The organism is Shewanella goraebulensis (assembly GCF_030252245.1).
Classification (GTDB): Bacteria; Pseudomonadota; Gammaproteobacteria; order Enterobacterales; family Shewanellaceae; genus Shewanella; species Shewanella goraebulensis.
Genome location: NZ_CP126972.1, coordinates 2422205 through 2537547 on the forward strand (window position 1 = coordinate 2422205; position 115343 = coordinate 2537547).

Sequence of the window (115343 nt, forward strand, 5' to 3'; positions counted from 1 at the left end):
CATACGCTTTTAAGATATCCCGTGTTTCATGGGTTTCTAAAATAAAGCGTTGTTCATTTTGGGCTTTCTGTAATAAAGCACGTGCACTTATTGTGTCTGTAGGGATATTATCTGGTATGGATTGTGGTACTTCTTGAAGTAGTCTCTGATTACGGCGGTATTCCACCATATGCATAAAGGCTTTTACTGCGCCTTCTGGCGTCCGATATGTTGGGATGACGGCTTTGTTAAATAACTTTCTTGCTGCGTAAGCTGAATTCTCGCCGCTCCAGTTGGTTAAGATATTTAACCGATTTCGATTAGGGTGTGCTTTAATTGCTTGTACTAAGCTTTGGGCTATTTCATCACTTTCTTCCAATGCCGAAGGTGAATGGAGTACTAAAATGGCATCCATTTCTTGGCTGTCCATCAAGATATTCAAAGCTTTGGTATAGCGCTCACTATTGGCATCACCGACAATATCGATTGGGTTTTGACCTGACCAAGTGCTTGGTAAAATTTGATTGAGTTTATTTATAGTTTCTTCTGATAATTGAGCTAACTTACCGCCTTTTATAATTAACTCATCTGCGGCAAGCACTGCGGGGCCGCCGCCATTACTGATAATTGCGACCCGTTCGCCTTTTAAAGGCGTCGAGTGAGCTAAACTTTCAACCGCTGCAAATAGCTCAATTAAATCATTAACTCGCAGCATACCTGCACGTTTAAACGCAGCTTCGTAAACAGCATCATTACCACCAATCCCACCTGTATGGAGCATGGCAGCTTTTATACCTTCTTGACTACGGCCTGATTTAATTACAAATATGGGTTTATTGCGGGCTGCAGCTCTTGCAGCTGAAAGAAAGTGCCGCTTTTCATTAATGGAGTCGATGTAAAGCATGATGGCACTTGTGCTGCTATCGCGGCCAAGATAATCAAGCAGTTCATCAAAATCAATATCAGATGCATCACCAAGTGAAATAAACGATGAAAATCCAATATCTTTATTGTTAGCCCAATCTAATACCGTCGTGCAAATAGCAGCCGATTGCGAAACAAATGCAATTTTACCTTTTTTAGCACCACTATGGGCCAAACTGGCATTCAGCCCAATAGGAGGGATGATCATCCCCAAGCTGTTGGAGCCTAAAATGCGCATGCCAAAGCGTTTAGCATGCTGCTGAGTCAGACTTAATAAACTAACCCCGTTCTCATCAAATTCATTAGCCATACCTGATGCCATGATGATGACCACTTTACAACCAAACTGGGCTAAGGTTTCTACAATACTTGGTACTCGACTTGCTCGAGTACAGATAATGGCTAAATCAGGTTTGATGGGCAATGATTCAATATTGGGGTAGGCAAGTACACCCATGACTGAGTCATATTTAGGTGTAACTGGCATAATTGGGCCAGAAAATCCGCTACCCAATAAGTTCTTCATCAATACGCGACCAGCGCGTTTTTCGGTATTTGATGCGCCAATAACAGCAATAGACTTAGGCTTAAATAAAGCGTGAATACTTCTCTGACTCATAATGCCTCACTTGCGAGTGTGCTAGGTTTTAGCTATCGATTGTAATGTGACTCTTTGACAAAGTTCAGATAACCATGAAACTTTAGCTTCATGGCGGCGTGCTGCGCTACATATGATGGCGAGATCGACAGCGATATCTTTATGACTGTCATCTGATTCTAGTTTGAAACAATAGGAATAGTTATCAGCAAATAATTGTTGCTGCACCGTATAATTATCAACAAGAATGGTTGGGGTTAACTTTTCATCTACTGCACGGAATAATTCCACATACTCATTGAGATCATCAACGATAAGTTTTACAAACTCACCTTTTTTATTGCCTGTTAATGAGCCATAACCAGATGCAACTTTTTTCTGATAAAGCTGTTGTGGTCTGTCTCTTAATGTTTGAATTCCAATATCAATTGAGCCATCAATCAAGCCTTCGTTACTGGTTTTACGCCATTGTCTTAATTCTATTACAGCATCTGTTTCTGCTCTAATTGCGTTGATCAGATCTTTTCCCATCATGACCATTAATGGTTCACCTAAATGGACCGTAATGTACTGTAAATTTTTAGGATCAAAATATTCAGGTTCCAGTGCAAGGTTTATTTGTTCGATTGAGCTTTGTATTTTAGGCGCAATTTTATCTGCGTAGCTTGTTGGGTGCAGACCGTTTGCAGTGCGGATGAACAATGGATCGCTCAACTCTTCACGTAGTTGAGCCAATATTTTTGACACAAATGATTGAGAACGACCCAGTTGTTTCGCTGCTCTTTGGGTTGAGCCAGCTCTATAAAGAGTGATAAACACATTAAGTGCATTCAGATCCATAATATACCGATAATTTAGAACACTTTAACTTCATATTACACCATATATTCCGCAAACACATTAACCGGCAAAGTAAATAGCTCGTTTGGAATATACCTTATTCCAATTTTACATTTAGTTATTGTTAATATTCTATTTGTTGAAAAAAACTTAACGAGGAATACATGACTGAACAGCTTGAAACTGCAACTACAGCAACAACGGAACCAAACATTAGGGTTAGGTTTCTTAAAAAAAGTCTCACTGTTATCGCTGCTTTTTCAGCTTTAGGCCTTTTGAGCTATTTATTTTCATTATTAACCCAAATCCACGGTAAATCATTACCTGAAAGCTACTTTGTTAATGGTTATCCAAGCATATTAGCTTTACTCGATTCAGAGCTATTCATGGGCTTTGTGTTTGTAGTCACAATCGCCATTATTTGCTACACACTCTTGTTGTTTTGGCGCTTACATGAAGTGGCTGTTCATAAAGCTGAAGCGATGTCGAGTGCGCATACTCAAATTGTATTTGCATTGTCTTTATGTGGTTTATTCATCGACAAAGCATGGTGGGTATTGGCGATAATTATTGCATTTGGTCGTTGGGACGTACTAGCTAATAGGCTTTCAAGCATCATCAGTAATGGCATAAAAGGAGATAAGTAAATGAAAGAAATAATGCTCCCATATGTATTAATTGTTTGGTTACTCGTTAAGTTAGGTGTTATTCAGTGGAACCTTGCAAACGCTGTTCGAACGGTTGGTTTAGGTATCTTTATTGCTTTCATGTTATTTACTGGTCACCGCTTTTGGTCGCCAGCAGATTTAACAGATAGCTCAACCATTAAGGCACCTCATGCGGTATTGAGTCCATTATTCGGTCAAGAAATTGAAGAAATTTATGTAACCCATAATCAAACAGTAAAAAAGGGTGATTTGATTTATAAACTGGTGTCGATAGACAGTGAGCAAGAAATAGACTCTCTTATCGCTCAAAAAGCCGCTGAGCTTGCTAAAAAAGAAGCGTTAAAACTGCGTATGCAAGCTCTAGAAGTCACGCTAAACAATGATAAACGTAATTTTGTACGTGTTACTGATTTACGCGATTACGCCAGTGAAATGACGCGTGATGATTTACAGGCCAAAATACATTCAACAGAAGCTGAAATTGCTTCCGTTGTTGCTGAGTTAGAAACACATCGTTCGCAACTTCGCTCGTTTGATGCACAAATTAGTTCTGCAAAATGGAACGATCAGCGCCGTGAGATCAGAGCGCAATTTGACGGTCAGCTTTCTATCACCAATGTGGCAGTAGGGAGTCGAATTGGTAACATGCATCTTTACGATACTTCTAAGAAGTTCTTGGAAATGCGCATTGCGGATCAATCTTATCGTTACATTAAGCCTGGGCAATTTGCTGAGTTTTATGTTGATGCTTTTCCTGGTGAAATTTTTCGTGGACGAGTTCATAGTGTCACTTCAGGAACTGGGGAGTCACTCATTAGTCCTATGGCAGGAACACAGCATGTAAGGCAGCATGTAGGTAATAATGCAGGTAGTCATGGACGTACGGTAATCATTGAGTTTGAAGAGCCTGAAGGTTACTCAATTCCTATTGGAGCAACGGGTTCAGGTTGGATTTCAGCTGACAAACCAGCTAACTTCTTAGGCTTTATGGACATTATTGGCGGCGCGACCATCCGACTTAAAGCTTTAAAGGCCTACCTAAATGCATTATAGATTTTAATTCTGTACTGCTAGGTTGAGTGATTTATTCACTACGCTTAGTTTACAGTGATATCTAAAAGGGAGCTTTGGCTCCCTTTTTTATTTCCTGCAGTTAAGCTTGTCTGCGGACTAATACAAATGCTTCAAATTTATTAACGAATAAGATTAACTACAATGGAGAGGAAATACGATTGAACGCGCTCAAAATGTTAGCTAGCCAGAGTGAATGACTACTTCTGCCTTTATTTTTAGTGATAAGGATTGCCATGGGGGAGTTATTGATGCAGTTCCAGTAAATTTCACTAGCTAATTATGTTAAAAAAAGATTGATTTAGCGTATGGCTAATATTAAATGAGCCGTCATCGCTTGATATAGGCCTTCAGATGGTCAATTTTGAATACCGATGGAATTAATTCTATGGAAGGATTAAGAATAAAAACCAAAGGTTGATCAATCATGTTTAAATCGCTTTCAGTAAAAATATTTGTGGGGATGTTTGCTGGCTTGTTTATTGGAACCTTATTTCAATACGGCTTCGCAAATGATGGTTTTGTTAATGGAACCTTGGTAGATATTGCTGCAGGCATCGGCAGCATGTTTGTTCAGATGATTATGATGTTGGTTGTGCCACTGGTTTTCTTCAGTATCGTAACGGGCATTATCGAATTAAATGATCTTAAATCTTTTGGTCGTTTAGGCAGTAAAACCTTCCTGTTGTATTTATTAAATACCGTGATAGCGATTATTGTAGCTATCGCCTTGTCAGTTTGGTTTGCACCTGGGGCGGGCTTATTACTTACCGGCGATAAAAGTGCAGAGTTGGTCACCACAGAGTTACCAGGATTTTTAGGTATGATTGTTGATATCATTCCACGTAACCCTATTCAAGCCTTTGCCGAAGGCAACATGCTACAAATTATCTTCATGGCACTAATGACAGGCGGTGTAATTAAAGCCCTAGGCGATACTGTTAAGCCAACTGTTACTTTTTTTCAGCAAGGTAATAAAATCATGTTAAAGATGATCACTGTGGTTATGGGGTTAGCTCCTTACGGTGTATTCGCTTTAATGATTCAATTAGGTGCGACTTTTGTTCCAGAAGCCTTTATGAGCGTATTAAGTTACATGGTATTAGTGATTGGCTTGCTCGCATTTTGGGCGCTTGTGGTTTACCCAACCATTATTGGTTTAACGACTGCAACCTCAGCCTCTGATTTCCGTCGCCATACTCGTGAGCAGTTCTTGTTTGCGCTCTCTACAGCAAGCTCAAATGCGACAATTCCTGTTACGATGCGTACCTTGATTGAAAAGATTGGTGTTAAGAAAAGTATTGCTGGTTTTGGCGTACCAATGGGTGCCACCATGAACATGAGTGGTGCAGCGATTTACATCACAGTGGGGATATTCTTCGTTGGTAACGCTTTTGGAAACCCAATTGAAATGAATCAACTGCCGGTGTTGGCTTTCACTGTATTTTTACTATCGATTGGCGCTGGTGGCGTGCCTGGTGGCGGAATTGTAATGATCGGTGTACTTATACATCAACTTGGCCTTCCGATTGAAGCGATAGCAATCGTGGCAGCACTTGATCGCATCATTGATATGTTCTGTACCAGTACCAATGTGGTGGGTGATGCTGCTGTTGTGACTATGGTTGATCATAGCGAACAAGTATTAGAACAAGAGCAAGGACTCAAGCAAGAATCGGGTAACTCTGCGCTGGCTTAAACTTATTAACCTGAACTTTGGTTAAGAGATTTATTACCCTGCATTCACTTTAAATATATGCACGATTTATAAAAAAGCGGCTTAGGCCGCTTTTTTATTTTGTTGAAAGGTAGTTTTAAATATCTGCATTTAGTGAGTGTTATTTAACCAGCTCAGCATGCGCATGGTTTGTTTCAATTGTCGCTTTACTCTGTAGATAATGCTGAATAAGCCCTTGGGACAAAATCATAATAGTCATGACTTGATACAGCATTCCTGACCATGACATCAAATATATTGATAGCATTAAATTCAAGCCATTACTGGCAAGCATTGCGAGCCTTAACTGGCTTCCTGCAAAATAGAATAAACTAAAGCTCATAACGACAGCAGCAGCCACGGCACACCATTCACTCCAATGCTCCGCCCACAGTAAACCTTGTACAATAGCTACCGTACTAAACGCTATAGTCATGATTGAGCGAGAGAGTAATCGCGAAAACAATGTTGAAAGTAATGCTGAGGAAAATGACATTTGTGTCGAATCTTGTTTATTCATGCTTTGGCAACAACGAAAGCGAATAACATTAACGAGTTGGTTCGCCATGCCTAAAAAACTACCTAATAAGCCTAAATGAATTGCCGTCAATATAGCAGCTATCATATTGCCGTGAATAAATTTGCAGTCTTGTTTTTGAGTGTTTGCCCACCAGCCAATCGCCATTGAGACAAATCCAAGTAGTTGAACAAAGAACAGTTGATTTAAAGCAAACTCAGGCACGCACAATAATCCGAAAAAATTTGAAGGTGCGTATTGTCTATATTTTCACCGTTAAAACAATGATCCCATCGAGGTTTATGCATATTGAAGACGTTAAACGCTAAAAACAGCATTAATTGATCAGGTTAGGTGGTTGCTGTGTTGCGAAGGTGTTCATTTGCGGGGTGTTTAATGTTGCTAGTAGTCTTGGTATCAAACTAGTTTGTTATCCAGTTTTCTTTATTGCTTGAGATTAACGACAACTCACTTGAGGAATGTCTTGCCAGCAAGTGGTGTATTGGGGGGTAAGCAAATCTCGGCGCATATGCCATTTACCGCTAATACCCTGTGCAGCAACAAACATGGAGTCAGTTCCATAACGTTGATTGAGGTTGTCGCAAACTTGCATCAAAGCGGGATCTTTAGGTGGAGTAAATAAATCGCCTTGTAAATGCTGAACTGGTGATAGGTCGAGCAATCCTATACCGATTTTGTAATAGCGAGTATTGGGGTTAAATAACTGACTGCCGATACGTGTTGCATGTCCTATTAACTCACAACTGTCATTTGTTGGGGAAGCGCAGCGATAGTGGTACTTAAAGCCATTAGGCTGTTCATCATAGGGCGAGTTCTTGGCAAAAATCAGTAAGCTACTGGCGGCTGAACCTTGTTTTCTTGCTTTTGCTGCAGCAATAGCGGCATGTTTACTCAAGGCTTGAAGTAAAGATTCTTTATCTGTGATACGTTCGCCGACACTACGGGTTGAAAAGATTTGTTGTTTATCTGCGCGAGCGCTATCCCAGCCTTTACACTGCTCACCGTTAAGTTCGCGTACTGTGCGCTCTATTTCAATGCTAAAGCTTTTTCGCACAAGTCCGGGTTGGAGCTTAGACAGTGCTAGTGCATTATGGATCCCCATTTGTCGCAGCTTTTTACCAATGCGAGAGCCAATTCCCCATACATCAGTGACTTGCATGCTGGCTAGAATATTGTGTCGCTGTTGGGCTGAATTTATATAGCACACGCCGTTATAGCCATTAAGTTTTTTTGCTGCATGGTTTGCTACTTTGGCTAAGGTTAAGGTTTCACCTATGCCCACGCAAACGGGTAAGCGAGTCTCTTTCCATACAGCACGGCGAATATGCGCAGCATGGGTAAGCAGACAGGGAATGGCAGGATAGCTTTGTTTGAAGGATAAAAAGGATTCATCGATGGAATATATGTGTTGCTCGGGGGCAAAACGGCCAATCACCTCCATCATACTGTTAGAAAGTGAACCATATAATTCATAGTTAGACGAGAGTGCAATGACCCCAAGCTTCTGACAGAGATCTTTTACTTCAAAGAAAGGGCCAAACTTACCAATGCCTAGTGCTTTTGCTTGGCGATTAGCTGCGACAATACAGCCATCATTGTTAGATAACACAACAATAGGGCGACCGCGCCACTCTGGCCTAAAGACCTGTTCTGCACTGCAGTAAAAAGAGTTGGCATCGACTAAAGCGTACATTATCTAATCACCTGCAAGTATCGGGCTTTGGCGATGGCAACGGATAGAACGGATCACCACACCTTCAACGCTAAAATTATCGTGTTCTTGGATTAAAACACTATTGTGACTGTCGTTGGCTGATAGCAATAATCGACGTTTAGTATCAATTAACTTACAGACAAAGCTGCCGTTATAGTTCGCCACGATGACATCATGGTTTTCAACACTGACATGGCGGTCCACAATCAAAATGTCTTTATCAAATATCCCTATTTTCTCCATCGAGTCTCCACTAGCTTGACCTATAAAGGTGGCACTTGGGTGCTCAATTAGTAGCTCATCTAAACTTAATGGTAGTTGGCGATACTCGGCGGCTGGGGATTCAAATCCAGTGATCCCTGCGCTAGCCAAAATAGGAATGACATTCATAAATTTCACATTCTAAAGTAACTGTATATTTATACAGTATTATAGTGTTCCCCGTGAAATTGGCAATATTTTCCGTTTATTCGTGCAAATGTTAGACATTTTGTAGGTTATTTACTCGCAATTGAAATGAGGAAAATTTAAAACATCTGTAGTGAGTTTAGAAAGTTAACGACTTGTTCAGCTTAGGTTTAGCAAAAGTAGGTAAAATAGTCATCAAATTAGCTGATTCGCAAAACGTGATTGTATTGAGAAGCTGTATGAGGCAATTGTATAGCGTAATTGAATAGCGAGATAACAAGCATCAATGAGTGTCACTCAGATAAACGTTAGCTAAAAAATACAATTACAATTACTGGCATATAAAGGTAACTATTAAACTTTGGAACCAGATAAAGTGGTAACAGTAAACGACTGTACTTGCATACAAGAATTGATTTAAAAGGAAAACAATATGAAAAGATTAATGATGGTTGCCATGTTTGCTTTTTTCTCTGTGGCAGCGAATGCCAGCTACTCAACTCAGCAATCAGTTGTTATTCAAATCGATCAAGCTAGAGCCAATATTGAAACTGCAGTAAGTTGCTCAATTGTCTACTCGCATACACCAATGGCAACAGAAGCTGACTTCTACAAAGGGGTCGTCTATGAAAACTACTCTAATCTTGTTGAGCAATTAGTATTAACGGGTCAATCAGAAACTCAAGCCAGACAAATGGCTATGGAGCAGGTGGTTTCACAAGCACAGCACATGGAAAAACTACTCGATAATGAAAGAGCTGGTGGTAAGGCACAGTTTACCCAACTGTTAAAGCAGACTGCAGTACAAAATCAGTGTGTTCATTATGCCAACCTTTGATGCTAGTTAAGGCTGTTCTCAATTCGATGTATTGATTAAAGTGATATTTGATTGATTTAACATCTTAATGTGCAATTAATGAACACATAACGGTGACCGGGTATGGTAATTGCTGAATGCTACTCAGCTCGGTTAGTTTAATGTTAAGAGGTTAATTGCTGCCATTACTGACTCAATCTATTGGACATTTATTGTAAAAAACGCTGATTGTTATCAATAACGCACTGGCTGACAGTTTGTGGGTTATTGTCTCGATTAACGAGCCAACACTCATCATAAATGGAGCAATAGCATAGCTCTATCGAAATTAAATTATCAGCAGCTAGAATGTTATCAACCTTATCGCCACGATAAATGACAGGATTTATTGTTTTCTGTGCAGGTAAAACAGTCTTCCCGACATGAGATTGCACTATTGTTTTAAAAATATCGAGTTCACGCCACTTTGAAAGGTATTGTTTGCCATGCTTTATTTTTGCGTACTTAATGATGGCTGGACCAGTACCATTGTTAGAAATAATATATTTGAACAAGTCATTATCATGACTCCGGGCAATTTCAACACTAGGCCATACTGAAGCGCGAGCATAGGCTCGATCGATAGAGGCGGAATAGATTGAAGTAAATGTCGTCACTATGCCAATGACTAACGCTGAGAAAGCAACAATCATTTCTGGATTTTGATACCAATGTTTTTTATTGGCGGGCTGTTGCTGAATAAGTTGCTCAATTTTAAGTTGTATATCAGTTAAACTTTGCTGTTCACTTTGGTCTTTATTTGTAGCGCTACCACTTTCCATGTAGTTAAGTCCCCTTTAAACTTGAATATTCTTTTTTAAAGAATCCTACCTATGTTAATGACTTGTGACAAGTGCAGTGTCAATGAATCCTAAAAAAATAAACAATCAAATGCTAATGAAAACTCCAATAAAATCAGATGTGTGACGAGCATCAAATCCGCCTGCGACACATTGTCGCACTGTTCAAAATTCTCGTTGAGCAAAGTAAGGAAGTTTGAGAAAAAGTGCCTATATTAATAAAAAACGGGCGCAACGATGAAACATAACACCACAATATTAGCTGCAGTGATTGCTGCAGTATTAACCCCCCAAGTCGCTTTTGCCGATCACCCATCCAAAAATCAACAAGAAGGCTGTGATGGTGATAAATGTGATGATTATATTGTTGTTACTGGTGAGCTGATGAGTGAACCAACAAAAGTCACAACTGATCCTAAAAAACCGCGTTTACCTTTACCTGCGTATGATGGTGCAGGGTTCTTAAAAACAATTCCAGGATTTAGTATTAGCCGTAAAGGCGGTGCCGGTGGCGACCCATCATTGAGAGGCATGGGCGGTTCAAGAGTCAGCATTGTTGATGATGGTCAACATGTTTACGGAACATGTGGCGGACGTATGGATCCACCGACGGCTTATATATATCCAGAAGCTTATGATGCAATTACTGTGATTAAAGGACCGCAAACAGTTAAATACGGGCCAGTTGGTTCGGCGGGTACTGTGCTATTCGAAAAAGATCGCCATAGTTTTTCAGAAAAAGATATAGAAGGAAGAGTCAGCATGACTGGCGGCTCTTTTGGAAGAGAAGACTATTTAGTTGAAATTAAAGCAGGAACAGAAACGCATTATATTGACTTTGATGCGAATAAGTCTCAAAGCGATCATTACGAAGATGGTGATGGTAATAAGGTGCAGTCGAGTTATGACCGTAATAATTATAATGTGGCGCTTGGCTGGACTCCGGATGAAGATACAGTTGTTGAATTATCATATGGAAGCTCAAGCGGTGAGGCCGAATATGCTGATAGAGCCAATAAAGCTCGTCAAATAGATAATGAGAACTACACCTTGCTAGGGCAGCGCGACTTTGACTTATCTTGGCTTAATACTATTGAGTTTCAACTTTATACTAATGAAAATGATCACATCATGGATCAGTTTGATCAGGGTGTTAATTCAGGCGTGAATGTTCGTCGTGAAACTTCAGGTGGTCACTTGTGGTTTGATTTAGCCTTAAGTGATAATTGGGACACTGTCATTGGTATTGATTACATGGACAGTAATCATGAAGGCAGAAGCATAGATAAAGATATTGATAATGGTCTTGATGATTTACTGTCAAAGCCATTTGATGAAAACATGAGTTATCAAAATATCGGTTTGTTTTTTGAAGCAAGTTACAATATGAGTTATCAATCAAGTCAGGGAAAAATCTTAACGGGTTTACGAGTTGATCAGTGGGATACAGAACTGCACGTAGGCCAAAAGGGTCAACGCGAAGATGATCTCGTGAGTGGTTTTATCCGATATGAACATACTTCAGGCAATAGTCAGTACTATATTGGTGGCGGAAGAGCTGAGCGGATCCCTGATTATTGGGAATTCATGAAGGCTGATGATGGCAATATGTCTAATAAGGCATTTGATTTAGAACCAGAAAAAACCACACAAATCGACCTTGGCTGGATTTACCAAAATATCGTTGAAGTGTCGTCGGCCTTTTATTATGGCAAAGTTGATGACTATATCTTGATTGACTCCAACACCACCAAAACATCAGCTTACAATGTCGATGCGACTATATGGGGTGGTGAACTTGGGGTTATGTATCCTTTTAATGACCAATGGTCGGCGCAAGCCACAGTTAGTTATAGCCATGGCGATAACGATACTGACAACACACCACTTGGGCAGATTTCACCACTTGAAGGGCGAATTTCTGTTAATTACGAATCTAATAATTGGACCGCAGGATTGTTCTGGCGAATGGTCGCGGCTCAAGATCGAGTGGCCATTGGCCAAGGTAATATTTCAGGTCAAGATTTGGGTGAGAGTAGCGGTTTTGGTACCTTGTCAGTAAACGGTTCGTGGAAGCATGATGACTTGCTAGTCAGCTTTGGAGTAGAGAACTTATTTGATATTACCTACGCTGAACATGTTAGTCGCTCTGGTGCAGGTAACGATATTCCAGGTAGCGAACCTATGTTTCAAGTTAATGAGCCAGGTAGAACGGCTTGGGTGAAACTAGATTATACCTTTTAGTACAGTGACATCTCTATAAAATGAGAAAAGGGTTTCAGACATACTGAAACCCTTTTTAAATAAGATTTTAATGGCTTAAGTCATTAATCATTAACTTCTTGAACATTAACGACTAATTGCTCCCAATTACGTTGATTATCTATTTCAAACTGAGCGCCTTGCTCGTCAGCCCATGTAAAACGGGTAATCGCAGATGTTTTGCTGGTGGCTTGATATAACCAGTACGCTTCTGCTTTTAACGCTTCTTCAATAGGTTTATCGATTGATTCATAAACGGTTTGTTTACAAGCGTTAATAGATTCAGCTGGGAATAATGCAATGCGGCGTGCAAGGTTTTCAACATACTCACCAATTTCATCAGGCTCCAATGCTTTATTGATAGTGCCGTATACTTCTGCTTCGTCAGCTGTAAAATCTCGAGCACTTAGAATAATTTCAAGCGCACGGCCTAAGCCAGCTTGGCGAGCCATACGAGATGCACCACCGCCACAGGGTAATATACCCATTCCGACTTCCATCTGCATAAATTTATATTTTCCTCGTGCAGCAAAACGCATATCACAAGCCAAAGCAAACTCATGTCCACCGCCACGCGCAAAGCCTTCAAGTTTTGCAATGGTGGCTTGAGGTAAACGACTAATTCGCTCTAGGACTGATTGTAGATCGAGTAATTTTGCTTCTTCGCGAGATACAGCTTCTTTTGACATGTCTCTTAACAGGTTAGTGTCGTAATGACATACCCAAATTTCTGGGTGAGCAGATTGAAAAACAACAACCTTTATTTCTCGATCGCGCTCTAAACGCAATGCTAAACTGTTGAGATCAGCAAGCATTTCTTGTCCTTGGACATTTACAGGTGGGAAATCAATCGTAACCCAAGCAATCCCGTTATCTGTTTTAACATTGAACGTTGTAAAGTTCTTATATTCCATGGTTGTTGTCCTTGTTATTTCCTAGTATGAATTTGATGCAAATATTTAATGTGTTACTTACATAACTAAAAACTAGGCCATTAAGAAAAATTAGTGAACAATGGTTTTTGATAAAGAGAATCAAGCATTTCTATTAACTAATTTAGTATCACTTGGTCTTCTAATTGCTTGTTTGAGATTAGACTTGTTTAAAGCGGCATATATCAGCGCAATAATAAAACATTGATTAATTGGATAATTTTATATGGATACAGAAAGTTTACGTTTGTTTGTCAAAGTCGCTGAATCATTAAGCATTAGCGCTGCGGGGCGTAAATTAGGGCTTTCACCTGCAATCGCATCGGCAAGGTTATCTAAGCTTGAAAATCAATTAGGTACTGATTTATTACACCGTTCAACGAGAAAGGTGTCGTTATCTACCGAAGGTGAGGGATTTTTGCCTTATGCTAGAGAAATTTTAGTGCAACAAGATGCCGCTATTGCTGCCATTGGCACTGAAATTAATGAAGTAAAAGGCGTATTAAGGTTCACGGCATCAAATACCTTTGCGCAATTGTATATTTTGCCAGTATTACCAGAGTTTTTGGTGATGTATCCAGAGTTAGATTTAGAACTCAAGTTAAGCGATACACAGGTCAATGTTATCGAACATGGTATTGATCTCGCGCTTCGAAATACTGAAGTAAAAGATAGCGGTTTAAGAGCGAGAAAACTGGCGGATGATCATAGAATTTTATGTGCATCACCAGCCTATATTTCAAAGTACGGTTCGCCGCAAACGCCTGAATCATTGGCAGAACACCAATTGATTGTGTTTAAAGATGCTAAAGGTCGAAAATTGACAAGAACAGAGAATAATGAGGAAAATGGCTCTGTATTTCCACCATCAAATGCCAGGGTAAGATTGAGTTGTGATGATGGTACCAGCATGAAAATTGCGACTTTAGCAGGAACCGGTATATCAATGAATTCTTATTGGAGTGTCGCACATGAAATAAGACAAGGCGATTTAGTTCATATACTGCCGGAATATCATATTGACGATCAAACTGCTATTTGGTTGGTTTACCCCAAGGCTAATGCCTTAAGTGCTAAGGTAAGAGTCTTTATCGATTTCTTAGTAGAGAAGATAGGCGAGCCTGCGATTTGGAATCGATAACACCTTGTAAATTGATTGCGTTTTACTTGGGCGTGTTAATTTTGTGGTGTTATTGTATTTATAATTTGACCTACGATTAAATCATGTAGATGCAATCGTATGTAATTGAATAATGTTTATGCAGTCGATAGGTTAGCTAGTTAAGGTAATGCTAATAAGAAAGCAATATGTCATCTAAACATCTATCGACACGTTCTTCAAAACTAGAATTGAAACAAGATTTAAAACAACAAACGAACAACTCATCAAAACCTGATCCCCATTGTGCTCCTTCAATAAATGATGAACTAAATAGTGTTGCTGACTCCAACATTGTTAATGCTATTGAAGCTGTGAAAAATATACAGTCAAATCATAATTTACAATTCAATCAGCCATTACATCTGTTTAGAGGTTTAGCCATCATTGCCATTGTTGGTGCGCATGCATGGTCATTTATGATTTTCTGGACGGGCTCTTTAGACTCTGTTGGTTTAGAAGTGCTGTTTTCAGTCACAGAAATGCTTTTTCATGGCTCTACACTCTACTTTGCCATTATATCTGGTCTGCTATTCAGTTTGATACTCATGAAACGTTCATGGAAACAGTTCTATTTAAGCAAGCTTCTCAATGTGTTATTGCCCTATATTGCAGTGTCTTTGTTCTACTTTTCAGTTTATGGAGGCTGGCAAACAAACGGGGCAATTAAACAATTTTTACTTAGTGTGTGGATGGGAAAAGCATCTATTCATATGTGGTATATTCCTGTGTTAATGGTGTTGTATTTATTGACACCATTACTGTGGCATATCGTGAAAAAACCAAGGTTATCATTAGTCACAATTGCCATCATATTACTACCGCTTATCATTTCGCGGAGTCCATTCCCTGACTTTATTAAATTGCAGACCTTTATCTACTTTATAGGTGCTTACACACTAGGTATGTTTGCCGGTGCCTATTATGAAAAAATACTGCATTGGATTAGTCAAAATATTAAAACGCTATTGACTGTATTAGTCATCTTAAGTGTTTTGATTATCTGCAGCTATTTCTATGACTTTATTGACGTAGGCTGGTTTTCATTAAGGCAATCGTTAATATACGTACAAAAACTGATAATTGCAGCCACAGTTTTATACGGATTACATTGGCTTGTTGACCAAGAAGACACTGATATAAATCCTTTACTAGTTAGTACCAATAGAGTGGTAACAGTTTTAGGTCATATGGCATTTTCGATTTACTTTTTACATGTCTTTTTTATGGGATGGGTCATTTACGCGGTACAAGATTGGTTTTTGATTGATAGAAGTGCCACAGAGATATTACTATACGGTTTACTGAGTTTAATCAGTTCCATAGTCGCGAGTGTAATGTTTACTAAGCTGGCACAGCTATTATTATACAAACATTCACGTAAACTCATCGGCGCCTAAATTGTTTGAAGCATTCATGTTTTAACTGGATCAGATTCAATAAGAGATAGCTATGAGCCCAGAATTACGTCAACGTATTATGACCATTTGCGATAAGAAAATTGAACAAAAAGGAGATAATGTAGGACTCTCTTTTTACGCTTTTTTCGCAAATAAAAATGATAACCCTGTCGAATTGATGCAAGTTGCAAAATGGTGGATTGAAACACATCAGTTAGATCACTTTGAAAAGGCTTTTAAGATAAAAGCAATGATTCTAGCTGACTCATAGTAGGAAATAACGAAACCATATGCGACTTGATAAATTCGTTTTACGTAGTACACAATTGAGTAAACCATCTGTCATTTCTTGTATTGAATCAGGTGAAGTAAGAGTTAATCAAGATGTGATTACAGATGCACGCTATCAAGTGCATGAAAATAATTATATTGAATATCAAGGTAAGCAATTAGTCCCAAGGCCTTTTAGGTATTTAATGTTTAATAAGCCAGTAGATACAATATGTTCGAATGTAGATGGAGATTATCCTTCAATTTTAAATTATCTTGAAATTGAAAATAAGGATGAACTTCATATCGCTGGGCGATTGGATGCTGACACGACGGGTTTAGTGCTTATCACTGACGATGGCCGCTGGTCTTTTAATATCATGAAACCAGAAACGCATTGTGAGAAAACATACCGAGTCACATTAGCAAAACCATTAATAGAAGGTGTAGCACAAAGGTTTTCTGAAGGCTTGTTATTACAGGGGGAATCTAAGCCAACGTTACCCGCTAAGCTTGAGCACATAGAAGTAGATTCAACCCATGATTCAATTGCGGAACTTCAAGTTTTACTGACTATTTCAGAAGGACGCTACCACCAAGTCAAAAGAATGTTCTTTACTGTAGGAAATAAAGTTAGACAGTTACACCGTGAAAATATTGGTAACTTGACGATAGATATTCCTGCTGGAACATGGCGGTATTTAACAATAGATGAGGTTAAGTCACTAACTTATTAATGTATCCGTTAATTAATTCAGCAAATATCACGCTAATAGGTCTTTAAGTTATGTATAAACACTGGGCTAAGGTATCATCTGCCAAAGATAATACACTTAGCTTATTTGTTTAAAATACAGCTAAACGCTATAGCAATGGCTGATATGAAAATAGAAATCACTGAAATTTTAAGTATAGATAGCACAGATATTGACCCCAATATTACCTGTACTGGTTGTAAAGCATGTTGTTGTAAATTAGAAGTGATTTTAATCTCCGAGACGGGCGTACCTGAAGAGTATATTGGTGAAGACCAATGGGGCGGAGAAGTGATGAAACGCCTAGATGATGGATGGTGTATTGCAGTTGATAGAGAGACCTTAATGTGTACTATTTATGAAAATCGACCATGGGTATGTCGTGAATTTGAAATGGGTTCATACGAGTGTGTAGAAGAAAGGCAGCAAATGTAAGTACTTAATTTAGATACTGTGAATAAAGGATTTGTCAGTTAATGAATGGAATGCAATTTTTTATAGAGTTATTAGATAAACTAGCTTGGCCGTTAGTTTTTATTTTTAGTGTTGTTACACTTCAAAAACCTTTGGCGGCGCTTATTCCGCTTGCTAAAAAGTTCAAATTTAAAGATTTTGAAATTGAGTTTGGCCAAGAATTAAAAGCGGTTTCCAAAAAAGCTGAAGGTGCATTTCCTGAACTGGAAATCGATAAAAAATCCGTACTTATAGCCTCAGTCGAAAACCTCCCCAATTCATCAATTTTACAAGCATGGAGTGAAGTTGATAAAGCCGCTGAAAATCTTATCCGAATTAAATTACCCAATGTCATATTGGATTCCAATACTCGATACAAAGACATTGAAGAAACACTAGTCTCTGAACATATCATCGATACCAAAAAAGCAAAATTATTCAGCGAATTACGTGTGCTGAGAAACAAAGTTGCCCACGCTAAAGGTTATGAAGTTGGTAAGGTTGAAGCCATACAATATATTGAATTATGTTTTGTGATGGTTGATCACTTAAATCATATTAGGCAGTTATAATGATTTGACTATGATAAAACAGCAAACATTAACGCACGTTAGTCAGGCTAAGAACCATGAGCTCAAGACATGGCTCACTGACAAAGAAAGTCTTTATCGATGGGGAATACAATTAATGATTACCATAAGACCATAAAAGATTTGCAGTCTGCTTTTTTGTCGATATATTATATTCACATTGTACGTATTCCATACAAATTTCATTCATTTTTTTGATATAAATATTGGCAAAACAGGAGTATTTATATGTCTGATGATACCCACGGCTTTTCTATCGGCGTCGATAGAGTCAACAATGATGTTTTCTTGTCATTAAAAGCAAAAGGCACACTAACTCATCAAGATTATCTCACTATTTCTCCGATCATAGACTCAGCTTTAGCGGAGGTTAAACATCCCAAAGTTAATGTGTTTATAGATGGTACTGAATTGAATGGATGGGAAATAAGAGCTGCCTGGGATGATCTTAAACTGGGACTCAAACACGGTAACGAATTTCAAAAAATAGCTATTTATGGTAATAAAGGTTGGCAAGAGGTGGCTGGCAAAGTTGCGAAATGGTTTATTAATGGTGACTCTAAATTCTTTGAAGACAAAGAACAAGCAATGAAGTGGCTGTTGAGTTAGACTAAGGTGTTGATAGGTAAACTAATTTTATTAATCGTTTTAGCGCCAACTTGTTAGTGATTAACGCTTACTGATGATGTTAATCAGAAAGTGTTTTTAGCTAATATCAAATCCAAATGAATTAAGTCAAAATTGTATGAAATAGTACTATAGCCGCATAATGTCAGCTTTTAGAACACTCATAAGCTGATTGTTAAATTGACTCGCTGTGAAATTGAATCTTAATTACAACTATTCTCAATTAAACATGAACAGATAAATTATACCTACAGTTTACTAGCAACAATTTGTTTTTTACTTGTTTTAATTCATATTTGTCTATACTTATTTTATGAAAAGGAAATTCAGAAAGTGTAGGCATAGTGACTAGAGAAATACATTCCATACTTGTAGTTGATGACCAGGAAATAATCAGGCAAATTTTTATTAAAAGTCTGCAGTTACTCGGTACCTATCAAATCACTGAAGCTTCTGATGGACTTGAAGCATTTACATTAATTAAATCGCAACCATTTGACCTTGTGTTTTGTGATTTAAATATGCCCGTAAAAGATGGGTTATATCTTCTGCAACGCCTTATTGAGATTCAATACACGAGTCCAATTGTACTTTTTAGTGGGGAAGATGAGACGCTCTTAAACTCAGCAAAAGTATTAGCAACACACTACCACCTCAATATTTTAGATATTGTGCCTAAACCAATAACTTCAGTAATGCTTAAGGATTTTATTGAACAAGCCAGCTCGATAAAAATTTTTCCTAAACAAAAAAAATTGGTCACTTTTACCTATAAACAACTGCAATATCATTTAGTACAAGGCCATGTAAAAGCTTTCCTTCAACCTCAATACGACCTCAAAACCAATCAAGTCTGTGGTTTTGAAGCACTTGCTAGAATTGTTTATGGTGAAAACGTTATATCTCCAGCACAATTTATCAATGCAGCTGAAGATACTGATTTAATTATTCCCTTGACCAAAGCGGTTATCTTGGACGCTTTTAAATACTTTTCTAGATTAAAAAAACCTTACCTAAGCCTAAATCTGTCTATAAATTTGTCCGGTAAAATTCTTGGTGATGAAACATTGCCGCAATGGATTGAAGAGCAAGCCTGCGCACTTGGAATTGCCAATAGTTCTATTACCTGTGAGTTAACCGAAACCGCCATTCCATCAGATCCATCGGTGATGATCGTAGCGCTACTGAGGTTACGGATGATGAAGTTTAAATTATCTATTGACGATTTTGGGACAGGTTTTGCATCACTAGAACAACTTCATATGTTGCCTTTTCATGAGTTAAAAATAGATCGATGTTTTGTGTCAAATATCATCAATAATCCAAAATCACGAGCGTTATTTAGTAGGAGCATTTCATTAGCCAAAGACCTCGATTTACTCGCTGTTGCAGAAGGTGTTGAAGATGTTGAAACCAAATGTTTAATTCAAAAACTTGGCTGCTCTATTGCACAAGGTTTTTATTTTTCTAAACCATTACCTGCAGAAGAGATGATAAAAAACATTAATGATGTTGGATTAAGTTTCGGTAACCATCAAGAGGAGGCACAAGTTGAATAAAAAATTTTCTGCAGCTTTTATTCTCGCGTCGATGTTGTTGATAATCGGAATTGTTATTTTTGCTTTGAGTAGCAATAGTTTATTAAAACAGCGGACAATTTCCTTCTATGAAAAAGAAGCAAAACAGTTAACTAGGCTTGTTGAAAAAAGTCTCCATGAGCGTTACCACGATAGTGAATTGCTGACATTATTTTTAGGAAAGGTAACTCAAAACGATTTTACTGAATCAGTTTCTTCAGAACAATTAGCAACGAAACTTAATGGTTTAATAGAGAATCGGTATTCATTCAAAAAAATAGCAATATTGGATTTACAAGGAAAAGTGTTAGCAGAAACAAATCGTAATTCAGATTCCAAGTTTGTAGCCTCGACTAGCTTAGATCAATTAACAATTGCGAATGCGGATTGGTTTAAAGCAATACGAAACTACCAAGTTAACCGAAACAATCATGTATTTATGTTTGGTCCACAAAGGCAATTTATAGATAAACAGCCAGGAAGTTATGATATTTTGTTCGGAAGCCCAATATTTGATGACCAGGATAAGATGGTGGGGATCTGGGTAAATATTGTAGATTTCAATATCGTTGAGGACATTTTTAAAGAAACGTACCAGAAATTAGTTGAGAAAAATCTATATCATGTTGAACTTTCCTTAATTGATAATAAAGGGTATTTACTTGTTGATTATGACCCTATAGCAAAAAAACAAGATGCATACATACGCGATTTTAATATCTTAAACAAAACAAACCTTGTTGACTTAAAGATTACAGGAGCAGATCGCGCCATCGCAGGCTTTTCTGGAACAGAACTTTCACACCACGAAATAAATGAAAAGAAACAAATAACGATTTATAACCATTTTTCTGGTTATAAGGAATTACAAGGTATTGGCTGGTCTACATTAATTAGAATAGATGAAAGTGACATCTTCTCAGCGGCTGAATTGTTAAACAAAAATATGTATTTATTGCTTATCTTTATTTTTGTTCTACTCAGTTTTCTTGGTTATTTTCTTTACAAAAACTTAGTTTATCCTCTTAATAAAATCTCAAGCACAATCATTGGTTTGTCAAAAGGTAAACTTACGACTAACAGTTTTAAGCACCTTGATTCACATACCAGAATACTACTTGAAGACTTGCAGCATAAGTTTGTAGAAAGTGAAAAACTATTGAGCAAAAGCCTTTACCAACAACAAACACTAGAGTTGCAAAGGAGTGCTATTAACTCAATAAAAACAGGGATTGTAGTTGTAGATATACAACTCCCAGGCCAACCGATTATATTTATCAATAAAGCTTTTAGCACTATTACTGGCTTCAGTGCTGAAGAAGTATTAGGGAAAAATTGTCGATTTTTACAGGGACCGAATACTGAAAAAGATTTAATTAAGCACCTTTCTCATGCAATCCATAAAGGAAAAGCCTGTGACGTAGTCATTACTAATTATACTAAAACAGGAAATGAGTTTATAAACAATCTGTCTATAGGGCCTGTTTACAATAGTAATAAAGAGCTAACCCATTACATCGGTGTTCAGACCGATATTACTGAGGAGAAAAGAAAAGAAGAAGCATCAACGGCGGAAATGACTTCGATACTTGAAAAAAGAACAAAAGAGTCAAAGGATTCAGCTGACAGACTAAGAGCGGTGTTTGATACGGCGCTAGATGGAATGATTGTATTAAATTCAAGAGGTACTATAAAAGATGTTAACCGTTCGCTGGAGTTGATCTTTGGAAGAACTCAAAGTGAATTAATAGACAAAAACATCAGCATATTATTATTGAACCTTCAATATAACAATCAACAACCGGTAGGAACTTCTGCATTTAGCGACTGGCTACAAGATTATATTGGTAACCCTCAAAAGATATATGGTTTACATAAAGCCGGACACCAAATACCTATAGAGCTTTCCGTTGGGGAAACCAAGCTTGAATCGGAAATGATGTTTGTAGCTATAATGCGCGACATTACTTTCCAAGAGTTGACCAAACAGCGTGAACTTAAATTACAGACTCAACTCCATGAACAAGAATTAATTTACCGAACAGCGTTCAACCAGGCTGCTGTAGGCATTGCACGTATAGGTATTGACTCAAGATTTGTAGAAGTAAACACCAAGATGTGTGAAATCTTGGGCTATGAAGAACAAGTTCTATTAACTAAAAAAATTAAAGACGTGACATACAAAAAAGATGTCGCTCAATCCTTTGAATACATAAAGGACTTGCTTGAAGATAAAAAGTCATTCTTTAATACTGATAAACGGTATATCAGAGGAGATGGCACAGTTTTTTGGGCAAACCTTTCTGTTTCTCTTGTTAGAGATGCTGAGAGTTTTGAACCTAAATTTTTCATTGCTGTTGTCGAGGACATCACAGAGCAAAAAGAATTTGCCGAAGATTTGTTTAATGCTAAAAATGAGCGTGACAAATTATTAAATGGCATCAATTTAGCTTCCGAAGCTGGAGGTATTTGTAACTGGTCATTCGACATAACAACAGGCGCTCTTAAATGGGATCCGAGGATGTACGATTTATATGAGATCGATACAAGTAAGCCCTTATCTTATGACGATTGGAAAAATGCTTTGCATCCTGATGATGTTGATAAAGCAGAGCAAGAAGTTGCAGATGCAATTAAAAATGTTTGTTCCATAAAAACAGAGTTTAGAATAGTCGTTGGCAAAAAGAACACGGTAAAATGGATACAGTGTTCAGCTGACTTATCGTTAGATGAAGATAATAACCCTGTCACCATGTATGGGATTAATATTGATTTAACCGATGAAAAAAATATTCAGCAGAAACTTGAAAAAGAAACTCAAGCAGCCAATCAGGCTAGTCAATCTAAATCCCGCTTTTTAGCCACCATGAGCCATGAAATTAGAACCCCTATGAATGGCGTGATTGGCATGGTTGATTTACTAAGAAATACATCACTTAATGCTGATCAAAAAAGAATGCTTACTACAGTTCGTGATTCATCATTTGCGTTACTGGATATTATTAATGACATTCTTGATTTTTCTAAGATTGAATCTGGACAATTAGAACTTGATACCGTGCCTTGTAATGTTTTGTCGTTAATCGAGAAAACAATGGACAGTCTATGGATAAGTGCCTCAAATAAAAATGTCGATTTATATATTGAACCAGACTTATTAACACCGATAGAGCTGATGCTTGATTCAGTTCGAGTCAGGCAAATACTGCTAAATATCGTCGGTAATGCGATTAAGTTTTCGGGAGGAGAAAATAAACAGGGAAGGGTTATTGTTAAAACAGACTATACAAATGATAGTATTTCACTAGAGGTTATTGATAATGGTGTTGGTATCTCGGAAGAACAACAACGAAAACTGTTTGTGCCTTTTTCGCAAGCCGATTCATCTACAACAAGAAAGTTTGGTGGTACAGGGCTTGGTTTAAGTATCACCAAATCTTTTACAGAGCTCATGAAAGGAAACATAGCAATTCAAAGTGAACTAGGAAAAGGTAGTTCATTCAAAGTAACATTACCTAACAATACTAAAACATCTTCAGTCACCCAATTTGAGCAACTAGACTTTTCACCATTCTCTATTTTTATCACAACTTCAGATACCTTTTTGTCAGCAAATTGCTTAGCTATTTTGTCTCAACTGAATCATGACAAAATTCAAGTCATAGATGACTCCTACGAGTTAATAACACAATCTATAAAGCCTGCCATTATTATTTCAGATAGCGAGAGATTTAAGTATTCAGAAGAATTTCAGCAAGTTAAAACGTTATTCTTAAATGATGATCCGATTAAAACAAAAGGCCATATCGATCCATACTCTTTTGTTGTCGGTAATCATCCATTAAAACCTACAGAACTTATCTTTGGACTGGCTATATTGTGTGGATTGAAAAGCCCGACACTCGATTGGTCAACTGTAAATACTGAAATACCAACAAAAATAATTCCACAAACGAAAGCAGAAGCTGAAGTGAGTAACACTCTCATATTAGTCGCAGAAGACCAGCCAACAAATAGATTGGTACTGGGTAAGCAACTCGAAAGCTTAGGATATGCTTTCGAAATGGCAGAAGATGGGGTAATTGCTCTTGAACTTTGGAAAAGTGGGAGGTTTGGTTTATTACTGACAGATTACCATATGCCTAATATGGATGGGTTGGAGTTAACACGAACCATTCGTAACATTGAGCTTGAAAGGAACATGGAACCGTTAACTATTATTGCAGTAACAGCTAATGCAATGGTAGGAGAGTCAGAAAAATGCTTTGAAGCAGGGATGAATGACTATATTGCCAAACCGATAGAAATTAAAGTTTTACGAGATACCTTAACTAAGTATATTTCGCTCATACATTCAACAAAAAAGAAACTGCCGAGTAAAAAAGATAACACGACATTAAATGATTCAGCTATAGATTTCAAAAAACTTGAGGCTGTAATAGGAACAGATGACCGAGAAATTACTAATGAAATTTTGACTATGTTTTGGTCAAGTGTGATCGAAGACTTTCAGGCGATCAAAGAGGCGCTAGATAGCAAGCAGCCAGAAATTATTAGAAGTAAAAGCCATGCAGCGAAAGGCGCTTCTGTTTCAAGTGGAGCGATTAATCTGGGTGAATTGTTTCAATGGATTGAAAAAAATAATAATAACTTTGAAGGGATTGAAAGCCAGATTAAATTAATAGATGGACAGCTACTTTCAATAAAACAAGTATTAGAAGCCCGAGAAATCCTCTAACAAACATAAAAGGGTAGTGTATGGATAATATGATTAGTGTTGTGGTGTTCTATCAATCAATAGAAATCAAAAAAGTGGTACAGGAAATTCTCAGAAATAAATATCAGAGGATTTTGTACTGTGATATCAAAACTAATCAAGACCAATTCATTGCATTTATGGAAGATAAATCTAAACCAACACTTTTTATATATGCTTTTGAAGAACCAAAGGAAGCAGTCGAATTTAATGAAATTATAGTTTCATTAAATAATTCAAAAAAAATACTAAGTGATAAATATTTATCGTTATTAATTTGTTGTAGAGAACACCGTGAAGCTGCCTATTTTGAATGTTCAAAAGGGCGCTTTTACAGTTATGAAACCTATAAACCGGTTTACGATATGAACCGCATTAGACTATCTATAACTCAAATGTGTGATTTACTGACAAGCCAAGATAAAGTCCATTTTTACGAAGAAGACAAAAAAGCCATTATTAATAAACTTCAGTACGTATCAGTACAATTACATGAGGTTGAAACCTCAATAGTGGATGAACAAGGGGTTCAACATAGTTTACTCAATGAGCTCATTAATGAGATAGATAAATTATGTAATGGTGATATGAGTAAAGAAAGTGAAAAGGTTCAAAATCATGTAGCAAAAATAAAACCCAAAGTTGAAAATTTTAAAGCGCATAACCAAAATTATTTTAATGAAATAGGTACCAAGGTTAGGGCAGCTGCGCCAAGCTATAAGAAAAAGATGCCCCTAGTACTAGTCGTAGACGACCAAAATGTGATGTTAAAGATCATTACAACAATATTGAAACCGAAAGGTTTTGATGTAGAAGTGGCAATTAATGGCGCAGCGGCAATCAATAAACTTAAAAGTTGTAAACCAGAATTGATATTATTAGATATTGATATGCCAGTGATGAATGGAATTCAGACTCTTAAAAATATGAAAAGTATGGAACAGTTGGAGAATGTACCAATAATTATGCTAACCAGCATAACGGATAAAGAAAGCTTTATAGAATGTCGTCAACTTGGAGCTATTGACTATATCGTTAAACCAACGAATGCAGAGACATTACTCAAGAAAATATTTGCGGTTATATAAATAGTATCAGTTTTAATGCCGATAAATAACGTTATCGGCATTAACGAATTGTGCTACTATTTATCAATAATTTCAGATAGATAATATTATGTACTTCGAGAAACCACCTGTTTATCCTTTGTTTGATTCTGCTGACTTTATTCTTTCCGGTAACAGCTTTATCAACCAGCATATCACTGCGGTGTCATTAAAAGATGTCCCTGATGCAGGCCTTATTATTGAGCATTGCTCAGACTGGTTATATGAACAAAAACAATCAGAAAATAACTATAAAGCCTATCGAAGTGAGCTTACAACTTACTTGCATTGGTGCTTTGATGTTGCTGTTTTATCTCCGATTCAAGTAACAAGAAAGGATATTGCACGGTATATAAATTATTGTGAAAATCCACCCACAGAACTGGTTGGATACTTTAATGTAGCCCAATTTAAGACAGAAAAAACGACTGGAATACGCTACCCAAACTCAGCCTGGAGACCATTTGTTGGTAAAAAGCAACTCGGAAAACAGTTGCCATATAGCCTAAGTGAAAATGCATTAAAAACTAAGATTGCAATTTTATCGTCATTTTATGGTTACCTAATTAGTGAAGAATACACCGAACGGAATCCAGCCCAACTCTGGTTTAAGCACAGTCGTTTTGCAATCAATCGCAAATATATTAAAAATGAAGATGATAATAATCATGCGTTTACCAAACTACAGTGGTCCTATGTAGTAAGTACAGTTTCAGAGCTGGCAGAAAAAGAACCCAGTAAGCACCAACGTAGCTTGTTTTTAATTAACATCCTGTATAGCTGTTATTTACGTATTTCAGAAATTAGTGGACGCGCTGGTTACTCTCCAATGATGAGCCAATTTAGAAAAGATGTTCATAACGGTATTTGGTACTTTTATGTTCCTTATTCTAAAAGCGGCAAAGCGAGAAGTATTGCTATTTCAACGACATTACTAGATGGTTTAAAGCAATACCGGAGATACCTTGGCTTATCAGATTTGCCTTCTATCAATGAACAACATCCAATCTTTATCAGACATAAAGCTGCTGCGCACGGCCGAGATTCAGGTGTATTAAATGCCAACCTTGGCATAAGACAAATACGCGAAGAAATTGATTCGTTGATAAACCTAGCTGCAGATAAGGCACTAGAAGATGGATTTGAGCAAGATAGTGATTTAATGCGAAAGTTAACAGCGCACAATATTCGTCATACTGGCATCACTCATGACATCAACATTAATCAAAGACCTTTATCACATGTGCAAGCTGATGCGGGTCATGAAAGTATCGACACGACATCTCAGTATTTACATACCACTCAAACTGAACGACATCAGAGTGCTGCTAACAAACCCTTAGATCATTTAGTGTAAAACTTAGGCGCTTGTACGTGAAATCTGAGATACAACTAAGGCAATAGGCGTCAGATTTTACGTACGAACACCCAGTTAATTAACTAATTTAGAGCGCTTATGGATGATAATGCTTAATTATCCTTGAAAGCAGCCTAAACCTATCCATAACGATTAGCACACATAACTACGCACAATGTATATTATGTTAAATAGAGTTTGACTGGTTATAAGATTAATCTAAAAATTCCAATCCTCACCTCAAATTTCTCTAAGATGGTTAATGCAATTTAACTTCACTCTATTTGTGAACGACTCACAATGAACTCTTAAAAATCTTTCGACAAGATTATATTTCGCGAGTTGAAATAATTTAGTTTGTTATACCAGGTTTACACCGATTGAAATTAGTTAACTCTTTATCCAGTTTGATAGTAATTGTTTATAACTTAACTAAATTACTATTTATAAAATTAGGAACACTGATGCGTCATTTGGATCAAATAGCATTTACTCTAATTGATTTTTTAGTCGTTACTCTATCAATGAATTGGTTCATTACTAAAGTCCATGGTTAGTTGTTACATAATTTATTGATAGACTTGATTGCTGTTAGCGATTAAATATTTTGACTTTGTTGCCTTATAAAAATGCCATCAACTATGAACTTCTACATAACTAATTGTATATTAATAACTTTATTAATCATTGCTAGTGCACTTTGTTTGATTAATTAGCTTGAAACATTGATATCAATTGTTCATCTATCAAATCCGAAGATTGAATGTTTACCGCTACTGGTTTATTACAATGCACTCTCTGGTTACAAGACATTAAGCATAATTGCCACAATTGCTTTTTGGTTTCAATATCCAAACTTTTAACGTCTGCTACGCAAAGGTGGCCACTTTGGATTAATAAGGCCATTTTTTCTAGTGGAATGGAAATGTTTAATTTAGTCATGATAATTACCCCAATATTCAGTTGAAGTAATTATAACTTAATGAGAATGATTATCAACACGATTTGTGGTAATTTCGATTGCGATGTTCGCTTTTAGTGATTGTCAGCTAAAAAATCAAACCACGTAGATTTTACTTCACCGTTTAATTCAAAGTTTACGATTGTTCGCCAAACCATATAATCACTGCTACATGAGCCGTATATAGCTTGGCCTGAAAAGGATTTTGAGTCAGCTGATGTTAATTTAACGGGAATAATTCCCATAAACATATCACGACCTTCAATTCTTACATCGACATTAGTCACTGGTTCTGAAAAATTAAGCTTAACCTGCAAAGGTTTTTCACTGGGAGCAAAAATAGGATTGATAAGCAATGAAATGGACAGATTGTGTACACTTTGTTTACACTCTCCTTCGCTAAATTGGCATAAGGTCGCATCGGCAGTTCTTCTTGCGGTATTGGATTCGTTAACTTGTGAATCGCATCCTACTAAATTAGCAATAAAAAATAACAAGAAAACAGACTTTGTTAAAAAGTGCACAAATAATAACCTCATGATTCAAATTGATAACATTATCTTTAGGAAATTGATCTAGATCAAGTTTACTCGGGCTCCCTGAGTATCTTTTTTGACACAGCTCAAGTATCATTGCATTGCCTCATGATAGATATAAAAAACATGAGGTAACACCTTGACAACGCGTTAAAAAGCAACTTCATTTTAGTTTGTTTTTTCAACTATTGTCGCCTAAACAGGTAAAGTTCCGCTTTACTATAATTAAAAGTAAAAGTAATAAGCCGTGGAAGCATTATGATGAATCATTCCCAGCCTACAGGCGCTGATTACAACTACACTATTGTTCGCCAATTCGCGTTAACCACAGTTTTGTGGGGAATCGTTGGTATGGCAGTAGGTGTATTGATTGCGGCCCAGTTAATCTGGCCACAACTAAACTTCGAAACATCATGGTTAACGTATAGTCGTCTTAGACCACTACATACAAATGCCGTGATTTTCGCGTTTGGTACTTCAGCCCTTTTCGCAACATCCTACTATATCGTACAACGCACCTGTCAAACCCGTTTATTTGCACCTAAATTAGCTGCATTTACATTCTGGGGTTGGCAAGCCATTATCCTCTCTGCTGCAATCACCTTACCTATGGGGTTCACCTCAGGTAAAGAGTACGCTGAATTAGAGTGGCCTATTGATATTGCAATCACCATTGTTTGGGTTGCTTATGCAGTAGTGTTCTTTGGCACAATCATTAAACGAACAACATCGCATATTTACGTTGCGAACTGGTTCTTTGGTGCTTTCATTATCACGGTAGCAGTGCTGCACATTGTTAACTCAATGGCCGTACCTGTCAGCTTATTCAAATCATATTCCATGTACTCTGGCGCAGTCGATGCGATGGTACAGTGGTGGTATGGACATAATGCAGTTGGATTCTTATTAACTGCGGGTTTCTTAGGGATGATGTACTACTTCGTACCTAAGCAAGCTGGTCGCCCTGTTTATTCATACCGTTTATCAATTGTTCACTTTTGGGCTTTGATTGCGCTATATATTTGGGCTGGTCCTCATCACCTTCATTATACAGCTTTACCTGATTGGACTCAGACACTCGGTATGGTGATGTCGTTAATCTTATTTGCTCCTTCTTGGGGTGGCATGATTAACGGTATTATGACCTTATCTGGCGCTTGGCATAAGCTACGTACTGATCCAGTACTTCGTTTCTTAGTTGTTTCATTGTCTTTCTACGGTATGTCTACCTTCGAAGGACCAATGATGGCAATTAAGACTGTTAACGCCTTATCGCATTATACCGATTGGACTGTTGGTCATGTTCACTCTGGTGCTTTAGGTTGGGTAGCGATGGTTTCTATCGGTTCTCTATATCACCTTATCCCTGTTTTATTCGGTCATGGCCGTATGTACAGCACTAATTTAGTGAATGTTCATTTCTGGTTAGCGACAATTGGTACAGTGTTATACATTGTAGCAATGTGGATTTCTGGTGTTATGCAAGGTCTAATGTGGCGTGCAGTTAACTCTGACGGAACATTAACTTATAGCTTTGTTGAGAGTTTAGAAGCGTCTTATCCTTTCTACTTTGTTCGCTTTATTGGTGGTGTATTCTTCTTAACTGGTATGTTTATTATGGCGTACAACGTCATCCGTACTGTTAATGCACCTAAAGATTCTTTACCACCATTAACTGAAGAAAAAGCATAAGGAGCAGAACGATGAAATTTAATCATGAATTAATCGAGAAAAACATCGGTCTGCTAGGTATCTTCACTGTAATCGCGATTAGTTTCGGCGGTTTAGTTCAGATTACCCCGCTACTTTTCTCTAAAGATACAACTGAACCAGTTGAAGGGTTAATCCCGTACAATGCTTTACAGATTGAAGGGCGTGACATCTATGTCCGTGAGGGTTGTTATAACTGTCACAGCCAAATGATCCGTCCTTTACGTGCTGAAACTGAGCGCTATGGTCATTACTCTGTAGCTGGTGAATCAGTATGGGATCACCCATTCCAATGGGGTTCTAAACGTACAGGTCCTGACTTAGCCCGTGTTGGTGGACGTTACAGTGATAAGTGGCATGAAGTTCACTTAATTAATCCACGTGATGTTGTACCACAGTCTAATATGCCTGCTTACCCTTGGTTAGCAGATAACAAGTTAGACGGAAAGCTCACTGGTAATAAGATGCAAATCTTAAGCAATTTCCATCCGGATCATAATATGTATACCGAAGAAGAAATTGCTGGTGCGCAGGCTGCTGTAGAAGGCAAGACTGAATTAGAAGCGTTAATCGCTTATCTTCAGTCACTTGGCCACGCACTGAAATAAGGAGGCAATTATGGATTACGGAACGTTACAAGGCATTCTTACCATTATTGTTATGGTCGTATTTGCCGGTATATTTTATTGGGCTTACAGCTCTAAAAGTAAACCAAAATTTGATGAAGCTGCTAACCTGATTTTTTCTGAAGAAGAAATCGCTAAGCAAACTAACCATTCAGGAGATAACAAGTAATGAGTATCTTTTGGAATGTTTGGATTATTTTTCCAACTTTGTTAGTGATTGCGGGGTGTTTCTTCCTTTTACGTGCTTGTTCAAAAAACAAGACCGGAATTGAAGAAGGCGAGTCAATGGGTCACACCTTTGACGGTATCGAAGAATTAAATAACCCGCTTCCTAAGTGGTGGGCTTATATGTTCTACATCAGTATTGTCTTTGGCTTAATTTATCTTGCGCTTTATCCCGGTCTTGGTAGTTACCAAGGTTTATTTGGTTGGACTAGTTCTAACCAAAGCGTGGGTTATGAGCAAGGTATTAAAGAGGACTCAAAAGCTGCGGTTGAATTAGCTAAAGCTGAGAATCGTTTATCACAGTATGACCGTGAAGTTGCTGCTGCTGATGAAAAATATGGCCCTATCTTTGCTGCATATTTAGCGACTCCGCTAGAAGAGCTAGTTAAAGATGAAGAAGCACTTAAAGTAGGTGGACGTTTATTCCTACAAAATTGTGCTCAGTGTCATGGTTCAGATGCCCGAGGTAGTATTGGTTTCCCTAACTTAACTGATAATAATTGGTTATATGGTGGTGAACTTGCCACGATTAAAACTTCAATTATGAACGGTCGTAACGGTATGATGCCGCCTAAAGGTGGTTTACCAATCGAAGACAGTGAAATTCAAGGTTTAGCTGAATACGTATTTAAATTATCAGGTCGTGATCATGACGCTACTCTCGCAGCGCAAGGTCAAGCTTCATTCATGAAAGGTTGTTTTGCTTGTCATGGTATGGACGGAACCGGTAACAAATTTATGGGTGCACCTAATTTAACTGACGATGCTTGGTTATATGGCAGCAGCCGTTTGCAAGTTATGCAATCTATTGCAAACGGACGTGCTGGTGTAATGCCTGCGTGGGACGATATACTGGGCGAAGAAAAAGTTCACGTTATATCGGCGTATGTTTATAGCTTATCAAACAAATAGTTACATCAAAGTAACAACAAAGGCTTCGTGAAAACGAAGCCTTTTTTTTAAGTGATTCTTAAGCCTTTTCGAGTTAAAATATCACAATAATAATTCTTAATATTTAGGACCGTTTTATGTCTGCTCCTCTTCCCTGGTATAAACATTTTTGGCCTTGGTTCATTGTCGTTTTACTTCTTGTAGTGGTCATTAAAAGTATGGTTGCAATGAGTATTGCAATTGATAACGCAGACTCGCTTGTTTCAGATGATTATTATAAAGAAGGTAAAGCCATCAATATGGATTTACGTAAAATCAAACAAGCTAAAAACTTAGGCATGCAGTTTTTAGTTGAAGTTGATGATCATGAATTGAAAATTACTCAGCATGGTGGACCTGAATATCGCGCTGCATTAAAAGTCGAATTTATTCACCCTACTTTAGAAGAAAAAGATTTCAGTATTAATGCAACTGCAGATGGGACTGGCGCTTATCGTATTGGGTTATCTGATGCCATTTCTGGAGCTTGGAATGTGCGCTTAGAAGGTTTTGATGCCAGTTGGAGAATCCAGCAACGTATTGAAATTACAGACGATGTAGAATACTGGTTAAATTAATTTTTCATGCAAAGTTGCTTTCATTGTAATGAACCCGTACTAACGGGTAATGAGTTTACAACTGTTATTAACAATCAGGAGCAGCTTATGTGCTGCCCTGGTTGTCAGGCTGTTTCTCAAGCTATTATCGATTCAGGTTTAAGTAGTTATTATCAATTCCGTAGTGAACCTGGAAGTAAACAAACTGCGTTAGTTCCTAGCGAATTAGCCCAGTATTCAGCATATGATTTACCTGAAATTCAACAAGATTTAGTTTACTCAAAAGATAATGAGAATACCCTTTCAGTATCTATTGAAGGGATAACTTGTGCAGCTTGCGCGTGGCTAATCGAGCATAAACTAAAACAAATTTCTGGCGTAAACAAAATCGCCGTTAACTCGACAACTCAACGTGCTTTAGTCAGTTGGGACGACTCAAAAATAAAACTCAGTGAAATATTATCAACTATTAGCCGTATTGGTTACCAAGCCGCACCATATCAAGTTGATGAACAAGAAAAACAAAGTAAACAAGAAAGTCGTAAGTTCTTGCTAAGGCTCGGTTTAGCCGGTTTCGCGACTATGCAAGTTATGATGTTTGCCCTTGCCCTTTACTCAGATTACTTTGTTGTACACGACACTGAAATGCGTGATTATTTTCGTTGGGTCAGCATGACATTAGCTGCACCAGTTGTATTTTATTCAGCCCAACCATTTTATTTTAGTGCAGTTCGAAGTTTACTTGGCGGCAAGATAAATATGGATTTATCTGTATCTCTGGCTATATGTGGTGCTTATATTGCGAGTTGTATTGCGACGATTAATGGTACAGGTGAAGTGTATTTCGAGTCCGTCACCATGTTTACCTTCTTTTTGTTATTAGGTAGGTTCTTCGAGCAAAAAGCTAAGCAAACTGCCTCTGTTAGTTCGAGTAACTTACACAAGTTAATTCCGCTTACTGCAAATCTAAAAAACACTACGCAAATAGACTCAAACAGCGAGATAACTGAAGAAATCACAGAAATACCTGCTAAACGCCTTAAAATTGGTGACATCATATTAATTAAGCCTGGTGAAGTTGTTGCAGCTGATGGCATCATATTAGAAGGTAAATCAGGTCTAAACGAATCTATGTTAACTGGCGAGCAAATGCCGTTAATTAAATGCCAAGAAGAAATGGTTTTTGCTGGTACTATCAATGTAGATCAGCCTTTAACTGTTGAAGTTACCGCTCTAGGTCAAGATCAACTCGTCGCAGAAATTATTCGTTTGCAAGAAGTTGCCTCTAACACTAAACCTAAAATTGCCTTAATGGTGGATAAGTCAGCAAGCTACTTTTCAACAGCAATTATTGCTATAGCAGCAATTACCTATTTTGCTTGGTTGTTTATCTCACCTGAAGACGCTTTTTGGGTAATGTTATCAGTGCTAGTTGCTACCTGCCCTTGTGCTTTAGCACTTGCTACTCCAACTGCAATTACTTGTTCCACTGCAATTTTTACAAAACTAGGCATCATAGTTCAAAAAGCAGGTGTGTTCGAAAAACTTCCTCTATTACAACATGTGGTTTTTGATAAAACGGGAACATTGACTTGCGGGACAGTATCTGTTGAAAAAACAATAATTTTCGCAAATGACTTTACTGAAAAAGAACTTCTTCAATATGCTGCTGCAATGGAGTTAGGTTCGCTTCACCCAATTGCTCATGCATTTTCAAAATTTTATAGTAAGCATGTTGTCGCATCAAACATTTCCCATCATGTAGGTTTAGGCATTTCTGCAAACATTGATGAGAAGGCAGTTAAAATTGGTAACGCACAATTTATCGGTTTAGACGCTTCACAATGTAAAGGTCAATTACTTTGGTTATCTATTGATGGTTTAGTAGCAGCATGCTTTATTCTGCAAGATTCAATAAGATCCGACAGTCAGCAAACTGTTACGGACCTGCAGGCAGCAGGTATACAAGTTAGCATGGCAAGCGGTGACACCAGTGAGCATGTTAATGAAATTGCTCAGCAATTAAATATTCAACACGCTTATTCTGGTTTAAGTCCTAATGATAAACTTGAATTAATAAATACATTACAGAAAAAGCAACATCTTGCTATGTTTGGTGATGGAATCAATGATGCTCCAGTACTTGCAGGTGCAAATTTATCTGTTGCGATGGGTAGCGGCAGTGCTATCGCAAAAAATAGTGCCGATTTAATTTTGCTAGGCGATCATTTATCAAAATTTAATCAAGCAATTAACCTTGCTAAACTGACAAACAAAATAATAAAACAAAACTTAATCTGGGCATTTGCTTACAACATCATTATTCTTCCTTTAGCTGTAACAGGCCATGTAGTGCCATATATAGCAGCGATTGGTATGTCTATTAGTTCTATTATTGTTGTTTCAAATAGTCTTCGCCTGCTAAGGGTAAAAATATGAGTATCATCTACGTTTTAATTCCCATTGCCATGCTGTTTGTGGTTGTCGCTGTTGCGGTTTTCTTTTGGGCAGTAAAATCTGAGCAATTTGACGACTTAGATAGACAAAGTGTTTCTATATTGTTTGACGAAGACTCAACATCTGTACCTTCAAATACACAAGAGAAAGACCAAGAAAATATCACAAGTAGTGAGTCCGATTTGGATAAACCCTCTGCAAATAAGCATAATTAATTTGATTGAATATAATGTTTGGGGCGCGTTCCTCGTAGGATTAATGGGTGCTGCACATTGTTTTGGAATGTGTGGAGGTCTTATCGGTGCCTTTGCGACGAACTTGCCTGCAACTTCATCTAACCGTTTAGCCAATCAGTTAAGCTTTTTACTTAGCTATAATTTAGGTCGGATCTTAAGTTATACGATTGCCGGTGCGCTAGCTGGTGCCAGTAGTGCTGCATTAGGTTATATGTTTGACCTAGACTCTTACCTTATTGGGTTAAGAATCATTGCTGGGGTTATGATGATAATTACTGGCTTATATATTGCTCAGATTTGGTTCGGTATTGTTCATATTGAAAAATTAGGAAAAGGCCTTTGGACTGTATTAAAGCCTTTAGCAAACAAGTTATTACCCATTAAAACTCAATTTCAAGCAACTATTGCAGGAATGATTTGGGGGTGGTTACCCTGTGGATTAGTCTACAGTACATTAACTTGGTCGGTAGCCGCAGGAGATGCATTAAACGGTGCTATGGTGATGTTAGCTTTTGGTTTGGGCACCCTACCAGCTTTACTAAGTGCAGGATTAACCGCAAAAAAATTGGCAGGATGGGTTCAAAAAAAGCAAGTACGACTATTAAGTGGGATCTTGATTGTAGTATTTGGCTTACAAACTATTTATATCGCCATCATGCAGCTAAACTAGCTGTAGCATTGTTATTAGTTTAACATGGTACGGTAGTAATTAATTGAGAGTATATATGCCTACAGATCAAACGAAACAGCTTCGCGCATCTACTGGTGGTTGTGCAATTCATTGTCATGATTGCAGTATGGAATCGCTTTGCATTCCTTTTACGTTGGATAATAACGAGCTCGATAGACTAGACGATATTATCGAACGAAAAAAGCCTGTTCAAAAAGGTGATCAGATATTTAAATCTGGTGATCCTCTCAAATCTCTATTCGCTATCCGTTCTGGAACCATAAAAAGTTTCACTATTACTGAGCAAGGTGATGAACAAATTACTGGTTTTCATTTAGCTGGTGATGTCATTGGTTTTGACGGTATTCATTCTCAAATTCACCAAAGCTTTGCCCAAGCTCTTGAAACAGCAATGGTTTGTGAAATTCCTTTTGATACCCTAGATACTCTTTCAGGCACTATGCCTAAATTAAGACAACAAATTATGCGCTTAATGAGTAATGAAATCATGGGCGATCAAGAAATGATTTTATTATTATCTAAGAAAAATGCCGAAGAACGTTTAGCTGCATTTATCAATAATCTTGCTAACCGTTTTGGCAGCCGAGGTTTTTCTCCGCATGAGTTTAGGCTAACAATGACCCGTGGAGACATCGGAAATTATCTTGGATTAACTGTCGAAACAATCAGTCGTTTATTGGGTCGATTTCAAAAAGCGGGTTTAATTGAAGTTAAAGGCAAATACATCACCATTGTTGATAATGTTGCACTAAGTCAACTTGCAGGCAATTCCAGAATTGCGACTTAAAGAGTTAATTTTGATTTTATGATCTAACTCAACGACATCACCGTGGATAAAAGTGATAGTAATATAAAAACAGCTTGGAGGTTTTATGAAGGATTATAATAAGATTTTAGTAGTCATTAACCCAATGACTGACCATCAACCTGCTCTTGCCAGAGCCGTTGAACTTGCTTCCAAGTCCAATGCATCTATCACTGCTTTTCTCACCATATTTGATTTCTCATATGAAATGACATCTATTCTTTCTAGCCATGAAAGAGAAGCGATGCGCCAAGGTGTTATTGATCAACGTGAAACTTGGCTAACAGAAGCCATTGCACCTTATATCAAAAATGGATTAAGTATCGATACAAAAGTCGTTTGGCATAACAGACCATTTGAAAGTGTCATTAAATATGCCATAGAGCAAGAAATCGATTTATTAGTAAAAAGCACTCACGAACACGATAAGTTAAAGTCCATTATTTTTACTCCGACCGACTGGCATTTACTCCGAAAAGCCCCAATTCCAGTATTAATGGTTAAAGATCATGATTGGCCTGTAGCGGGTAAAATTTTGTGTGCTGTGAATGTTGCATCTGAAGATGACGAGCATTCAACATTAAATACAAAGATCATTGAAAGTGCATTGAATCTTGCTGCTAAGTTTTCAGCTCAAATTCATTTAGTTAATGGATACCCTGGTACGCCTGTGAACCTTGCGATCGAATTACCTGAATTTGATGCAGCAAGTTACAATGATACGGTTCGTATGCAACATGAACAGCGCATTCAATATCTAGCAAACAGTTTCAATATTCCACTAGAAAACTATCATGTAGAAGAAGGCTTACCTGAAGATGTTATCCCAGAATTAGCACTAAAACTTGATGCTGAACTTGTTATTTTAGGCACAGTTGGGCGTACTGGGTTTTCTGCAGCTTTAATTGGTAATACTGCTGAACATGTGATTGATAGTATCAATTGTGATTTGCTTGCAGTTAAACCTGAGGGTTATAAATCACCACTTGAAGACTAAAGTCTTTACCATCGGCTAGAATGCTGGAATAATACGCGCCCTGAAACGATAGTTACTGGGCGCTTTTTAATGTCTGAAATGCAACAGCAAGAAAAAATTTTGGCAGATCGCCAAGCAAAATTAGAAAAGAAATTACGTCATGATGTAGGTCGTGCGATAGGTGACTATCAAATGATTGAAGATGGTGATGTTATCATGTGTTGCCTTTCTGGAGGTAAAGACAGTTATGCAATGCTCGACATTTTGTTGAACTTGCAAAAACGCGCACCAATTAAGTTTGAGATTGTGGCTGTTAATTTAGATCAGAAACAACCTGGATTCCCAGAACATATTTTGCCAGCTTATCTTGATACTCTAGCTGTGCCTTATCATATTTTAGAAAAAGACACGTATTCAATCGTAAAAGATAAAATTCCTGAAGGTAAAACTACGTGTTCTTTATGCTCACGCCTCCGTCGTGGCACCTTATATGGTTTTGCACAACGCATTGGAGCAACAAAAATTGCTTTAGGTCATCATAGAGATGACATCATCGAAACATTATTTTTGAATATGTTTTTTGGCGGAAAAATGAAAGCCATGCCGCCAAAGTTACTATCTGATGACGGTGCTAACATGGTCATACGCCCATTAGCATACTGTAAAGAAAAAGACATTGCTGAATATGCGGAATTAAAACAATTCCCTATCATTCCATGTAACTTATGTGGCTCACAAGAAAACCTTAAACGTGGAGCAGTAAAAGATATGCTAAATCAGTGGGACGTTGAGTTTCCTGGACGCATCGAAACTATTTTCACCGCTATGCAAAATACTTCTCCATCTCAAGGGGTGGATAGAAACGTGTTTGATTTTTTATCGCTGCAACGTGATGCGGATGCACCATTATCTGGTGATGTTGCTGAGTCTGATTTACCAGCGTTTGATTTTTTAGATACCAGTAACAATGGTCATATTAATCTTGATGAAGCATCTAAGATTGATATTGTCACAACTTATAAACCATAAATGATTATAAGTTAGAAAAAAAAGCCCTCTATTGAGGGCTTTTTTATGAAGTAAATACCATTAAAAACTACATAACATAAGGACTGACGATACTTGGTTTAACATCAAAAATAATTGTCTGTAAATTATCAAGTTGTTCTGAGGTTAATTGCAACTGCTCTTGTATCACCTGCTTGTTACCATCTATGGTGACCGCGACTGGTAATTCTGAACCACTAAAACTGAATGTTAATCCAGAGATTGGCTTCCTAAAATATTTCATAGGAAACCCTTGCTGGCCATCTAATAGCGCATCCATATCATTCTTGACATCAATTAACTCTTCTTTCGAATATTTTATTTGTGTGGATTTAGCACGAACTTGCATTGCAACACCACAAAGTGACGAGTCCCCTGTTACTTCAATATTTAGCAAGCCTCTATCAGATTTTAGCTGTGCATCATAAGGAAGGTATAAGCGCTGATCTTTATCATAAGTCAGCGGGTATTCATTTTTTTCGGTGGTAATATTGCCAGATATCATTTCACAATTTTTATTTTTAGGTACGCTAAAAGCAACTTCCACTAATTGATAATTATGTTTGTTGACCTGCTTTAGCCTTTCATAAAAACCTGCGTATGGTATTGAAACTGAATCAGCTATGACAGAAGGACTGATTAGCATTGCTGCAAAAATAATTGACGACTTTTTTAAATTCATTTTATAAACCTGCTAAATACGCTTTGTTTTGGCGTAACATCTCTAGTAGTTCGTCAATATAAGCATCTTTTCGTTCAGAGTAATGAATTAAGCCAAATACTAATTCTTCAGCAGTCGGCTCCTTTTCTTGTGAACGAATGTCAGCTCTAATAGAACGTAATAATCGATAAGCTGAATTAGTATTTAAATTCAACATGTATGCTGCAATAGAATCTTCTGGCGTATCAAATGAAGCAACTTCATGATTCAAGCCTGCTTTTCTTGAAAGTGGCACTAAGCCACAACCTTTAGAAAAACACCATTGACCGAAATAGTTATTCCCTTCTTTGGCAAAGCGAGAGCTCCCCCAACCGGTTTCATTGGCTGCCTGAATCAATACCATTTTTGCAGGGACGGTATCGACTCTAATAAGTAAAGGAGCCAAGGTCGATTCATCAAACTTTTTAACTGAGTAATTATATTTGTTAGTAAGCTGTTTAAGTTTAAACAATTCTGCTTCTGTTAACTCTTGTTGATTGTTTAGGTTTGCTAAAATGACTTTTAGAAAGTTGCGTTCTTTCAAAATTAGTGCATTTTGATGATTAACAGCAGGAGCCATATAATCAAAAAAGACTTGTTTTTTGGTTGGAATATCATTGATAGCGGTGAAGTTAGGAACCGTTTTTTCTTCTATCTCATTTTGCTGAATTTCAGGCGTGGAAACTAAAATCTTTTCCAAAGTTGGAACGAGCCATACTCTAATCAAAATAATACTGATTATTACAAAGCCTAAACCAAGGGTAAACTTACCTACTCTACCAGTTCTCAAGAACAATCCTACCTTAATAATTTTTAAATGATTATACCCAGATTCATCACTAAAAGCAGTCCTGTGTTTATGCTATTATTCCTGAGCATTCAATTTTAGCATCAAGTAATAGTTAACATGCATTATTCGATGCAAGATTAGAAAGTCATCAAGAGTATGAAAGGAATCAAAAAATGATGAATCAAGATTTACATCAGTACAGTCATGTTGTTGCACTAGGCGGCGGTCATGGTTTAGGGCGCGTATTAGCAGCATTATCTTTCTTAGGCCCGAAATTAACCGGAATCGTAACCACAACTGACAATGGAGGCTCAACTGGAAGAATACGCCAGGATGAAACAACTATTGCTTGGGGCGATTTAAGAAACTGTTTATCTCAATTAGCCCACCGGCCATCCATAGGCACTATGCTATTTGATCATCGCTTCAATGGCGATAATGAATTAAACGGCCATAATCTTGGCAACATCATTATGTACGCTCTGGAACAACTTTGCGTCAGGCCAATGGAAGCGATTAAATTAATCCGCACCATATTAAAGATTGATACTCGCATTATTCCAATGTCTGAGGAGCCAGCTCATCTAACAGCATTAAACTTTGAAGGCAAAACAATCTTCGGTGAAACCAATGTTGATGGGATGAAAGAAGTACCAAGCTCTTTAGCCGTTGAACCTCAAGTGGCTGCGACATGTGAAGCTATTCAAGCAATTAACAAAGCAGAGATGATTATCATTGGCCCAGGAAGCTTTCTTACTAGCGTATTACCGCCGCTACTATTACCTGAAATTTCAAAGGCAATTCAACAATCAAGCGCTCAGATTGTTTTCATAGACAACTTAACCAATGAGTTATGCGCTGCTAATGCACTTAAATTAGAAGATAAAATAAATTGGATTAATCAATTAGTTGGCCGTGATGCCGTTAACAATGTAATTAGCCATGGTGACAGTATTGATATCGGCGAATTTGTTAGCTATTTTCCGCTAGTCAGTGATCATCATGCTGGATTACATAATAAAATACTTCTAGCAGATGCATTAGCAAGTGTGATGAAGAAGCTCTAAATAAAATGCTTTAATACAATATAAAAAAGAGCGAAGAGTAACATTACTTTTCGCTCTTATATTGATGTTAATGATCAATAGTTTACTTTCGTGTGATTACAGAACTTGCGCAATCGCTTTACAGATCACAGGGACATTTTGTTTAGTCATGCCAGCAACACTAATACGACCTGAACCAACAATATAAACAGCAAACTCTTCTTTTAAACGATTTACTTGATCTTTGTTTAAGCCAGAGAAGCTAAACATGCCATTTTGGCGTGAGATAAAGCTAAAGTCTTGCTCTACGCCTTCAGACTTTAAAGTATCGACAAACAACGTACGCATTTCTGCGATACGTTGGCGCATTTCAGTCAACTCTGCTTCCCATTCTTGACGTAAAGCATCATCAGATAAAATTGTGCTGACAATTAAACCGCCATGTGCTGGCGGGTTTGAGTATGTAGCTCGAATGGTTTTCTTAATTTGGCTGAAACTTTTCTGAGCTGCTGGCTCATCTGCTGCAACGATTGTTACAGCACCAATACGTTCATTGTATAAACCAAAGTTTTTTGAAAATGAATTGGCAATTAATAGCTCTGGCACTTTAGCCGCTACAATGCGTAAGCCCTGAGCATCTTCTTCTATACCTGCTCCGAAACCTTGATATGCAAAATCAAATAATGGCACAAGTTCTTTATCAGCACATAATTGGCCAATCACTTCCCATTGCGAAGCATCTAAATCGATACCTGTCGGGTTATGACAACAGCCATGTAATAACACAAGATCACCTGCTTTAGCGCCATGTAAATCAGTCAACATTGCGTCAAAATCCATGGCATGGGTTTCAGCTTTATAATAACCATACTCTTTTATCTCTAAACCAGCTGTCTGAAAGATATTTTGATGGTTAGCCCAAGTTGGATTACTGACCCATAATGTTTTTGACTCTGTATTTCTAACTAAGAATTCCGCTGCAACTCTTAATGAGCCTGTTCCGCCTGGAGCTTGGGCTGTATAAGCGCGTTTGTTTGTAATGATGTCACTGTCTTGGCCAAATAATAATGTTTGAACAACAGCGTTGTATTGTTCTACACCTTCGATTCCAAGATAGTTTTTTGTTTTCTCAGCTTCTAATAAAATGGCTTCAGCTTTTTTTACCGACTTTAACACTGGCGTTTGCCCTGCTTCGTCTTTGTAAATACCCACACCTAAATTGACTTTCTCTTTTCGAGTGTCTTTTTTAAAGGCATCTGTTAAACCTAAGATAGGATCGGCTGGAGCTTGAGGGACCTGAGAAAATATCATTACATCTTTCCTTCGTATGAAGTGAACCACTATTTTTAAGTATTTATACCATTGAATAGCACAATGAAATAGTGACTTTTTGTAATGTTGGAAGAATTAGTTCACAGTTTAAACATTTGGTAAATATTGACGTCAAAAAATAGATATTCTCTAAACATCTGGCCTTTGTGAAGACTACAAAATAGGTTTTATCTGATTTAGCTAACATTTTATCTAATGGATATAGAAAAATTTTAGTTAATTGATTTAGCCCTTGATTGTAATTATAAATGCCACTTAATAAATAGTTATCTTGTAATAAAAGACATCATCACTTCAAAACAACGAGGGATTCCACTCTTGACCCAATTTCTCAGATTTTAAACATAAAAAAGCCCCGACATTAGTCGAGGCTTATTTATAATGGTACCCGAGGCCAGACTTGAACTGGCACGCCCTACTTTAAAACAACGAGGGATTCCACTCAGATCCAATTTCACAGATTTTAGACATAAAAAAAGCCCCGACATTAGTCGAGGCTTATTTATAATGGTACCCGAGGCCAGACTTGAGCTGGCACGCCCTACTTTAAAACAACGAGGGATTCCACTCAGATCCAATTTCTCAGATTTTAGACATAAAAAAGCCCCGACATTAGTCGAGGCTTATTTATAATGGTACCCGAGGCCAGACTTGAACTGGCACGCCCTACTTTAAAACAACGAGGGATTCCACTCAGATCCAATTTCTCAGATTTTAGACATAAAAAAGCCCCGACATTAGTCGAGGCTTATTTATAATGGTACCCGAGGCCAGACTTGAACTGGCACGCCTATTAAGCGAGGGATTTTAAATCCCTTGTGTCTACCGATTCCACCACTCGGGCAAAAGTGTTGTTTTAACCGCTAACTAGTTCGTTAGCGACTAAACAAAATTTGTGGAGGCGCGACCCGGAGTCGAACCGAGGTCGACGGATTTGCAATCCGCAGCATAGCCATTCTGCCATCGCGCCGTTGTTTGATTGGAGCGACATATCGGGTTCGAACCGATGACCTATACCTTGGCAAGGTATCGCTCTACCAACTGAGCTAATGTCGCATATCAAACAATGCACTTGATAAAATTGATTAGTCAATTTGTCTCTGAGTGCGGAATGGAATTCTACCGTTTTAAGCAAATGTGTCAATGCGCAATTACACTATTTTACAGCTTTGCGAACTGTTTGATGCATAAATCAACGTATTGAGTAAATAATATCAATTGAATAAAAATTATAAAAAAAGCACTTCAACATGAAGTGCTTTTTAAATTTGCTGAGAAAACAGTTTATGCTTCCGGCAAAGACAATGTCGTTAGACCAAGCATCTTCTGCATAACACCAACAACCTGACAGCTATAACCGAATTCGTTGTCATACCAAACATATAAAATTGCACGTTTACCGTCAGCGATTGTTGCTTGAGAGTCAACAACACCAGCGTAACGAGAACCAACTAAGTCGCTTGATACGATTTCAGTAGAGTCTGTGTAATCAACTTGGTTTTTAAGATCTGAAGTTAATGCAATATCTTTAAGATATTCATTCAATTCTTCACGATTTGTTTCACCATTTAAGTTAACGCTAATGATTGCCATTGAAACGTTAGGTGTTGGAACACGAATCGCGTTGCCAGTTAACTTACCTTCCATTACTGGTAATGCTTTAGCTACTGCTTTTGCGGCACCTGTTTCAGTGATTACCATGTTTAATGGTGCACTGCGTCCACGACGGTCAGCACTATGGTAATTATCAATTAGGTTTTGGTCATTAGTGTATGAATGAATAGTCTCAACGTGACCATTTTCAATACCATACTTATCATTTACCGCTTTAAGGACAGGTGTAATAGCATTGGTTGTACAGCTAGCAGCTGAAACAATCATATCTTCAGGTAAGATATCGTTTTCATTTACGCCGTAAACCACGTTTTTAATCGCGCCTTTAGCCGGTGCAGTTAACAATACTTTGCTTGCACCTTTACTCTTAAGGTGAAGACCTAAGCCATCTTCATCTTTCCAAATACCAGTATTATCAACAACTAAAGCATCGTTAATACCGTATTGGGTGTAATCGACTTGATCTGGTGAATTCGCGTAAATAATTTGAATGTAGGTACCATTAGCAATAATCGCGTTATTTTCTTCGTCAACTTCTACAGAACCATTAAATGGTCCGTGAACTGAATCACGACGTAATAAGCTAGCACGCTTCTCTAAATCACCTTTTTTACCGCCACGCAGAACGATAGCACGTAAACAAAGCTTATTACTCTTACCTGTCTTTTCTATCATTAGACGTGCTAATAAACGACCGATTCGTCCAAAGCCATAAAGAACAACATCTTTCGAATCAACGTCATCACCAAAGTTCAAGCCTTGTTCCAGCTCTTTAGTCATGTAGGCTTGAATTTGTGATGCATCAGCATTATCACGCCAGTAATTAATGGCTAACTTGCCAATGTCCACTTTACAGTGCTTTACTGATAACTTGCTTAATGCTTCGACGAACGGAAAGCTTTCACGTAGGCGTAATTTTTCGCCAATGTGACGACGAACTAGTCGATGAGCTTTAATAATTTCAATTGTAGATGCGTTTAAAAGTGGTTTACCATAAACTAAGACTTCAACGCCTTGATTACGGTACAGTTTACCTAGTAAAGGCTGCATAGCCTCAGCCATTTCGAAACGTTCTTGCCAACTTTGTAGGTGTTTATCAGCGCTCATTAAAAAGATCCTTTATCTCATATTTCAGCATTCGTGTGCAGAAAGAATTGAGTAACAAAAAGAAAAGACCAATAATCGTTATTTGGTAGGGTTTACCCCTTTTGGTCGGCGACATTGTAATGAAATTTGCACTTTTTCGCCAGTAAGAAATTTTTAGTAAACGTGTAATTTTATTAGAGAAATTCCTGTTTTGGAGCCTATTTTGAACAAAAGTTTAGTAATAATTACATCATTTTCATTATTTGCTGCTTTATTCGGCTTATTTGGTTGTGATGTTGGCCGAAATAGTGGCAGCATTTGTAAAAAAAATCCTGAACTTTGTGCTGATTTACACAAAGATAGTTGGTGTTTAGTAGAAAAAGGCGACTTAATTCGGAGTCGTTACCAATTAAAAGTCACAGAAACCCCGTCGGGAAAGCAACTATATGATCAATTAATAAAACTTGAATCTTATAGCAACTGCATTGAGCTCGCTGCCGGTGTAAAACATATAATCAATACACATCGTACTGAGGACAGAGAACGTGCTTACGCTGTAAGTACTCAAAACTTAGCTCAATTACAAGAGTACACTAAAGATAACCCCGATATTTACCTTGCCTATTATCGTTGGACGAAATTTAATGACTTTCCTTCTCGCGATATCGTCATAAAAGCAGAACAAGCCGGTGAGCTGACTGAAACCTTTATGCTAGCTCAAGTTGCCTCTCATTATATTAAGGCTGATTTAGCCAGAGCTAAGTTGCTGTACTTGCATTTACTTTCTCATGTTAAGGCGAGCAATATAGATTCAGATTGGCTGCTCGCGCTCGCAACGATTTATAGAAGAGAGCAAAATACAGAAAATGAGTATTTGTTAACTAAGGCAAATACGTTAATGAGTGACAACACTGCTTCAGAAGAAAAGTTATTAGCGTTAATAGCCAATAATAATGAACTAGCGATGCAACTTAATATTGATGCTTTGGAACTAGTGAAACAACTTAATGCAGGTAAGTTTGATACAAGTGAAATTAAATTAAGATTTGAATAAACAAAGGCACGCTTGTTAGCTACACTAAAATGCAATTAATTAACAAGCGTCAGTGTATTGCACTTTCAAAAAAGACGTTTAAAAGTGCGAGATGTCGGATTTTGTAAATTAAATACAGATATTTTAGCTTTTATTGCCGTTTTTAGGCTTTTTTACTTGACGAAAATCGTTAATTTGGTAATTTTACTACCATATGATTTACGTAACAGATTTATAATCACTTGAGGGATATGCAATGACTATCCGTGTAGCAATTAACGGCTATGGCCGTATCGGTAGAAATGTTTTACGTGCGCTTTATGAAAGCGAAAAGGATTACCCAATTGAAATCGTTGCTCTAAACGATTTGGGTGATGCTTCAATCAATGCTCACCTTACCAAATATGATTCAGTACATGGTCGTTTCAACGCTAAAGTTGATCATGATGATGAAGCTATCTACGTTAATGGCGATAAAATCCTGACTTTCCAAGAAAGAGATCCTTCTAAATTACCTTGGGAAGAATTAAACGTCGATGTTGTTTATGAATGCACAGGTATCTTTACTTCTAAAGAAGCAGTACAACCACATTTAACAGCAGGCGCTAAGAAAGTTATTATTTCTGCTCCAGGTAAAAATGTTGATGCTACCGTAGTATATGGCGTAAACAATGAAGTGTTAACCAGTGACATGACAGTGATTTCAAATGCATCATGTACTACCAACTGTTTAGCGCCTTTTGCAAAACCGCTAAATGACTCAGTTGGTATTGAATCTGGTTTAATGACAACCATTCATGCTTATACCAATGATCAACGTCTATCAGACGTTTACCACACTGATTTACGTCGTGCTCGTGCAGCAGCTATGTCAATGATCCCAACACAAACCGGTGCTGCTGCAGCAGTAGGTTTAGTGGTTCCTGAACTTCAAGGTAAGTTTGACGGTTTAGCTGTTCGTGTACCAACAGTAAACGTTTCACTGGTTGATTTAACTTTCCAAGCGTCTCGTGACACAACGGTTGAAGAAATAAACCAAATTGTGGCTGATGCAGCAAAAACTTCACCGCTGAATGAAGCGCTTGCCATTAACGTTGAGCCTTTAGTTTCTATCGATTTCAACCATAATGCATTTTCTTCTAACTTTGACGCAACTCAAACACGCGTTAATGGACGACTTGTTAAAGTTATGGCTTGGTATGACAACGAATGGGGTTTCAGCAACCGCATGTTAGATAATACTGTTGCATTAATGACAGCCAAATAATTTGTTTTAATTGAAAAAGTTGAAACACTAAAAAGCCCTGCACTTGCAGGGCTTTTTGTTTTTAAATTTTGCTATAAAATTACGCGTTACCCTTCACTTTCATATTTAAAGTTTTGGCAAAATTAAGCATTCTGTTTAATGGTACTAGCGCATCATCACGCAATTCATCATCAACAAACACTTCATGGTCTGTTTTATCTGTTGCAGTAAGTGAAGCTTCAATAGCTTGTAAACCATTCATTGCCATCCAAGGACAATGGGCACAGCTTTTACAAGTTGCGCCGTTACCACCCGTTGGTGCTTCAATTAGTGTTTTACCTGGTGCGGCTTGCTGCATCTTATAAAAAATACCACGATCGGTTGCGACAATGAACTCTTGATTACTCATTGTTTGCGCAGCTTTAATTAACTGACTAGTTGATCCCACAGCATCAGCTAAAGCAACAACATTAGCTGGCGACTCCGGGTGAACTAAAATAGCAGCTTCTGGATGCTGAATTTTAAGCTCTCTTAAAGCTTTTGCTTTAAACTCATCATGAACAATACAATCGCCCTGCCACATCAACATATCCGCGCCAGTTTCTTTAGCAATGTAACTACCTAGATGACGATCTGGGCCCCAAATAATTTTTTTGCCTTCGCTATCTAGATGTTCAACAATCTCTAGCGCAATACTAGACGTCACTACCCAATCAGCACGGGCTTTCACAGCTGCAGAGGTATTGGCATAAACCACCACTGTATGATCTGGATGGGCGTCGCAGAAATCTGAAAACTTGTCGATAGGGCAGCCAATGTCTAATGAACATGTTGCTTCTAAAGTTGGCATCAATACCGTTTTTTCAGGGCTTAAAATCTTAGATGTTTCGCCCATAAACTTAACCCCAGCAACAATTAATTTCTTTGCTGGATGATCACGGCCAAATCGCGCCATTTCTAATGAGTCGGAAACACAACCACCTGTTTCTTCAGCTAGTGCTTGGATTTCAGGATCTGTGTAATAGTGTGCAACTAAAACAGCATCTTGGTCGATTAACAGCTGTTTAATTCTTGCTTTTGAAGCCGCTTTTTCAGCATCTGACAATAAAGCAGGTTTTGCAGGAAAAGGATATTCGATAGATTCGATATTCGGTGCCGAAGTGATCATTATGGTTCCGAGAAGTTACAACGTCCGGCGATTATACAAAAACGCTTAACAAAATTAAAGGACGCATTAGCGTCCTTTATATTCTTAAAACATTAGCAAGATTGATTTAGCGCATTGCTAATAACATTTCTTGTGGCTGTTCTAAATACTGTTTCCATAAATTACAAAAACGAGCAATAGTTCCGCCATCTATAACTCGGTGGTCACCAGACCAACTAACTTGCATTATTTTGCGTGCTTCCACTTCACCGTTAGCATTAAAGCGCGGTAAGGTTTGTAATTTACCTAAAGCGACAATAGCAACTTCCGGTTTGTTGATAATAGGCGTCGCGACTGTTCCACCTAAAGCACCAATATTTGAAATTGAAATTGATCCACCTTTTAAATCAGCAGGACTGACGCGACCGCTTCTTGCTGCAGTCGTGAGACGGGTAATTTCAGCGGCTACTTCTAAAATCGATTTATTTTGTACATCTTTGACGTTAGGTACTAATAAACCCACTTTTGAGTCCACAGCCATGCCAATATTATGGCTAGCTTTATAGGTGAGTTCAGTACAATCGCTATTCACCTGGCTATTTAATACAGGGAATTCATTAATGGCTAAGGACATCGCTTTCATAAAGAAAGGCATCATAGTCAATTTAACTTCATCAGATGAGTAGCGTTGTTTCATTTCAGCACGTAATGCCACTAACTCAGTTAAATCAAATTCTTCACAATAAGTAAAATGTGGGATTGTCGAAACTGACTCAACCATCATTTTAGCCATAACAGCTTTAACGCCTTTTATTGGCTCAACTCTATCAGATGCAGTCAACATATTGCTTGAAGTATTCGATGCTACAGCAGTACTTAACGTTTGTGTATTCACATTGGACTGTAATTGAGATGCTACTGGCTTAGTTGCAGTTTTACCATTGGCAAAGTTTTCAACATCTTCTTTATAGACTCGGCCGCTCTTACCTGTGCCAGGCACGTTGGCAATATTGATATCTAAACTACGTGCTAAACGGCGTACAGCGGGACTGGCTAAAGCTTTACCTTGTGCCACTGGTTCAGCCGAGACAGACGTTGTTGTTTCAGTATTTGCTTCATTAACCAATTGAGTTACTTCAGTCGCATGCGCAGTTGATTCCACTTCAATAGCGAATAACGGTTCATGTACTTTTGCAAGCTGACCTTTACGGTAATGTAGTTTAACAATTTTACCGTTTTTAATCGCAGGTATTTGAACAAGCGCCTTATCAGTCATCACATCTGCAATAGGTTGGTCTTCAACAACCATCTCGCCTTCTGCGACTAACCATTCAACTAATTCACACTCGACAATACCTTCACCAATATCAGGTAATAAAAACTCTTCGATAGCATTAGCATTAGAATTAGCGTTTGTAGTTGGTTGACTGACTACTTGAGCAGGGTCTGCAACTGATTCAGTTTCCGTTTCCGTTGTAATAGCTGATGTTGCATCTAGTTCTACCGCGTACAAAGGAGCGTGGACTTGCGCAATTTCACCTTTGGCATAATAAAGTTTAGTGATAACACCTGCGTGAGGTGCAGGAATTTGTACTAATGCTTTATCTGTCATTACGTCAGCAATTGGCTGGTCTTCAACGACAACATCGCCTTCTTTTACCATCCAATCAACAAGTTCACATTCCACTACGCCTTCGCCAATGTCAGGCAAAATAAAATCTTTAATCATATCTTGCTCCTAGAAATTGACTGAAGCTTTAATCGCTTCATAGGTTTTAAGTTCATCAGGCATATATTCTTTTTCAAGAATGAGCGGATAAGGTGTATCTAAACCACAAACACGACTAATTGGAGATTCTAAATGTAAGAAGCACTCTTCTTGTATTGTCGCTGCTATTTCACCTGCAAAACCACCCGTTAAAGGCGCTTCATGGTTAATCAATAAACGGCCTGTTTTCTTGACTGACGTAGCTACAGTATCAATATCCCAAGGAGCAAGGGTTCTTAAATCGACAATTTCACATGAAATACCATCTTTTTCAGCCATCTTAGCTGCTTTTTCAAGTATCTCCATCTGAGCGCCCCATCCAAGTAATGTTATATTATTACCTGCCTTAACTACTTCTGCTTTACCAATTTCAATTTCAAAGTCACCTGCAGGAACTTCACCTACAGATGCGCGGTATAGGCGTTTAGGTTCAAAGAAAATAACCGGATTAGGATCGCGGATCGAAGCTAATAATAACCCTTTAGCTTGCTCTGGGTTACGAGGAATAACCACCTTTAAACCAGGTGTTTGTGTAAAGTAAGCTTCTGGCGATTGCGAGTGGTAATGACCACCTGCTATACCACCGCCATATGGGGTTCTGAATGTTAAACCACCAACATTGAACTGATTGCCACTGCGGTATCTGAACTTTGCGGTTTCATTCACTATTTGGTCAAATGCTGGAAAGATATAATCTGCAAATTGAATTTCAGCAACGGCTGTCATGCCATTGGAAGCAAGTCCGTTAGCAAAACCTGCAATACCTTGTTCGGTGAGTGGCGTATTAAAACAACGTTCACGGCCGAACTTTTCCTGTAAGCCTGAAGTTGCGCGGAAAACGCCGCCAAAATGACCCACATCTTCACCAAAAACTACCATTCTTTCATCAGCAGTCATTGCAATGGCTAGTGCATCATTGATGGCGTGTAACATATTCATTTCAGCCACAATTATATTCTCCCTGCGCTTTTAGGATAAGACTTCGGATATTTTTTAATATGTTGTTTTAGCTCTGCAAGCTGCTTTTCTAAGACAGGTGTAGGCTTATCCAATACGTCTGTAATCAAACCATCTATGTGCGGTAAAGGTACTTTTTCTGCTACCTTAACGGCGCTAAGTACTTCTTCACGGTATTTCTCATAACGTGCAGCATCATCTGCTTCGTTTAGCCAATCTTTATTAATCATCCAAAGTTTAAAGCGCTTAACTGGGTCATGTTGCTCCCACTTCGCCTCTTCTTCTTTAGAGCGGTAACCAGATGGGTCATCAGATGATGAGTGTGCACCTAAACGATAAGTCATCGCTTCTATCAACACAGGTGCGTTATGCTCAAGAGCGTGAGCACGAGCTTGCTGCGTCGCTGCAAGTACAGCCAACATGTCATTTCCGTCCACACGTATTGTATGCATACCGTAACCTACGCCACGACTAGCAATACCATTACCTGCAAATTGTTCTTCTGTTGGTGTAGAGATGGCATATCCATTATTTCGACAAAAGAAGATGGTCGGTGATTTAAGTACTGCAGCCATATTTAGGCCCGCGTGGAAGTCACCTTCTGAAGCAGCGCCCTCACCAAAATAACAAATGGCTACGTTACGTTTTCCTTGTAACTTAAATGCATGTGCAACACCTGTTGCTTGCGGGATTTGAGTGGCAAGTGGTGATGAAATTGTTTGGTAATTGAGTTCATTACTACCGTAATGAATTGGCATTTGACGGCCTTTACCTAAATCTTTTTCATTACTGAACATTTGATTCATAAATTGTTCAGTAGTGAATCCACGGTAACGTAAAGAAGCATGTTCACGGTACTGAGCTAAGATAACGTCTCCATCATCTAATGCTGCAGTGCTACCTATAATAGATGCTTCTTCACCAGTACAAGTCATGTAGAAACTGATACGGCCTTGTCTTTGAGCACTGAGCATGCGCTCGTCTAATACGCGTGTAAAAACACAAGTATCATGAATTTTCTCTGCTAATGCTTTACCAATGACTGGCATAACAGCATTTTCGTAAGTGGTGCCATCTGCTTGCAGAATTTTTAAAATAGGAATGTGCAAGGAAGCTTTGTCTAAGAAGCTGACACGATGCACTGTTTCATTATTCAGTGGTGCGTTGCTCATATTGTGCTCTTATTATGTGAGGCCTTATAAAATAAAGCTTAATTATTATATGCGAACGAACATTACGTTAACGTAAACTTGCGATCAACTAATGTTCATTCTATCTGGTGAATAACCTTTCACTAATTATGTATATCTAGCTTTACATATTACTGAATATCTTCGTTAGGCGCTGGTATCAAACATAATACCGTGCGCTGTCCTACAGGTACATTTTCATTTGGAAAAACGATAGCTTCATACGGGTATTCAATCACAATTTCTTGGCCACCTTCTGTAGCTAAAGTCTGCCCTTGTTCGAAACCAGTAAAGTTCACAGTCGATTTAGGAAAAGAGAAACTAAAATCATCGAAGTGTTTATTGACTGAACGAGAAACTTTATACAAATTAACTTTGTTACTATCGAATGCTTCTAACTCAATATTATGTTGAGTTATCAATTGATTCATCATTTTACGAGTGTTAGCGAACTTCTTCATATCGTTTTGACCGAAAGGCATTACCTTACCCAATTCAACGGTAAATGCGTCAGCTTGGAACTGCTCTGAAGAATAATAGCTAAATGTTGTTGTAGGCTCATGATGGAACAAAATAGTATCCACATCGCAGCCTGCTAAAAACATAATTTGTTGCTGACTGAAACTTCTACCTGGTCTAAAAGGGTAAATTGCGAATTTCTCGTGTTTAGATGGCTTTATCGCAGTATGTAAATCGTAATGAATACGTTGAGAGGTTTTATTGTCTACGAAAAAGTCACGTACATAATCCTCTAGATTTTTAGCTCGTATTCTTTCTTTGTTACATAAGCCCTCACCCATTGAATGAGCGCCGCTAAATAGACGATTCATATTTTCTTCTACAAATCGTGTCTCCGTTAAAATTGATTCAGGGTTACCGATTAAAAACAAAACGCGATGCACAGTTTGTATTTTTTCTTCTAGCAATGCTTGAATAAGTTCATTACAAATTTCAATCGGCGCAGTCTCATTTCCATGAACCGCACACGACAATACGATATCTTTGGTAGAACCAGCATACGGTGTAAAACTAATGACACCGTTATCTATTATTTTTACTGTTGTTTGATTAGATAAGGTGAAACTGTGCTGGGGTATGTGCTTATCGATGTTAGCTAAAGTAAAAGCTAGAAAATCTTTTTCATCCATTAATTGTTGAAACACGAAGACTCCTTGAAAGACGGTTAAAACTGATTTGGTTTCAATAACAAGTGTTGATTCTAACACAACTGAGGGAAGCTAACGTTAAGAGACAATTACCATAGTGTAAATCTTTACTTGCATTCTGTTTCAGATTTAATATAATTTTAGCCATCTAGACTTCTTTATGGATATATTATGACATTAGCGACATTTGGTGCAGGCTGTTTTTGGGGTGTTGAATACTTTTTTAAACAGGTAGAAGGCGTTCTTGATGCAAAATGTGGTTATATGGGTGGTAAAGATCAGTTTCAAACCTACCAAGAAGTTAAAGAAGGTCAAACAGGTCATGCTGAAGTCGTTCAAATAGAGTTTGACGAAAAGGTTGTTTCTTATGAAACCTTGCTAGCTGTTTTTTGGCAAAACCACAACCCTACTACCTTGAACAAACAAGGTGATGATGTAGGTCATCAGTATAGAAGTGCCATATTTTTTCATGATGAAAATCAACAACAACTTGCACAATTTTCAAAACAGCAACTCACAGAGAGTGGTAAATGGGGAGTGCGCCAAATTGTAACTGAAATTGTGCCGTTACAACAATTTCATCAAGCAGAAGAATACCACCAAAACTATCTAGAAAAGAACGACTTACCTAGCTGTCACATAAGCTACTAAAATATGAACACAGTTAAGGCACTTTTAAAGGTGCCTTTTATTTACAGAATCGATTAATACAATCTATATCTTAGACTCTTCTGCGCTTTACCCCATCCTTTAAATTCCCTACAATCCATGCAAATTGCTAAAGGCATGAATACGGAGAAATACAATAATGAGTCAAACTCGTCATATTAACCTACTTATCTTAGGTTCAGGTCCTGCTGGTTATACTGCCGCAGTTTATGCTGCTCGTGCTAATTTAAAGCCAGTTATGATTACCGGTATGCAACAAGGTGGTCAATTAACCACGACGACTGAAGTTGAAAACTGGCCTGGTGATGCTGAAGGCTTAACTGGCCCTGCGTTAATGGAAAGAATGCAGCAACACGCAGAAAAATTCGATACTGAAATCATTTTCGATCATATCAATGAAGTTGATTTCAGCGAACGTCCTTATAAATTGAAAGGCGATAATGGCGAATTTACTTGTGATGCATTGATTATTGCAACTGGCGCATCAGCCAAATATTTAGGCTTACCTTCTGAAGAAGCATTCATGGGGCGTGGTGTTTCAGCTTGTGCAACTTGTGATGGTTTCTTCTACCGTAACCAAAAAGTTGCCGTAGTTGGCGGCGGTAACACCGCAGTTGAAGAAGCACTTTACTTAAGTAACATTGCATCAGAAGTTCACTTAATTCACCGCCGTGATACATTCCGCTCAGAGAAAATTTTAATTAATCGACTAATGGACAAAGTAGCAAACGGAAATATTATCCTTCACTTAGATCAAACTCTTGATGAAGTGACAGGTGATAATATGGGTGTTACTGGCTTGAATATGAAGAGCACTAAAGACGGCGCAATTTCGTCTTTAGAAGTTGCTGGTGTATTCATTGCCATCGGTCACAGTCCAAATACGGGAATTTTTGATGGTCAGCTTGATATGAATTACGGCTATATCACTGTTAACAGTGGTCTACAAGGTAATGCAACGCAAACAAGTGTAGAAGGAATTTATGCTTGTGGAGACGTAATGGATCAACATTATCGTCAAGCAATCACTTCAGCAGGTTCAGGCTGTATGGCCGCACTAGATGCTGAACGATTTTTAGATGCACAGTAAGATTATTCTAAGTTTAATATTAGAGGCATGAATAGTTTCATTTAGCCGAACATAATTAAACTAAATAAGATTAAAGCCGGCATTAGCTGGCTTTTTTATTGCCTGCGTTATTTGTAAGATTTAAGTACTTTGAATATAGAACCACATCGACATCCCCTTCTACATCTGGGTGTAAAATTGTTTCTATATATTGCATACCAAGTTTTTTCATAATACTAATTGATGCAGAGTTAAGTTCATCAGCAATCGCTGAAAATCTAATAACGTCAGGGTGTTGCTTAACAATATGCTCAATAACTGCTTTTGCACTTTCTGTAGCAAATCCCTTCCCCCATGCAGTTTGCTTAAAACGCCAACCTATCTCTAAATTTTTAAACTGTGGTTTATCAGTAAAGAAGTCCATTGGTCTTATTAAAATCCAACCCATAAAATTATCCTCTTTATTAAACACTTTCCACAAGCCCCAACACTTTTCAGGATTTAAGTAACTTGCAAGTCGTGGAATAAATACTTGTTCAATTTCTTGGCGTGATGTTTTTCTACCGCCATTGATATATTTCATAACGGCTGGGTCCTGATCTAATTCAAAAAGCAAATCAGCATCATTAAGTGACATGAGTGAGATATTAAGGCGGGAAGTTGAGATTACAGTCATAAAATTATTCCGTTAATAATGACGTTTTTATAATGTGAGACAGTACGGCATACTTAAAAATAAATGATAGGCATAAAAAAAGGAACCCTAAGGCTCCTTTTTTAAAGCATTTTAACTAATTACTTAGCTAAAGCTTCTTTTGCTTTTTCAACTAAAGTTGTAAATACAACTTTGTCGAATACAGCGATGTCAGCCAAAATCTTACGATCGATTTCGATAGATGCTTTTTTAAGGCCGTTAATGAAACGACTATAAGAAAGACCATTTTGACGAGAAGCCGCATTGATACGTGCAATCCAAAGTTGACGGAATTGACGTTTCTTTTGACGACGGTCACGGTAAGCATATTGACCAGCTTTAGTTACTGCTTGAACAGCAACGCGGTAAGTACGAGAGCGAGCTCCGTAATAACCTTTGGCTAATTTAAGTACTTTCTTGTGACGAGCACGAGCGGTTACACCACGCTTAACTCTAGGCATTGTTCATATCTCCTTTAATTAAGCGTATGGTAGTTGACGTGCGATTGCTGGCACATCAGACTTTGCAACTAAACATTTAGCACGTAAGTGACGTTTACGCTTAGTGCTCTTCTTTGTCAAAATATGACGTAAGTGTGCTTGTTTACGCTTGAAACCATTAGCGGTTTTTCTGAAGCGCTTTTGAACACCCTTATCTGTTTTCATTTTAGGCATTGCTAAAACTCCGCATTGGGACATTAATAAAACGTAAGGCGAGCAAAATCCTCAAAAGGACTTTGCTACTTTTTAGTGGGTTGCCCTACTATTTCTTTTTAGGTGCGAGGACCATAACTGCTTGTCGACCTTCCATTTTCGGGAAAGATTCAACAACAGCATATGTTTCCAAATCTGCTTTGATACGGTTCAAAAGATCCATACCTAGGCTTTGGTGTGCCATTTCGCGACCACGGAAACGCAGCGTAATTTTCGCTTTGTCCCCATCTTCAAGAAAACGAATCAGGTTGCGTAGTTTTACCTGATAGTCGTTTTCATCAGTGCCAGGACGGAATTTTATTTCCTTCAGCTGGACCTGTTTCTGCTTCTTTTTTTGTTCCTTTTGGGCTTTAGCCTTATCAAAAAGGAACTTACCGTAGTCCATTATGCGACAGACAGGTGGCTCAGCATTAGGACTGATTTCAACCAGGTCTACACCTGCTTCATCAGCTAATTCCTGTGCCTGTGAAATACTAACGATTCCAACTGCCTCACCATTGATATCCGATAAACGAACTTCTGGTACGCCAGTGATTTCATCGTTAATACGATTAGGGGCTGGCTGTCGCCCTGCTGCTCTCTTGATCTTTATGACCTATTCCTCCAACAATAATAGACTACGGCTAGAAATTTGTTCTTGTATCTTGGCAGCGAAATCATTGATTTTCATCTTGCCTAAATCGATACCGTCACGTGTTCTTACCGCAACTTCCTTATTTTCCATTTCTTGATCGCCTACGACCAATAAATAAGGTACACGCTTTAACGTATGTTCACGTATTTTAAAGCCTATTTTCTCATTCCTCAAGTCTTTAGATGCACGAATGCCACTTTCTTTGAAAGTTTTAACAATTTCGTCAACATAATCAGACTGTTTGTCAGTAATATTCATAACAATTACTTGCTGTGGTGCAAGCCATGTTGGGAATTTACCTGCATATTCTTCAATAAGAATACCTAAGAAACGTTCAAGAGACCCTAAAATCGCTCTATGGATCATAACTGGTGTTTGACGCGTGTTGTCTTCAGCAACGTAAGTTGCGCCAAGACGAGATGGTAATGCGTAATCTAATTGCACAGTACCACATTGCCATGCACGGTCTAAACAGTCATGAAGTGTAAATTCAATTTTTGGACCGTAGAAAGCGCCTTCTCCCGGTAAAATCTCGAATTCGATATCATTAGCAACAAGTGCTTGCTTCAGTGCTTCTTCTGCTCTATCCCACATGTCGTCATCACCAATACGTTTTTCAGGACGTGTTGATAATTTTACGACGATGTTGTCGAAACCAAAAGTACCGTAAGTATCATATACCATTTGGATACATTCACTTACTTGCTCTTGCACTTGTCCATCGGTACAAAATACATGTGCATCATCTTGAGTAAAGCCACGTACGCGCATTAGCCCATGTAGTGAGCCTGATGGCTCATTACGATGACAACAACCGAACTCAGCCATTTTCAATGGCAAATCACGGTATGATTTTAAACCTTGATTAAAGATTTGGACGTGTCCAGGACAGTTCATCGGCTTAATGGCATATTCGCGGTTTTCACTGTTAGTAGTGAACATCGCATCAGAATACTTATCCCAGTGACCTGAACGTTCCCATAAGTTACGATCCATCATTAATGGACCTTTCACTTCTTGGTAGGTGTATTGACCTAACTTTTGACGAATAAACTTTTCAAGCTCTAAATACAAACTCCAACCGTCGTTATGCCAGAATACCATTCCAGGTGCTTCTTCTTGCATATGGTAAAGGTCTAATTGCTTACCAATTTTACGATGATCACGTTTAGCCGCTTCTTCAAGACGGTTTAAATGTACTTTTAATGCTTTTTTATCAGCCCATGCTGTGCCGTATACACGTTGCAGCATTTTGTTGTCCGAATTACCACGCCAATATGCACCAGCAACACTCATTAATTTAAAGTGCTGACAGAACTTCATGTTTGGAACGTGTGGGCCACGACACATATCAACATATTCTTCATGATGATATAAAGCCGGAGTCGAATCTTTACTGATGTTTTCATCTAAGATTGCGATTTTGTATTCTTCACCGCGTGCTTCAAAAGTATCACGGGCTTCTTGCCAAGAAACGACGTTCTTAACAACGTTATAATTGGTTTTTGCAAGCGCACTCATGCGCTTCTCAAGAGCATCGATATCTTCTTGAGTCAATTTATGATCTAAATCGATGTCATAGTAAAAACCATTATCGATAACAGGACCAATAGCCATTTTTGTTTCTGGCCACATTTGCTTAATCGCATGGCCTAATAAATGTGCACAAGAATGGCGAAGGATTTCAACACCCTCTTCATCTTTAGCCGTAATGATAGAAAGTTCTGAATCAGTGGTGATTAAGTCACAAGCGTCAACAAGCTCGCCATTTACGCGACCAGCGATACACGCTTTCGCTAAACCAGGACCGATGTCTGCAGCGACATCTAAAGTAGAAACAGAATCTGCAAACTCACGTTTGCTGCCATCAGGCAATGTAATAATTGGCATTTAATTTCCTTATCCAGTGGTGACCCACACGTAGGGCCACTTGGTAATAAATAATAAATAAAAGAAATGCCACCGAACTACAGACATTACAGGAGTCTGAGCTGATAGTGGCATGAACTCGCATTGTATGTGAAAAGGCCTTTTGCAAGCAAGAGATGTACATATCTAAATCAGATTTAACTGCACATAATTGGTTTATTTAAGCCATTGATAACCATAAAACAGTTAAAAGGCAGTTTGATTGAGCTTAAATATCAAATACAGATGTTCTTTGACACCGACAAGACTCAACTATAATCACTAATGTGATTAAAAAGACCCGTAACAAAATAATGGATTAAGGCTGTGATTAAACTATTTATAAGGAGTTATATATGAATTTAGTTAGCCGCGTTATTAGTTGTCCCCATTGCGGACATAATCAGCATGTGCACATTGATACAAGCTTGGGCGATCAAGAATATTATGATGATTGCCGAATTTGTTGCAATTCAATCCACATGAGATTACAAGTCAATGACTCTAATAGAACTATTCAATTGTTTATAGACTCAGATAACGAGCAGCTGTATTAACTGCTCGTTTCATGAACAAAGGTAATTTTTGAATTAGATTAGTTATTGTTGAGCATTTTTTTTGCTAGAACACGTTCAACAGTATCAACAATAACTTGAGTTTGACTATCAATTTCTATATTGATTTTATCACCAACTTTGCTGTCACTTAAGTTGGTTAGTTTAAGTGTCTCTGGAATAAGGTGAAGCATAAATCTGTCATCATTAATTTCACCAACAGTTAAGCTGCAGCCATTGACACCGACAAAACCTTTATAAAAAATATAATCCATCCATTTGGTTGGAATACTCAGTGTTAAATTATAATGGCTATCTGTTTCACTCACTTCAACTACTGTCGCCATAGCGTGAACGTGGCCTGATAAAATGTGGCCACCAATTTCTTTTCCAAAAGTTAATGAGCGTTCTATATTGACTTTGTTACCTAGCTCAACAAAATTTAAATTTGTGACCTCTAACGTCTCTTCCATTACGTCGAAATAAACACTATTATTCGCAAGTTTAGTGACAGTTAAACATACGCCATTATTTGCAACACTTGCACCGGTTTCTAAACCTTGTTGCAGCTCTTCTGGAATTTTGACTTCAAATGTTTTTAAACCGCTTTGCTCTTTAATCGAAACCACTTCACATGTGGCTTGCACGATACCAGTAAACATATTTTCACTCGTTAGTTAAAAGGTTTTCTAATGAATCACACAGGCTTTCAAGCCAAAAAATTAATTCAACTGGCGCTGCCAGTATTAATAGCACAAGTTACTCAGACCATGATGGGGTTTATTGATACCGTCATGGCTGGCCGTGTCAGTGCTGTAGATATGGCTGCAGTTGCCATTGGCACCAGTCTATGGTTACCAGCTTTACTATTTGTTCAAGGGCTTATTCTCGCATTTACACCAGTATTTGCCCACCACCATGGTGCGAATAATCCCAAGGCTATCCAACCATTAATGTCTCAAGCTTTTTATATTGCCATAATTGGCAGTGTTGGTGTTTTGCTTTTCCTCTCATTTGCTAAAACAATATTTGCAATGATGGAACTTGATCCAGAATTAGCAGATTTAAGCGCGGGCTATTTACATGGCTTTATGTGGGGCGTTCCTGCATTTATTTTATATCAAATATTACGTGGTTGCTCGGAAGGAATTTCTTATACGATGCCAACGATGATAATTGGTTTCGTTGGTTTAGCTGTCAATATCCCTGCCAATTATATCTTTATATATGGTCACTTTGGTGTACCAGCGATGGGCGGTGCTGGTTGTGGTATAGCAACTGCTTTAGTATTTTGGGCAATGTTGATGGCTATGATGATTTATATGCAGTTTCACCAAAAGTTTAAAGAAATTGCCCCTTTCAGTAGGTTAAATAGACCTAATTTGAAAACCATTTGGGAAATGATCAAGCATGGTATGCCGATTGCGCTAGCTTTATTCTTTGAAGTTAGCTTATTTGCCGTCATTGCACTTTTGTTAGCGCCTCTTGGGGCAAATGTGGTCGCGGGACATCAAATTGCACTTAACTTTTCATCAATCGTATTCATGCTACCTTTATCAATTGGTATCGCAGTTTCAATACGTGTGGGATATTACTTAGGGCAAGACAAGTTAGAAGTCAGTAATTTAGTCACTAAAATTGGTTTGTTTATCGCATTTTCTCTTGCTGTAGTAACCGCCATCATTACGGTACTATTTAAAACTCAGATCGCATTGCTTTATAACAATAACCCTGAAGTAGTCGCATTAGCGGGGAGCTTGATGTTCTTAGCAGCTTTATATCAGCTATCTGATTCTATTCAAGTCGTTGCAGCTGGTGCATTACGTGGCTATAAAGATACCCAAAGTGCTTTTTACATTACCCTAGTCTCTTACTGGGCAATAGGCATGACCCTAGGCTATACCCTTGCCCGTACTGACCTAATTGTGCCAGCAATGGGAGCGCATGGTTTTTGGGTAGGCTTGATTGCTGGTTTAACAAGTGCTGCAATATTATTTGCTTTAAGGTTGCGCTACATACAAACATCAGGGAAATTAAAAGCGGTTATTTCGGATAACAGCTAAGTTTTATTTTGCCCCTTGTTCAGTCTAGAGTTACTTACTACGGCATATAAGCTACGAATAATTAAGCTTATATGCTGTAATTAACTTCAAACTGAACAGCAAATCACCACTCAATCGATTTTTTGTTATTTTTACTTGCATCAATCACCGTATACCGTAATATATCGCTCGTTCCAAAGATTACATGATATGTTTTCTTAAAACGATACAACTGTAGCTCAGCTGGTTAGAGCACCACCTTGACATGGTGGGGGTCGGTGGTTCGAATCCACTCAGTTGTACCATCTCCTTTGAGAATGATTAAAATATACAACTGTAGCTCAGTTGGTTAGAGCACTACCTTGACATGGTAGGGGTCGGTGGTTCGAATCCACTCAGTTGTACCAAATCATTCTTAACAATAAACCAGCTGAAGCTGGTTTTTTTGTGTCTAAATTTCAACAAGCAGCTCACTATATAAGTACTCCAAGTGTATTTTAAATAGTAGCTGTAAGTCTTAAAACAAAAAAGCGAAACTTATCTTAGAATCGCTTTTACTTTACTGAATTAATGCTCAATTACTTTTCTTCATAACCATTAGGGTTAGTTGACTGCCAACGCCATGTGTCTTCCATCATTTGTTCTAGCGTCCGACTCGCCTGCCAGTTAAGCTCTTTATTGGCTTTTTGAGCATTAGCCCAAAATGCGGGTAAGTCGCCTGCTCTACGCGGACTGACCTCATATGGGATTTTCTTATCTACGGCTTGCTCGAATGCTGTCACGATTTCAAACACAGATACGCCATTCCCCGTACCTAAATTAAACGCTTCAACGCCAGTAAATTGGTTGTTGGCGTTTAACCAATTCATTGCAGCAACATGCCCCTCAGCTAAATCCATAACATGTAAGTAATCACGCTCACAGGTACCATCTTTAGTTGGGTAATCTGAACCGAAAATACTCAGTTTTTCACGTTTACCCACCATGACTTGGGCGACATAAGGCAATAAGTTATTTGGGATGCCTTTAGGGGATTCACCAATTCGGCCACTTTCGTGAGCACCAATAGGGTTGAAATAACGCAGTGACACACCTCTAAATGATGGATTAGATGCTGCAGTATCAGCCATGATCCTTTCAACCATGACTTTTGTTGCGCCATAAGGGCTAGATGGCGTACCTAATTTCATAGATTCAACATACGGCACATCATTCTCTTCACCATAAACAGTGGCTGATGAACTGAATATAAAGTCATTGACTTGATACTCGGCCATTACTTCCAGTAAGCATACTGAACCGTGAACATTGTTCTGGTAGTACTCTAAAGGAATTTGTGCTGACTCTCCTACTGCCTTGAGAGCAGCGAAATGAATAACGGTATCAATATTATGCGCTTTAAAAACTGAAGATAGCTGTTGTTTATTTCGAATGTCGCCTTCGACAAACACAACTGATTTACCCGTTAAGGCTTCTACTCTTTTAATAGATTCAATGTTTGAGTTAAATAAATTATCAAAAACAACGACGTCACTGTTATTTTCTAATAACGATAAAACGGTATGAGAACCAATATACCCAGCCCCACCTGTCACTAAAACATTCATCTTTTTTCCCTGTTAACAAACACAACTTGAGTGCTGTAAATTATCTAAGCCTATGGAGTTATTACAATAATACTTTCTGATGGTTCTAATGCATACCTTTAACCTAATAAAAAACTAGTTTTAACTGCTTTATCTTTAAAAAACTATCACCGATTCAGAAACTCACAGATTAAAACTTTGGCACAATAAAATAACAAACTTATGTCATTTTGCGCTGCATATATAAAAGCATAACTTCTTTATTAGGGAGTAATACTTACAGAAAGCACACATAAAGCAAAGTTAAGCTACTGTTTTATTAATTATTTTCAACTAGCTTACAAACTTTACAAATCAGACACATTAAATTACACATTGAAACAGTAAGGGTTTAACAAACTCTGTAACATGGCCGTATAATAATATTAACTAATTTATCATAGGCAAAGCCTGTGATTAGCTTCAACAAGAGGAAGTGTCGTGGCTACTGCAAAGCAAATTATTCTACCTATAGGCATCATAGGTGTTGGCGTACTTGTTACTGGTCTTTTGGTTTCAATGCAAAAGCCACCAGAAGAAAAACCGCCTGTAGATAATACCCCTTTAGTTTCAGTTGAAACCATTAACTACAAACCCATGAAGTTTACTGTCAGTTCCTACGGTGTCGTCAACGCTAAATACCACACTGAGCTAGTAGCACAAGTCAGCGGTGAAATCACCTACCTTTCAGATGCATTTGTCAAAGGTGGCTTCATTAAAAAAGGAGACATACTAGCAAGGATAGACCCAAGTGATTACGAATCTGCTCTGTTAGATGCACAAGCAAATTTGGCTTCCGCTAAGGCAACGTTAGTCCAAGAAAAAGCTAATGCACAAGTTGCTGAGCGAGAATGGGCTGAAATAACCGACAGTAAACCAAGTGACTTAAGTCTACGCAAACCACAACTTGCACAAGAGATTGCCAAACTTAAAAGTGCTGAAGCCGGATTACTACGAGCGCAACGTAATCTTGAACGAGCCATCATCAAGGCGCCTTATGATGCATTAATTGGTAGCCGTAATATTGGTCTAGGCGCATACGTCAGTAACGGGTCGCCAATTGGTTTGGTATATAACACTGATAAAGCTGAAGTACGGTTACCACTAGCTGACAAGGAAATGCAATATTTAGATCGCAAAGGTGCCAATGCAAAAGTAACCTTAGTAGGTAACTTCGCAGGTGAAAAACAAGAATGGATTGGCACCATAGTGCGTAGCGAAGGTGTTATCGACAGTAAAAGCCGTATGACTTACCTTGTGGCTGAAATCGATGATCCTTATGGACTTAAAAAAGATCACAAAGAATTACGTTATGGCACTTACGTAACCGCACATATTGGTGGGACCCATGCAGGTCAAGTAGCAGTCGTACCTCGTCACCTTATTGTTAATGGTTTAGTCGCCACAATGGATGAAGAAAAAAAGCTACGTTATTTACCCGTTAATATCATCAGACAAGATGGCAGCAATGTGATTATTTCAAGCGGTTTAGAAAATGGTATGAATATCATTACTTCAGCACTGGACTACCCCGTTGAAGGCATGAGCGTTGCTTTACCAGAGGACAAAATATTGCAAAAAGAGCCTAAAGTAGGTGTAGATTCTGACACAGCTATAGCCATGGAAGACAAGGAATAATTCATGGAAGATACTAATAAAGGCTTAATTGCATGGTTTGCGCGCAACAGTGTTGCCGCAAATCTATTAATGATCATCATTTTACTGGGTGGTTTACTCACAGCTAACACCATACGTAAGCAATTCTTCCCCGCAGTAGAAATTAACTGGATTGAATTCAGTGCCGTCTATCCTGGCGCCGCTCCACAGGAAGTCGAAGAAGGTATTACGGTAAAAATTGAACAAGCTTTAGAAACGGTTCAAGGTTTACAGCGGGTAATTACTTATTCAAATCGAAATCAGGCAAATGGTTATTTCCGTATTGAAGATTCATACGACCCTCAAGTCGTACTTGATGAAGTTAAATCTGAAATTGGTTCTGTTTCGACGTTTCCTGCTGGAATGGAGTTTCCAAAGGTCGAGCGCATTAAAATTCGTCAAGAAGTGATGTATTTGAGTTTGTACGGTGATTTATCTCAACGACAACTGAAAGATCTTGGTGAAAAAATTCATAAAGAAATCATGCAACTTCCCAATGTTAATATCGCCGATTTTTATGGCGGATTAAATTACGAAATTAGCGTTGAAGTCAGTAAAGATAGATTAAGAGAATTCGGACTTAACTTTAATGATGTTGCAGAAGCTGTTCGCGGCTACTCACGCAATATGTCAGCAGGCCAAATTAAAGCAGAGAATGGTTACATTAATTTGCGGGTTGAAAACCAAGCTTACGTTGGCTATGAGTTTGAAGATTTACCGTTACTTACGTTAGACGACGGGACAAATTTACTATTAGGTGATGTTGCAACTGTTAATGATGGTTTTGAAGAAGGCATTCAATACTCAAAATTCAACGGCCAAAATGCAGTAACATTTTTTGTTGGTGCGGCCAAAAACCAAAGTATCACCGACGTTGCTGACACCATGAAAGAGTATATTGCCAAGAAGCAAGCACTACTCCCAGAAGGGGTAACGTTAGAGCCTTGGGTTGATATGACCTATTACCTTGAAGGCCGTTTAGACCTCATGCTAGATAGTATGAAAACCGGTGCTGTATTAGTATTTTTCATGCTCGCATTATTTTTGCGCGTGAGGTTAGCGTTTTGGGTAATGATGGGGCTTCCTGTTTGTTTCCTCGGTACCCTACTCTTTATGCCTATGGCATTTATTGATGTGACAATTAACGTCATCAGCTTATTTGCGTTTATTTTGGTACTAGGTATTGTCGTTGATGATGCAATTGTTATGGGGGAAAGCGCCCATACAGAATGCCAAGAAAATGGTCAAAATATTGATAGTGTTATTCGTGGCGTTAAACGAGTTGCCATGCCTGCGACGTTTGGTGTTTTGACCACTATAGCCGCATTTTTACCAATCACCTTAGATGACGGTCCTTCTTCGGCATTTGGTCAAGCTATTGGGTTTGTGGTTATTTTATGTCTGCTATTTTCATTAGTAGAATCAAAATTGATTTTGCCTTCTCATTTAGCCCATATGAATAAACCAAAGGTTGTCCAACCTGGTTCTAAGAATCCATTAGATTGGCTACGTAATGGGGTTAATTTTATTCAAGGAAAAATTGAAAAAAATCTAACTTGGTTTATTGGCAATATTTACAAACCAAGCTTGACCCTTGCCGTTAAATATCGCTACGCCGTGATTTCTACTTTCATCATGCTTATCGTTATTTGTGCAGCTTTATACATCAGTGGATTGGTTCGTTTTATCGGCCAGCCTAAAATTCCACATGATTTCCCACGTATCAGTCTTGAAATGAATGTTGATGCTGCAGAAACAGCTACACTTGATGCCGCTCATGCTATTGAAAAGGCATTAAAAGATGTTGAGGCGCAGTTAGAAGATAAATACGGACAAGGAATGATTGCTGAACTTCAGGTTGAGCTTCAAGGTCGAACTCGCGCTGAAGTGAGAACTAAACTGGTTGATCCTGAATTAAGACCAATTAACACCTTTGAAGTTGCAGAAATGTGGCGTCAAGCTATGCCAAAAATTCCAGGGGTTAAGTCTTTTGAAGTCCAAGACAGTTTATTTGGTGGCGGTCGTGATGATGGTGACATTAGCTTTAGATTAGAAGGAAATGATGATGCACAGTTAATTGCAGCGTCACAAGCCTTAAAAGAGAAGCTAAATACCCTTAAAGGCGTTAGCGATGTCAATGATAGCCGTCAATCATCGGCTAAAGAAGTGCAATTTAATTTAAAACCTTTAGCTCATAGTTTAGGGCTAACCCTTGCCAATATAGCTTCTCAGGTAGGTAATAGCTTTTACGGGCTTGAAGCTCAACGCATAATCCGTAATGGTGAAGAGATAAAAGTCATGCTTCGATACCCAGAGGAGCAGCGTAATTCAATTGCACTTGTACAAGAGGTCTTAATCAAGACTCCGCAAGGCGCTGAATTACCTTTATCTGAGGTTGCTAATATCGAAGTGGTTCAAGGTGTGAACAGCATCCGCCGTGAAAACGGTAACCGTACTATTAATGTATGGGCATCTGTTGATGCCGAGCAAGCAGAGCCTTTCAAACTTGCTAAAGATATTCGTGATAACTTTATGCCAGAGTTATTGACTAAGTATCCACGAGTAAAAAGTGAAGTTTCAGGTAATATTCAAGAGCAGTTAGACAGCGCAGACACACAACTACGAGACTTTATCATTTCAATGTTGGTCATATACAGCCTGCTAGCTATACCGCTTAAATCATACATCCAACCATTTATGATCATGTCGGTTATTCCGTTTGGTGTAATTGGCTCAATGCTAGGTCATATTATTTTAGGCATCGATTTAAGTGCCCTATCTGTGTTCGGTATAATTGCAGCTGCTGGTGTGGTGGTTAATGACTCTTTAGTTATGGTGGATTATGTCAATAACTCCCGTAAGCGTGGTGTACCGTTAAACGAAGCTGTTATTAATGCAGGTTGCCGTCGATTCAGAGCTATCATGTTAACTTCGTTAACCACATTTATTGGTTTAATGCCAATTATGACTGAAACCAGTATGCAAGCGCAGATGGTTATACCAATGGCTGTATCATTAGCGTTTGGTGTTCTGTTTGCCACTGTCGTAACTTTATGCCTAATCCCTTGCTTATATATTGCAATTGAAGATATGCGCAAAATAGTCCGTAGTATTTGGAGAATGTATGTCCCAGAAACTAAGGAAGAGTTACAGGCAGGCATAACTACACAAACGCCACATAGTATGAACTAAGCTAATTTCAAATCAGTTTATACAGTTAGTTTCAAAGTAATTGATAACACAAAAAGCGAAACGAAAGTTTCGCTTTTTTATTGTCTGAATATATTGAATGCCTTGATGCTGTTACTGTAAACAGTACTTAAGAAGTTTACTTATTCGGCTATTTGATTAGGTTATCCTAAGAATGTCATAAACAAAGGCTATTATGGCAAACTAATAAATATATTCAGCTACTATCTAAACAAGTTAACGAATCAGACTACATAATCGAATTTCTTATTTTTTAGCTTTTATTAGTTACTTGTATTTATCAATTATTTTTTACCCATTACCTTAAACACTAATGCAAAGGGAACCATCGTGTTCAGAAATAACAAGCTCACAAGATTACTATTAGCTACAAGTGGACTCCTTTTTTCTTTATCCATTTTTGCAGGGAGCAAGCCACCAACTCAAACTCAAAAAGATGATGTTCAACCAATCCAGCAATATGTATTACTGGTATCTATCGATGGTTATCATCACAATTACAATGAGTTACATTCGCCAAAGAACATCAATCAATTTGCAGATAAAGCTGCGACAGTAAAGTCCTTCATCCCTTCTTTTCCTACAGTCACATTTCCCAATCATTTAACTTTAGTGACTGGTCTTTATCCAGCAAATCACGGGATTATTTCTAATCGCTTTTATAACCCAGTGCTAGAACGTGAGTATGCTATGAATATTCATGATGCAGTTACAGACGGACAGTTTTATCAAGGTACACCGTTATGGTCTTTAGCACGCCAACAAGGTTTGAAATCGGCCACCTACTTTTGGCCGGGCTCAGAAGCAGAAATAGCCGGTTTTAGACCAAACTACTGGTTAAAATATGATGGTAGAACACCAAACGAAGAGCGAGTACAGCAGGTTATTGATTGGTTTAATTTACCTGTAGATGAGCGACCACAGTTTGTTACTTTGTATTTTTCTGATGTAGATAGTGCTGGCCATCACCACGGTCCTGAAGCACAGCAAACTTACGATGCTGTTCAATATATAGATATAATGATTGGGGACCTGCTAACGGGTTTAGATGCCCTACCATTTGATGTCAATGTCATTATCACGTCAGATCATGGCATGGCTAAAGTTGATGAATTTGATCGAATCTATACCGATAAACTTATTGCGGATAATGAACAGCTCATTGAAAAATTCACTTTCAATAACGACGCTGCATTTTCCTTAGTTACCGCAACAGGTAAAAACAAAACAGCCGATTTATTAGCACTCAAGCTATTAGTTGATAAAGTTGATGGCCTCGAGTTTTACTTACAAAAAGATATTCCTGCACATTTGCACTTTACTAATAACCCATCTATTGGTGATGCCATTATCATCAGTAATAATCACTATATAACGAGTAGTGATGCAAAACCTGGGGTAATTGGTAAACATGGCTATGACCCGAGAGTTATAACAGATATGAACACTGTGTTATATGCTCAAGGGCCAGCATTTAAAAACAACGTCATGGTAGAAAAAGTCGAAAACATTCACCTTTACCCACTAATTGCTAAAATTTTAGGCTTAACCATAACTGAAAAAATTGACGGCGACTTAACAGTACTAAGTCCTCTGCTAAGTCCACAATTCACTGACAAGTCATCTTAATTATAGATATGATTAGCTTATTATTAGCAATTTAATAACTAATCATTCTAAAGCTTGCCTACCAAAAGAAAGGAAAATTCTTCACTTTTTTTGCTAAGTTTGGTATTAAAAAAAGCCAGAAGAACATATTGTCTTCTGGCTTTTTTTGTCACAATCTAAGGTGGCTATTTGATAAGGGTTACGAATTTTCCGAAGCCATAATCTTATGGTATAGCTTGTCTTTCATATCAACACGGTGTTGCTTCAAATCATGTATTGATTCATCGGATATTGGAGAATCTTTCAATTCTAGTTCGCGAATTTGTTGATCTAACTTATCATATTGTTTCAACACTTCCGCAAACTCTGCATCGCTGTTATTCAGGGATGTAATTGTATCTAAGTGATCTGGGAATTCATTTCTAAGAGAGTGATTTTCACCTAACATAAAAGCCTCTTTTTTGTTGATTAATCAGTAATACACGAATAAAAACAAATCTGTTTAAGTAGCAATCGAAAGCTTATATAAAATGTAGATCAACCAAATTAAAATTCAAGCACTTTTTTACTTCACAAGCCAGTTAGAAGCGCGCAATTGAAATAGATAACTTGCAGAGAGTTCGTAGCGACGTTTCAAATCAAACATATGTCTAAATCATAAAGAAAAATCAGGTCGATTTTTATAAAACTTGCATATAAACCAAAGAATCACTGTAAAATAGTTAACTTATCTCTTTTAGCTAATACTTCAATTGGTCTTAATATGTTGCCTATCGAACAATCTCCTTTCAATAAAGTTACCATTATAGGTAACGCAAATGGCGACTGGGCAGCGGCTAAACACGGTTATACCATTATCTTCAATGGTACTGTGGCTACTGGTAACCAAATAATTAATGTGTGTAATGGACCTTATGCGGGATCAACTGAAGATTTTGTTGTTACAGGTGAACACAGCCAATGGTTAACTAAACAATTATCGCGTGTCGCAAAAGAGCTTGAAACAAAGCTCCAATGCTGGCCTTCGTCAGGCCTAGTGTGCTTTGTATTATTCAGCCAATTAGGTATCGAACTGTCTCTGTCAAGAATGTCTTTGCTGCCAAGCTTAAATAGAGGCAGTGCGCTATCAGAGTCAGAACATTTACCTTGTGTCGTTCATAATTGGCTAGGCGAACGCAGAATAGCAATTGAGTATCACTTGAATGCTAAAGACATAAATATTAAAGGCAACATTAACCAAGCAAATTGGCCCGAGTTACTTCTTTTAGAAGAGACTGAAACTTATAAACCAAGTCCAGTAGAAAGCCAAGAACAAGTAAAATTACTGACTTCGATAAATAATGGTGATGAAGACCCCTTTACACAAATTATGCATTTGTCTGAGCAAAATCACAAAACGAAATCAGGGATACTAAACTTAGGTTTATTAAGTCAGCTACCACTATCAATTTGGTTAAAATATTTGTCTCAGCAAAAGTTACTTGTTATCGAGCAACTGTTTTTTAATCAATCTCCTGAAACATCGAGAGGCTTTTGGTACCTATCGGATAATGAAGCTTCGGCGTATTTAGATCCAATACGATTAAAATTAGCCTTGTGTCAGCAGCATTTACTTGGCTATAACTAACCGTTTCTATTTAATTCTTTAAGTAGGTTAAAAAATAAAGCTACCTATCAACACCAAAGCCTTATTTATCATTACTGTATTCTCTGCTAAAACTATCGTTACAAGGAATTGTGGTTACAACCTATTTTAAAAGGAAAATTTAATGAAATGGCTGCCAAATTTGTCACTAGTAACACTCACAACCATTAGCGCATTCTCTATTAGCACATCTATAAATTTCGCTTATGCTGAACAACCTAAGTTAATTGTTCAGATAACGGTTGATCAACTTCGTGGAGATTTACTATCTCGTTATCAACAACACTTTTCTGAAGAAGGTTTTGGTTATTTGATCAATGAAGGTATCTATTACAAAGAAGCTCATCATCAACATGCCATTACAGAAACCGTAGTTGGGCATACCACATTAGCAACAGGTGCTCATCCTTCTGCTCACGGTATGGTGAGTAACTTATGGTTTGATAAACAACTCCAACAACCTATTTATAATGTGCAAGATAAAGCTCATCCTCTATTAAGCGCTAATGCTGCTGTAGATACTAAAAATGAAATTGATCCAACACAGAAAGCCAGTAAGGTTGAAGGACGTTCGCCAAAAAATATTATGGCAACCACATTCAGTGATGAACTAACCGCAAGTAATAATGGCCAATCTAAAGTTTTTGCTGTTTCAGTTAAAGACCGAGGTGCTATTACACTCGCAGGTCACACTGGTAAAGCTTTTTGGTTTTCAAAGTCTGCTGGCGAATTTGTTAGTAGTGATTATTACTTTGACCAATATCCTCAATGGGTAACAAATTGGAATAAACAAAATCCAATTTCACAGTACGCCGATACTCAATGGGCATTATCTAAAAACAAAGATCAATATATATTTGGCGACAATAATCCCCATGACTGGAAAACAAAGTTACCAGGTTATGGTGTTACCTTCCCCCACAATTTTGGCCCTAGTGATAACCCTTACTTCAGTACATTTTTAACAGTCAGCCCCATTGGTGATGAAATGACGGCTAATTTTGCTAAACAAATTATTATTGAAAATAAACTAGGTCATCGCCAAGTCAATTCAAGCAAACAACACAGTAACTCTGTAACTGATTATCTATCAATAAGTTTTTCATCAACTGATTATGTCGGTCACATTTTTGGTCCCTCAAGCCTCGAAGCTGAAGAAAACTTATTAAGACTTGATCGCACTTTAGCTTCGCTATTCGAATATATTGATAATAAAGTCGGTTTGGATAACACATTAATAGTATTGTCTGCAGATCATGGCGCACCTGAAGCGCCTGGATATTTAACTCAATTTGGCATAAAAGCTGAACATTTTGATTTATCCTCCCTTGAAACAAATGAAGATATTCAATCACTTAAATCAAAATGGAATATTAAAGGTGACTTGTTTGCCAATGCTTGGCAGCCATATATCAATTTAGACCATGATAAATTGGCTAAACAAAAGGTATCTTTAGCACTAGCATCTAACGAAGTAGCACAAGTACTAAATAGTGTTGCAGGCATTCACCGTGCCTACAGTTTTGACGATCTTTTAAACGGTAATGTACCTAAAGATGAAATAACTCAAAAGGTTCAAAATAGCTTTTACCCAAGTCGCTCTGGTGATATATATTTAGTATTTGAACCTAATGTGTTTGTTGCAGATTTTGACGGATTAAACGTAGCATCTGTTCACGGTTCGCCTTGGCGATATGACACCCATGTTCCTATCATTTTTGCAGGCTTTGGACTTAAGCCGCAAGTAATCAATAGACCTGTAGCCACTGTTGATTTAGCGCCGACCTTAAGCGCGATTGTTAATATCAACGCCCCTTCCAGTGCTGCTGGTTACCCATTAAAGGAAGTGATTAAATAACAATCTAGCTATAATTTTTCTTTTAACATGCTTCTGACTACTTCATTAAACGGCTGAATTTATTCAGCCGTTTTCGTACTTAATAAGTATTGGCCACAGTACTCATTAGGAAAGCAGTAAATTTTTACTGTTGATATACCCTTCATTTTTTTCAAATAGACACATCTTAAGTGTTGGATAATTGTTAATTAGACCTTAGACTGGAGTTAACTAATTAAAAATGCAGTTTTAATATGAAATTCAATCAGCTAGTTACCATTATTTGTATAACCATGCTTTCTTTTTGTTATCACAAAAGGGCTTACTCTGCTGATTATGTCGGTGTCGAACAATGTGTAGACTGCCACCAGCAAGAGTATAACGATTGGAAAACTTCACACCACAACATGTCTATGAGGCATGCCTCTGTAGAATCAGTTTTAGGTGACTTTAACAACGCAACATTGGCTGTAAACGAACAAACCCATCGTTTCTTCAAAAAAGGAACCGATTATTGGGTCAATACTAAAGGACCTGATGGAAAGTTTCATGACTATCAAATCAGTTATACCTTCGGTTACGAGCCTTTACAGCAGTATATGGTCAAATTCCCTGACGGACGTGTGCAACTTATCCCACTTGCATGGGATAGTCGTGATAAGTCAAAAGGAGGTCAAGTTTGGTTTCACCTCTACCCTTATATGGAAGTCCATGATGAATTTTTTTGGACCAATAATGGCCAAAATTGGAATTATATGTGTGCTGATTGTCATTCCACAAACGTGAATAAAAACTATGACAGTAAAACAAATACCTATGATACGACTTGGTCTGAAATCAATGTCGCTTGTGAAGCTTGTCATGGGCCAGCAAGTGACCATATTAAGTGGTCAAAACAACCTATCGAACAAAACAGTAATATGGGGTTTAATCGTAATTTAGCACCCAAAGTTGGCTCTTGGGAATTTAATAAAGGTAAAAAGATACTTAAACCCAAGCAGTTATCAGACTCAGACCAATTGAACACTTGTGGTCAATGTCATAGCCGTAGAGCGCAACTAAATAATAATCATGACCATCTAAAATCCGATTTTTTTGATAAATACATGCTTAACGCCATCACTCCAGAATTGTATTATCCTGACGGCCAAATTTATGATGAAGTTTTTGTATTAGGATCATTCAAGCAGTCTAAGATGCACAAAGCTGGCGTCGTATGTACCGACTGTCATAATCCTCACAGTAATAAACTAGTAGCACCTAAAGAAGCTATTTGCTTTAAGTGTCATGTCCCTAATGAATATACTGCTGCTAAACATAGCCAACATCAAGAAGGCAGTGAAGCCTCGTTATGTGTCACTTGCCATATGCCCAAAACAACCTATATGGAAATAGACCCAAGAGCCGATCATAGCTTTCAAATACCAAGACCAGACATTAGCCAACAAATTGGTACACCAAATGTTTGTACAAGTTGCCACACCAAAGAAACCAATCAATGGGCTATTAATGCATTAGCAAAACAGTTTCCTAATTCTAGTTACCAACAAAGCGATCATTTCGCGATAGCATTTGCACAAGCTGGCGCTGGAATACCAATTAGTGGTGACTCGCTGTCTTACATTGCTCAAAATAGTCTCGAAGCTAATATTATTCGCGCTTCTGCTCTTTCAAGAATGGATAGATTTCCTGGTCAAAATGCCATGGTTGCAATAATGCGCGGGATAAAACATCAAGACCCTCAAATAAGAATAGGCGCTATAGCAGGTTCTGCTGCTTATCCATTTGAAGATCGCTGGCAAATTATCAGCCCATTATTACAAGATCCTGTTTTTGCCGTTAGAACAGAAACTGCAGGCGCATTAGTTATTAATTGGCAAAATATGAATGCTAACCAACAAGCATTGTTAACTCCTGCTTTAAATGAATACATCGAAATACAGCAGTTTAATTCTGATAGAGGTTTTGGGTTAATGAACCTCGCTAATATCCACCGTGCTAAAGGAGAAGTTAAGCTAGCCGAACTAACTTATTTAAAAGCGATAGAGATTGAACCCATTTTTGCCACTAGTTATGTGAATCTCGCTGATTTATATCGCCAACTTGGTGATGATGACAAATCACTAGTGCTGCTAAAGAAAGGAATTAAAAACCAACCTCAATCAGCAACATTACGTTATAGCGCAGGTTTAAACTTATATAGGCAGCAGCAACTTAAATATGCAATAGATTACTTCACTCAAGCAACTGAAATTGAAGCAACAAACGCGCAATATTGGTACGTTTTAGGTTTAGCCCAAGAAAAAATAAATGTTAGTAAAGCAATGGTATCTATATCGAAAGCCTACGATGTGGGCAGAAACCCACAACACCTTTATGCTTTATGTGAATTTAAAATTAAGTATCGAGACCCAACAACTCAAGCGTGTTTAGATAGACTCGCTAAAATTGTTCCACCGCAGGTTATCAAACAACTTACAGGTGGTTAAAGTCGAATTTAAAATTACAATTTATGCTATTAAAACTTTGCCCATAAACTTCTACTTCTATTGTAAGGGCAAAGTTATTTTATTGATTTGTTTGCAAGCTAACTTTTAACCACTGAAACTAAGCAAATTGTTTCCATTAAAATATTAACTAATCAAATTGGTTTTAGAATGCAGTTAAATCTATGGATACAGCTATTCAATAATCGCATTTCCAAAAAGTGCAATCAGCATTGCTAAATCTGCAATAAGCGACTGTTTATTATGACTTAGCGCAACAATTTCAAATAAATCACAAACATTTCATCGCTCACTAAATTAGCATTTTTTGATTAAAATCAAATCAACAATCATTGTTTCAAATAAAATCCAATCAAGTGTTTTAATATTGATTCAAATCAATATGACCCTTTTTTTAACTCTTTATATTGTGTTGACGCAGTTTAATCCTCCAACATGGAAAAGGTTAAAACATGGATACACATGCAGCTTTATATCAGCGGTGCAAAACCCGCTTAGAACAATTAAAACAAACAGCGCCTCGCCAAACCGTAACACTCGATGAAAAACTAAAAGAAAACGGTATTACGAGACGTGAATTTATGACTTGGAGCGCATCTGTTACCGCTCTACTTGCCCTACCACTCCCTTTTACAAGTTTAGTTTCCGAAGCCGCAGAGCTCGCAGATAGAGTCCCGCTAATTTGGTTACATATGGCCGAATGTACTGGTTGTTCTGAATCCCTTATACGTACCGACACTCCAAACCTTGATAGTTTGATATTTGATCATATTTCCTTGGAATATCATGAAACCTTGATGGCAGCATCAGGTTGGCAAGCAGAAGAAAATCTAGAACACGCGATGGAAGCTTATAAAGGTAACTATCTTTTAGCAGTTGAAGGCGCAATTCCAACAGCAAATAACGGTGCATTTTTAACGGTTGGTTGTAAAGGCCATACCGGGATGCATATTGTAAAAGAAGCTGCAGAAGGTGCTGCAGCAATCATCTCAGTGGGGACTTGTGCAGCATTCGGTGGCGTTCAAGCAGCAGCACCAAATCCTACAGGTGCAAAAGGCGTGCAAGATGTAATTAATAAGCCAGTCATTAATTTAGGTGGCTGCCCTCCAAGTGAAAAGAACATCGTCGGTACATTAATGTACTTCATCATGTTCGGTAAACTCCCAGCCTTAGATATGTTTAATAGACCTAAATGGGCATATGGCGCACGAGTACACGACAACTGTGAAAGACGTGGACGTTTTGATGCTGGTGAGTTTGTAGAAACATTTGGCGATCAAGGCGCAAAAGATGGTTACTGCCTTTATAAAGTAGGTTGCAAAGGTCCTTACACTTACAACAACTGTCCAACGGAACGTTTTAATCATCATACGAGTTGGCCAGTATTAGCGGGGCACGGGTGTATTGGCTGCTCAGAGCCGAACTTCTGGGATGATATGGCTGATTTTGAAAAACCATTAGGCAGACAATTATTACATGGGGTAGATGCTACAGCAGATACCATTGGTGCAGTCATACTCGGTGCGACTGTTGTTGGTATTGGTGCACATGCCGTTGCAAGTCTTTTTGCTAAGCCTTTAGAGGAATAACCCATGAACAAACGTGTCGTAATTGATCCTATTACTCGAATTGAAGGCCATCTGCGTGTTGAAGTCGAGGTTGATGAAAATAATGTCATTAAAAAGGCTTGGTCTTCTTCCACCCTTTGGCGTGGTATCGAAGTTATTTTAAAAGGCCGTACACCAATGGATGTCGGTTTAATCGTACAGCGAATTTGTGGTGTTTGTACCTACTCTCATTATCGCTGCGGTACTGAAGCTGTTGAAAACGCACTAGACGTTAAAATTCCACTTAATGCCAAGTATTTGCGTTCGTTAATGCAAACATCATTGTATATGCATGACCATATTGTTCATTTTTATCATTTACATGGATTAGATTGGGTAGATGTGGTTTCAGCGTTAAGTGCTGACCCAGCACTCGCTGCACAAGAAGCACTTAAGTACACAGCAAATCCTATTGCAGCTGGCGAAGGTGACTTACGCGCTGCGCAAGAGCGCGTTAAAGGCTTAGTCGATACCGGTAAATTAGGTCCATTTGCTAATGCCTATTGGGGAAATAGAACCTATAAATTTACCCCAGAGCAAAACCTAATTGCGTTATCTCATTACCTTAAAGCGCTTGAAGTTCAGCGTATTGCTGCCGAAATGCTTGCAATCTTTGGCGGTAAATCCCCTCACCCTCAGTCTTTAGTGGTCGGTGGTGTGACTTCCGTACGCGACATGCTTAGCCCTGCAAGGTTACAAGAATGGAAACAAAAGCACGCAATAGTTCAGGACTTTATTTTACGAGCTTACAAAGCCGATATTGTCATGGCAGCTGCCGCTTTTGGTACAGAACCTAGTGTGCTGGGTGGAGTCAATGTTAAAAACTTCATGGCGACCAATGATTTCGTATTAGCTGATGGACAATACATGTTCGATCAAGGCGTTATCATGAACGGTGATTTAGCCGGTGTTAGTGATATTGACCCTGACTCGATTAAAGAAGATGTCACCCATGCATGGTATGACGCTGATAAAGCTCAACATCCATATGAAGGTACGACCGTGCCAAACTATACCGGTTTTGTTGAACGCGATACGGTTTATGGCAAATTACCTACTGTTGATGGCGACGGCAAATATTCTTGGGTTAAATCCCCAAGATACAAAGATGAACCCGTCGAAGTTGGACCGCTTGCATCATTACTTGTGAGTTACGCCCGAGGTAACAAGGTCGTTGTTGATTCAGTGAATGGTTTACTTGAAGCAACTGGATTACCCATCGAGGCTTTATTTACTACATTGGGACGTACAGCAGCTCGCATGCTTCAAACGGTGATCGTTGCAGAAGAAGGATTAAAAACCTTTGATGCGATGCTAGTAAATATGCAATCAGATGAAAGCACCTATGTCACTCCAGAAATAGATTCCAGTAAAGATTATGTGGGGCACGCCATGATTGAAGCGCCACGAGGAATGTTAAGCCATTGGATTAGGATCAAAGGCGGTAAAATAGAAAATTACCAAGCTATTGTTCCTACCACATGGAATGCTGGACCTGTTGATGTCAATGGCAAAGTGGGACCGTATGAAGCCTCACTCATTGGTTTAGAGCTTGAAGATCCAAGTAAACCTCTTGAGGTCATTCGTATTATTCACTCTTTTGATCCTTGTATGGCTTGCGCCGTTCACGTCATGGATTACAAAGGTACCAGTTTAGGCGAGTTTAAAATCGATCCCAACGGATTTTAACTATTTAGCCAATCAAAGAGGAATTAATTATGACTCAGGTTGCTACCCACCATAGAGAATTGATTTTCTCGCCTGCTATCCGAATTTTTCACTGGATAAGGGCGTTATCAATTGTGGTGCTTATCGCTACTGGATTTTACATTTCTTGGCCATTTCTAGTGGCACCAGAATCATCTGATGTATTAGTACAAGGATGGATCCGATTTGCCCATATTATTTTTGGCTTTGCATTAACGAGTATCACCATTATCCGTTTTTACTTGTTTTTCTTTAGTAAAAGCTCGATAGAAAGGCGCTCGATGAAAGATGTAATGAGCATTAAAAGCTGGATTACCCAGATAAAGTCTTACATCTGGATGGGTCACCTAGATAAAGCTGGTGTATATGGTCCATTGCAGTTTGTTACATACGTGGCTATTTCATTTGTAGCCTTGTTTATGTGTATTACTGGATTAGTACTTTACGCCAATGTCTATCATGAAGGTTTGGGCGGAATAATTTGGGATGTTTCTGCGTGGTTTACCGCAATAATGGGTGGTTTAGCACAAGTGAGGATCTGGCACCATATCCTGACTTGGGTATTCATTGTGTTCATGGTAATCCACGTTTATATGGCCGTTTGGTCTGGTATTCGATTTAAACATAACTCAGTCGATTCAATCGTATCTGGCTATGACTACCACAAGGATCACTAAACTTTGTCTACCACCCTACTTATTGGGATAGGTAATGTATTGTACGCCGATGAAGGTATCGGCGTACATTTCGTTAATTATATCCAAGAGAAATATCAGTTTACTCATCCGACTGACCAATTAGATTTACTTGATGGGGGCACATTAGCTCAGGGGCTTATTCCGATCTTATGTAAATACGACAACCTAATTGTGGTCGATACCGTTAATAGCCCTGGTGTTAGCCCCGGTGAAGTTTATTCGTTTAATTTTGACCAAGCACCACCTGAAATTGATTGGCAAGGTAGTGCGCATGAAGTTGAAATGTTGCAAACCCTTATCATGATGGAAATGGTTGGTGATAGGCCAAATACTCATATTGTTGGCGTAACACCTACAGTAATTGAACCAATGACCTTAGGACTTACTAAAACTATCCAAGCAGCAGTTCCTACTATGGAAAACGTATTGCTCAAACACCTTAAAGAGCGTGGCTTTAGTTACCAGCAACAAGCGGAAGTGGATATCAACGAGCTTATCCCTGATTCATATAAACGCGGAAACTTACAATATGCCTAAAATTTGTTTTAATTTTCACTGTTATCGCGACATCCCCTTATATGCAGATCTCTGTAATCTTTATCTCGCTGATAACCGTTTCGATTTTACCATTGGTCACCTCATTAATAATGACCAACAAACCAAACATGCCCAGTTTGAACAAGTACATACCTATTTTTTAGAAGTTGAAGGCTTAGAGGCAGAACTCGGTGACCTAGCAGATGAAATTGCGACAAAGTTTCTCTACTCTGTTTGGCTTAAAAGTGCTGAAGTAATAACTATTGAACATAGATTAGGCACTAAAAACTGTTTACAACATCACGTCGTAAACCAACGATTCTGTAGTGAATGTGAACCTAAGTTGTCAGACATAAATGCAATCTATGATATCTCTGATAACTGTCAACAATGCTTTGGTCATAAAAAGCTACAAGACTATGAACTAGGTTTTAAACAGCAAGATATTTGTGACGTTGTCGACAAGATTGTTCAAGGAAAAGAAGTTTGTTTAGGGGAAACAGCTAATCAAATTTACCTAAGTCTTAATTCAATAAATCTGACCAACCCAATTCAAGATTTTGAAAATCAAGCTAGGCCTTTGCAACAAATATTATTTACCCATCCACAAGTAATCACTTCATCTTTTATTGTCAATGAACAGCAAGCATTAGCGTTATCAAGCTTTGAAAAACCGTTTATCAAACTTGCTCCGAATAAAAACTTAGATGCTATCAGTGAACATGAAAAACAACATTTAATTGCCAGTTACTACGATGTCACATTTGCTGATAGCCGACTGCTGATTAAGATAGCTGCATTACTAAAACATAAAGGGATTAACTGGTTATTCATCAATAAACCCAATATAACAAAAACGAGCAATACTCTAAGAGTGACTTGGTTGGATAGTGCTTGGGTTCAAACTACAACTCTAAGTGATATATCCATTGAAGCACCATTGCCAAGACATGATGACAATCGTTACCTTCAATATGATGTCTCATACAAAAAGAATGTACTCTCTTGTCACATAGATAAACATGCTGAGATCACGAGTACCAGTCATATAGCGAGTAAGCCGCTTGCCGGTATTGATGCTGCAATATGTGCCATGCATTCTGGTTTATTAAGCACAGGCTGTATTACAAGCGCTAAAGGCTTTTTCGAAGCCACTTCAACACTTAAAAAACTCGCTTGTATCTACTTTTCAAGTCAGCAATCGAGTTCTGTGATTACACAAAATGAACAAGGCGATATCAATTCATTCCTACAATTACCGATTCTCCCTCAAAACGGAGTTGAATTGATTCAAGAGTTAACCTCTTCTGATAAAAATACCATATTTAAAAAATATAATGATGCTTTCCCTGATACCGTGACACTGGTTTCAGAGTTTAATCTAGCACCTAATGAACGTCTTGATAGCTTACAGGCATTTATGGCTTATGCTGCGTTAATCGTGCTACCGACTGAAGAAATATCCTCAAGTGGTCACATTTCTCCACATTTACTGAGCCAAGAACTAGCCAATAAATTCCACGCATTGGCTCAAACCTACCAAGGTAACAATGCTCCAAGAATCGATTTTCCATTGTGTGCCATTAACAGTGATGACGATTTTTCCGTCCATAACCGTTCAATAAATTGGCGAAAAACACTGGCCAGTTTAATGAGTTTCAAATTAGCTGGAGCAAATCCAGCTATTTTAGCTTTTGGCTTTTTCGACTCATTTACCGATTATTTAAGTAATTGGATTGATCACCTAGAGCAACAGCAAGGCATAGACGCTGTGGTTTTAGCTGGTAGCGATTTTAGCTACGAGGTGCTCGCAAACAGATTATGTATTCGACTAGGTAAAAACTATCCACTAGTGGTTAACAGACAATTTGACTTGGATGGAGCCAATATAGCGATTGGCGGTATGTATCTTGCCAAGCGACGTCGTTAGGAGCAATTTATGACTATTCATAGTGGTTATCGACAACAAGTTATTCTGAATATTAATGGGATCGTCCAAGGTGTCGGTTTTAGGCCATTTGTTTATCGCCTTGCAACTCAATCAAATTTGTATGGTTCTGTATTAAATAATCAACAAGGAGTGTGTATTCATTTGCAAGGTATGAATACTGACATTAATAAAGTTGTCCACCAACTTAAAGTTAACCCACCTCCTCTGGCGCGTATTGATAAGTTATTAATTAAAGAAGAAGCTATTGATTACTCATTAAAGGATTTTGTTATTGAAAGCAGTAGCAGCCATGAAGATGCAATCGTTTCTATATCTGCGGATAAAAGCGTATGCGGAGATTGTTTAGTCGAAATGCGCGATCCAAACAATCGTCATTATCAATATCCTTTTACGAACTGCACTAATTGCGGCCCACGCTATAGCATTATAAATAATTTACCTTATGACCGAATCAATACGTCAATGGCGGATTTTGTGATGTGTGATGAATGCGCCTATGCCTATAACGATCCTCTTAATCGACGATATCACGCTCAACCTGTTAGTTGTCCTAAATGTGGTCCGCAACTGAGCTATGTTCGATGCAATACTGAACAAAAAAAAGCATTAACCGTCAATGCTGATGTCAGTTCTAAGCAAATTATTCATCAGATAGTAAATGATTTAAATCAAGGAAAAATCCTAGCAATTAAGGGACTTGGTGGCTTTCATATTATTTGCGATGCAACTAATGATGCGGCAGTTAAACGGCTAAGACAGCGTAAGCAACGTAAAGCCAAACCCTTTGCAGTAATGGCGACTGATTTAACTAATGCTAAACAAATGGTTGAAGGAACAGCAAAAGAATGGCAAATCATAAACTCTGCTGAGAAACCCATTACGTTAATGTACAAACGGTCAGATATTAAAATTAATTTAAGCCCTGCCATTGCACCAGAACTTGATACCTTAGGTGTGTTTTTACCCTATACACCATTGCATCATTTATTACTTGAAGCATTCAAAAAACCGATCGTTGCAACGAGTGCAAATGTATCTGGATTACCCATTATCATTGATGGGAACGAAATCAAACGTCAACTTTCACATGTCGTCGACGGCATAGTGGATCATGACCGTCCGATCGTTAACGCTTGTGATGATAGTGTCGTGCAAGTTATTGATGAAAAGATACAAGTAATAAGATTAGCTAGGGGCTATGCGCCACTCAGTATTCCTCTAGAGAATAAATTACAATATCAACTCCTCGCTGTAGGTGCTCAGCAAAAAAACACTCAGTGTTTTGCATTTAATGAAAATGCTTTTGTGAGTCCTCATATCGGCGATTTACATAATCTGGAAACCAACCAGTACTTTGAACAAACCTTAGCCACATTCAATCGTTTATATCATTTTAATGCTGAGCAAATCATTGCTGATAAACATCCTGAATATACCTCTAGCCAGTGGGCTGAAACGCAAGCCATTAACCAACACTTATCACTTGCCAACATACAACATCATTATGCCCATGTATTGAGCGTTCTTGCTGTTAACAACTATCATAAACCAGTATTAGCATTTAGCTTTGATGGTACTGGTCTTGGGGATAATGGCGAGCTATGGGGCAGTGAATGCATGCTTGCTGATGCGCATCAATATGAAATTAAATCACACTTTAAATCATTCAAATTGATTGGCGGTGAACAAGCGATAAAGCAGCCAGTGCGAATATTATTAGCCCTGTTATTTGAAACCATGTCTGTTGCTGAAATTATGTCGCTGCCAATTAATGCCATACAGCAAATGGATAGTACAACGGTTAACAACTTATTCAATATGTGGACGAATAACAGTGCATGTATTGAATGCCGCTCAGTGGGTCGCATATTCGATGCCGTTGCTGTCGCGCTTAATTTAATCAATCAAAATGATTTTGAAGCACAAGCTGGTATGCTGATTTCCACTCACGCCAATAAAGCGATAGCGTTAAACAATCAGCAGCCCATTTCTAGTGATGATGCTAGAACTCCATTAAGTTTGACATCTGACATCCCACAAAACATTCATGACATAGATAAAGCAGCTAAAAATATTCAAATTCAGGTATTTAAGCCCGCCTTTCTCGTCAACCAACTCATTACAAGACTCAATCAAGATAAATCAAACACTAGCATTAGTGCCTTACCACAGTTGATTAATCAATTGTGTTTGGAGTTTATCGACAGCATTAGCCAAACGGTGGCAGATGTAACCGAGCAATTTCCTAGTCATAAAATCGTGCTATGCGGTGGAGTATTTCAAAATAAACTCTTGTATGAGATGACCTTATGTAAACTTTCTCAGCTAGACAATACCAACGAAATTAAAATAGAAAACCGGATATTACCAAGCAGATTAGTACCGATTAACGATGCAGGAATTTCTCTTGGACAAATTTGGTATGCATATCAACAGCTAAATAGATCACAAACACAGCATTAAGCGTTTAAAGAGTTTCACTTTGCTGATGTTAATCAAAGAATCAATTAAAACCCATGTTAATACTGAATAAGTACAGGTTAAAACGGTTTTTAAAGGAGTATAAAAATGTGCCAAGATTGTGGATGTTCATTAACGGATCACTCAAGCCTGCATTCGAATCCTCAACTGAACGATACTAAAACCTTATCCGTCATTCATAAAATATTGGATAAGAATGATCATGAAGCGCAACATAATCGCGAGCACTTTGAAGCGAATAACGTCCGTGCATTTAATCTTATGAGTAGCCCTGGTAGTGGCAAAACAACACTGCTTGAACATCTACACGAATACTTACCTAAAAAGTACGCTGTGATTGAAGGCGACCTAGAAACATCAAGAGATGCCGATAGGCTGATTGCTAAGGGCATTGAAGCCTATCAAGTACAAACAGGCTCAGCTTGTCACTTAGATGCCTTTATGGTGCATCAAGCGCTACATCACATCGATTTGAAACCTATTGATGTTTGTTTTGTAGAAAATGTCGGTAATTTAGTGTGTCCTGCCAGTTATGATGTAGGTACCCACCACAACATCGTTTTATTATCTGTCCCTGAAGGCGATGACAAAATTGAAAAATATCCAGTCATGTTTCGCCGTGCTGATTTAGTCCTGATTACAAAAATGGATTTAGCTGAACACTTTGATTTCTCCTTGGTTGAATGTCGAAAACAACTTGAGAAGTTAAATCCTGAAGTCACCTTAATACCCGTTTCAGTTAAAGATCCGCAGTCAATTACTGCGGTCGCAAACTGGATTCAGAAACACCAAGGGGAAAAGTGATATGTGCTTATCTGTTCCTTCTCAAGTTACTGAGCTACACGAAGACGCCACTGTTACCGTCAATACATTAGGCGTTAAAAGACGTGTGAGTAGTCATCTTATGACAGAACCTTTAGCCATTGGCGACTTTGTTCTTATTCACATCGGTTTTGTTATGAATAAAATTGATGAAGATGAAGCCAATTTAAGCCTAGAACTCTACAAGGAAATTGTGGAAAAACTCGAGCTTGAGGAGCAGGTTTAATGGAACTTACTGACTTATACCAACAATTCAGGAACCCAGACACAATAAGGGCTTTGTCTGAGTCGATTAATAAGTTGGCTTCCGATATTGAGTCAAATATTAATATTATGGAAGTGTGTGGCGGACATACCCACACGATTATGAAATATGGGCTTAATCAACTTCTGCCAAATAATATCAAATTTATTCACGGGCCAGGTTGCCCTGTATGTATTATGCCAAAAGAGCGAATAGACCATGCAGCTACCCTAGCCCAACTCCCCGATGTCATCTTGCTGACATTAGGCGACATGATCAGAGTGCCCGGCTCTAAAGGTAATCTTGCTAAGTTTCGTGCCAAAGGGGCTGATATTAGACCGCTTTACGATCCAATGGATGCCTTAACTATTGCTAAAGATAACCCAGACAAAAAAGTTATCTTTTTTGCGATAGGTTTTGAAACATCAACCCCCATGACAGCAGTACTGATTGACCAGGCTGAAAAACAACAAATAAACAACTTACTATTTCACATTAATCATGTATTAGTGCCACCAGCCATTGACGCTGTAATGGCTGATACCAATAGTAAAGTTAATGCCTTTATAGGTCCGGCTCATGTCAGTGTGATAAGTGGCGCTAAAATTTACAGGCCAGCAGTCGAAAAATATCAAACTCCTGTCGTCGTATCTGGATTTGAACCAGTAGATGTAATGGAGTCCATTCTTCGTATTGTTCAACAAAAACATGCTGACATTGCTGAACTTGATATTCAATACAGCCGCGCTGTCACAGAAGAAGGCAACTTGACAGCGCAAGCGTTAATTGATCAATACCTCACGATTAGAGATACCTTTAGATGGCGAGGATTAGGTCCTATTCCCAATTCAGCCTTAAAATTGAAAGATAAATTTGCTCACCGCGACGCTGAAATCATCTATATGACTAACCTACCCACTGCTGAAATTGACGATCATAAAGCCTGTCAATGCGGCGATATCCTAAGAGGCCTATCGAGTCCTCCTGATTGTAAAGTGTTTGGCCGTGGTTGCAGTCCTGAAACCCCTTTAGGTAGTTGTATGGTGAGTTCAGAAGGTGCGTGTAACGCTTATTATCGATATGCAGGAGTAAACCATGTCCATCCATAAATTTAAACAAGTGCAACTCAGTCATGGTGGTGGCGGCAAAGAAATGAATAGCCTGATTAACGAAATGTTCTTTAAGGCATTTTCTAACCCTATTCTAAGCTCACAAGAAGATGCTGCGCATATACAACTATCTGGTGCAACAGCCTTTACTACAGATTCATTTACCGTAGAACCTTTATTTTTTGCTGGTGGCAATATTGGCAAGTTGGCCATTGCTGGCACAGTCAATGATCTCGCTATGATGGGTGCAATTCCAGAATATCTAAGTTGTAGTTTTATCATTGAAGAAGGTTTTGCAATAAAAGACTTACAAACCATCGTCACCAGTATGGCCGATGAAATGCAATTCAGCGGCGCGCACATTGTGTGTGGTGATACTAAAGTGGTCCCTAAAGGCTGCGCAGATGGCATATTCATCAATACATCAGGCGTTGGCAAAATTATAAAACAGAATATCTCGGTTAAGAACTTACAAACAGATGACGTCATAATTGTATCAAGAGATATCGGAAGACACGGAGCTGCAATTTTAATGGCACGAGATAGCTTATCGTTAAATTCTGAATTAACCAGTGATTGCGCCACATTATGGCCAATCGTGGAGCAATTAATCGCAGCCAATATTGAAATCCATGCCATGCGCGATGCCACTCGTGGGGGTTTATCTGCGGTATTGAACGAATGGGCTAGCGCATCCGATGTTGGAATTAATGTTGATGAAAAAGCAGTTCCTGTTTCTTCTGAGGTACAAGGCCTTTGCGAACTCTACGGATTTGAACCTTTTGATTTAGCCAATGAAGGGACATTTATTATCGCCCTACCTCGAGCAGCCGCAGACAAAGCATTAGAAATAATGACTCAATATTGTCATTGCGATCAAGCAGCGATCATCGGCTATGTAACTGAAGAACACAACGGCAAAGTTATTTTGAATACTCCTTGGGGTAGTAGTCGTTATTTAGACATTCCTCAAGGTGAACTACTGCCAAGGATTTGCTAATGCATGAGTACTCAATTGTTATGTCTTTAATGGAGCAAATAGAGCAATTAGCTAGAGATAATAACGCAACTGAAATTGTCAGAGTTGATATCAAGGTCGGTGTATTGAGTGGTGTAGAACCACATTTACTACAAAATGCATTTGATACTTTTAAGCTTGAAACCGTTTGCCATCAAGCCGTATTAAATATGCAGCTGCAACCATTAGTGATTGAGTGTCGACATTGCCAAGTTCGCTCACAATTAACTGAGCGAAATGTCATCTGTCCAAATTGTAAAAGTCATGATACCCGGGTTATTGACGGTGAGGACATGATGTTGATGCAGCTAGAAATGAATGCAAACTGAGTTTAGAACAGTAAATTTTAACCAGCTTAAACTTTAAAACAACCATAGAACGAGTGTCATTAAGAAACACAGATTACGATTTGTAAGATCAAAACAATTTATCAATAAACTATTTTTTACAAAAGGAAACCATCATGAAAGCAAAACTAACAGCACTACTATTAGCCGCAGCCCCAACACTCGCATTCGCACATGAAGGTCACGGTGGTGTTGGCTTATTTCATCACATGTACGAATTGGCGCCTGCAATTGCATTGGTGGCAATTGTGGCCTTTATCTTCTATAAAAAATCAAAGTAATATGCGTAAATTAAAACGTAAAATAAATAAAGCCCTCAAGTGAGGGCTTTATTTATTGTGTCTATTTTACTTTGTAATGCTGTTCGAAATGGTCAGTTAAGCTTTTAATGCCGTATCTATCATCACTTGTGCTTGACTGATAATCTCACTCAAATGTGTTTCACTGATAAAGCTTTCAGCATAAATTTTAAATAATGCTTCAGTACCCGATGGTCGCGCTGCAAACCAGCCATTTTCTGTAGTCACTTTAATGCCACCAATAGCAGCATTATTACCTGGTGCATGAGATAAAATGGCTGTGATATTTTCACCTGCTAATGTTTTGTCTGTAAAACTATCTGACGATAACTTTTCAAACTTGGCTTTTTTCTTCAAGTTGATTGGACTATCGATTCTGGTATAAAAGCTCTCACCGAATTGCTCTGTCAGTTCAACATACCTTTGTGCAGGAGTTTTACCTGTAACTGCTAAAATCTCTGCGGCAAGTAACGCTAATATAAAGCCATCTTTGTCGGTACACCAAGTGCTGCCATCTTTATTTAGAAACGCAGCGCCTGCACTTTCTTCACCACCAAAAGCAATTGAACTATCAGCTAAACCTTCCACAAACCATTTAAAACCAACAGGAACTTCTAAGCATTGGCGATCATGAGACTGACAAATTCTATCTATGATTGCACTAGACACTAAGGTTTTGCCTATCGATAAATCAACTGACCAATCTTTACGGTAAGTGAGTAAATAATCAATGGCGACTGCTAAGTAATGATTTGGGTTCATTAAGCCAAAACCTGGACAAACAATGCCATGACGGTCGTAGTCAGGATCATTACCCACACAAACGTCGAAATTTTCGCTGTGAGCAAGCAAACCAGCCATTGCATAAGGAGACGAACAATCCATTCTGATTTTTCCGTCTTTATCTAAAGTCATAAACCCAAATGATGGATCGACTTTGTCATTCACAAGAGTAATGTCTAAACCATGTTGTTTCGCAATATGCGACCAATAATAAATTCCTGAACCGCCTAGCGGATCAACACCTATTTTGATGTTTGCTTTTGCTATCGCTTCTAAATCAATAACATTTGAAAGTGACTTAACATAAGGAGCGATAAAATCGACTTCATCAATCCAACCAGAATCAACCGCCACGCCATAATTGACTTTTTGTACGCCAGATAATTGATTAATTAAATATTGGTTGGCATTGGCTTCGATTTGTTTTGTAATCTCAGCTTCTGCTGGGCCGCCGTGAGGAGGATTATATTTAATTCCACCATCTTGAGGTGGATTATGAGAAGGGGTAATAATCAATCCATCTGTTAATGAGACAATATTAGTAGCGCTATTTGCTTCACCATTTACTGCAGTATTTGCTGCAATAATGGCTTGAGACACGACAGGCGTCGGGGTAAAACCATCATTTTTCTGAACTTTAACCGCGACTTGATTGGCAGTTAGCACTTCAAGTACCGACATGTAAGCCGCATAAGATAGAGCATGAGTATCAAAACCAACAATCATAGGCCCTGTGATACCCGCTTGCTGACGATAATCTACAACAGCTTGTGTAATTGCCCAAATATGGTTTTGGTTAAAACTTGCTTTTAACGAACTGCCGCGATGTCCAGATGTACCAAAAGTCACCTTTTGCAGGACATCTTCAACGTTGGGAGTAATGCGATAATAGTGACTCATCAATTTTGGTAAATTGATCAAATCCGTTTGTAATGCCACCTTTCCAGCTCGATTGTGAATCGCCACGCTTACTCTCCCTATTAAAATTTAAATTCTTTCAGCTATCGATTTTGCCAGATCTTCATTACAGCCTAATTGCAATAACACTTCTGATAAAATCGTGCGCTTTTTAGCAGTATTATTATTGGTAGTTACCCAATAACCGCTATCTCCAATTTCCTTTGGATTAGCCGATTGACTAGCCGATAAAAGTTCAGCTTTTGAACGGGCAAAATACAAACGACCACGGCCCTGAATTTTTAAAATTTGGTCAAAAGTCGCTGGCGTTAATACTGATAGTGATTCCAGTAAGAACATAAAGCGCCCTACTGCCCCTTTTTGTTGAGACAACATATGCTCGTGAACAACATCTTTAAAGTTCGCCGCTGTAATCTCTGTTGCTTGATCAAGTTCAGTAACTTCAGTTTCAACAACGTCGTTATGTTCAGCTTGGTTTGGCTCTTCTACAACTTCATCAGTTGCAGTTTCGTGGGCAGTTTCTAAACTTGGATGACTAATAGCAAGAGGTTCCGCTGGCTCAGCAGTGACAACAGAGAGGTCTAGCAATCGACGTAAAATATCTGATGCGCTTTCGCCAATACGTTCCGTTTTACTTGCAATATAACGATAGAGTTCTTCGTCTACCTCAATATATTTCATATTAGTCTGCTTCCTTTGGTCTTTGAACGAATACCGCCTAATGCTTGTAATTCTTTATATTCTACTGTCAAACAGTTGATATTGAATGTTGGCGGTTTAAAGATCGATTTTGATCGATCAAAATATTACTCACAGTCTACCCATGTGTCGCATTAGGTTAAAGAGCAAAAGTCACTAAATCTTTCAATTATAGCTAATTTCATTAAATCATTTGACTGGTGGATTGATAAATGAACATAAGTTCTAAGGATAATTAGCGCCTCCTATTGAAATCATATCTATTTTGAAGGCAAAATCACCGCCTCATTGATTATGATAACGGAAATCAAGCCATGCATTATGTCTCTTCTGGCGAAGGCCAACCGGTAATTTTAATTCACGGATTATTTGGAAATCTAGATAACCTTAAAAACCTTGCCAATGCACTAGAAGAAAATCACCAAGTTATCCGTGTTGATTTACCTAACCATGGTAAAAGTATGCACTGGCAGCATATGGACTATCCTAGCCTTGCAGATGAATGCGTTAAACTATTACACAAACTAAATTTAACCGAGGCTCATTTTGTTGGGCATTCCATGGGCGGCAAAGTCGCTATGGCATTAGCGTTAATCCATCCAGAAATGGTTACCAGTCTCGTCGTTGCAGATATAGCACCCGTAGCATACAGCCCACGCCACCAAAAAGTATTTGCAGGATTAACTAGCATGCCAATGGAGCAAGTTTCATCACGTAAATTTGCACTTGATCATCTCACCAATGCAGACATTGATATTGGCACATCACAATTTTTATTAAAAAATTTACAACGAACCGATAATGGATTTGAGTGGAAAATGAACCTTGAAGGTCTCATTGAAAACTACTCACACATTATTGGCTGGGACATACCAGATTCTGTCTACCCAAAGCCATGCTTTTTCATCCGCGGTGGAGAGTCAGAATATGTTTTAGCTGAACATTCCAATGCGATAATGAAACAATTTCCAAAGGTCAGCGCCAAAACAATTAATGGCACAGGTCATTGGTTACATGCACAAAAGCCAGAAATATTTAATCGTCTTGTCGTTGAGTTTATCAATAAGCAATCAAGTTAACTCTTGTTACATTTAATTAAACAAACCAACTACGTAAATTTTAAAAAATGAACTAAGCAGATATAGCCCACGTATCTTCATTGTGGTATATTCCCGCCCTCTTTTAGCCTTAAAAGTAAAACTGAAGGTAAAAACATGTTGAATCAATACATGGATCAAATTGAGACTCTCGGTCTAAACTTGTTTTTTGCTTTAATTTTTTTCTTTATCGGCATGGCGATTCACGATGTACTCAAACAAGGCAAAGTGCCTAAGTTTGGTCGATATATCGTTTGGTTAGTATTATTCCTTGGCTGTGCCGGGTTTGTAGCAAAAGGTATTATTCAGATGACCTGGGAAGGCTCAGGCATCGGTTAAACAAAACGATGGCAAAAGAATCAACAGACAGAACAACGATTGACCTGTTTGCTTCTGAAAAACGTCGTGGACGTCCAAGAAGCAATCCCTTAAGTCGGGAACAACAGCTAAAAATCAATAAGCGTAACCAGATCCAACGGGATCGCGCTAATGGATTAAAACGAATAGAGTTAAAGGTGTCACAAGTTTTGTATGACGCCTTGAACGAACAAGCATTGGCCAGTAACATCAGCCGTAGCCAGTTAATCGAATTAATCCTGCAACAACAAATCGACAACTGAACCATATTTTATAATTCGCAAAGCGAACTAGATATTTAAAGGATAGCAAATGGCAACTGTAGGTCTTTTTTTCGGTAGTGACACTGGTAACACCGAGGCTGTAGCCAAAATGATCCAGAAGAAACTGGGTAAGCAAATGGTTGATGTAAAAGACATCGCCAAGAGCACTAAAGAGCAAATCGCTGAATTCGATTTAATTCTATTCGGTATCCCAACCTGGTATTACGGTGAAGCACAATGTGATTGGGATGATTTTTTCCCAGAACTTGAGCAAGTAGACTTTACCGACAAGTTAGTCGCGATTTTTGGTTGTGGTGACCAAGAAGATTATGCCGAATACTTCCTTGATGCTATGGGCATGGTTGGTGACATTGTTTCTGCACGTGGTGGCATAATTATTGGCCATTGGCCAACAGAAGGTTACGACTTTGAAGCTTCTAAAGGCTTAGTTGATGATAAGCACTTTATTGGCTTAGGTATCGATGAAGATCGTCAACCAGAACTAACAGAAGAGCGTGTAGACGCTTGGGTTAAGCAAATTTACGAAGAAATGTGCTTAGCAGAGTTAGAAGACTAATATTTTGTCAGTGTTCTACTTTAAGTAGCACTAGCAAATAATAAAAAGCGGCATTAGCCGCTTTTTTTGAATCTGTATTTTACAAGGTTTAATCGAGCAGCTCTTGGCATACCGTTAATTTCGCTAGCATCGTTTATAAATATCATCCTGTTGAGGCAAAGCCAAATGGCATCTGAAACACCAACTATATCTTCATTTCATTCACCACATTGGGATATATTCTGTGTTGTTGTTGATAATTATGGCGACATAGGCGTAACTTGGCGCCTTGCTAAACAATTGGCTGCTGAATATCAAATTGACATCAATCTATGGGTTGATGACCTTAATAGCTTTTCACATATTTTACCTGAGCTTGATAAATCAGTAGCTCAGCAACGCTTTCATGATGTGAATATATTTAAATGGAACCAACCTCTAGATATAAGTTATGACCCTGGAGCCTTATTAATCGAGGCCTTTGCCTGTGAATTACCATCACAGGTTATTTCATTAATCGGCGCGTTGCATCAAAAGCATAAAGCAAAAGAAAGTATTATTAAGCCACCTGTTTGGTTAAATTTAGAATACTTGTCAGCTGAAGATTGGGTTGATGGATGTCATGGCCTACCTTCTATGCAAGCGAGCGGAATTAAAAAACATTTTTATTTCCCAGGGTTTACATCAAAAAGTGGCGGCCTTATATGTGAATCTACATTGTTTAAACTGCGTGACGAATGGCAATCTAATACCAATAACAAAGTAGCATTGTTTAAAAAACTTGGATTAACAGGTATCACAGCAAAAGATTTTGTCATTAGTGTGTTTAGTTATGAAACCACTGCACTAACCGCACTATGCAAACATTGGATTCAGTGTAATTCAATCACAAATAAAACATCACCTGTAAGCAAACGGATTCATGCTTTATTCCCTATGGGTAAAAGCTTAAGCAGTATCCTTGATTTGCTAAACGTACCACTGCAAGCAATAAAACCTGGACAACAGTTTTGTTTAGGAAACTTAGTCATTCATATATTACCAATGACAGATCAAACTCAGTTCGACCGACTGCTATGGAGTTGCGATTTCAATATTGTTCGAGGTGAAGATTCATTTCTACGAGCGCAATGGGCTGCAAAACCCTTTATTTGGCACATATACCCCCAAGAAGATGATTATCATCTAGTAAAATTACAGGCTTTTGTTAATATCTACAGCCTGAAACTTGAAAATGATGTCGCAAATACTTGGTCTAAAACCAATTTTGCTTTCAATCAACAAGACTCCAATGTTGTAGAGCATTGGCAACAACTCATTTCAGCCCAATCGACTCTTGAGCAACATGCTAAACATTGGCCGATTGACGCTAAAAAGGATGCAGATCTCGCTTCTCGACTGGTTGAATTTGTAAAAACCAGCTAAGATACTGCGCAATTAAAAATTAATACCTAAAATATAGGAATAAAGTAATGAAAACTGCTCATGAACTCCGTCCTGGTAACGTGATCATGTTAGATGGCAGCCCATGGGTTGTTCAGAAAACTGAAACAACTCGCTCTGGCCGTAACGCTGCAATCGTTAAGATGAAGCTTAAAAACGTTCTTCAAGATTCTACCACTGAAACCACCTTTAAAGGTGAGGACAAAATGGAAGATATCATCCTAGAACGTCTTGCATGTACTTATTCTTACTATGCTGATCCTATGTATGTATTCATGGATGCAGAGTACAACCAATACGATGTTGAAGCTGACAACTTAGGTGATGCTGGTGCTTATATTGTTGACGGTATGGAAGAAGAATGTTCAGTTACTTTCTATGAAGGTAAAGCGATTTCTGTTGAACTGCCTGTCACAATCGTACGTGAAGTAACTTACACTGAGCCTGCAGCTCGTGGTGATACTTCAGGTAAAGTAATGAAGCCTGCAACCATTACTGGTGGCGGTACAGTTACTGTTGCTGAATTCGTAAAAATTGGCGACAAAATCGAAATCGATACTCGTACAAACGAATTCAAAAAACGCGTTTAATTTACGCTTTTATTATCGCAACAGCGAAATTGTTAAAAACCAGCATATGCTGGTTTTTTTATTGTTTTTAATTGCTTAAATAAAATTAATCAGCAAAAGTGACTTGTACTTAAAATAACAACCACATAAGCATCAAAACCTAAATCGCCCCACCGCAGCAGCACAAATAACCACCAAGTGTTACTTCAAAAACCCGCCACAGAATAAAACCCTAAAATAAGCACAAAAACTGCTAAATAAACCTTTTAACTGCGCTACAAATTCGTTATTGTTCGCAGACTTAAGTCGTATTAGTAATGTTGAGGCAAGTATGCGCCCTATAATCAAATCCAATAAACTCGATAGCGTTTGCTATGATATCCGTGGTCCTGTGCATAAAGAAGCACGTCGCTTAGAAGATGAAGGCCACCGAATTTTGAAACTGAATATCGGTAACCCTGCCCCATTTGGATTTGAAGCACCTGAAGAAATTGTTCGTGATGTCATTTTAAATTTACCAAGTGCACAAGGTTATTGCGAATCAAAAGGACTATTCTCGGCCCGTAAAGCGATTGTGCAGCATTATCAAGCCCAAGGTATTCACGGTATTGATATTGAAGATGTGTATATTGGTAACGGCGCTTCAGAGCTTATTTGTATGGCGCTACAAGGTTTACTTAACACTGATGATGAAGTATTGATACCCTCGCCTGATTACCCTTTATGGACTGCTGCGGCAAACCTTGCTGGTGGTAAAGCTGTGCATTACCGCTGCGATGAAGAATCAGACTGGTTTCCAGATTTAGAAGATATAAAAAGTAAAATTACACCACGTACGCGCGGCATAGTGATTATTAACCCTAATAACCCGACGGGTGCGGTTTACAGTAAAGAATTATTGCTAGACGTGATTGAACTTTGTCGACAACACGACATCATTTTATTTGCAGATGAGATATACGATAAGATTTTATACGATGATGCTGTACACACCCATGCAGCGTCGTTATCTGACGATATTTTAACAGTCACCTTTAATGGTTTATCAAAAGCGTATCGCGCTGCGGGTTTCCGTGTGGGTTGGATGGTTCTCAGCGGTAATTTAAAATCTGCTGCTAATTATATTGAAGGCTTGGACATGTTGGCTTCAATGCGTTTGTGCTCAAACGTACCTAACCAACACGCGATTCAAACCGCTTTAGGTGGCTATCAGAGTATTAATGAGTTGATCCTTCCTAACGGTCGTTTAACCGCTCAACGTGACGTGTGTTTCGATGCCCTAAATAGTATCCCTGGTGTCAGTGTTAAAAAACCAAAAGGTGCCTTATACGCTTTTCCTAAACTGGATATGAAAAAATTCAATTTACGCGATGATGAGCGTTTGGTGCTAGATTTACTCAAATCTCAAAAAATTCTACTGGTTCAAGGCACTGCTTTTAATTGGCCAGAACCTGATCATGTGCGTGTGGTCTTTTTACCGCACAAAGAAGATTTATCAAAAGCGTTAACGGACTTTGGTAACTTCTTAGAAGATTATTCTCAATAGCGTTTAAAGCCTAATGGAATATTCATTCAACAAAAAAGCCACTGAGTTCAGTGGCTTTTTTGTTGATGCTGATACAATTTATTCACTTACAGCAATGGGCTAAACAGGTAAAAAACTTGCTCAATGACACGTTTATACATTGGCCGTTGCTCCCATTCTTCGACTGTCAAAATATCTGAATCATCCATGTAGCTTTGTAGCAATAACCCCAACCTAGCAGCAAACTTCACATCATCAACGGCCAAAGTTAATTCAAAATTAAGCCATAAACTACGCATGTCCATATTAACGGTGCCAATAAGACAGTGTTCATCATCTATCAAAATAGATTTTGTATGCAGTAAGCCGCCTTTAAATTGGTGAATCACCACACCTGCATTTAATAACTCGGTAAAAAATGAGCTACTTGCCCACTTAACCATGGTTGAATCATTTTTACGGGGAATAATGATATTCACATCAACACCACGTAGAGAAGCTGTCACCAAGGCATCTAATAGCTGTTCACTTGGCACAAAATACGGTGTTGTAATTACTATCTTATGCTGCGCTTGATATAAGCTTTGCAAAAGTACCTGATGGATGACTTCTTCAGGCATGCCTGGACCAGAAGGAATAGTTTGAACTAATGACGATGTATCAGAGCAATGCGCTTCTGGTGGCATGGCTGGCATAATTCGCTGATTGGTTTCAACTTCCCAATCCCATGCACTTACGGTATTCATTACTGGTACTACAGGGCCAGTAATTCTAACCATCATATCAATCCACTCTCCTACGCCATCTGATTGTTTAAAACATTTAGGATCAACTAAATTCATTGAGCCAGTGTAGCCAATGGTGTTATCGATAACCACTATTTTACGATGTAATCTTAAATCCATTCTGCGAAAGAACATTCTTAATGGACTAACAATTAATGCTGCTACAACATTGATTCCAGCAGACTTCATATCCGCTGGCCAATGAGATTTAAAAAATTGACGACTTCCTGCAGCGTCTAATAACAGTTTAATTGCAACACCACGTTTAGCTGCATTAATTAAAGCTAATGCTACTTCATCAGCTAAGCCACCTGGGTGCCATATATAAAACTCAATATCTATTGAAGTTTTAGCAGCATTAATATCGTCAATTATTGAGTTTAGGATTTGTTCTGGAGTGTGTTGCAGCACCAATTCATTGGCCATTAATGAAGGGATGTTTAATTGCACATCACATAGTTTACTAATAGAACGCGCATATTCACTTTGGCGTTTAGGCTGATGTGCATTGTGATGATATAGGGCAGAAAACCATTCGGCATAAGGTTTATACATGCCTTTAGAGCGACTAGAACGAGCTTTACCAAGGTGTAATTCACCGAACAGCATGTATGCTATAACACCGACAAAAGGTAAAAAATAAATAATCAACAACCAAGAAAATGAAACGCCCACGCTACGTCTCTTAATCACAATACGTGTAGCAACCCCGCCCAATATTAACCAATAAAGGAAAACACCAAGCACTGCCATAATCTGGGTTATTTGATCCATAGGTATTTGATTCGTCCTAAGCTTTATAGTGAATAAGCGATGAATAAATAGTAAAGTCTGATTGTACTGAATAATCCATCGAACGTCATAATTAGCGTCATTCGTGAAATAGTTTTAATGTTGTGCGTAAAAAAATAACTTTAGTAAAAAACTATGCTATAGATAACAATTTTTAAGAGGTTATTTTGCAGATCAAACGATATAAGTACCCTTTTATCTTGTTGCTGGTTAGTGGATTACTGTTGGCTTATAACAGCATAATTTCAAATTTTAATGGTAAGCCTGAGGTAATGATGAGTGAACAACCGCCTTTTTTTGTATCGCAATGTTCTTCGTCATCTAACTCAGTCGCGATTGATCGTAACGGAATGTTAAATATTGCCGTTTGGAATATCTACAAACAAAAAAAGGTCGATTGGCAGCCTGTCTTAACAAATCTAACGAAACATAATGATCTTGTGTTACTACAAGAAGCCAAGCTAAATCGAACTTTCAAACAGTATCTTGCAGATAATCAATTTCATGTGCTCATGGCCAAAGGCTTTAAGTTAATGAATGTGCCAATGGGCGTGATGAATCTGTCTACAGAACCTGCTAATGAGGCTTGTGCATATCAAACTACCGAACCGTTAATTCGTTTTGCAAAGTCGACCTTAGTGAGCCGTTACCCGCTATCTTCTGGCGAGCAACTATTAGTAATTAATTTACACGGAGTCAATTTTGATGTTCGCTTAACAAGTTTCGAAGCACAGTTTAAGCAAATACTGCACAAAGTCACCATACACCGTGGACCTGTGATCTTAGCGGGTGATTTCAATACATGGCGCGACGGAAGACTAAATATTGTAAAGCAATTGGCTCATGGATTAAGGCTTGAAGAAGCTCAATACAAAGTCGATTTTAGGAAACGTGTATTTGGCTTGCCATTAGACCACCTTTATTATCGCGGTTTAACCTTAATAGATGCTAACTCTGATAAAACTACCGCATCCGATCACAATCCAATTCAAACCCAATTTAAACTAAAGTAATGGCAGTTTCTGATCTACAGCTGCCATTATCCATGAAGCTTTTAGTCCAGTTCTATTGAGCAACAGCTTTAAATTGCATTATCAATCAAAAAACTTTGAAGCATACTAAGCGTGATTCACTACAAGTAAATCGGTAAAAGTCTTCTTCACGATCTTGCTCACCGACAAATGCCATCAAAGCTTTTTTATCTGTCCCTTTTACTAACTCTCTAATTTGCACTAACCGCTCAATAAACTTGGTTAATACATTGGTTTGCCAGCCTTGAGTATTGATTTCGACAAAATAGGGTCTAAGGTTTTTTTTCTTACCTTCACTTTCTTGCCACCAGCCAGCAGATAGCTTAATTTTTATTTTGTCATCACTAATTTCAGGTTTATCCCAAGACAAGGTACTAAAAAATATCTTTGTTTGAGCTTGCTCGGTCTGAAAACGAAATTTTTGCTTGCCAATGGGATTATTAATCTTTTGAAAAACATCTTGATAATGATTACCACTGATACCTTCGAAGGTTAATTGGCGATCACGATCAAACGGGAAATTAAAATATTGGTCAACTATGGTTTGAAATGAACTGGTGAGATAGTTACGTTTTTCTTTCTTTTGACTGGAACTTGAAGCTGTTAATCGTCCTGCTTGAAATTCTCTTTGTTCATTGTTTACCAGCACATCAACAGGTTTAATTGATCTGGCAGACACAAGATTAAAACGGTTTGGATAAGCTAAAGGAAAACCTTCATCCGTTGATATACGGCTAGTCTTGGCTTGCTCACGTATTTTCGAGGTTGCTTTAGCATAGCAATCTGTTCGATGTTCAGTATTTTTACCCGTTTTAAAGTATGGCTTACGTAAGTTGACCGCTTTTTTATAAGAGCAAGGAATTAAACTCACGCCGCATTCGTCACATTCAAAGCTATAGGATTTCACATTGTCTAATAAATACAAATCTTCATTTGTAATCAGTTTATTTAGCTCAACACAACGGGCATCATCCATCTCGGCACTCTTCTAATAATCCAATAAGTTAGAGTAAAACTAAGCAATTCCAATATCAAATTTTAGTTATAAAATATTGAATAAAAACAAATTGATTATATGGCGATTCAAGATTAACTAAAGTAATGTTATAGCTATACAAGTATTAATACATTCCGTATTCAGCGAGTATCGACTCACTAGGGGGCACAAATGAAACCAAGTACATTTATGGCATGGATCACCCGTATGCCACTTCTCGAACGCTGGGCGTTAATGCATTGTTTTCAAAAAGAGAATGTTTCAGAGCATTGCCATCAAGTTGCCGTAATAGCCCATTTATTAGTTGTGATTAAGAATAAACGCTTTGGCGGCAATTTAAATCCTGAAAAAGCCGCAACCATCGCACTATACCATGAAGTATCAGAAACCAAACTTCAGGATATTAATTCAAATACTAAGTATCACAGCCCTGAATTTACTAAAGCATTTAAAAAACTTGAAGATTTAGCTGAAAAAGAATGTTTAGCGTCACTACCTGCTGATTTACGCGAGGAAATGGAGTCTTTACTGGTTCAATCCGAAGTTGATCCAGAGTACAAAGCGATTGTAAAAGCTGCTGACATATTACAAGCCTATGTAAAAACGATGAATGAGCTAAGGTTTAACAACGATGAATTTCATCATGTTAAAGACAACCTTGATAAAAAGCTTAACGAAATACAGCAACAATTACCCGAGGTAAAATGCTTCATTGATATCTTCTTAGATAGCTGTACTTCTACATTGGATAAATTAACTGAAAACGATCCCCATATTTAATGACTAGTTACTGAAACCCAGTTAGCAGCCTTTGATAAAGGAACTAAAATGCCAGATACGATTTCTTATAAAAAAACTGAACATGAACTAATCCAAAATCCATGGCATGACAGACGTTTAGGGGAGGATAAGCTAAGACGTAATGATCATCGTAGCCCTTTTCAACGTGACCGTGCTCGAATTTTGCATTCTGCTGCATTCAGACGTTTACAGGCTAAAACTCAAGTTCACGGTATTGGCATGAATGACTTTTTTAGAACAAGGCTAACCCACTCATTGGAAGTATCTCAAATCGGCACTGGCATTGCTGCTCAGCTAAAGCGTAAATACAATGAAATCAATTCTCTACTAGACTCAATGAGTTTAATAGAATCCTTATGCTTAGCTCATGACATAGGCCATCCACCTTTCGGTCATGGCGGTGAAGTCGCGCTTAATTACATGATGCGCAATCACGGTGGATTTGAAGGTAACGGACAAACCTTTCGTATTCTCGCAAGACTTGAACCCTATACAGAGTATTGGGGAATGAACTTAACTCGACGTACTTTATTAGGGATCCTTAAGTACCCTGCTCTATATAACAAATTGCATGTTGATTTAGGTCAACAAGAAATTAAAAACCATCGGCAACTGAAACCCTCAGAGTGGCCGCCAGTCAAAAGTTTGTTCAATGATGATAAAGATATTTATGACTGGGTTTTAGCAAGTTTATCAACAAGTGATCGTAATCGATTTGTAAGCTCCAAACCTAGTCCTACTGACGCATATCCACATCATCGAACACAATTTAAATCATTCGATTGCTCCATTATGGAACTAGCCGATGACATTGCCTACGCAGTACACGATTTAGAAGACGCCATAGTCATGGGGATTGTCACTCCAGCTCAATGGCAGCGTGATGTTGCTATGCATTTATCAGAAAGTGAAGACCAATGGCTAAGTAATGAATTTAAAACCATTGCAGATAAACTGTTTTCCCATCAGCATCACTTACGAAAAGATGCAATCGGCACCTTAGTAAACGGATTTGTTACCGACATCATTATTACCGAAGACCAGAAATTTGAAGAGCCACTACTGAGATACAATGCAGCACTACAACCTGCTTTTGCTGATGCATTGGATACCCTTAAAAAATTCGTGTTTAAGTATGTAATTCGCAAACCTGAAATACAAATGCTCGAATACAAAGGACAACAAATCGTGATGGAGTTGTTCGAAGCTTTTGAGTCAGATCCGCTGCGATTATTACCGCTTAATACTCAAGAGCGGTGGCAACACGCTAAAGACAATAATTTAAACGAGATGCGCATCATCGCAGATTATATTTCGGGAATGACAGATGAATTTGCAGGCCGCTTACATCAACAACTATTTGGTCCTAAATCTGCTGGAATATTTGAGATAAGCTTAGAGAGATAGTAACTCCTTAGACTCACAAGGCATAAGGGTGAAAGTAAAAGCAAATTAGTCACACCAACAACTACTTACAACTAGTAATAACCACGAGAGCTTACAACATGAGGTAAAGTGAAGCGATATCGCTTCACTTTATTCTTACTACATCACAATAAACCACGTAATAATTAATTTATCTCCTAAACTACCCTTGTTCTACTTTCAGTTGATTTAACTGTAATCAAACTTTAAACAACCTGATTTAAGTTTAATATGTGATCAACACGATAATTACCTGTCTAACATCGTAATAAAATTACCAATAACACCCAAAGCGTGCAGTTGATCACGACAATAATGCCTCCAAAGAGGTAATTTTATAACGAAGATTAAGAATTCTTGTAGGTAAACAAACTAAAGAACTCACAGATAAGAGTCGTTACCTAAAGCTATTTAGTTAACTATTTTTTAAGGAAGTGATTATGACTGTCACCAATACAGAGCAACTTAACCAACTTGTTGACCGAGTCGCTAAAGCGCAAAAAGAATTTGCTAACTTCAGCCAAGAACAAGTCGACAAAATATTTCGAGCCGCTGCACTTGCTGCCACTGACGCACGAATTTCACTTGCTAAGATGGCTGCATCTGAAACAAATATGGGTTTATTAGAAGACAAAGTCATTAAGAATCACTTTGCATCTGAATACATCTATAACAAATACAAAGATGATAAAACCTGCGGAATTATCGGTGAAGATGTGACTTTTGGTACCATCACAATTGCTGAACCCGTTGGAATTATTTGCGGGATTGTACCGACTACAAACCCAACATCTACAGCCATTTTCAAAGCATTAATCAGCCTTAAAACCCGCAATGGTATCATCTTCTCACCGCACCCTCGGGCAAAGCAATCAACGACAACAGCTGCAAGAATCGTGCTTGAAGCTGCAATTGAAGCTGGTGCCCCTAAAGATATTATTGGTTGGATTGATGAGCCATCGGTTGCTCTGTCTAATCAATTAATGACTCATGAAAAAATCAACTTAATCCTCGCCACTGGTGGGCCTGGTATGGTTAAAGCTGCGTACTCATCAGGTAAACCAGCTATTGGCGTTGGCGCAGGTAATACACCAATTGTGATTGATGAAACCGCTGATATTAAACGTGCAGTCAGTTCAATATTAATGTCAAAGACATTTGATTACGGTGTCGTGTGCGCATCTGAGCAAGCAGTCGTAGTCGTTGACAGCATTTACGAGCAAGTGAAAGAACGTTTTGCAACTCATGGCGGTTACATGTTGTCAGTTGCAGAAACTCAAGCAATGCAAGATGTAATACTTAAAAATGGCAACTTAAACGCTGACATTGTAGGACAAAGTGCAGCGACAATCGCTGCAATGGCCGGGATTGATGTACCTAGCTGGACCAAAGTATTGATCGGGGAAGTAACAGAGATTAGTGATGCAGAAGCCTTTGCACACGAAAAACTTTCACCTTTGTTAGGAATGTATCGTGCAACTGACTTCAATAATGCAATGGATAAAGCTGAAGCTTTAGTCACTCTGGGTGGTATTGGCCATACGTCAGGTTTGTACACAGACCAAGATGGACAAAGTGAGCGTGTTAAAGCCTTTGGTTTTAGAATGAAAACTGCCCGTATCTTAATTAATACTCCTGCATCTCAAGGTGGTATTGGTGACTTATATAACTTCAAGTTAGCGCCATCATTAACCTTAGGTTGCGGCTCTTGGGGTGGTAATTCAATCTCAGAAAATGTTGGACCAAGTCATTTAATCAATAAGAAAACTGTCGCTAAAAGGGCTGAGAATATGTTGTGGCATAAACTTCCATCATCTATTTATTTCCGTCGTGGCAGTTTACCGATTGCACTTGAAGAGCTAGAAACTAAAAAACGTGCGCTAATTGTTACTGACAAATACCTATTTAATAATGGATATTGCGACGAAACAATCAAGATTCTAAAAGCTCAAGGTTTAGAAACTGAAGTCTTTTACGAAGTAGAAGCCGACCCTACCTTAGCTATCGTAAAACAAGGGGCTAAAGTCGCTCAAAGCTTCCAACCTGATGTCATTATCGCATTAGGCGGCGGTTCACCAATGGATGCCGCAAAAATTATTTGGGTGTTATACGAGCATCCTGAAGTTGACTTTGCTGACTTAGCACTACGATTTATGGACATTCGTAAACGTATCTATAAATTCCCAAAACTTGGTGTTAAAGCCCAAATGGTTGCAATACCAACAACATCTGGTACAGGTTCAGAAGTCACCCCTTTTGCGGTTGTTACTGATGAAGTCACTGGTATGAAGTACCCTATTGCTGATTATCAGTTAACACCAAACATCGCCATCGTTGATCCTAACCTTGTGATGGATATGCCTAAATCATTAACGGCATTTGGTGGTATTGATGCTGTCACTCACGCACTCGAAGCATACGTCAGTGTCATGGCTAACGAGTTTAGCGATGGTCAAGCACTACAAGCATTAGACCTATTGGTGGAGTATTTACCAGCGGCTTATGAGCAAGGCGCAAATGCTCCAGTTGCACGAGAAAAAGTGCACAATGGCGCTACGATTGCGGGTATTGCATTTGCCAATGCTTTCTTAGGGATTTGTCATTCACTGGCCCATAAACTAGGCGCTGAATTCCACTTGGCTCATGGTTTAGCTAATGCACTATTAATCAGTAATGTTATTAGATTTAATGCCACTGATATGCCAACCAAGCAAGCATCATTTAGCCAATATGACCGCCCTAAAGCATTGTGCCGTTACGCAACGATTGCTGAGCATTTGAAAATTGATGGCGTGGACACTGCCAATACGGATAATGAAAAAGTCGAGTTGTTAATTGCTAAAATTGATCAACTTAAATCTGTCGTGGGGATCCCAGCATCTATTCAAGAAGCTGGTGTTAACGAAGCCGATTTCTTAGCCAAGTTAGATGAATTAGCAGAACACGCATTTGATGATCAATGTACTGGCGCTAACCCGCGTTACCCATTAATTAAAGAGCTTAAACAAATCTTATTAGACAGCTTTTACGGTACCGAATATCAAGACAAGTAAGCTGACTAATCATCTTGTTGAGTCATAAATTTATGAAGTCCGTTTTGAAACGCTAATCATTCTTCTGAATTGATTAGCGTTTTTTCACTAAAACAAACTCCTAATGAACACCGCTACCTTAGGTTTGAATAGATCCTAGCAAAGATGCAGTTGTAAATAAGCCGTTGTACTTAAGAATCGGCAACAAGTTATTGCTGTTCACTTCCCCTTCTGATTTACTTACAAATTATTATCAAACTAATGAAGTGAATATTTAATGAAGCGTCGTATATTTCTAAAATCCATGTTGGCTGGCGGTGCTATAACTTCTGTAGCAGTCGGTGTCGCTTGGATGGTAATCGATGCAGAAAGTGAAGCATTAACTATAGAATCAACACTAGTGAAATTAGAAAAGCTAAAACAAGTCTTACAGCATGAACAACAAGCAATAGCAATTAAAACAACAGGCGTTTGGGATTTAAAACAAATTTTTACTCATTGTGCTCAAAGTGTTGAATACTCTATGACTGGATACCCTGAACATAAATCTAAAGTATTTAAACAAACCATAGGTAGTTTGGCTTTTTCAGCTTTTGCCTCTAAAGGAAAAATGACTCACAAATTAAGTGAAGCAATACCCGGAGCACCGCGGCTTTTGACAAATAAAACTCAAGATACTGTTGAGGTATTGATTCAGTTAGACCGATTTAAACAATCATTACTGGATTTTGAATCTTATATTGGCGAGCTTAAGCCACACTTTGCTTATGGATTGCTAACCAAAGAAGAATACGCCTTGGCTCATGCAATGCACTTTAATAATCATTTATTAGAAATCACAACCTAATACGCAATCTAAATGTTATTCAGCTGGAATATGCAATTTCATTTCTACCATAGACGCTTCAAAGCCTACCTTTTTATAAGCTTTTATTGCTGCATCATTTTTTGCATATACATCGAGATAAAAATCGAACACTCCTCGTTTTGTGCTCCAATGGATCAATTCATCCATGATGAGTTTATTTAAGCCAAGTCCACGATATTCTGCCGCAACATACATAAAACCTATGTAACCATGTTCAATATGCTTTAATGATTTTTTCGACGCTCTAATTTGTACATAGCCAGTAGCGATGATTGAATTGCCATCTACAGCGACCATCAACATACTATTTTCTTGTGTTAATAGGCTATCTAAGTCGTAATAAGTGGCCCCAACACTTTTTATAATTGAATTAAATGACCTTTCCGCCTCAACCACTTTTTGCTCGAGATTTAATAAAACATTTTTATCCGCTAACGTTGCTCGTCTGTAAATAATATTGTCTAATCTGGTTTCTAATTGATTCAATTGTTTGCCTAAGAATGATGTCTATGATTGAAGTTTATGTTGATAGCTAATGCATTCACTAAGATATTTGGATTATCTATACCAAGATATACTGTTTCAATATCACAGTTACTTAGTTGGTAACTAATACAGATGTTAGGATTACCACTGAAGTTATAACGTTTAATATTTTGACCACGTCGAATATAGCCAGAGCTTAACTTAACCATTGTAATGTCACTAATGGGAATTGATAAACAATTAAAAACCCCGTAGCGGATATATAAATATTTGTTATCCATACTGATTGGACGACGCGACATTGCTAGGTATTCAGCCACAAAAAATACCAAACTTAAACAAGTAACAACTGTTATGACATTCGCTGCAAATGCAGACCAAACAAAATGTACGACAAGATGCATCAAAGGTATTTCAAAACAGATCATCAATATGAAACCAAGCGCGTTTGACTGATTATCATCTTTTAAATGGTAACTAAAATGCTGCTCACCCCGATATGCAGAAGGTTTTATAAACCGACTACAAAATACAAAGCTCCAAACCCGTGTTTCAAATTTCAAAAGACTGGCCAACACACCATCGCCAACTATCTTTTTTATCGGTTTTTCAATGGCCATATCTGGATCATCTTTTTCAATTATTGCTTGTTTAATGGCAAATATGACGCAGCCAATTACGCTTAATTCAATAAAAACAAAACCCACCAATAATATAAAACGCAACTCAGTCAAATAAGGCCATAGAACTTGGTATTGTTTGGGAATTATTAAGCTGCCTATAAATACAAACAAAGCGAAGTAGCTGAGTGATTTTAATAACGCAAGCTTTCTAGGTTTTAGACACAGAAAGCAAATAATGGGTAAAGTAATAGCTATATCAATCAATAACAACCAATCACTTTTGGCTGCGCCATAGTCGTTCAGCCATAAATCATGATTAAAGAAATACCACCAAACTATGCTAAACAATATTAAGCACATTAGTGGTATTTTACTCATTACCTTTGTCGTATTTGATTTCATAAATGTCCTTATTCGACAGGCGACTAAAGAGCAACTATTAGAGAGTAATAGTCAGTGATCAAATAATGATGGAGAATTTGTGCCTAAATTCGCTTTAAGTACATGAAGCAATCTGTGGCTTGCTTTATTCCATCAACAATATAATCTTTAGTATATTGCTCTATCACTTCAAATCCATTGTCTGTAAGTAACCGGGCTAGATCTTTGGCTTCATAATAGTACATATGTACCCTATCACCTGAAGCTGACTCTTGAGCCATCGATTTTTTGTAATCACCTGCCATAAAACTGATAAATAATATGCTTTTTTTAGCGAGTAATTGTGGCATGTCTTCGATAAATCGTTTCAATGCCTGTTGGTTCAAATAGGGAATACTGAAAGCGCATACAGCAACATTAAATAAATCACGGTCAAACTGTGCTTTTAATGTCAAAATTTCTTGCATATCTAAAACATCATAATGATGTTGTGGGTTGTTTGCATTAGCTAGCCTGACCATATTTGGCGCAAGATCAAAACCATAGATTTTAATAGGCAACAATTCTTTGTCTGGATTACGCCAATTTGAAAGATAGCAACTAACATTTCCTGGCCCGCAACCAACCTCTAACACAGATATCTCATTACAGGCTTTATTGCTTGTAACATCATTAAGTTGCAATTGATAAATATACTCGCATAATTTATCTAGACTGTGACTATATAAATTGCAATCCATATATTTGTCTTGATACTTTTCTGCCATTTTATTAAATGTAGCGACAGTTTCTTGCACCTTTTCCATATGAGATACATTCCAAAGTTATCTTAAAGTCTATCGGTTGTTAACGAGCAAACCCTTTAACGCCATCACCTATAAATACTGTACTAAAAAGTAATAAAAAAACCACCCGAAGGTGGTTTTGATTTTATTGACTACACTAGCATTTAAAGAGCACTAATTGCATCTTTACATAATTGAGTTATACGTTCCCAATCACCTTGTTCCATTGCATCTGTTGGTGCAATCCAGCTACCACCAATACAATCAACATTAGGTAAAGCTAAGTAGTTTTTGTAACTTGATGGCGTAATACCACCAGTAGGACAAAAACGAATATTAGCTAACGGGCCAGAGAACGCTTTAAGCGCATTTACACCACCAGATGCCTCAGCTGGGAAGAATTTAAAATGGGTATAGCCCAATTCCATTCCTACCATAACTTCAGAAATACTTGCTACGCCTGGAATCAAAGGTACATTACCTTTTTGGGCTGTTTCAAGTAGTCCCTTTGTAGCACCAGGAGTAATAATAAATTGTGAACCAGCATCAATAGCTTGCTGTAAATGTAGTTCATTTAAAATGGTACCTGCACCCACAATCGCTTCTGGTACTTCTTTAGCAATTAATTTAATTGCATCTAAAGCACACTCTGTGCGTAAAGTTATCTCTAGAACACTTATACCACCTGCTACCAATGCTTTCGCTAACGGTACAGCATGCTCAATTTTATTGATAACCATTACAGGAACAATCGGACTGCGTTTAAAAATATCTTGTGGCTGTATTGTCCAGTTATTCTCAAGCATTCGTTAATCTTCCTTAAAATTAGTAAATTTCGTCAATGGCACTGGTACTACGAGCGCCTGTTTCAGGACTGCTTAAACTATTACGTAAAGCACCGAATAGTTCGCGTCCCATGCCATAACTTGAATGATGTAAATCCACTTTACCGGCAACACGTGCTGCTAAGGTTGCTTCATCCACAAGTAAACTTAATTCGCCAGTATCAGCATTAACACGGATTAAATCGCCATCTTCTACTTTAGCAATGATTCCACCATCTAATGCTTCTGGGGTTAAATGAATTGCTGCTGGCACTTTACCTGATGCACCTGACATACGGCCGTCAGTCACCAACGCAACTTTGAAACCTTTGTCTTGTAAGGTACCAAGATACGGAGTTAACTTATGTAACTCAGGCATCCCGTTAGCTTTAGGGCCTTGTCCTTTCACAACAACAACACAGTCTCTATCTAACTCGCCTGCTTTGAAAATCGCATCAAGTTTGTTTTGATCGTCAATTACAACTGCAGGACCTTCAACGATACGGTTAGCACTCGGCACAGCTGAGACTTTAATCACTGCACGACCTAAATTACCTTTAAGCAATTTTAAGCCACCATTATTTTGAAAAGGAGTATCAACATTGGTTAATACTTCTTTATCTAGACTGTCAGTCGGACCATCAACCCAAGTTAATTTTCCATCAAGTATGCGTGGCTCTTGGGTATATTTACGTAAACCAAAACCAGCAACCGTATTGACATCCTCGTGGATCAGTCCTGCATCAAGTAATTCTTTGACTAAAAATGCCATGCCACCAGCAGCGTGAAAATGGTTAATATCTGCATGGCCATTTGGATAGACTTTAGCCATTAATGGCACACAATCTGATAAATCAGAGAAATCATCCCAGTTAACGATGATGCCAGCAGCACGGGCTGCAGCAACAATATGCATAGTCAGATTCGTTGAGCCACCCGTTGCGAGAATACCAACAATGCCATTGACCACGGATTTTTCATTAACCACTTCACCGATTGGAGTATATTGGGTACCCATTTCAGTTAAACGACACACCTGTTTAGCAGCCATAGCGGTTAATTCATCACGCAGAGGATCGTCAGGGTTTACAAATGAAGAGCCTGGAAGTTGCAGCCCCATTATTTCTAACATCAACTGGTTTGAGTTTGCTGTACCATAGAAGGTACAAGTACCCGCACTGTGATAAGAGCTAGATTCAGCTTCTAATAATGCAGCGCGATCAACTTTTCCTTGGGCAAATTGCTGACGAACACGGGCTTTTTCTTTGTTTGGGATTCCTGATTTCATTGGTCCTGCAGGTACAAACATCATTGGTAAATGGCCAAAGCTTAATGCACCAATTAATAAACCTGGAACAATTTTGTCACAAATACCTAGTAACAATGCACCGTCAAACATATTGTGAGATAAGCCCACAGCTGTAGACATTGCAATCACTTCACGGCTAAGTAAGCTTAGTTCCATGCCTGGCTGACCTTGAGTCACACCATCACACATTGCCGGCACGCCTGCAGCGACTTGCGCAACGCTACCCACTTCCTGACAAGCTTTCTTTAAAAAGTTTGGATAGTCTTCATATGGCTGATGTGCTGAAAGCATGTCATTGAACGCTGTGACAATACCAATATTGGCTTTAGTCAACTGACGTAGAGCATCTTTATCATCTGGCTTACAAGCAGCAAAACCATGGGCTAAATTGCCACAGCTTAACGCGCTACGATGAACACCTTTTGCGCTTGCATCGTTCAGTGCTTGTAAATATTTTTTACGAGAATCTTTGCTGCGTTCGATTATTCTATCAGTAACAGCTTGAACTACTGAGTGCATAATGGACTCCTTTAAGCGCTATAGAACACATCAACGGGCGTTTTACGCTGCGATAATACGGCTCTGATAGGCATTTCGTTCACATCGTCATTTTGTAGTGCTTGGCGATATACGGTTAATTTAGATTCACCTACAAGGTGAAGATAAACTTGGCGACTATTTAAAATCGCACCCTTGGATAAGGTAATGCGTGCATGAGGCGCAGTTGTAGGATTAACAGCAGCGCACAAAGCATCTGTCGTGAATGCGTTGTCTAACTCTTTACTACAAGGAAACCACGAACAAGTGTGTCCATCTGTTCCCATACCTAGTACCACGACATCGAATGGTTTAGGGAAGTTTGCTAGAGACTCAATCGTCATATCACAGCCCTTCTCAGGGCTTTCGAACATATTCTTTAAACCACGAAATTTGGCACTTGCCGCGCGATTTTGTAATAAATGTTCACGAACTAAACGCTCATTTGAATCATTATCATCAGCATCGACCCAACGCTCATCGGCTAAAGTGATATACACGTCACTCCAATCAATGGCTTTGTTACTTAATAACTTAAACAGTTTTAATGGTGTAGAACCACCTGAAACCACCAGGCTTGCTTTACCACGGCTATCAACAGCATCTTGTAACTGACTGGCAATTTTTTCAGCCAATTTAGCTTCTAAATCAGCTGGCGTATCAAATGATTTAAATACAGATTCTTTAATCATCGTAAAACCCTTACTCGTCCCAAGAACGGCCGTCTTTAGTGATAAGTGCTACTGAAGCCACCGGCCCCCAAGTACCTGCAGGATAAGGCTTTGGCTTTTCGCCGCCGTTTTCCCATGAATTCATGATTCCATCAACCCAAGTCCATGCTTCTTCAACTTCATCACGACGGACGAATAACGCTTGGTTGCCAATCATGGCTTCTAATAACAAACGCTCATAAGCATCAGCAATACGTTCATTTTTAAAAGTATCAGTAAAACTTAAATCAAGTTTAGTTGTTTGAATGCGCTGTTTCTCTTCAAGACCAGGCACTTTATTCATCATCTGAATCTCTACACCTTCATGAGGCTGCAGACGAATCGTTAACTTATTAGGCGGCAAGTTACGCATGCTGTCGCGGTATAGGTTTAAAGGTGGGTTTTTGAAATAAACGACAATTTCAGAACTTTTAAATGGCATACGCTTACCGCTACGCAAGTAGAATGGCACGCCTGCCCAACGCCAGTTATCGATATCAACTCGAAGTGCGACAAATGTTTCAGTGCTCGACTTAACGTTAGCACCTTCTTCCTCTAAGTAACCAGGAACTGGGCTGCCTTTTAAGAAACCAGCGGTGTATTGACCGCGAACTGTATTTTCAAATACGTTATAAGGAGTAATTGGACGTAATGATTTAAGTACTTTTACTTTTTCATCGCGAATGCTGTCGGCATCTAAATTAACTGGTGGATCCATTGCAACAAGGGTTAACACTTGCAACAAGTGGTTTTGAATCATGTCACGCATTTGACCGGCAGTATCAAAGTAACCCCAACGGCCTTCAATACCTACTTCTTCAGCAACTGTAATTTGTACATGATCAATAGTTCGATTATCCCACTTCGATGCAAATAAAGAGTTTGCAAAACGAAGCGCAATCAAGTTTTGTACCGTTTCTTTACCTAAGTAATGATCGATACGATAAACCTGATTTTCATTAAAATATTCTGACACTTTGTCGTTAATGACTTTAGATGATTCAAGACAAGTCCCGATTGGCTTCTCTAAAACAATACGGGTATCAGAGTGAATGAGATTTTGTTCGTTAAGGCAGCGACAGATATCGCCAAAGATTGAAGGAGGTGTTGCAAAGTAACTGACCATAACACGCTTAGTAGGCTCTAATAAGTCATGGAATGCTTTATAACCTTCAGCTTCTGTAAAATTGGTGCCTATGTAATGGCAACGAGCAATAAATCTTTCTAGGGTTTCTTCACACAACTCGTCTTTAACAAACGTGTTCAACGCTTTTTGTACTAGAGCGATAAACTCTTCTTGAGTGAAGGCATCTTTTGCGACCCCAATCACTTTGGTGTCTTTATCTAGCAGGTTTGCTTTATCGAGTTGATAAAGTGAAGGCAGTAATTTACGTCTCGCGAGATCGCCCTTCGTACCAAAAAGTACAAAATCGCAAGCCTTAGCCCCTGATGATGAGTTACTCATTGCTTTACATACTCCTTTATATTGTGTGCCCACCGGTCATTATTTTGTGCTGCCGATGATTTTAAACACACTTTTGTTGTAATATAACAACAGAATTAGATTTGTGCATCTTTAATTTGAAAAAATTCGTTTGTCTTGTATCTAGCCTTATTAACATAAAACCTGATAGTATTTTGGTGATTAAATTACTGTACTATCTCTTTATAGTTACAGAATAACGCTGTAAAGTGACTACAAAACGTTTATAGAAGTACGAAAATTACTTCATTTACACTTAAAATGTAATTTGTGATATAAAATTACATCATCCATTTTAGCGGACAATTGCTTATGAATACCCTTGAAAAGGTGCAAAAAAGCCTTACACAATTTAGTAAGTCAGAGCGGAAAGTGGCAGAAGTTATCTTATCTTCTCCACAAACAGCTATTCACTCTAGTATAGCTACGCTCGCGAAAATGGCTGACGTCAGTGAGCCAACGGTAAATCGCTTTTGTCGTCGTTTAGATACTAAAGGTTTCCCTGATTTTAAATTACATCTAGCACAAAGTCTTGCTAACGGAACACCTTATGTTAGTCGTCACGTAGAAGAAGATGATTCACCAGAATCTTACACTACAAAAATCTTTGAATCTTCAATGGCATCCCTTGATACAGCTCGCCAAAGCCTAGATGTGGTTGCTGTAAATAAAGCGGTAGATATTCTTACTCAAGCTAAAACAATTTCTTTTTTTGGGCTTGGGGCATCCTCTTCGGTCGCACACGATGCACAAAATAAATTCTTCAGATTTAACGTGCCTGTCATTTGTTTTGATGATGTTTTGATGCAACGCATGAGTTGTATTGGTTGTGATGAAGGCGATGTCGTTGTTTTGATATCACATACAGGCCGTACTAAATCACT

General features: G+C 38.2%; 102 protein-coding genes and 5 tRNA genes (2 of these 107 running past the window's edge). 67 read left to right on the forward strand and 40 right to left on the reverse strand.

The window, feature by feature from the left end; all coding sequences use genetic code 11:
• Window positions 1-1522, reverse strand: the 5' portion of a protein-coding gene (locus tag QPX86_RS10145; protein WP_285165105.1) for an acetate--CoA ligase family protein. 1193 nt of this gene lie to the left of the window's left edge; the window shows 1522 of its 2715 coding nt (coding positions 1-1522); it begins with the start codon at window positions 1520-1522; its stop codon lies off the left edge, out of view.
• A gap of 21 nt (window positions 1523-1543) precedes the next feature.
• Window positions 1544-2341: a LysR family transcriptional regulator gene (locus tag QPX86_RS10150; RefSeq protein ID WP_220755305.1), complete on the reverse strand. Its 798-nt coding sequence runs from the start codon at window positions 2339-2341 to the stop codon at window positions 1544-1546.
• 164 nt (window positions 2342-2505) lie between these two features.
• Here QPX86_RS10150 and QPX86_RS10155 point away from each other — a divergent pair, with 164 nt between their 5' ends.
• The 3 genes from QPX86_RS10155 to QPX86_RS10165 all read left to right on the forward strand — a co-directional run bounded on the left by QPX86_RS10155 (window position 2506) and on the right by QPX86_RS10165 (window position 5779).
• Window positions 2506-2988: a magnesium transporter gene (locus tag QPX86_RS10155; protein WP_220755306.1), complete on the forward strand. Its 483-nt coding sequence runs from the start codon at window positions 2506-2508 to the stop codon at window positions 2986-2988.
• The gene (locus tag QPX86_RS10160) at window positions 2989-4062 is read left to right on the forward strand and encodes an HlyD family secretion protein (protein WP_285165106.1); all 1074 of its coding nucleotides are present in this window, start codon (window positions 2989-2991) and stop codon (window positions 4060-4062) included.
• Window positions 4063-4507: 445 nt separating this feature from the next.
• Complete coding sequence (locus tag QPX86_RS10165) at window positions 4508-5779, forward strand: dicarboxylate/amino acid:cation symporter (protein WP_220755308.1); 1272 nt, start codon at window positions 4508-4510, stop codon at window positions 5777-5779.
• A 139-nt stretch (window positions 5780-5918) separates the two neighbouring features.
• On the opposite strand, the gene QPX86_RS10170 is transcribed toward QPX86_RS10165, so the two are convergent.
• From QPX86_RS10170 to QPX86_RS10180, 3 genes are all read right to left on the reverse strand, one after another.
• The gene (locus QPX86_RS10170) at window positions 5919-6539 is read right to left on the reverse strand and encodes a YgjV family protein (RefSeq protein ID WP_259651392.1); all 621 of its coding nucleotides are present in this window, start codon (window positions 6537-6539) and stop codon (window positions 5919-5921) included.
• 232 nt (window positions 6540-6771) lie between these two features.
• Complete coding sequence (locus QPX86_RS10175) at window positions 6772-8028, reverse strand: Y-family DNA polymerase (protein WP_285165107.1); 1257 nt, start codon at window positions 8026-8028, stop codon at window positions 6772-6774.
• A gap of 3 nt (window positions 8029-8031) precedes the next feature.
• Window positions 8032-8439, reverse strand: coding sequence for a LexA family protein (locus QPX86_RS10180; protein WP_285165108.1), 408 nt, complete (start codon window positions 8437-8439; stop codon window positions 8032-8034).
• A 451-nt stretch (window positions 8440-8890) separates the two neighbouring features.
• Between QPX86_RS10180 and QPX86_RS10185 the strand changes: the two genes are divergently transcribed.
• A complete protein-coding gene (locus QPX86_RS10185; RefSeq protein ID WP_220755311.1) occupies window positions 8891-9295 on the forward strand; it encodes a hypothetical protein in 405 nt (134 codons plus the stop codon).
• A 188-nt stretch (window positions 9296-9483) separates the two neighbouring features.
• Here the strand turns inward: QPX86_RS10185 and QPX86_RS10190 are convergent, their stop codons facing one another.
• Window positions 9484-10095, reverse strand: coding sequence for a hypothetical protein (locus QPX86_RS10190; RefSeq protein ID WP_285165109.1), 612 nt, complete (start codon window positions 10093-10095; stop codon window positions 9484-9486).
• 255 nt (window positions 10096-10350) lie between these two features.
• On the opposite strand from QPX86_RS10190, the gene QPX86_RS10195 reads away from it, so the two are divergent.
• Complete coding sequence (locus QPX86_RS10195; RefSeq protein ID WP_285165110.1) at window positions 10351-12357, forward strand: TonB-dependent copper receptor; 2007 nt, start codon at window positions 10351-10353, stop codon at window positions 12355-12357.
• A gap of 83 nt (window positions 12358-12440) precedes the next feature.
• Here the strand turns inward: QPX86_RS10195 and QPX86_RS10200 are convergent, their stop codons facing one another.
• On the reverse strand, window positions 12441-13289 hold the full coding sequence (locus QPX86_RS10200; RefSeq protein ID WP_285165111.1) for an enoyl-CoA hydratase/isomerase family protein: 849 nt from the start codon (window positions 13287-13289) through the stop codon (window positions 12441-12443).
• A gap of 244 nt (window positions 13290-13533) precedes the next feature.
• On the opposite strand from QPX86_RS10200, the gene QPX86_RS10205 reads away from it, so the two are divergent.
• The 11 genes from QPX86_RS10205 (at window position 13534) to QPX86_RS10255 (ending at window position 27357) form a co-directional block, all read left to right on the forward strand.
• Window positions 13534-14448: a LysR family transcriptional regulator gene (locus tag QPX86_RS10205; RefSeq protein WP_220755314.1), complete on the forward strand. Its 915-nt coding sequence runs from the start codon at window positions 13534-13536 to the stop codon at window positions 14446-14448.
• 167 nt (window positions 14449-14615) lie between these two features.
• Window positions 14616-15866, forward strand: coding sequence for an acyltransferase family protein (locus QPX86_RS10210; RefSeq protein WP_285165112.1), 1251 nt, complete (start codon window positions 14616-14618; stop codon window positions 15864-15866).
• Between the two features lie 52 nt (window positions 15867-15918).
• Window positions 15919-16137, forward strand: coding sequence for a DUF6500 family protein (locus tag QPX86_RS10215; RefSeq protein WP_220755316.1), 219 nt, complete (start codon window positions 15919-15921; stop codon window positions 16135-16137).
• Window positions 16138-16156: 19 nt separating this feature from the next.
• Complete coding sequence (locus QPX86_RS10220) at window positions 16157-16873, forward strand: pseudouridine synthase (protein WP_285165113.1); 717 nt, start codon at window positions 16157-16159, stop codon at window positions 16871-16873.
• A 144-nt stretch (window positions 16874-17017) separates the two neighbouring features.
• Entirely contained in the window at window positions 17018-17326 is a 309-nt protein-coding gene (locus QPX86_RS10225; protein ID WP_220755327.1) for a YkgJ family cysteine cluster protein, read from the forward strand.
• Between the two features lie 41 nt (window positions 17327-17367).
• Window positions 17368-17916, forward strand: a complete 549-nt coding sequence (locus tag QPX86_RS10230) for a DUF4145 domain-containing protein (RefSeq protein WP_220755318.1) — start codon at window positions 17368-17370, stop codon at window positions 17914-17916.
• A 246-nt stretch (window positions 17917-18162) separates the two neighbouring features.
• Window positions 18163-18543 (forward strand): SpoIIAA family protein, encoded by a 381-nt coding sequence (locus QPX86_RS10235; RefSeq protein WP_285165114.1) that lies wholly within the window; start codon window positions 18163-18165, stop codon window positions 18541-18543.
• Window positions 18544-18905: 362 nt separating this feature from the next.
• Window positions 18906-20120 (forward strand): EAL domain-containing response regulator, encoded by a 1215-nt coding sequence (locus QPX86_RS10240; protein ID WP_285165115.1) that lies wholly within the window; start codon window positions 18906-18908, stop codon window positions 20118-20120.
• On the forward strand, window positions 20113-24876 hold the full coding sequence (locus QPX86_RS10245) for a PAS domain S-box protein (RefSeq protein WP_285165116.1): 4764 nt from the start codon (window positions 20113-20115) through the stop codon (window positions 24874-24876). Before QPX86_RS10240 ends, QPX86_RS10245 begins: the two co-directional genes overlap by 8 nt.
• Window positions 24877-24896: 20 nt before the next feature.
• Entirely contained in the window at window positions 24897-25982 is a 1086-nt protein-coding gene (locus QPX86_RS10250; protein ID WP_285162558.1) for a response regulator, read from the forward strand.
• An 88-nt stretch (window positions 25983-26070) separates the two neighbouring features.
• Window positions 26071-27357, forward strand: coding sequence for a tyrosine-type recombinase/integrase (locus tag QPX86_RS10255; RefSeq protein WP_285162559.1), 1287 nt, complete (start codon window positions 26071-26073; stop codon window positions 27355-27357).
• A 708-nt stretch (window positions 27358-28065) separates the two neighbouring features.
• On the opposite strand, the gene QPX86_RS10260 is transcribed toward QPX86_RS10255, so the two are convergent.
• Entirely contained in the window at window positions 28066-28299 is a 234-nt protein-coding gene (locus QPX86_RS10260) for a hypothetical protein (RefSeq protein ID WP_220755699.1), read from the reverse strand.
• Window positions 28300-28392: 93 nt separating this feature from the next.
• A complete protein-coding gene (locus QPX86_RS10265; RefSeq protein ID WP_259651414.1) occupies window positions 28393-28842 on the reverse strand; it encodes a hypothetical protein in 450 nt (149 codons plus the stop codon).
• A gap of 270 nt (window positions 28843-29112) precedes the next feature.
• Between QPX86_RS10265 and ccoN the strand changes: the two genes are divergently transcribed.
• From ccoN to ttcA, 11 genes are all read left to right on the forward strand, one after another.
• Window positions 29113-30546: a cytochrome-c oxidase, cbb3-type subunit I gene (gene ccoN, locus QPX86_RS10270; RefSeq protein ID WP_220755701.1), complete on the forward strand. Its 1434-nt coding sequence runs from the start codon at window positions 29113-29115 to the stop codon at window positions 30544-30546.
• Between the two features lie 11 nt (window positions 30547-30557).
• Window positions 30558-31172 carry a cytochrome-c oxidase, cbb3-type subunit II gene (ccoO, locus tag QPX86_RS10275; protein ID WP_220755702.1) on the forward strand — a complete coding sequence of 205 codons (615 nt, stop codon included), beginning with the start codon at window positions 30558-30560 and terminating at the stop codon, window positions 31170-31172.
• 10 nt (window positions 31173-31182) lie between these two features.
• Window positions 31183-31359, forward strand: a complete 177-nt coding sequence (locus QPX86_RS10280) for a cbb3-type cytochrome oxidase subunit 3 (RefSeq protein WP_153913779.1) — start codon at window positions 31183-31185, stop codon at window positions 31357-31359.
• Window positions 31359-32327, forward strand: a complete 969-nt coding sequence (ccoP, locus tag QPX86_RS10285) for a cytochrome-c oxidase, cbb3-type subunit III (RefSeq protein WP_285162564.1) — start codon at window positions 31359-31361, stop codon at window positions 32325-32327. The genes QPX86_RS10280 and ccoP overlap by 1 nt, the downstream gene beginning before the upstream one ends.
• 116 nt (window positions 32328-32443) lie before the next feature.
• Window positions 32444-32923: a FixH family protein gene (locus QPX86_RS10290; protein ID WP_220755709.1), complete on the forward strand. Its 480-nt coding sequence runs from the start codon at window positions 32444-32446 to the stop codon at window positions 32921-32923.
• A gap of 6 nt (window positions 32924-32929) precedes the next feature.
• Window positions 32930-35341 carry a heavy metal translocating P-type ATPase gene (locus QPX86_RS10295; RefSeq protein ID WP_285162565.1) on the forward strand — a complete coding sequence of 804 codons (2412 nt, stop codon included), beginning with the start codon at window positions 32930-32932 and terminating at the stop codon, window positions 35339-35341.
• Window positions 35338-35574, forward strand: coding sequence for a cbb3-type cytochrome oxidase assembly protein CcoS (gene ccoS / locus QPX86_RS10300; RefSeq protein WP_220755603.1), 237 nt, complete (start codon window positions 35338-35340; stop codon window positions 35572-35574). Before QPX86_RS10295 ends, ccoS begins: the two co-directional genes overlap by 4 nt.
• 1 nt (window position 35575) lies before the next feature.
• Window positions 35576-36265: a sulfite exporter TauE/SafE family protein gene (locus QPX86_RS10305; RefSeq protein WP_220755604.1), complete on the forward strand. Its 690-nt coding sequence runs from the start codon at window positions 35576-35578 to the stop codon at window positions 36263-36265.
• A 55-nt stretch (window positions 36266-36320) separates the two neighbouring features.
• Window positions 36321-37073 carry an electron transport transcriptional regulator EtrA gene (gene etrA / locus QPX86_RS10310; RefSeq protein WP_220755605.1) on the forward strand — a complete coding sequence of 251 codons (753 nt, stop codon included), beginning with the start codon at window positions 36321-36323 and terminating at the stop codon, window positions 37071-37073.
• An 85-nt stretch (window positions 37074-37158) separates the two neighbouring features.
• Complete coding sequence (gene uspE, locus QPX86_RS10315; protein WP_285162567.1) at window positions 37159-38088, forward strand: universal stress protein UspE; 930 nt, start codon at window positions 37159-37161, stop codon at window positions 38086-38088.
• Window positions 38089-38166: 78 nt separating this feature from the next.
• Window positions 38167-39096, forward strand: a complete 930-nt coding sequence (gene ttcA, locus QPX86_RS10320; protein ID WP_374758530.1) for a tRNA 2-thiocytidine(32) synthetase TtcA — start codon at window positions 38167-38169, stop codon at window positions 39094-39096.
• A 67-nt stretch (window positions 39097-39163) separates the two neighbouring features.
• On the opposite strand, the gene QPX86_RS10325 is transcribed toward ttcA, so the two are convergent.
• Window positions 39164-39796 (reverse strand): DUF2987 domain-containing protein, encoded by a 633-nt coding sequence (locus tag QPX86_RS10325; protein WP_285162569.1) that lies wholly within the window; start codon window positions 39794-39796, stop codon window positions 39164-39166.
• A gap of 1 nt (window position 39797) precedes the next feature.
• Entirely contained in the window at window positions 39798-40604 is an 807-nt protein-coding gene (locus tag QPX86_RS10330; protein WP_220755609.1) for a glucosaminidase domain-containing protein, read from the reverse strand.
• A 173-nt stretch (window positions 40605-40777) separates the two neighbouring features.
• Here QPX86_RS10330 and yvcK point away from each other — a divergent pair, with 173 nt between their 5' ends.
• Window positions 40778-41671, forward strand: coding sequence for a uridine diphosphate-N-acetylglucosamine-binding protein YvcK (yvcK, locus tag QPX86_RS10335; RefSeq protein ID WP_285162570.1), 894 nt, complete (start codon window positions 40778-40780; stop codon window positions 41669-41671).
• 96 nt (window positions 41672-41767) lie between these two features.
• Here yvcK and QPX86_RS10340 read toward each other — a convergent pair whose 3' ends face one another.
• From QPX86_RS10340 to QPX86_RS10360, 5 genes are all read right to left on the reverse strand, one after another.
• A complete protein-coding gene (locus QPX86_RS10340; protein WP_285162571.1) occupies window positions 41768-42961 on the reverse strand; it encodes an amino acid aminotransferase in 1194 nt (397 codons plus the stop codon).
• Between the two features lie 779 nt (window positions 42962-43740).
• Window positions 43741-43826 (reverse strand) — tRNA-Leu (locus tag QPX86_RS10345).
• A 52-nt stretch (window positions 43827-43878) separates the two neighbouring features.
• Window positions 43879-43952, reverse strand: a tRNA-Cys gene (locus tag QPX86_RS10350).
• A 10-nt stretch (window positions 43953-43962) separates the two neighbouring features.
• Window positions 43963-44038: transfer RNA gene (locus QPX86_RS10355), tRNA-Gly, on the reverse strand.
• 228 nt (window positions 44039-44266) lie between these two features.
• Complete coding sequence (locus QPX86_RS10360) at window positions 44267-45703, reverse strand: glyceraldehyde-3-phosphate dehydrogenase (RefSeq protein WP_285162573.1); 1437 nt, start codon at window positions 45701-45703, stop codon at window positions 44267-44269.
• 202 nt (window positions 45704-45905) lie between these two features.
• Between QPX86_RS10360 and QPX86_RS10365 the strand changes: the two genes are divergently transcribed.
• Complete coding sequence (locus QPX86_RS10365; RefSeq protein WP_285162574.1) at window positions 45906-46736, forward strand: DUF2989 domain-containing protein; 831 nt, start codon at window positions 45906-45908, stop codon at window positions 46734-46736.
• Window positions 46737-46971: 235 nt separating this feature from the next.
• A complete protein-coding gene (gene gap, locus QPX86_RS10370; protein WP_285162575.1) occupies window positions 46972-47982 on the forward strand; it encodes a type I glyceraldehyde-3-phosphate dehydrogenase in 1011 nt (336 codons plus the stop codon).
• Between the two features lie 79 nt (window positions 47983-48061).
• On the opposite strand, the gene nadA is transcribed toward gap, so the two are convergent.
• The 5 genes from nadA to astE form a co-directional block, all read right to left on the reverse strand.
• Window positions 48062-49129: a quinolinate synthase NadA gene (gene nadA, locus QPX86_RS10375; RefSeq protein WP_220754431.1), complete on the reverse strand. Its 1068-nt coding sequence runs from the start codon at window positions 49127-49129 to the stop codon at window positions 48062-48064.
• A 106-nt stretch (window positions 49130-49235) separates the two neighbouring features.
• Entirely contained in the window at window positions 49236-50837 is a 1602-nt protein-coding gene (locus tag QPX86_RS10380; protein WP_285162580.1) for a dihydrolipoyllysine-residue acetyltransferase, read from the reverse strand.
• A gap of 9 nt (window positions 50838-50846) precedes the next feature.
• Window positions 50847-51824, reverse strand: coding sequence for an alpha-ketoacid dehydrogenase subunit beta (locus QPX86_RS10385; protein WP_220754433.1), 978 nt, complete (start codon window positions 51822-51824; stop codon window positions 50847-50849).
• Window positions 51825-51826: 2 nt separating this feature from the next.
• The gene (locus tag QPX86_RS10390; RefSeq protein WP_285162581.1) at window positions 51827-53005 is read right to left on the reverse strand and encodes a thiamine pyrophosphate-dependent dehydrogenase E1 component subunit alpha; all 1179 of its coding nucleotides are present in this window, start codon (window positions 53003-53005) and stop codon (window positions 51827-51829) included.
• 149 nt (window positions 53006-53154) lie between these two features.
• The gene (gene astE, locus QPX86_RS10395) at window positions 53155-54186 is read right to left on the reverse strand and encodes a succinylglutamate desuccinylase (protein ID WP_220754435.1); all 1032 of its coding nucleotides are present in this window, start codon (window positions 54184-54186) and stop codon (window positions 53155-53157) included.
• Between the two features lie 174 nt (window positions 54187-54360).
• On the opposite strand from astE, the gene msrA reads away from it, so the two are divergent.
• Together msrA and trxB are read left to right on the forward strand one after the other, a co-directional pair.
• A complete protein-coding gene (gene msrA / locus QPX86_RS10400) occupies window positions 54361-54840 on the forward strand; it encodes a peptide-methionine (S)-S-oxide reductase MsrA (protein ID WP_285162582.1) in 480 nt (159 codons plus the stop codon).
• Window positions 54841-54997: 157 nt separating this feature from the next.
• Entirely contained in the window at window positions 54998-55948 is a 951-nt protein-coding gene (gene trxB / locus QPX86_RS10405) for a thioredoxin-disulfide reductase (RefSeq protein ID WP_220754437.1), read from the forward strand.
• Window positions 55949-56030: 82 nt separating this feature from the next.
• Here trxB and QPX86_RS10410 read toward each other — a convergent pair whose 3' ends face one another.
• The 5 genes from QPX86_RS10410 to thrS form a co-directional block, all read right to left on the reverse strand.
• Complete coding sequence (locus QPX86_RS10410) at window positions 56031-56603, reverse strand: GNAT family N-acetyltransferase (protein WP_220754438.1); 573 nt, start codon at window positions 56601-56603, stop codon at window positions 56031-56033.
• Between the two features lie 119 nt (window positions 56604-56722).
• On the reverse strand, window positions 56723-57082 hold the full coding sequence (gene rplT / locus QPX86_RS10415) for a 50S ribosomal protein L20 (RefSeq protein ID WP_012325107.1): 360 nt from the start codon (window positions 57080-57082) through the stop codon (window positions 56723-56725).
• A gap of 18 nt (window positions 57083-57100) precedes the next feature.
• Window positions 57101-57295, reverse strand: coding sequence for a 50S ribosomal protein L35 (gene rpmI, locus QPX86_RS10420; RefSeq protein ID WP_055023949.1), 195 nt, complete (start codon window positions 57293-57295; stop codon window positions 57101-57103).
• Between the two features lie 88 nt (window positions 57296-57383).
• Window positions 57384-57926 (reverse strand): translation initiation factor IF-3, encoded by a 543-nt coding sequence (gene infC, locus QPX86_RS10425; protein WP_248983241.1) that lies wholly within the window; start codon window positions 57924-57926, stop codon window positions 57384-57386.
• Between the two features lie 3 nt (window positions 57927-57929).
• Complete coding sequence (gene thrS / locus QPX86_RS10430; RefSeq protein WP_220754439.1) at window positions 57930-59858, reverse strand: threonine--tRNA ligase; 1929 nt, start codon at window positions 59856-59858, stop codon at window positions 57930-57932.
• A gap of 374 nt (window positions 59859-60232) precedes the next feature.
• Here thrS and QPX86_RS10435 point away from each other — a divergent pair, with 374 nt between their 5' ends.
• A complete protein-coding gene (locus QPX86_RS10435; RefSeq protein ID WP_220754440.1) occupies window positions 60233-60433 on the forward strand; it encodes a CPXCG motif-containing cysteine-rich protein in 201 nt (66 codons plus the stop codon).
• Window positions 60434-60471: 38 nt separating this feature from the next.
• Here the strand turns inward: QPX86_RS10435 and QPX86_RS10440 are convergent, their stop codons facing one another.
• Window positions 60472-61092, reverse strand: coding sequence for a riboflavin synthase subunit alpha (locus QPX86_RS10440; RefSeq protein WP_220754441.1), 621 nt, complete (start codon window positions 61090-61092; stop codon window positions 60472-60474).
• A gap of 30 nt (window positions 61093-61122) precedes the next feature.
• On the opposite strand from QPX86_RS10440, the gene QPX86_RS10445 reads away from it, so the two are divergent.
• From QPX86_RS10445 to QPX86_RS10455, 3 genes are all read left to right on the forward strand, one after another.
• Entirely contained in the window at window positions 61123-62493 is a 1371-nt protein-coding gene (locus QPX86_RS10445; RefSeq protein ID WP_220754442.1) for an MATE family efflux transporter, read from the forward strand.
• 207 nt (window positions 62494-62700) lie between these two features.
• Window positions 62701-62777: transfer RNA gene (locus QPX86_RS10450), tRNA-Val, on the forward strand.
• A 25-nt stretch (window positions 62778-62802) separates the two neighbouring features.
• A tRNA-Val gene (locus QPX86_RS10455) sits at window positions 62803-62879 on the forward strand.
• A 171-nt stretch (window positions 62880-63050) separates the two neighbouring features.
• On the opposite strand, the gene galE is transcribed toward QPX86_RS10455, so the two are convergent.
• A complete protein-coding gene (gene galE / locus QPX86_RS10460; RefSeq protein ID WP_285162587.1) occupies window positions 63051-64079 on the reverse strand; it encodes a UDP-glucose 4-epimerase GalE in 1029 nt (342 codons plus the stop codon).
• A 459-nt stretch (window positions 64080-64538) separates the two neighbouring features.
• On the opposite strand from galE, the gene QPX86_RS10465 reads away from it, so the two are divergent.
• The 3 genes from QPX86_RS10465 (at window position 64539) to QPX86_RS10475 (ending at window position 70592) form a co-directional block, all read left to right on the forward strand.
• Window positions 64539-65735, forward strand: a complete 1197-nt coding sequence (locus QPX86_RS10465) for an efflux RND transporter periplasmic adaptor subunit (RefSeq protein WP_220754444.1) — start codon at window positions 64539-64541, stop codon at window positions 65733-65735.
• A gap of 3 nt (window positions 65736-65738) precedes the next feature.
• Window positions 65739-68945 (forward strand): efflux RND transporter permease subunit, encoded by a 3207-nt coding sequence (locus QPX86_RS10470; protein ID WP_285162588.1) that lies wholly within the window; start codon window positions 65739-65741, stop codon window positions 68943-68945.
• A 348-nt stretch (window positions 68946-69293) separates the two neighbouring features.
• The gene (locus QPX86_RS10475; protein ID WP_285162589.1) at window positions 69294-70592 is read left to right on the forward strand and encodes an alkaline phosphatase family protein; all 1299 of its coding nucleotides are present in this window, start codon (window positions 69294-69296) and stop codon (window positions 70590-70592) included.
• A 178-nt stretch (window positions 70593-70770) separates the two neighbouring features.
• On the opposite strand, the gene QPX86_RS10480 is transcribed toward QPX86_RS10475, so the two are convergent.
• On the reverse strand, window positions 70771-71019 hold the full coding sequence (locus tag QPX86_RS10480) for a YdcH family protein (RefSeq protein ID WP_220754447.1): 249 nt from the start codon (window positions 71017-71019) through the stop codon (window positions 70771-70773).
• Window positions 71020-71334: 315 nt separating this feature from the next.
• Between QPX86_RS10480 and QPX86_RS10485 the strand changes: the two genes are divergently transcribed.
• From QPX86_RS10485 to QPX86_RS10555, 15 genes are all read left to right on the forward strand, one after another.
• On the forward strand, window positions 71335-72198 hold the full coding sequence (locus QPX86_RS10485) for a hypothetical protein (protein WP_285162590.1): 864 nt from the start codon (window positions 71335-71337) through the stop codon (window positions 72196-72198).
• 142 nt (window positions 72199-72340) lie between these two features.
• Window positions 72341-74074 carry an alkaline phosphatase family protein gene (locus QPX86_RS10490; RefSeq protein WP_285162591.1) on the forward strand — a complete coding sequence of 578 codons (1734 nt, stop codon included), beginning with the start codon at window positions 72341-72343 and terminating at the stop codon, window positions 74072-74074.
• A gap of 233 nt (window positions 74075-74307) precedes the next feature.
• Window positions 74308-76542 (forward strand): multiheme c-type cytochrome, encoded by a 2235-nt coding sequence (locus QPX86_RS10495; RefSeq protein WP_285162592.1) that lies wholly within the window; start codon window positions 74308-74310, stop codon window positions 76540-76542.
• Window positions 76543-77012: 470 nt separating this feature from the next.
• Window positions 77013-78149, forward strand: coding sequence for a nickel-dependent hydrogenase small subunit (gene hyaA / locus QPX86_RS10500; protein WP_285162593.1), 1137 nt, complete (start codon window positions 77013-77015; stop codon window positions 78147-78149).
• A 3-nt stretch (window positions 78150-78152) separates the two neighbouring features.
• Window positions 78153-79856 (forward strand): nickel-dependent hydrogenase large subunit, encoded by a 1704-nt coding sequence (gene hyaB / locus QPX86_RS10505; RefSeq protein ID WP_220754451.1) that lies wholly within the window; start codon window positions 78153-78155, stop codon window positions 79854-79856.
• 29 nt (window positions 79857-79885) lie between these two features.
• A complete protein-coding gene (cybH, locus tag QPX86_RS10510) occupies window positions 79886-80551 on the forward strand; it encodes a Ni/Fe-hydrogenase, b-type cytochrome subunit (protein WP_285162594.1) in 666 nt (221 codons plus the stop codon).
• 3 nt (window positions 80552-80554) lie between these two features.
• Window positions 80555-81109, forward strand: a complete 555-nt coding sequence (locus QPX86_RS10515) for a HyaD/HybD family hydrogenase maturation endopeptidase (protein ID WP_285162595.1) — start codon at window positions 80555-80557, stop codon at window positions 81107-81109.
• Window positions 81102-83039 carry a Kae1-like domain-containing protein gene (locus QPX86_RS10520; protein ID WP_285162596.1) on the forward strand — a complete coding sequence of 646 codons (1938 nt, stop codon included), beginning with the start codon at window positions 81102-81104 and terminating at the stop codon, window positions 83037-83039. The genes QPX86_RS10515 and QPX86_RS10520 overlap by 8 nt, the downstream gene beginning before the upstream one ends.
• 9 nt (window positions 83040-83048) lie before the next feature.
• Window positions 83049-85523 carry a carbamoyltransferase HypF gene (hypF, locus tag QPX86_RS10525; RefSeq protein WP_285162597.1) on the forward strand — a complete coding sequence of 825 codons (2475 nt, stop codon included), beginning with the start codon at window positions 83049-83051 and terminating at the stop codon, window positions 85521-85523.
• Between the two features lie 105 nt (window positions 85524-85628).
• The gene (hypB, locus tag QPX86_RS10530; protein WP_220754456.1) at window positions 85629-86345 is read left to right on the forward strand and encodes a hydrogenase nickel incorporation protein HypB; all 717 of its coding nucleotides are present in this window, start codon (window positions 85629-85631) and stop codon (window positions 86343-86345) included.
• Between the two features lies 1 nt (window position 86346).
• Entirely contained in the window at window positions 86347-86589 is a 243-nt protein-coding gene (locus QPX86_RS10535; protein ID WP_285162598.1) for a HypC/HybG/HupF family hydrogenase formation chaperone, read from the forward strand.
• Window positions 86589-87716: a hydrogenase formation protein HypD gene (gene hypD / locus QPX86_RS10540; protein ID WP_285162599.1), complete on the forward strand. Its 1128-nt coding sequence runs from the start codon at window positions 86589-86591 to the stop codon at window positions 87714-87716. The genes QPX86_RS10535 and hypD overlap by 1 nt, the downstream gene beginning before the upstream one ends.
• On the forward strand, window positions 87703-88716 hold the full coding sequence (gene hypE / locus QPX86_RS10545) for a hydrogenase expression/formation protein HypE (RefSeq protein WP_285162600.1): 1014 nt from the start codon (window positions 87703-87705) through the stop codon (window positions 88714-88716). Before hypD ends, hypE begins: the two co-directional genes overlap by 14 nt.
• Entirely contained in the window at window positions 88716-89063 is a 348-nt protein-coding gene (gene hypA / locus QPX86_RS10550; RefSeq protein ID WP_220754460.1) for a hydrogenase maturation nickel metallochaperone HypA, read from the forward strand. Before hypE ends, hypA begins: the two co-directional genes overlap by 1 nt.
• A 134-nt stretch (window positions 89064-89197) precedes the next feature.
• Window positions 89198-89362, forward strand: a complete 165-nt coding sequence (locus tag QPX86_RS10555; RefSeq protein ID WP_220754461.1) for a hypothetical protein — start codon at window positions 89198-89200, stop codon at window positions 89360-89362.
• Window positions 89363-89458: 96 nt separating this feature from the next.
• Here QPX86_RS10555 and pgm read toward each other — a convergent pair whose 3' ends face one another.
• Both pgm and seqA read right to left on the reverse strand, forming a co-directional pair.
• On the reverse strand, window positions 89459-91129 hold the full coding sequence (gene pgm / locus QPX86_RS10560; protein ID WP_285162601.1) for a phosphoglucomutase (alpha-D-glucose-1,6-bisphosphate-dependent): 1671 nt from the start codon (window positions 91127-91129) through the stop codon (window positions 89459-89461).
• A 21-nt stretch (window positions 91130-91150) separates the two neighbouring features.
• On the reverse strand, window positions 91151-91762 hold the full coding sequence (seqA, locus tag QPX86_RS10565; RefSeq protein ID WP_220754463.1) for a replication initiation negative regulator SeqA: 612 nt from the start codon (window positions 91760-91762) through the stop codon (window positions 91151-91153).
• A gap of 332 nt (window positions 91763-92094) precedes the next feature.
• Here seqA and QPX86_RS10570 point away from each other — a divergent pair, with 332 nt between their 5' ends.
• From QPX86_RS10570 to QPX86_RS10600, 7 genes are all read left to right on the forward strand, one after another.
• A complete protein-coding gene (locus QPX86_RS10570; RefSeq protein WP_220754464.1) occupies window positions 92095-92859 on the forward strand; it encodes an alpha/beta fold hydrolase in 765 nt (254 codons plus the stop codon).
• Between the two features lie 135 nt (window positions 92860-92994).
• Window positions 92995-93216, forward strand: a complete 222-nt coding sequence (locus tag QPX86_RS10575) for a DUF2788 domain-containing protein (protein WP_102527253.1) — start codon at window positions 92995-92997, stop codon at window positions 93214-93216.
• Between the two features lie 8 nt (window positions 93217-93224).
• The gene (gene ybfE, locus QPX86_RS10580; protein ID WP_055023987.1) at window positions 93225-93497 is read left to right on the forward strand and encodes a LexA regulated protein; all 273 of its coding nucleotides are present in this window, start codon (window positions 93225-93227) and stop codon (window positions 93495-93497) included.
• Between the two features lie 49 nt (window positions 93498-93546).
• Entirely contained in the window at window positions 93547-94074 is a 528-nt protein-coding gene (gene fldA / locus QPX86_RS10585) for a flavodoxin FldA (RefSeq protein ID WP_285162602.1), read from the forward strand.
• Between the two features lie 165 nt (window positions 94075-94239).
• Window positions 94240-95478: an elongation factor P maturation arginine rhamnosyltransferase EarP gene (gene earP, locus QPX86_RS10590; protein ID WP_285162603.1), complete on the forward strand. Its 1239-nt coding sequence runs from the start codon at window positions 94240-94242 to the stop codon at window positions 95476-95478.
• 47 nt (window positions 95479-95525) lie between these two features.
• Window positions 95526-96086 (forward strand): elongation factor P, encoded by a 561-nt coding sequence (gene efp / locus QPX86_RS10595; protein ID WP_220754467.1) that lies wholly within the window; start codon window positions 95526-95528, stop codon window positions 96084-96086.
• Window positions 96087-96396: 310 nt separating this feature from the next.
• Window positions 96397-97611: a pyridoxal phosphate-dependent aminotransferase gene (locus tag QPX86_RS10600; RefSeq protein ID WP_248983124.1), complete on the forward strand. Its 1215-nt coding sequence runs from the start codon at window positions 96397-96399 to the stop codon at window positions 97609-97611.
• An 86-nt stretch (window positions 97612-97697) separates the two neighbouring features.
• Here the strand turns inward: QPX86_RS10600 and cls are convergent, their stop codons facing one another.
• A complete protein-coding gene (gene cls, locus QPX86_RS10605) occupies window positions 97698-99149 on the reverse strand; it encodes a cardiolipin synthase (RefSeq protein ID WP_220754469.1) in 1452 nt (483 codons plus the stop codon).
• Between the two features lie 221 nt (window positions 99150-99370).
• On the opposite strand from cls, the gene QPX86_RS10610 reads away from it, so the two are divergent.
• Complete coding sequence (locus QPX86_RS10610) at window positions 99371-100180, forward strand: endonuclease/exonuclease/phosphatase family protein (RefSeq protein ID WP_407696633.1); 810 nt, start codon at window positions 99371-99373, stop codon at window positions 100178-100180.
• An 85-nt stretch (window positions 100181-100265) separates the two neighbouring features.
• Here the strand turns inward: QPX86_RS10610 and QPX86_RS10615 are convergent, their stop codons facing one another.
• Window positions 100266-101174, reverse strand: a complete 909-nt coding sequence (locus QPX86_RS10615; protein ID WP_285162604.1) for a hypothetical protein — start codon at window positions 101172-101174, stop codon at window positions 100266-100268.
• 192 nt (window positions 101175-101366) lie between these two features.
• On the opposite strand from QPX86_RS10615, the gene yfbR reads away from it, so the two are divergent.
• The 4 genes from yfbR to QPX86_RS10635 all read left to right on the forward strand — a co-directional run bounded on the left by yfbR (window position 101367) and on the right by QPX86_RS10635 (window position 107300).
• Window positions 101367-101975, forward strand: a complete 609-nt coding sequence (gene yfbR, locus QPX86_RS10620; RefSeq protein ID WP_285162605.1) for a 5'-deoxynucleotidase — start codon at window positions 101367-101369, stop codon at window positions 101973-101975.
• Window positions 101976-102023: 48 nt separating this feature from the next.
• Window positions 102024-103403 (forward strand): anti-phage deoxyguanosine triphosphatase, encoded by a 1380-nt coding sequence (locus QPX86_RS10625; RefSeq protein ID WP_285162606.1) that lies wholly within the window; start codon window positions 102024-102026, stop codon window positions 103401-103403.
• Between the two features lie 458 nt (window positions 103404-103861).
• Entirely contained in the window at window positions 103862-106474 is a 2613-nt protein-coding gene (gene adhE / locus QPX86_RS10630; protein ID WP_285162608.1) for a bifunctional acetaldehyde-CoA/alcohol dehydrogenase, read from the forward strand.
• A gap of 256 nt (window positions 106475-106730) precedes the next feature.
• Window positions 106731-107300, forward strand: a complete 570-nt coding sequence (locus QPX86_RS10635; RefSeq protein WP_220754474.1) for a DUF1569 domain-containing protein — start codon at window positions 106731-106733, stop codon at window positions 107298-107300.
• 15 nt (window positions 107301-107315) lie between these two features.
• Here the strand turns inward: QPX86_RS10635 and QPX86_RS10640 are convergent, their stop codons facing one another.
• From QPX86_RS10640 to zwf, 7 genes are all read right to left on the reverse strand, one after another.
• A complete protein-coding gene (locus QPX86_RS10640; RefSeq protein WP_285162609.1) occupies window positions 107316-107807 on the reverse strand; it encodes a GNAT family N-acetyltransferase in 492 nt (163 codons plus the stop codon).
• Between the two features lie 8 nt (window positions 107808-107815).
• Window positions 107816-108832, reverse strand: coding sequence for a hypothetical protein (locus tag QPX86_RS10645; protein ID WP_285162610.1), 1017 nt, complete (start codon window positions 108830-108832; stop codon window positions 107816-107818).
• 83 nt (window positions 108833-108915) lie between these two features.
• Window positions 108916-109617, reverse strand: a complete 702-nt coding sequence (locus QPX86_RS10650) for a class I SAM-dependent DNA methyltransferase (RefSeq protein WP_285162611.1) — start codon at window positions 109615-109617, stop codon at window positions 108916-108918.
• 143 nt (window positions 109618-109760) lie between these two features.
• Window positions 109761-110402, reverse strand: coding sequence for a bifunctional 4-hydroxy-2-oxoglutarate aldolase/2-dehydro-3-deoxy-phosphogluconate aldolase (locus QPX86_RS10655; RefSeq protein WP_220754477.1), 642 nt, complete (start codon window positions 110400-110402; stop codon window positions 109761-109763).
• A gap of 19 nt (window positions 110403-110421) precedes the next feature.
• On the reverse strand, window positions 110422-112248 hold the full coding sequence (gene edd, locus QPX86_RS10660; protein WP_220754478.1) for a phosphogluconate dehydratase: 1827 nt from the start codon (window positions 112246-112248) through the stop codon (window positions 110422-110424).
• Between the two features lie 11 nt (window positions 112249-112259).
• Complete coding sequence (gene pgl / locus QPX86_RS10665) at window positions 112260-112958, reverse strand: 6-phosphogluconolactonase (RefSeq protein ID WP_285162613.1); 699 nt, start codon at window positions 112956-112958, stop codon at window positions 112260-112262.
• A 10-nt stretch (window positions 112959-112968) separates the two neighbouring features.
• Complete coding sequence (gene zwf, locus QPX86_RS10670) at window positions 112969-114441, reverse strand: glucose-6-phosphate dehydrogenase (RefSeq protein ID WP_220754480.1); 1473 nt, start codon at window positions 114439-114441, stop codon at window positions 112969-112971.
• A gap of 330 nt (window positions 114442-114771) precedes the next feature.
• Between zwf and QPX86_RS10675 the strand changes: the two genes are divergently transcribed.
• A protein-coding gene (locus QPX86_RS10675; protein WP_076541003.1) for a MurR/RpiR family transcriptional regulator crosses the window boundary here: on the forward strand, window positions 114772-115343 show its 5' portion. Its footprint extends 283 nt past the window's final position; 572 of the gene's 855 nt are visible here — the first part of the coding sequence; its start codon is at window positions 114772-114774; its stop codon lies off the right edge, out of view.

Bases quoted from the DNA above. Each gene is read 5' to 3' on its own strand.
- QPX86_RS10150 (WP_220755305.1), bottom strand. From the start codon at position 2,341: ATGGATCTGAATGCACTTAATGTGTTTATCACTCTTTATAGAGCTGGC.
- QPX86_RS10155 (WP_220755306.1), top strand. From the start codon at position 2,506: ATGACTGAACAGCTTGAAACTGCAACTACAGCAACAACGGAACCAAAC.
- QPX86_RS10160 (WP_285165106.1), top strand. From the start codon at position 2,989: ATGAAAGAAATAATGCTCCCATATGTATTAATTGTTTGGTTACTCGTT.
- QPX86_RS10165 (WP_220755308.1), top strand. From the start codon at position 4,508: ATGTTTAAATCGCTTTCAGTAAAAATATTTGTGGGGATGTTTGCTGGC.
- QPX86_RS10175 (WP_285165107.1), bottom strand. From the start codon at position 8,028: ATGTACGCTTTAGTCGATGCCAACTCTTTTTACTGCAGTGCAGAACAG.
- QPX86_RS10180 (WP_285165108.1), bottom strand. From the start codon at position 8,439: ATGAATGTCATTCCTATTTTGGCTAGCGCAGGGATCACTGGATTTGAA.
- QPX86_RS10185 (WP_220755311.1), top strand. From the start codon at position 8,891: ATGAAAAGATTAATGATGGTTGCCATGTTTGCTTTTTTCTCTGTGGCA.
- QPX86_RS10190 (WP_285165109.1), bottom strand. From the start codon at position 10,095: ATGGAAAGTGGTAGCGCTACAAATAAAGACCAAAGTGAACAGCAAAGT.
- QPX86_RS10195 (WP_285165110.1), top strand. From the start codon at position 10,351: ATGAAACATAACACCACAATATTAGCTGCAGTGATTGCTGCAGTATTA.
- QPX86_RS10200 (WP_285165111.1), bottom strand. From the start codon at position 13,289: ATGGAATATAAGAACTTTACAACGTTCAATGTTAAAACAGATAACGGG.
- QPX86_RS10205 (WP_220755314.1), top strand. From the start codon at position 13,534: ATGGATACAGAAAGTTTACGTTTGTTTGTCAAAGTCGCTGAATCATTA.
- QPX86_RS10210 (WP_285165112.1), top strand. From the start codon at position 14,616: ATGTCATCTAAACATCTATCGACACGTTCTTCAAAACTAGAATTGAAA.
- QPX86_RS10215 (WP_220755316.1), top strand. From the start codon at position 15,919: ATGAGCCCAGAATTACGTCAACGTATTATGACCATTTGCGATAAGAAA.
- QPX86_RS10220 (WP_285165113.1), top strand. From the start codon at position 16,157: ATGCGACTTGATAAATTCGTTTTACGTAGTACACAATTGAGTAAACCA.
- QPX86_RS10225 (WP_220755327.1), top strand. From the start codon at position 17,018: ATGAAAATAGAAATCACTGAAATTTTAAGTATAGATAGCACAGATATT.
- QPX86_RS10230 (WP_220755318.1), top strand. From the start codon at position 17,368: ATGAATGGAATGCAATTTTTTATAGAGTTATTAGATAAACTAGCTTGG.
- QPX86_RS10235 (WP_285165114.1), top strand. From the start codon at position 18,163: ATGTCTGATGATACCCACGGCTTTTCTATCGGCGTCGATAGAGTCAAC.
- QPX86_RS10250 (WP_285162558.1), top strand. From the start codon at position 24,897: ATGGATAATATGATTAGTGTTGTGGTGTTCTATCAATCAATAGAAATC.
- QPX86_RS10255 (WP_285162559.1), top strand. From the start codon at position 26,071: ATGTACTTCGAGAAACCACCTGTTTATCCTTTGTTTGATTCTGCTGAC.
- QPX86_RS10260 (WP_220755699.1), bottom strand. From the start codon at position 28,299: ATGACTAAATTAAACATTTCCATTCCACTAGAAAAAATGGCCTTATTA.
- ccoN (WP_220755701.1), top strand. From the start codon at position 29,113: ATGATGAATCATTCCCAGCCTACAGGCGCTGATTACAACTACACTATT.
- ccoO (WP_220755702.1), top strand. From the start codon at position 30,558: ATGAAATTTAATCATGAATTAATCGAGAAAAACATCGGTCTGCTAGGT.
- QPX86_RS10280 (WP_153913779.1), top strand. From the start codon at position 31,183: ATGGATTACGGAACGTTACAAGGCATTCTTACCATTATTGTTATGGTC.
- ccoP (WP_285162564.1), top strand. From the start codon at position 31,359: ATGAGTATCTTTTGGAATGTTTGGATTATTTTTCCAACTTTGTTAGTG.
- QPX86_RS10290 (WP_220755709.1), top strand. From the start codon at position 32,444: ATGTCTGCTCCTCTTCCCTGGTATAAACATTTTTGGCCTTGGTTCATT.
- QPX86_RS10295 (WP_285162565.1), top strand. From the start codon at position 32,930: ATGCAAAGTTGCTTTCATTGTAATGAACCCGTACTAACGGGTAATGAG.
- ccoS (WP_220755603.1), top strand. From the start codon at position 35,338: ATGAGTATCATCTACGTTTTAATTCCCATTGCCATGCTGTTTGTGGTT.
- etrA (WP_220755605.1), top strand. From the start codon at position 36,321: ATGCCTACAGATCAAACGAAACAGCTTCGCGCATCTACTGGTGGTTGT.
- uspE (WP_285162567.1), top strand. From the start codon at position 37,159: ATGAAGGATTATAATAAGATTTTAGTAGTCATTAACCCAATGACTGAC.
- ttcA (WP_374758530.1), top strand. From the start codon at position 38,167: ATGCAACAGCAAGAAAAAATTTTGGCAGATCGCCAAGCAAAATTAGAA.
- QPX86_RS10325 (WP_285162569.1), bottom strand. From the start codon at position 39,796: ATGAATTTAAAAAAGTCGTCAATTATTTTTGCAGCAATGCTAATCAGT.
- yvcK (WP_285162570.1), top strand. From the start codon at position 40,778: ATGATGAATCAAGATTTACATCAGTACAGTCATGTTGTTGCACTAGGC.
- QPX86_RS10340 (WP_285162571.1), bottom strand. From the start codon at position 42,961: ATGATATTTTCTCAGGTCCCTCAAGCTCCAGCCGATCCTATCTTAGGT.
- QPX86_RS10360 (WP_285162573.1), bottom strand. From the start codon at position 45,703: ATGAGCGCTGATAAACACCTACAAAGTTGGCAAGAACGTTTCGAAATG.
- gap (WP_285162575.1), top strand. From the start codon at position 46,972: ATGACTATCCGTGTAGCAATTAACGGCTATGGCCGTATCGGTAGAAAT.
- nadA (WP_220754431.1), bottom strand. From the start codon at position 49,129: ATGATCACTTCGGCACCGAATATCGAATCTATCGAATATCCTTTTCCT.
- QPX86_RS10380 (WP_285162580.1), bottom strand. From the start codon at position 50,837: ATGATTAAAGATTTTATTTTGCCTGACATTGGCGAAGGCGTAGTGGAA.
- QPX86_RS10390 (WP_285162581.1), bottom strand. From the start codon at position 53,005: ATGAGCAACGCACCACTGAATAATGAAACAGTGCATCGTGTCAGCTTC.
- msrA (WP_285162582.1), top strand. From the start codon at position 54,361: ATGACATTAGCGACATTTGGTGCAGGCTGTTTTTGGGGTGTTGAATAC.
- trxB (WP_220754437.1), top strand. From the start codon at position 54,998: ATGAGTCAAACTCGTCATATTAACCTACTTATCTTAGGTTCAGGTCCT.
- QPX86_RS10410 (WP_220754438.1), bottom strand. From the start codon at position 56,603: ATGACTGTAATCTCAACTTCCCGCCTTAATATCTCACTCATGTCACTT.
- rplT (WP_012325107.1), bottom strand. From the start codon at position 57,082: ATGCCTAGAGTTAAGCGTGGTGTAACCGCTCGTGCTCGTCACAAGAAA.
- rpmI (WP_055023949.1), bottom strand. From the start codon at position 57,295: ATGCCTAAAATGAAAACAGATAAGGGTGTTCAAAAGCGCTTCAGAAAA.
- thrS (WP_220754439.1), bottom strand. From the start codon at position 59,858: ATGCCAATTATTACATTGCCTGATGGCAGCAAACGTGAGTTTGCAGAT.
- QPX86_RS10435 (WP_220754440.1), top strand. From the start codon at position 60,233: ATGAATTTAGTTAGCCGCGTTATTAGTTGTCCCCATTGCGGACATAAT.
- QPX86_RS10440 (WP_220754441.1), bottom strand. From the start codon at position 61,092: ATGTTTACTGGTATCGTGCAAGCCACATGTGAAGTGGTTTCGATTAAA.
- QPX86_RS10445 (WP_220754442.1), top strand. From the start codon at position 61,123: ATGAATCACACAGGCTTTCAAGCCAAAAAATTAATTCAACTGGCGCTG.
- galE (WP_285162587.1), bottom strand. From the start codon at position 64,079: ATGAATGTTTTAGTGACAGGTGGGGCTGGGTATATTGGTTCTCATACC.
- QPX86_RS10470 (WP_285162588.1), top strand. From the start codon at position 65,739: ATGGAAGATACTAATAAAGGCTTAATTGCATGGTTTGCGCGCAACAGT.
- QPX86_RS10480 (WP_220754447.1), bottom strand. From the start codon at position 71,019: ATGTTAGGTGAAAATCACTCTCTTAGAAATGAATTCCCAGATCACTTA.
- QPX86_RS10485 (WP_285162590.1), top strand. From the start codon at position 71,335: ATGTTGCCTATCGAACAATCTCCTTTCAATAAAGTTACCATTATAGGT.
- QPX86_RS10490 (WP_285162591.1), top strand. From the start codon at position 72,341: ATGAAATGGCTGCCAAATTTGTCACTAGTAACACTCACAACCATTAGC.
- QPX86_RS10495 (WP_285162592.1), top strand. From the start codon at position 74,308: ATGAAATTCAATCAGCTAGTTACCATTATTTGTATAACCATGCTTTCT.
- hyaA (WP_285162593.1), top strand. From the start codon at position 77,013: ATGGATACACATGCAGCTTTATATCAGCGGTGCAAAACCCGCTTAGAA.
- hyaB (WP_220754451.1), top strand. From the start codon at position 78,153: ATGAACAAACGTGTCGTAATTGATCCTATTACTCGAATTGAAGGCCAT.
- cybH (WP_285162594.1), top strand. From the start codon at position 79,886: ATGACTCAGGTTGCTACCCACCATAGAGAATTGATTTTCTCGCCTGCT.
- QPX86_RS10520 (WP_285162596.1), top strand. From the start codon at position 81,102: ATGCCTAAAATTTGTTTTAATTTTCACTGTTATCGCGACATCCCCTTA.
- hypF (WP_285162597.1), top strand. From the start codon at position 83,049: ATGACTATTCATAGTGGTTATCGACAACAAGTTATTCTGAATATTAAT.
- hypB (WP_220754456.1), top strand. From the start codon at position 85,629: ATGTGCCAAGATTGTGGATGTTCATTAACGGATCACTCAAGCCTGCAT.
- QPX86_RS10535 (WP_285162598.1), top strand. From the start codon at position 86,347: ATGTGCTTATCTGTTCCTTCTCAAGTTACTGAGCTACACGAAGACGCC.
- hypD (WP_285162599.1), top strand. From the start codon at position 86,589: ATGGAACTTACTGACTTATACCAACAATTCAGGAACCCAGACACAATA.
- hypE (WP_285162600.1), top strand. From the start codon at position 87,703: ATGTCCATCCATAAATTTAAACAAGTGCAACTCAGTCATGGTGGTGGC.
- hypA (WP_220754460.1), top strand. From the start codon at position 88,716: ATGCATGAGTACTCAATTGTTATGTCTTTAATGGAGCAAATAGAGCAA.
- QPX86_RS10555 (WP_220754461.1), top strand. From the start codon at position 89,198: ATGAAAGCAAAACTAACAGCACTACTATTAGCCGCAGCCCCAACACTC.
- seqA (WP_220754463.1), bottom strand. From the start codon at position 91,762: ATGAAATATATTGAGGTAGACGAAGAACTCTATCGTTATATTGCAAGT.
- QPX86_RS10570 (WP_220754464.1), top strand. From the start codon at position 92,095: ATGCATTATGTCTCTTCTGGCGAAGGCCAACCGGTAATTTTAATTCAC.
- QPX86_RS10575 (WP_102527253.1), top strand. From the start codon at position 92,995: ATGTTGAATCAATACATGGATCAAATTGAGACTCTCGGTCTAAACTTG.
- ybfE (WP_055023987.1), top strand. From the start codon at position 93,225: ATGGCAAAAGAATCAACAGACAGAACAACGATTGACCTGTTTGCTTCT.
- fldA (WP_285162602.1), top strand. From the start codon at position 93,547: ATGGCAACTGTAGGTCTTTTTTTCGGTAGTGACACTGGTAACACCGAG.
- earP (WP_285162603.1), top strand. From the start codon at position 94,240: ATGGCATCTGAAACACCAACTATATCTTCATTTCATTCACCACATTGG.
- efp (WP_220754467.1), top strand. From the start codon at position 95,526: ATGAAAACTGCTCATGAACTCCGTCCTGGTAACGTGATCATGTTAGAT.
- QPX86_RS10600 (WP_248983124.1), top strand. From the start codon at position 96,397: ATGCGCCCTATAATCAAATCCAATAAACTCGATAGCGTTTGCTATGAT.
- cls (WP_220754469.1), bottom strand. From the start codon at position 99,149: ATGGATCAAATAACCCAGATTATGGCAGTGCTTGGTGTTTTCCTTTAT.
- QPX86_RS10615 (WP_285162604.1), bottom strand. From the start codon at position 101,174: ATGGATGATGCCCGTTGTGTTGAGCTAAATAAACTGATTACAAATGAA.
- yfbR (WP_285162605.1), top strand. From the start codon at position 101,367: ATGAAACCAAGTACATTTATGGCATGGATCACCCGTATGCCACTTCTC.
- QPX86_RS10625 (WP_285162606.1), top strand. From the start codon at position 102,024: ATGCCAGATACGATTTCTTATAAAAAAACTGAACATGAACTAATCCAA.
- adhE (WP_285162608.1), top strand. From the start codon at position 103,862: ATGACTGTCACCAATACAGAGCAACTTAACCAACTTGTTGACCGAGTC.
- QPX86_RS10635 (WP_220754474.1), top strand. From the start codon at position 106,731: ATGAAGCGTCGTATATTTCTAAAATCCATGTTGGCTGGCGGTGCTATA.
- QPX86_RS10645 (WP_285162610.1), bottom strand. From the start codon at position 108,832: ATGAAATCAAATACGACAAAGGTAATGAGTAAAATACCACTAATGTGC.
- QPX86_RS10650 (WP_285162611.1), bottom strand. From the start codon at position 109,617: ATGGAAAAGGTGCAAGAAACTGTCGCTACATTTAATAAAATGGCAGAA.
- QPX86_RS10655 (WP_220754477.1), bottom strand. From the start codon at position 110,402: ATGCTTGAGAATAACTGGACAATACAGCCACAAGATATTTTTAAACGC.
- edd (WP_220754478.1), bottom strand. From the start codon at position 112,248: ATGCACTCAGTAGTTCAAGCTGTTACTGATAGAATAATCGAACGCAGC.
- pgl (WP_285162613.1), bottom strand. From the start codon at position 112,958: ATGATTAAAGAATCTGTATTTAAATCATTTGATACGCCAGCTGATTTA.
- zwf (WP_220754480.1), bottom strand. From the start codon at position 114,441: ATGAGTAACTCATCATCAGGGGCTAAGGCTTGCGATTTTGTACTTTTT.